The sequence below is a fragment of the Pseudomonas sp. SMSB3 genome (genome assembly GCF_052041965.1).
In the GTDB taxonomy this organism is placed as follows: domain Bacteria; phylum Pseudomonadota; class Gammaproteobacteria; order Pseudomonadales; family Pseudomonadaceae; genus Aquipseudomonas.
This window is the reverse complement of sequence record NZ_JBKGGV010000004.1, coordinates 1-112204: the sequence shown is the minus strand read 5'-3', so window position 1 is coordinate 112204 and position 112204 is coordinate 1. Positions and strand designations below refer to the sequence as shown.

Here is a 112204-nt window from a genome sequence, read left to right as displayed (position 1 = left end):
GCTGGCCATAGGCGTCATCGCCAACATTGCCCACCATGGCAACGCTTGCGCCCAGGCGGGCCACGGCTACCGCCTGGTTGGCGCCCTTGCCGCCAGGCACGGTGAAAAACTGCTCCCCGGCAAGGGTTTCGCCCGGCCTTGGCAGCCGCTGAGCGCGGGCCACCAGGTCCATATTCAGGCTCCCGACCACCACGACCTTGGCACTCATTGCAATTCCTTAGCGGTAATCATTGAACAAATCCGGGCGCGGCCCGGTGGATTCGCGCGGCACGATGCGCGGCTCGACAATGCGCTGCTCGGCAGCGCCAGCACGTGGCACGGCGATGCGCGACAGCAACAAGGCGGCGGCGCTTTCACCCAACTCGCGGATCGATTGACCCACGGTGGTCAACGGTGGGTACACATAACGGCTCAGCTCGATGTCGTCGAAGCCAATCACCGACAGCTCACCGGGCACGTCAATATTGCGCTCGGCTGCCGCACGCAACACGCCGAAACCGATCATGTCATTGCCGGCGAAGATGGCCGTCGGGCGTTCGCCATCGAGCAAGCGCCCGGCTGCGGCATGGCCACCGGGGCTGGTGAAGTCGCAGTGCAGCTCGCGCTCGGCGGCGACCGATACCTGTGCTTCAGCCATCGCCCGGCGAAAACCGCGCAGGCGCAGCTGACTGACACCGGTTTCGGCGGGGCCGCCGATGTAGGCGATATCACGGTGACCCAGATCCAGCAGATGTCGGGTTGCCAGGTAGCCGCCTTGTTCGTGGTCGATGCGCACCAGATCGGCATCGACGTCCTCGAGTTCGCGGTCGACGATGACCATGGGCGTGCGCACACCGGCCAGGCTCTGCAACAGGTCGGCGTCCTCGCCCACCGATGCCACCACCAGGCCGTCGATGCGTTTTTCCAGCAACACCCGCAAGTAGCTGCGCTGTTTCTGCGGGTTGTCATCGGAGTTGCACAGGATCACGCAGTAGCCGTTGCGTTCGCAGGCATCCTCGATGCCGCGCGCCAATTCGGCGAAATAGGGGTTGACGCTACTGGGCACGAGCAGGCCGATGGTCGCCGTGCTGCGCGCCTTGAGTGAGCGCGCCACGGCGCTGGGCACGTAGTCGAGCTCGAGGATCGCGGCCTCTACCTTGAGCCGGACCTGCTCGCTGACCGGACGCGTCTTGTTCAGCACATGCGACACCGTGGTGTAGGAAATGCCCGCCAGGGCAGCGACATCTTTGATGGTGGCCATGTTGTCAGTTCCGCCGGCCTGCACGCCGGCTACGGTAGGTGTCGAGCACCACGGCGATGACGATCACCGCCCCGGTGATGATGCGCTTGGTGGGCTCGGAAGCACCGATCTGCGCAAGCCCTGCGGCGAGCACCGAGATGATCAGCACACCAAAGAACGTGCTGATCACCGAGCCGCGCCCGCCCATCAGGCTGGTGCCGCCAATCACCACAGCAGCGATCACCTGCAGCTCCAGGCCCGAACCTGCGTTGGGGTCGGCGGCCTCCAGGCGCGAAATCTGAAACAGCGCGGCCAGGCCCGCGAGCAGGCCCATCAGGGCAAACACCAAGACCTTGTAAGGCCGCGGGTCGATACCCGCCAGACGCACAGCCTCTTCATTGGTGCCAATACCGATCAGGTAGCGGCCGAACACCGTCCGGGTGAGCACCAGCTGCGCCAGTACGATGACCAGCAAGGCAATCACGAAGGCCGGCGAAATGCCGAAGGCGAACGGCTCGGAAAACCAGGCGAAGGCATCGCCGATGTAAGCGGTGCGCGAATCGGTGAACTGATAGGCCAGGCCTCGGGCCATCTCCAGCACACCGAGCGACACGATGAAGGACGGGATGCGCCAGGCAACGGTGACGGCACCGGTGATGCTGCCGGCCAGGGCCGCGATGGCCATACCCAGCAAGGCCGCCGGCAGCACGCTCCAGCCCCAGCCCAGCATCGCCACGCTGACGGTCGAGGCTGCGAGGGCCAGCACCGAGCCGACCGACAGGTCGATGCCACCGATGATCAGCACGAAGGTCATGCCCACGGCCAGCACCATCAGATCAGGGATCTGGTTGGCCAAGGTGCTGAAGGTGGCGTACGACCAGAAGTGGCTGCTCAAGAACGAGAACAGCACGATCATCGCCAGCAAGGCGCCGGCCAAGCCCAGGTAGGTGCCCAGGCCGAAATAGGTGCCGCTGCGACGCGCCGGGGCGCCGGTTGTATCGAGTGGTGTGGTTTTCATGCATCCATCCTGGGCGCTGCGTCATGCAGCAAGGCATCACGTTTCTGGTAACCGGCGAAGGCAGCAGCGAGCAGTTGATCCTGGCTCCAGTGCTCACGGTCGAACGTATCGATCAGACGACCGGCCGAGAGCACGGCGATGCGGTCGCAGATCAGCATCAACTCGCGCAGGTCGCTGGACACCACCACCAAGGCCTTGCCCTGGCGTGCGAGCTCGGCCAGCAAGCCATAGATATCGAACTTGGCACCGACGTCGATGCCGCGGGTCGGTTCATCGAACAGCAGCACCTGGCAATCACGCTCCAGCCAGCGGCCGATCACCACTTTCTGCTGGTTGCCGCCAGACAGCTCTGCCACCGTCTGCGCCGCATTGGCACTGCGGATGCGCATGGCGCTGATCTGGCGCTCGGCCAAGGCCTGTTCGGCCGCGCCATCGAGCACCCCGGCACGGGACACGGCCGGCAGGTTGCCCAGCGCGATGTTGGCACTGATCGACTGGGTCAGCAGCAGGCCTTCGCCCTTGCGGTCCTCGGTGATCAAGGCAATGCCCGCTTTTACCGCTGCCTTCGGTGAGTCGATGTTGACCGCCTGGAGTGGCTGGCCAATCTGGATACTGCCACTGTCGGCGCGGTCGGCGCCGTAGATCAGGCGCAGCAGCTCGGTGCGTCCGGCACCGATCAGCCCGGAGATGCCGAAGATCTCCCCTGCCCTGACCTGCAGCGATACATCCCGCACCTTGTCGCCGCGGCACAGGTTGTCGACCTTGAGCAACGCCGCGCCGAGGCGGCGCCGGCCCAGATCGATGTGCTCGCCCAGCTCGCGGCCGACCATCAGATTGACCAGTTCGGCGCTGCTGTAGCGCTGAATCGGCTCGTCGCACACCAGCGTGCCGTCGCGCAGCACGACGATGCGCTGTGCCACGCGCTGCAATTCCTCGAGGCGGTGGGAGATGTACACGATCGCCACGCCGCGCTGACGCAAGCGCTCGATCTGGGTGAACAGCAATTCGACTTCGCGGGCCGTGAGCATGGCCGTGGGCTCATCGAGGATCAGCACGCGGCAATCGCCGATCAGGTTGCGCGCAATCTCGACCATTTGCTGATGACCGATGCCCAGCTCGCCCACTGGCGTGTCAGGGTCGATGGCATCGAGCCCGACCTGGGCCATGGCGGCAGTGGCCAGCTGGCGCAGGCGCTTGTGGCTGATCCAGCCGAAACGGCTGGGCAGGTTGTCGAGGAACAGGTTTTCCGCCACCGTCAAGGTTGGCAGCAGGTTGAGTTCCTGCATCACCATGCGCACGCCCAGGCGCTCGGCCTCGCTGCGGCTGGCCGGCGCATAGGCTTGACCGCGATAATGCATCTGCCCGGTGCTGGGGCTTTCCAACCCGCAGATGAGCTTGGACAAGGTACTTTTGCCCGCGCCGTTCTCACCGGTCAGCGCCAGCACTTCACCGGCGTGCAGGCTCAGGCTGACCTCGGCCAGCACCGGCTGGGCGTAGCGTTTGCCCAGCGCGCTGGCGGCGAGCACCACTTCGTTGGCCGCTTCAGGCATGGCCGTCACTCCCGAGGATCAGGGCTGGGTGATGAGTTCGACCGGCGTCTGAATGACGTTGTCGGCGTCGACGTTCGGTTTCTCGCCCTTGAGGATCTGCAGCGCCGCCTGAATGCCATACACCGCCTGCTGGCTAGCGGCCTGGTCGAGGGTGGCGAGCACGCGACCGTCCTTGAGCATGGGCTTGATGGCATTGATGTTGTCGTAGCCAACCACCTGCACCTGGCCGGTCTTGCCCGCCGCGCGCACTGCCGAAACGGCGCCGAGTGCCATGCTGTCGTTGCCGGCCAGCAGTGCCTTGAGGTCTGGGTACTCGTTGAGCATCGAGGCAGCCACCGCGTTACCCTTGTCGATCTCCCAGTTGCCGGACTGTACCGAGACGATCTTCATGTCGGCACTGGTCATGGCGTCCTTGAAACCGGCGGTACGCTGCTGAGCGTTGGTGGTGGTTGGCACGCCTTCGATGATGCCGACCTGATCACCGGCCTTGAGCTTCTGCTGGGCCAGGTATTCGCCGACCATGCGTGCGCCCTTGCGATTATCCGGGCCGACGAAGGGAACGCTGATGCCTTTGCTCTTGAGCAGCTCGGGGTCCAGGCGGTTGTCGATGTTGATCACGATCACGCCTTTGTCCATGGCCTTTTTCACCGCCGAAACCAGTGCCTTGGAGTCAGCTGGCGCGATCACCAGCGCCTTGGCGCCGGAATTGACCATTTGCTCGACGATGCGAATCTGCTCACCTGTGTCGGTTTCGTTCTTGATGCCGTTGGCCACCAGCTCGAAATCAGCAGGATGGGCTTTCTGATAGTCCTTGGCACCGTCTTCCATGGTGCGGAAAAACTCATTGGCGAGTGACTTCATGACCAAGGCGACTTTGGGTTGCTCTTCAGCGTGGGCAGCCGCCAGCGGCACAGCCAGGGACAGCGAGGAGACGACGGCGAGGGCCAAGAGACGACCGGGGAATGGCAGCTTCATGAAATATGACTCCGAATCTTGTTTTTTTATCGGATCGCAAACGTTTGCGCTGGCTAACTATGGGAACAAGATCCCTCTTTGTCAAATGCGTTTTGCCAGGGCCTGCGAGGCGGACGTCTTGATTGATTATCCGGAAATTCTCCGAAAAACCGAACAATTTTTCCTATGCTTGTTCGGGGTTCCGGATGCAGAGCGTGCCCAGCGCCCCAGATTGCGCACGCTTCCGGGGTTGGTACGAAACCTGCCTCGCTTGTGCCTGCAACACAGCTCAATTGGACGAGAGAGAACAATAATCATGAATGCTGCACTGAAAACCTTCGCACCCAGCGCCTTGGCGCTGCTGCTGATCCTGCCGACCACTGCCTCGGCCAAGGAAGCCGAAACCCAACAGAAACTTGCCAACGTGGTGATTCTGGCCACCGGCGGCACGATTGCCGGGGCCGGCGCCAGCGCTGCCAACAGCGCCACTTACCAGGCCGCCAAGGTGGGCGTCGACAAGCTGATCGCCGGCGTACCGGAGCTGGCGGACGTCGCCAATGTACGCGGCGAGCAAGTCATGCAGATCGCCTCCGAAAGCATCAGCAACGATGACCTGCTGAAACTGGCCAAACGCGTGGCCGAGCTCGCTGACAGCGCCGACGTCGATGGCATCGTCATCACCCACGGTACCGACACCCTGGAAGAAACCGCCTACTTCCTCAACCTGGTGGAGAAGACCGATAAGCCTATCGTGGTGGTCGGCTCCATGCGCCCAGGCACCGCAATGTCCGCCGACGGTATGCTCAACCTGTACAACGCCGTGGCCGTGGCGGGCGACAAGCAATCGCGCGGCAAGGGCGTGTTGGTGACCATGAATGACGAGATTCAATCGGGTCGCGACGTGAGCAAGTCGGTCAATATCAAGACCGAAGCTTTCAAGAGCGCCTGGGGCCCAATGGGCATGGTGGTCGAAGGCAAATCGTACTGGTTCCGCCTGCCGGCCAAGCGCCACACCAGCAACTCGGAGTTCGACATCAAGCAAATCAGCAGCCTGCCCCAGGTCGATATCGCCTATGGCTACGGCAACGTGACCGACACCGCCTACAAGGCGCTGGCGCAAAATGGCGCCAAGGCTTTGATCCACGCTGGCACCGGCAACGGCTCGGTGTCCTCGCGCGTGGTCCCCGCCCTGCAGGAGCTGCGCAAGAACGGTGTGCAGATCATTCGCTCGTCCCACGTCAACCAGGGTGGCTTCGTGCTGCGCAATGCCGAGCAGCCGGACGACAAGAACGACTGGATCGTGGCGCATGACTTGAACCCGCAGAAGGCGCGGATTCTGGCGATGGTGGCATTGACCAAGACCCAAGACAGCAAGGAGCTGCAGCGGATTTTCTGGGAATACTGATCCATCCCGAGAAATCAAAATGGGGCGCAGCAGCGCCCCATTTTTCATCACCATGCGCTACGCGTTACAGCTCCATGACCATCTCGTGCCAGGCCATGCCGCCATGTTCCGAAGGCGATGGCTGAACGTACCGATAGCCCATCTTGCGGTACAGCTGCACATGCTGTTCTTTGCACATCAAATGAATGGTCTGCTTGCCGTACCCTTTCATCTGCGCAATGAACGCTGTCATCAGCTGGCCGGCATAACCTCTGCCCTGGTGAGCGGGGTCGACCACGACCGACATGATGACCACATTGGGCGCGTCTGGGTCGTGCCCGACAAGCTCCTTGAACGCCTCGTCCGACATCACTACCTGATGGGCGCAGCCGCTGTTGATGAAGCCGACGATGCCCTGCTGTTCTTCCAGCAATAGAAACCCTTGGGGGTATTGGCTGATCCGCGTGCGGATCTTGTCGAGGGTTGCCGCCTCGTCGCCTTCATAGGCGCTGATCTCGATGTCGAAGCAGCGTTCAGCGTCTTGCAGGCGGGGTTGGCGGAAAGTAAGGGCGCTCATCAACAGACTCCGTAGAAAGAACAGCGAAGCGTCAGTGTACCAGTTGCGAAAACACCTGCCGTGAAATACTGTACGCACGTACAGCACAACAAGGAATCGCCACCCGTGGCCACTACCGCATCCGCAGCTGCCAGCAGTTACCAGCAAATGGGCCTGCGCATTCAGAAGATCATCAACAACCCCCTGGCCCAGCGCAGCCGTGCCGCATTGATCTTCCGCCTGGAACACGAATCGCCAGACGACTGGGAAACACTGCTCGAGGAAATCGCCGAAAACGATAACGTTACCCTCGCCCACCGCGATGACGGCGGCGTTCAGCTGTTCTGGACAGTCCCCAAGGACGACTGAAGCTCAGGCCAGCGCCTGCAGGTAAGCGCTGGCTTCACGGTAACGGGCCAGGCGCGCCAGGTCGGCCGGGCCAGGTATGGCGATGCGCGTGAGGTCACTGTTGTCGGCCAGGTCGGCCAGTTTGACCGTGCGCGCCAAGGGGTCGCTACCCAGGCGCACGACGAAGTCCTGGTAGCTTTCGCCGCTGTGACGGCTCAGGGCCAGCAAGGCGGCAAGGATTTTCAGAGGAAAGCCCTCACGGGCCAAGTCCGAAAGGGTCATCGAAGTGTCTTCAAGGACATCGTGCAGCACGGCAACGATACGCTGCTCCGGCGTGCTCACCCGCATCATGACCCGCAGCGGATGCAGAATGTAGGCCGCTCCGCCTTTGTCACATTGGCCTTCGTGCGCCTTGGCGGCTACGGCAATGGCCCGTTCCAGCGTAGACATGAGGCCCTCCCCGTTTGGCTTGCTCAAGGCAAGCATAGCCGGGGAAGCCTACAGATAACAGTTAACGCTGCGCGCCGTGCTGGATGACCACAGAATCGGTACCCAGTTTGGCCATGACTTCGGCCTGGCGCGCCTGTGCCTCAGCCTTGCTGGGGAATGGGCCGAGCAACACCACTGGCTTGCCCTCACGGTATTCCACCGAAGAGGCAATGCCCTTCTCGATCAAGCGTGCAGTCATGTCGCTCAGCGCGCCCATGTTGGCGCCCTGGATCACCTCGACATCCCACCCTTCAGGGGCCGGCTGATCGGCCAGTGCGTCGGCGCGCCGTTGCAGCTCTGCGCCGCCGCAGTATTCGCGGATACGCAGTTCGTTGCTGCCGTCGGCGACGATGATCTGGTATTGGCCGTCGCCAGTCTTGACTGCGACGTAGCTGCGATAAGCCAGGTACTGGCCGGCGTCATCCTTGCTACGCACCTGGCCGCAAATGGTGCCTTTCGTGTCGATGCGCACGTTGCCGAACTTGGCGGTGCCAGGATTGGGCAGGTGCTCTGCGACCTGCTTGTGCACGCCTTCGACCTCGTTTTCGCAGCCGACCAGGGCCATCACTGCCAACACCACCACCAGTTTGCGCACGCGCGTACCTCCAGATTCGAAGGGGCGGATTCTATCACGGCCACAGCAGTCACCGCCCGCGACCAAAGGTTACACGCTGCTTCGTGAGCAAGCGGAAAGCAAAAAGGGCGACCCTTGCGGATCGCCCTTTCTGATGCCCGTAAAACGGGGCTTTGTTTGGTAGGCACAATTGGACTCGAACCAACGACCCCCACCATGTCAAGGTGGTGCTCTAACCAACTGAGCTATGTGCCTGTCGTGTGGTGCGCATATTAGTGATCGGACGCACACCTGTAAAGCATTTTTTTCAAAAAAATCAAAACTTTCAACACGTTGCCTAGGGCGCGCGTTTCCGCCGCCGCGGCAACCATGCAAAAAGGGCGACCCTTTCGGATCGCCCTTTCTGATGCCCGTGAAACGGGACTTTGTTTGGTAGGCACAATTGGACTCGAACCAACGACCCCCACCATGTCAAGGTGGTGCTCTAACCAACTGAGCTATGTGCCTGTCGTGTTGGTGCGCATTCTACGCATTCCATAACTGCTGTCAATACTTTTTTTTACGCTAAGCCACTGAATCTTAAACTGTTTATAGATAGCTAGCGGCGCCCAGGGGGTAACGGATTTTTAACAGACGACTAGCGGGTGTTTATTATTATTGATAGCATCGGTACATTCGTTAAAAATATAAAACACGAGGTTCCTGCAGCATGGCTAACACCCCCTACCCCCAGTCCTACTACGCCGCCTCGGCCAACCCGGTGCCGCCACGTCCGGCGCTGCAGGGTGAGGTGGAAACCGACATCTGTATCATTGGCGCCGGCTACACCGGCCTTTCCAGCGCGCTGTTCCTGCTCGAAAACGGCTTCAAGGTGAGCATCGTCGAAGCTGCCAAAGTCGGCTTCGGCGCTTCGGGCCGCAACGGCGGCCAGATCGTCAACAGCTACAGCCGCGATATCGACGTGATCGAGCGTACCGTCGGCCCCAAGCAGGCTCAGCTGCTGGGCCAGATGGCCTTCGAAGGTGGGCGCATCATCCGCGAGCGCGTGGCCAAGTACAACATCCAGTGTGACCTCAAGGACGGCGGGGTCTTCGCCGCGCTGACCGCCAAGCAGATGGGCCACCTGGAATCGCAGAAGCGCCTGTGGGAACGCTTCGGCCATAACCAACTGGAGCTGATGGACCAGAAACGCATCCGTGAAGTGGTGGCGTGCGAGAGCTATATCGGCGGCATGCTGGACATGAGCGGTGGCCACATCCACCCGCTGAACCTGGCCTTGGGTGAAGCGGCAGCGGTCGAGTCGCTGGGTGGCATCATCTATGAGCAGACGCCGGCGGTGCGCATCGAGCGTGGTGCCAACCCGGTGGTGCACACCCCGCAAGGTAAAGTTCGTGCCAAGTACATCATCGTCGCCGGCAATGCCTACCTGGGCAACCTGGTGCCTGAGCTGGCGGCCAAATCGATGCCATGCGGCACCCAGGTGATCACCACCGAGCCGCTGGGCGAAGAGCTGGCGCGCACCCTGCTGCCGCAGGACTACTGCGTGGAAGACTGCAACTACCTGCTCGACTACTACCGCCTGACCGGCGACAAGCGCCTGATCTTCGGCGGTGGCGTGGTATACGGTGCACGCGATCCGGCCAATATCGAAGCGATCATCCGGCCAAAGATGCTCAAGGCGTTCCCGCAGCTGAAGAACGTCAAGATCGACTACGCCTGGACCGGCAACTTCCTGCTGACCCTGTCGAGGCTGCCGCAGGTCGGTCGCATCGGCGACAACATCTATTACTCCCAGGGCTGCTCGGGCCATGGCGTCACGTACACGCACCTGGCAGGCAAGGTGCTTGCAGAGGCCTTGCGTGGCCAGGCCGAGCGTTTCGACGCCTTTGCCGGCTTGCCGCACTACCCGTTCCCAGGTGGGCAGATGCTCCGCGTGCCGTTCAGCGCCATCGGCGCCTGGTACTACAGCCTGCGCGATCGCTTGGGCTTCTGAGCCCAAGCGTGAACTGGCGCTTCGCTCGATGGGCGAAGCGCCAGGTGTCAGCGCGCGTTTTCGAGGCTGGCCACCGCCTGCTTCGCGGCCCCTTCCTGGCCGGCCCTAGCCAAAGCGTCGGCAGCTTGCAGCCAGCGCTGGCGATCCACCTGGGCCGGCAACTGCCGCGGTGGTTGCACCAGCACCGCCCAACTCCCTTCCTTCGCCCAGTTCTGGGCAAAGTCGTCAAACCCCATGAGCTGGCGACGCTGCATGCCTGAGCGCAGCAGCACGCGCTTCTTGTAGGTGTCGTAGCCGATCAACACCGCGTACCGCGGCTCGCTCCACCACGCCGAGCCTTCCTGATAACGCAGCAGCACCGGATTACCGGCCGCCACTTGCACGAGCAAGGCATCGAGCTGCTTGTCCAGCGGGTACACCAGTTTGCCGTATGCGCGTGCGACCTGCGGGATGCCGGTGGCCAGTGCGTCGGCACCTTCAGGTAGGTTGAGCGGCTTGTCCAGCAACCCAGGGGTGATAGGCGCGCCTTGTTGCGAAAGCAAGGCTGCAAGCGCCATCGCGCCGCTGTGGTTGGCGTTGCCGCGATAAAACGGCACGCTGCTGATCTCGACCCGTTGCGGCAGGCCTTTGAGCCCTGTCGGGGGCGTGCCCGCACAGCCTGCCAGGGCGCCAGCCAGCAGGCCAGTGAGCAACAGATGACGCGAGACGCGGGCCAAGCGTTTGCAGAAATGATGCTCCATGAACACTCGCTTGTTCAGAGGTCGGGCAGACAGCGCCTGACATTGGCTACCGATCATAGTGGGACCACCGCACCGGGTACAGTCTGACAAGCGGCAGGCATCGCTCCGACGTTCCATCGACTAAAAGCCGATGGAACGTCCCAGACGGGCAGCTAGACTAATGAAGTGTCTGGAGGGCAAACCACAAGTTGGCCCAAGAGAAGGAGGCACACATGAGCCTGACCATGGCAATTCTGATGTTGGTGAGCATGTGGCTTAGCGTCGCAGCCGCCATGCTCTGGGGTGTACTGCGGATCGTGCGGCGTCACTCGCAGCATGCCGACCTGCCGCCCGAACCGGTGGTGAAGGCGCAGCCCAAGCTCAAACCGCGGCCACAGGCCGTGATGCACTGATGTTCCTGCTATCGCTTTAGTCAATGCAACGGGGCGCTGGGCGCCCCCGCATTACGCCATCAGCCCTGCGCAGCATCACGCTTCAGACGCGCCCGTCGCGCCAGGATGTTGAGCACCTCGATAGCCGTCGAGAACGCCATCGCTGCATAGACATAACCCTTCGGCACATGGGCGCCGAACCCTTCGGCGATCAGTGTCATGCCGATCATGATCAGGAAGCCCAGGGCCAGCATCACCACGGTCGGGTTGTCGTTGATGAAGTTGGCCAGTGGGTCTGCTGCCACCATCATTACGATCACCGCCGCCACTACCGCGATGATCATAATCGGCAGGTGCTCGGTCATACCCACGGCGGTGATGATGCTATCGACCGAGAAGACGATGTCCAGCAGCAGGATCTGGAAAATTGCAGCGGCAAAGCCCAATGTGACCGTTGACGACACCTTAGCCTCCTCCTTGGCGCCATGCGGGTCGACGTTCTCGTGAATTTCCCGGGTGGCTTTCCACAACAGGAACAGGCCACCGGCGATCAGAATCACGTCTTTCCAGGAAAACGCATTTCCGAATACCTCGAACACCGGGTCGGTCAGCTGGACGATCCAGGCCACCGTGCTGAGCAGTGCCAGGCGCATCACCAACGCCATGCTGATGCCGATTCGCCGTGCCTTGGAGCGATATTCCACGGGCAGCTTGTTGGTCAGGATCGAAATGAAGATCAGGTTATCGATGCCCAGCACCACTTCCATGGCGACCAGCGTGGCCAGGGCGACCCAGGCAGTTGGGCTAGCGGCGAGTTCCAGCAAGTATTCCATTGTTCTAATCCTGCAGCGGTGATGAGGTTAAATTTCTTCGGTCGTTGCGGTTGCATCAGCGGCCTTGGGCTTGCGCGCCTCGCCCCCGATCGCTTCATTCAACGCCTGCTGAGCGGCCTTGTTGGTGTCGTCGATGGCCTGCTTGGCCGACTGCGCCGCCTGGTCAAGCATCTGCTGGGCAGATTTTTCGGCCTGGTCGCAACCGGCCAGTGCCAGCAACGCCAGGGTCAGGACCAGCGGTGTACCGATGGCTTTGAAGTGCAGCATAGTGTCCTCGCTCGAATATTTCCGCCGGCGCTCGGCGCCTGATGGGTAAGCAGTCTAGCCAGCGGCATACTTCAGGAAAATTCGTATTTTCAGCGTGTATACTTCGGTTTTTACGAATCGGGGAATTTTGTGCTCAACTACCGTCAGCTGCACTATTTCTGGGTTGTCGCCAAGACCGGCAGCATTACCCGCGCCAGCGAGCAGTTGAACCTTACGGCGCAGACCATCAGCGGGCAGATCGGTTTGTTCGAGCAGACCTACGGGCTGGAATTGTTTCAGCGCGTGGGCCGGCAGTTGGAGCTGACCGAAACGGGTCGCCAGACGCTGGTCCATGCCGAGCAGATGTTTCAGATCGGCAATGAGCTCGAGGCGATGCTCAGGGCTGGCCCACAAGAGCAGATTCTGTTTCGCGTCGGAGTGGCCGACGTGGTCCCCAAGTCGATTGTCTATCGCTTGCTGGCCCCGACCATGGCGCTTGACGAAGTGCTGCGCATCAACTGCCGCGAAGACAAACTGGAGCGACTGCTGGCAGACCTGGCGATCCAGCGCCTGGACCTGGTGATCTCCGACAGCCCGATGCCCGGCCATCTGGACATCAAGGGGTATAGCCAAAAGCTGGGGGAATGCGGATTGAGCTTTTTCGCCACACCGGCCCTGGCCAAACAGCATGGCGGCGTCTTTCCTGCCTGCCTGCAAGACGCGCCGCTGCTGATTCCCGGCCCGGAAACCGTGGTCGGTAGCCGCCTGCTGCGCTGGCTGGGCGAGCAGCAGGTGCAGGCTCGGATCGTCGGCGAGTTCGACGACAGCGCACTGATGCAGGCCTTCGGTCAGTCGGGCAGCGGCATTTTCGTCGCCCCCAGCGTGATCGCCGATGAGGTGTGCCGACAGTATGGCGTGCAGTTGATCGGCCAGACCGAGGCGGTGCTGGAGTCATTCTACGCCATCTCGGTGGAACGCAAGGTCAAGCACCCTGGGATCGTGGCCATCACCGAAGGCGCGCGCCGCGAGCTGTTTCACTGGTGACAAGGCTGACTTTGCGCCGCTGGGGTCTATGGTAAAGTTGCGCCCTTTTTGCTGACTGCCGAGATCACGCCGCACATGACACCTGTTTTCCGTCTCCTCAAGCGCACCAGCCTGGTGACTCAGATCGTCATCGGCCTGGTTGCCGGTATTGCCCTGGCACTGCTGGCACCCGCCCTCGCCCGCGACCTGGCCTTTCTCGGAAAGGTATTCGTCAGTGCCTTGAAGGCAGTGGCGCCGGTGCTGGTGTTCATTCTGGTCATGGCCTCGATCGCCAATCATCGCCATGGCCAGGAAACCCACATCCGCCCCATTCTCTGGCTGTATCTGCTGGGTACTTTCGCCGCCGCCGTCGTGGCCGTGGTCGCCAGCATGCTGTTTCCATCGCACCTGGTGCTCAACGCCAGCGAGGCAACCCTCAGCGCGCCGGGCGGCATCGGCGAAGTGATGCAGAACCTGTTGCTGAGTGCGGTCGACAACCCGGTCAACGCCTTGCTCAATGCCAACTTCATCGGCGTACTGACCTGGGCCATCGGCCTGGGCATTGCTCTGCGACATGCCGGCGAGACGACCCGCACGGTGGTCGATGACCTGTCCAACGGAGTGACCCTGATCGTGCGCGTGGTCATCCGCTTCGCGCCATTGGGTATCTTTGGCCTGGTCAGTTCGACCTTGGCGCAATCGGGCTTTGCTGCCCTGCTCGGCTACCTGCACCTGTTGGGTGTGCTGATCGGCTGCATGCTGTTCGTGGCGCTGGTGATGAACCCATTGATCGTGTTCTGGAAAATCCGCCGCAACCCCTACCCACTGACCCTGATGTGCCTGCGCGAAAGCGGCATCACGGCGTTTTTCACCCGTAGCTCGGCGGCGAACATTCCGGTGAACCTGGCGTTGTCGGCACGCCTGGGGCTGCATGAAGACACCTATTCGGTGTCGATACCGTTGGGAGCCACCATCAACATGGCGGGCGCGGCGATCACCATCACCGTGCTGACCCTGGCCGCGGTGCACACGCTGGGCATCGCCGTCGACCTGCCGACCGCGGTGTTGCTGAGCGTGGTCGCAGCGATCTGCGCGTGCGGTGCTTCGGGCGTGGCCGGCGGCTCGCTACTGCTGATCCCGCTGGCCTGCAGCCTGTTTGGCGTTCCTAGCGAAATCGCCATGCAGGTGGTCGCCGTAGGCTTCATCATCGGCGTGCTCCAGGACTCGGCAGAAACGGCGCTCAACTCCTCGACCGATGTGCTGTTCACCGCAGCGGCGTGCGAGGGACAGGCGCGGCGCAGCGCGTGATCGCCGTCGGGGCTGCATGGCGGCCCCGTAGCCGGTTGGCGGACGGATTGCTTAAGCTCGAGGCTTTACCTACGCTAGTGGCCTTCCCACCCGTATGAGACAGGGCCATGTCAGAGCATCCCACTACCGGCGAAGGCCGCTTGAGCAGCATCGAGATCCGCATCCTCGGCGCGCTGATCGAAAAGCAGGCCACCAGCCCGGAAAGCTACCCGCTGACCCTCAATGCCTTGGTGCTGGCGTGCAACCAGAAAACCAGTCGCGAGCCAGTGATGAATCTCAGCCAGGGGCAGGTCGGCCAGGCCCTGCGCGCGCTCGAAGGGCAAGCCATGACACGCTTGCAAATGGGCAGCCGCGCCGACCGCTGGGAACACCGCGTGGACAAAGCCCTCGAACTGGTACCGGCGCAAGTGGTGCTGATGGGGTTGATGTTCCTGCGCGGGCCGCAGACCCTTGGCGAGCTGCTGGCGCGCAGCAATCGCCTGCATGAATTCGATGACACCGAGCAGATCCAGCATCAGCTCGAACGCCTGGTTTCCCGCGGCCTGGCGCTGCATCTGCCGCGCCAGTCAGGCCAGCGCGAGGACCGCTACACCCATGCCTTGGGTGAGCCGGCGGAGATCGAGTCGATCCTGGCTGCGCGGCAACAGGAAGGCGGCGCGCGCAGCACGACTGGCGGCATCGCCGATGAGCGCATCGAGGCGCTGGAAGCGCGGGTCGCCGCGCTGGAAGCGCGTCTGGCCGAGCTCGAAGGCTAAGCCGCTAGCGCTCCAGCTCTGGGAAGTGTCGGCAGCTTTTACGTTCTGCCAGTTCTTGGTCGGTAGGACGCTGATCGACGAACACGGTACGGCCGTCGGCGTAGATTTCCAGATAGCCCCAGTGCAGATCTTGTTCGTGCTGACCGGGCTTGGGCGGAACTAGCCACCAGGGCTCGCGGCTGATGAGGGTCATAAGAACGTCCTGAAGGTGTCTGCCGTTAAGCATAGACACCTTCAGTTGGCCCACTCGTGCTGTTGTCTTGCTCGATTTTACAAGTCGTCAGCAGACCTACGCCGGCGCTGACGTGCGGATCAGGTGGTCGAACGCTGCCAGCGACGCTTTGGCACCCTCGCCGACCGCGATGACGATCTGCTTGTAAGGGACCGTAGTCACGTCACCTGCGGCGAACACGCCTGGCACGTTGGTCTGACCCTTGGCGTCGACGATGATCTCGCCGCGCGGCGACAGCTCGACGGTACCCTTGAGCCAATCGGTATTGGGCAACAGACCGATCTGCACGAAGATGCCTTCCAGCTCCAGGTCATGCAGCGCCTCGCTGGTGCGATCCTGGTAACGCAAGCCTGTGACCTTCTCACCGTTACCGACCACCTCGGTGGTCAATGCGCTGGTAATCACCTTGACGTTCGGCAAGCTGTGCAGCTTGCGCTGCAAGACCGCGTCGGCACGCAACTGGCTATCGAACTCGATGAGCGTCACCTGGGCGACGATACCAGCCAGGTCGATCGCCGCTTCAACGCCAGAGTTGCCCCCGCCGATCACCGCCACGCGCTTGCCCTTGAACAGCGGACCATCGCAGTGCGGGCAGTAGGCCACGCCCCGTGCGCGGTATTCCTGCTCGCCCGGCACGTTCATTTCCCGCCAGCGCGCACCGGTCGCCAGAATCACCGTCTTGGCCTTGAGCGAAGCGCCGCCGGCCAGGCGGACTTCGTGCAAGCCGCCATCGGTGGCCGGGATCAAGGCTTCACCGCGCTGCAGGTTCATGATGTCGACGTCGTACTGCTTGACGTGTTCTTCCAACGCCGTGGCCAACTTCGGCCCTTCGGTTTCCTGCAACGAGATGAAGTTTTCGATGGCCAAGGTGTCGAGGACCTGGCCACCGAAGCGTTCAGCGGCGACGCCGGTACGAATGCCTTTGCGCGCTGCATAGATCGCTGCAGCTGCGCCAGCCGGGCCACCGCCGACGACCAGCACATCGAACGCCGCTTTGGCGTTGATTTTCTCGGCCTGGCGACTGCCCGCGTTAGTGTCGATCTTGCCGAGGATTTCTTCCAGGCCCATGCGGCCCTGGCCGAAGACTTCACCGTTGAGGTAGATGCTCGGCACCGCCATCACCTTGCGCGACTCGACCTCCTCCTGGAACAAGGCGCCGTCGATCGCCACGTGGCGCACGTTGGGGTTGAGCACCGCCATCAGGTTCAGCGCCTGAACAACGTCAGGGCAGTTCTGGCAAGACAGCGAGAAATAGGTCTCGAAGATGAACTCACCCTCCAGCGCCTGGATCTGCTCGATGACCTCGGCGCTGGCCTTGGAAGGATGGCCACCGACTTGCAGCAGGGCCAGCACCAGGGAGGTGAATTCATGGCCCATGGGGATGCCAGCGAAGCGCAGGCTGATATCGGCCCCAGGGCGGTTCAGCGAAAACGATGGGCGACGCGCATCGCTGCCATCGGCGCTGAGGGTAATAAGGTTCGACAGGCTGGCGATTTCTACCAGCAAGTCATGCAATTCGCGGGACTTCGCGCCGTCGTCGAGGGAAGCAACGATCTCGATCGGCTGGGTGACCCGCTCCAGGTAGGTTTTCAGTTGCGATTTAAGCGTGGCGTCCAACATACGGGCGATTCCTTTTCAAAACTCGGATACAAAAACGCCCAGGCGATAGCGCCCGGGCGTTTTACGGGGCGGTGAGAACTTCAGCTGTGGCGGCTGCTTACCGCCCGGAAGATCGGCATGACCTTAGATCTTGCCAACCAGGTCCAGCGATGGTGCCAGAGTGGCTTCGCCTTCTTTCCACTTGGCCGGGCAGACTTCGCCTGGGTGGGCGGCAACGTACTGGGCGGCTTTGACCTTGCGCAGCAGCTCGGTCGCGTCGCGGCCAACACCACCGTCGTTCAGTTCGACGATCTTGATCTGGCCTTCCGGGTTGATCACGAAGGTACCGCGATCGGCCAGGCCGGCTTCTTCGATCAGCACGTCGAAGTTGCGCGAGATGATGTGAGTCGGGTCACCGATCAGCGGGTACTGGATCTTGCCAATGGTGTCCGAGGTGTCGTGCCAGGCCTTGTGGGTGAAGTGGGTGTCGGTCGAGACGCCATAGATCTCAACGCCCAGCTTCTGGAATTCGGCGTAGTTGTCGGCAAGGTCACCCAGTTCGGTTGGGCAAACGAAGGTGAAGTCGGCCGGGTAGAAGAACACGACGGACCACTTGCCTTTCAGGTCGGCTTCGCTGACCTGGACGAACTCGCCCTTGTGGTAGGCGGTGGCGTTGAACGGTTTGACCTGACTGTTGATGATCGGCATGAGAGACGCTCCTTCATGGGGTTGGAATCAGTTGATGGAGTGAATCCTACCGACTGTTCCTGCCAAAGGCTCATTGGCAAAGCTCATGCTTGTGATTGGTTTTGGCTATAACCGCAGATCATTAATAGAAGGGAATCGGCTGAGCAACCGATTGCGCCTGATAGCGCAACCCGTTGCTTTGAACAGTGAACGCGCCGATCAGCGAGTAGCAGTGCGCAGGGTGACGAACTCTTCAGCAGCCGTTGGATGCACGCCGATGGTTTCATCGAATTGTTGCTTGGTGGCGCCAGCCTTGAGGGCGATGCCCAAGCCTTGAATGATCTCGCCAGCATCCGGGCCAACCATGTGGCAGCCCAGTACTTTGTCGGTTTCGGCGTCGACCACCAGTTTCATCAGGGTTTTCTCCTGAATCTCGGTCAGCGTCAGCTTCATGGCGCGGAAGCGGCTTTCGAAGATCGTGACCTTGTGACCGGCGTCGAGCGCCTGCTCTTCGGTCAGACCGACGGTGCCGATCGGCGGCTGGCTGAATACCGCAGTCGGGATGTTCTGGTAATCCACCGGGCGGTACTGCTCCGGCTTGAACAGCCGCCGCGCCACGGCCATGCCTTCGGCCAGCGCTACGGGGGTCAGTTGCACGCGGCCGATCACGTCGCCGATGGCCAGGATCGACGGCGCCGTGGTCTGGTACTGCTCATCGACGCGAATGAAGCCACGCTCATCCAGCTCGACGCCGGTGTTTTCCAGCCCCAGGTTGTCCAGCATGGGGCGGCGGCCGGTGGCGTAGAACACGCAGTCGGCGACCAGTTCGCGGCCGTCCTTGAGGGTGGCCTTGAGGGTGCCGTCTTCGAGCTTGTCGATGCGTTGGATATCGGCGTTGAACTGCAGGTTCATGCCCCGCTTTTCCAGTTCTTCCTTAAGGTGCGTGCGCACCGAACCATCGAAACCGCGCAGGAACAGATCACCGCGATAGAGCAGCGTGGTGTCACTGCCCAGCCCCTGGAAGATCCCAGCGAACTCGACGGCGATGTAGCCGCCGCCTACCACCAGCACACGGCGTGGTAGCTCCTTGAGGTAAAACGCTTCGTTGGACGTGATCGCCAGCTCCTTGCCTGGGATGTCCGGCACCTGCGGCCAGCCACCGGTGGCAATGAGGATGCGCTCGACGCTGTACTGCTCGCCATTCACCTCGACCTGATGGGGGCCGGTGATCCGCGCATGGCCTTGTAGCAAGGTGACGCCGCTGCCGGTCAACAGGTTGCGGTAGATACCGTTGAGCCGGTCGATCTCACGGTTCTTGTTGGCGATCAGCGTGCCCCAGTCGAAATGGCCTTCTTCCAGGGTCCAGCCATACCCAGCAGCCTGCTCCAGCTCGTCGGCGACATGGGCGCCGTAGACCAACAGTTTTTTCGGTACGCATCCGACGTTGACGCAGGTCCCCCCCAGATAACGGCTCTCGGCCACCGCCACTTTTGCACCGAAACCTGCAGCGAAGCGCGCCGCACGCACACCGCCGGAACCGGCGCCAATCACGAACAGATCAAAATCGTAGGCCATGTATTCACTCTCCTAGGCAGGCGCCCAGCATACCGCCGTTGGCCGCCGCGAACAAAAAAGCCACCCCGAAGGGTGGCTCCTTGAACCCGCGCTGGCGTATCAGTACGCCTTGCCGGATTTGTAGAAGTTTTCGAAGCAGAAGTTGGTCGCCTCGATGTAGCCTTCCGCGCCACCGCAGTCGAAACGCTTGCCCTGGAACTTGTAGGCGATCACGTTACCTTCGGCAGCCTGCTTCATCAGGGCGTCGGTGATCTGGATTTCGCCACCTTTGCCAGGCTCGGTCTGTTCGATTTTCTCGAAAATGTCCGGGGTCAGGATGTAGCGACCGATGATTGCCAGGTTGGACGGCGCATCTTCAGGCTTGGGCTTCTCGACCATCGAGTCGACGCGGAAGATCCCAGGCTTGATTTCTTCGCCGGCGATGACGCCGTACTTGTTGGTTTCCTGCGGATCGACTTCCTGGATGGCCACGATCGAGCAGCGGTACTTCTTGTACAGTGCCACCATCTGCGCAAGGACACCTTCGCCATCGAGGTTGACGCACAGGTCGTCTGCCAGCACCACGGCGAACGGCTCGTCACCGATCAGCGGGCGGCCGGTCAGGATCGCGTGGCCCAGACCTTTCATTTCGGTCTGGCGCGTGTAGGAAAACGAGCATTCATCGAGCAGACGACGAATACCGACCAGGTATTTTTCCTTGTCGGTACCCTTGATCTGGGTTTCCAGCTCGTAGCTGATATCGAAATGGTCTTCCAGGGCGCGCTTGCCACGACCGGTGACGATGGAGACTTCGTTCAGACCGGCAGCCAATGCTTCTTCAACGCCATACTGGATCAGTGGCTTGTTGACCACCGGCAGCATTTCCTTGGGCATGGCTTTGGTAGCAGGCAGGAAACGAGTGCCGTAGCCAGCTGCCGGGAACAAGCATTTCTTGATCATAAACATCCTTAAACGAAGGCTAGGCCTGGGGAATTCGGCGCAGTCTAATCAGGCGGGATTAACCTTACAATGCCCTGCCTGAGTCGAACGCTGCCATCATAGAGACACCTCAGTGTAGATAGTTCCAAAAAGTTCGTGAAGATGCCGCTATCCGGCCTCAGGCGGCCAACGCCGGCAGGGCCGGCGGGCGCCCTGCTCACTGGCCACTGCCCTGCCCGAGCAGCACGCCATCGACCTTTTGCCCATACAGGTTGACGCCGTCGTTGGCGTGGAACTTCAACCGCGTCTTTTCCACCGAGCCTTCGACCAGGCGCGGGTCCTGCGGGCGTTCATGCCGGTTGATCCAGGCGGCAACGTCCCAGGCCTGCTGGTCGCTCAAACTGCCCGGCTTGCCCAAGGGCATGTTGTACTTGATGAAGGACGCGGCGGTGTTGATCCGGTGCATGCCAGCACCCCAGTTGTAGGAATCCTTGCCCCACAGCGGCGGCATCACGTATTCGCCTGCGACTTTCTGGCCCTGACCTTGGTCGCCGTGGCAGATCGCGCATTGCTCGGCGTACACCTGCTGGCCACGCTTGAAGTCATAACCGCCCTTGGGCTGCGTCACCTCGGGGTAGCCACGGCCGGGCAGCTCGACGCCAGTCGGGGCCTGGGTCGACAACCAGTACGAGTAAACGGCAAGCGCGGTCATCTGCGGGCTGTCGGCGGCCGGCGGCTTGCCGTTCATGCTGAACTGGAAACAGCCTTGGATACGTTCGGCGTAGGTGTTGACCTTGTTGTTTTTCTTGCGATAGGCCGGGTACATGGGATACGCACCCCAGAGCGGCGCCGAGTGGGCCATACGACCCTGGTCAAGGTGGCAGTTGCTGCAGTTCATGCCGTTGCCAACGGCGTCGGGCATCAGCCGACGGGTATCGACGAACAGCGCGTGGCCTTCTCGGACCATGGCGCCGAAGGCATTATCCGGCAGGCTCTGCTCCTGGGGAGGGGTGAATTGCGCCGCCGCATGGGCTGCGGGGACATTGAGCTGCGACTGATCTTCCATGGCGATGGGCGCAGGGCTCGCCAGTGCATTGCCCACGACCAACAGCCACAGCGAAGGAAATACGGTTTTCATGGCTTGACCTCCGAACGGGTGAGCTGCGCGAAGTACTCGGAAAGCGCCGTGACTTCGGCGTCGGTCATGGCCTTGGCCACGCCCGCCATCAGCTGGTTGGGGTCGTTCTTGCGGCTGCCGTTGCGCCACCCGTCGAGCTGGGCCTTCAGGTACGCCGCGGGCTGCCCGGACAAGGGCGGGAAGTGCTCGCCGATACCGCTGCCTCCAGGGCCATGGCACTGCACGCACCCTGGGATCTGCCGAGTCCAGTCGCCATACAGGGCCAAGCGCTCGGTGGGGTTGGCTGCGATCTGCTGGCGCCGCAGCGCGGGCGCTGGGTCAGCCGGCAGCTCGGCCAGGTATTGACTGACGGCGGCGATTTCCTCTTCGCTCAGGGCACTGGCCAGTGGCGCCATGACCGCCTGCTGGCGACTGCCGCTGCGCCAGTCGTGCAATTGCTTGCCCAGGTAGCCGGCAGGCAGCCCCGCCAGGCGGGGAAACCCAGCAGCGGCAATGCCCTTGCCATCTGCACCGTGGCAGCCGATGCAGGCCATGGCGGCAGGGTTGGCACCTCCCTGGGTAAATATTTTCTGGCCATCAGCGGCTTGCGCCGCCGGCCAGGCCAGGATCAGCAAGCTGCCGATCAAGACGCGTCTCAATGGGGCCATCACGAATCTCCATTTCTTTTGTTATAAGCTTAGGCTTAAAACACATAAGCAAATGGATACTAGCCCCGCCAGTGAAGTCGCAACAACGCCCCACCCGGCCAGCGGATGGCAAATGGCCTGCTAAGCGCGCTTGGCTTGCTTCAGATCAACTTCCGGAGATGCATTTGGTCGCCGAGGTGCGTACATCACCCAAGCGCAATGGGAAGTTGTTGAGGCGCTCATGCAATTTGATACTGCTGCCACTGCCCCGCTTGTCGATGTCCACCAACGCCGCTGGCCCGGCGCCAGAGGTGAGTTTTTGCGGCACGATCAGGCGCAGTCCATCGCCGCGGGCCTCTTCGACCAGCGGATCGCGCGTGTCGGCCAGGTGCGCCTTCATGCAGTCGGCGTATTCACGCGGAGTCTTGCCCGAAATCACGTCCAGGGTCTCGTGAGACTGCTCAAGCTCAGCGACGCTGACGCAGCCGCCGAGCGTCAGCGCTAACGCTGCCACCATCCACTTCATTAATCGCACCTCGCATGACAAGAATGTGTAGGACAATTCGCAGGCCATTTTGCTCCCGGCTTTGGCAGTTTTCTCGGCCTGCGCCGATCTGGCGCGAGAGCCAGGCCCGACAACATGCTATCGTTCACCTTTGCAGAACCAGACTTTGCGGAGCACCCCATGAAATTCGTACACCAGCGCGAGCACCTCAACGAGGACGATATCGTCGTTATCGAGTGTTCCCAGCGCTGCAACATCCGCCTGATGAACGACGCCAATTTCCGCAGCTTCAAAAACGGCGGCCGGCACACCTACCATGGCGGTCACTTCGAGCGTTTCCCGGCGCGAATCACCGTGCCTAGCACCGGTTTCTGGAATATCACCATCGATACCGTGAGCACCCGCCCGATTTCGGTGACACGCAAACCCACCCTGACCCACAAGATCAAGATCATCCGTCGCTCGTCGTCGAAACTCGGATAAGGCCCGCCATGACCCAGAACATCAAATACGTCATCAAGTACAAACTCGACGGCCAGCGGCGCTGGGACTTCGCAGTGATGGACGACGCGTCCGATGAACAGGCCCTCGAAGCGCTGCGCAAGATTCATGGCGATGATGCCGAGAAGATCAGCGACATCCAGGTCAGCAAGGCGCTGTAGACCCGACACTCAAAGGAGCAACCCGTGAGCGACTGGCCCGACCGACGAATTCTCGATCTACTGGGCATCGCCTTGCCCATCCTCCAAGCGCCCATGGCCGGGGCCAGCGGCTCGCCATTGGCGATTGCCGTGGCCAGCGCCGGGGGGCTCGGCGCCCTGCCCTGCGCCATGCTTACCAGCGAACAGGTGCGCAGCGAGATCGAGGCGTTTCGCACGGTCTGTCCGGGCAAGCCGCTGAACCTGAATTTTTTTTGCCACCAGACGCCAACACCCGATCCTGAGCGTGAGAAGCGTTGGAAACAGGCGCTCGAGCCCTATTACGCCGAGGTCGGCGCCGACGTTGCCGCCCCCACCCCGGTGTCCAATCGCGCCCCGTTCGACGAACAGAGCTGCCGGCTGATCGAAGAACTGCGCCCTGAAGTGGTGAGCTTTCACTTCGGATTACCGCAGGCCTCGCTGCTGCAGCGGGTCAAGGCCGCGGGGGCCAAGGTGCTGAGCAGTGCCACCACGGTAGAGGAAGCGCAGTGGCTGCAAGCCAACGGCTGCGATGCGATCATCGCCATGGGCTATGAAGCGGGCGGGCACCGCGGCATGTTCCTGAGCGACGACATCAACACGCAGATCGGCACCTTCGCCCTGGTCCCACAAGTGGCCGACGCGGTGCGTCTGCCGGTGATCGCAGCCGGTGGCATCGCCGATCACCGGGGTCTGTTGGCCGCCTTGGCGCTCGGTGCCAGTGCGGTGCAGATTGGCACCGCCTACCTGTTCACTGAGCAGGTAAAGGTCTCCCCTGCCCACCGCCAGGCGCTGGCCTGCGCTGCAGCCAGCGATACGGCGTTGACCAACCTGTTCACCGGTCGTCCTGCGCGCGGTATCAACAACCGCATCATGCGCGAGCTCGGACCGATGAGCGCGCTGGCGCCTGACTTCCCGCTGGCCGGTGGCGCATTGATGCCGCTGCGGGCGATCACCGATCCCCAAGGCAACAGCGATTTCAGCAACCTGTGGGCCGGGCAAGCCTTGCGCTTGGGCAAGCGGCTAGCTGCCGACCAGCTTACGCGTGACATCGCCGAGACAGCGCTGGCAACGATCCGTGGTTAAAAAATCCATGAGCGCGCTTCCCGCTCACTGGCCTATCGCTATATAGTTTGGGTTATAGCGATAACGCCCTCAGGAGCTGCATTCATGCGTATCCGTTCGCCGCAATTGGCCGTCACGGCCCTGGCCAGCCTGTTCACCCTCAACATCGCCTGGGCCGACGAGGTTCAAGTCGCTGTGGCTGCCAACTTCACGGCACCGATCCAGGCCATTGCCCAGGATTTCGAGAAAGACACCGGCCACAAGCTGATCGCCGCTTATGGCGCCACCGGGCAGTTCTATGCGCAGATCAAGAACGGCGCCCCGTTTGAAGTGTTCCTCGCCGCCGACGACAGCACCCCGGCCAAACTCGAACAGGAGCACGCCATCGTTCCAGGGTCGCGCTTCACCTATGCAATCGGCACCTTGGCGCTGTGGTCGGCCAAGCCGGGCTACGTTGACGACCACGGCGAGGTACTCAAGCGCAACGCCTACCAGCACCTGGCGATCGCCAACCCGAAGACCGCGCCGTACGGCCTGGCCGCAACCCAGGTGCTCGACAAGCTGCACCTGACCGAGGCCACGCGGGGCAAAATCGTCGAAGGACAGAACATCACCCAGGCTTACCAGTTCGTTTCCACCGGCAATGCCGAGGTGGGTTTCGTCGCCCTGTCGCAGATCTACAAGGACGGCAAAGTCGCAAGCGGCTCGGCATGGATCGTCCCATCGACACTGCATGAGCCGATCCGCCAGGACGCGGTGATCCTCGAAAAAGGCAAGGACAATCCGGCTGCCAAAGCCTTGGTCGAGTACCTGAAAGGGCCGAAGGCCGCTGCGCTGATCAAGTCCTATGGCTATGAAATCTGATGCCGCTGGACGCCAGTGATTTCGGCGCTATCTGGCTGACCATCAAACTGGCCAGCCTGACCACGCTGATCCTGCTGATCATCGGCACTCCCATCGCCTGGTGGCTGGCACGCACGCGGTCGTGGCTGCGCGGCCCGGTCGGCGCGGTGGTGGCGCTGCCGCTGGTGTTGCCGCCGACGGTGATCGGTTTCTACCTGCTGATCGCCCTCGGCCCGCATGGCTGGCTAGGCCAGGCCACCCAAGCCTTGGGCCTGGGTACGGTGGTGTTCAGCTTCACAGGCCTGGTGATCGGCTCGACGGTCTATTCCATGCCGTTCGTGGTGCAGCCGCTGCAAAACGCCTTCAGCGCCATTGGCCCCAGACCGTTGGAAGTCGCGGCTACTCTGCGTGCCGGCCCATGGGACAGCTTCGTGCATGTGGTGCTGCCGCTCGCCCGGCCGGGCTTCGTCACTGCCAGCATTCTCGGTTTCGCTCACACCGTCGGGGAATTCGGAGTGGTGCTGATGATCGGCGGCAACATTCCGGACAAGACCCGCGTGGTGTCGGTGCAGATCTTCGATCACGTCGAGGGCATGGCCTACGCGCAAGCCCATTGGCTGGCGGGGGCGATGCTGGTGTTCTCGTTCCTCGTGCTACTTCTGCTGTATGCCGGACGCCGCGGCAAGACCGCCTGGAGCTGACATGAACGGATCGATCACGGCGCGCATCCGTTTGGCGCGCGACGACTTCACCCTGGACGTCGACCTGCAGCTGCCGGGGCGCGGCATCACTGCCTTGTTCGGCCATTCCGGCTCGGGCAAGACCTCCTGCCTGCGGTGTCTGGCCGGGCTCGAGCGTGCCGCCAGCGCCTACATCGAAGTCAATGGCGAAGTCTGGCAAGACAGCGGCCGCAGCTTTTTCCTGCCACCGCACTTGCGCCCACTGGGCTATGTGTTCCAGGAGGCCAGCCTGTTCGCCCACCTGTCGGTGCGCGGCAATCTGGAATTTGGCTGGCGGCGCATTGCCCCTGCCGAGCGCAAGGTGAGCGTGGAGCAAGCCTCGCGGCTACTGGGCATTGGCCACTTGCTCGAGCGCACCCCGGCTACCCTGTCCGGCGGTGAGGCGCAGCGGGTCGGGATCGCCCGCGCACTGCTCAGCAGCCCGCGATTATTGTTGATGGACGAACCCCTTGCAGCGCTGGACGGGCCGCGCAAACGCGAAATCCTGCCCTATCTGGAACGTCTGCATGACGAGCTGGACATACCTGTGGTGTACGTCAGCCATGCTCAGGATGAGGTGGCCAGGCTCGCCGATCACCTGGTGCTGCTCGAGCAAGGCCGTGCCACTGCCAGCGGCCCGATCGGCGAAACCCTGGCGCGGCTTGATCTGTCGCTGGCCCAGGGCGAGGATGCCGGGGTGGTGATCGAGGGCCAGGTGGTGGGCCATGACCCGCGCTATGATCTGCTCGACTTGCGCCTGCCCGGCAGCGCGGCCCCTCTGCTGCGCATCGCCCACCCAGCGCACCGTCCGGGCAGCACGCTGCGGGTCAAGGTCCAGGCGCGCGATGTCAGCCTGACGCTCGACGCTGACAGCACCTCGAGCATCCTCAATCGCTTGGCGGTGCGTGTGCTGCAGATCCAAGCGGCCGAGAACCCGGCGCATGTCCTGGTGAGCCTGGACGCCAACGGCACGGCGCTGCTGGCGCGCATTACCCGTTATTCTGCCGATCAGCTGGATGTGCACCCAGGCCAAGCCTTGATTGCGCAGATCAAGTCGGTGGCGTTGCTGGGCTGAGCATCTTCGCATCATTCGTTGTCCATTGCTCAGTGACCTGATCGAGGCCCCCTGACGATGCTCGACTGCCCCCTTCCTGCGAGCCTGCACTATGTTGACGACAGCCAACCGGGGCTGACCCGGCGCCGCTGGCGTGACCGTTTCATCTACCTCGATGCCGAGGGCCAACGGGTCAAGGACAAAGACACCCTGGCGCGTATCGCGGCGTTGGTGATTCCTCCGGCGTACACCGATGTATGGATCTGCGCCGACCCGCAGGGCCACTTGCAAGCCACTGGCCGCGACGCCCGCGGTCGCAAGCAGTACCGCTACCATGCGCAATGGCGCGAATCGCGCGATCAGCATAAATACGGGCGCATGCTCGCCTTCGCCAAGGCCCTGCCCAAGCTGCGCGCGCAGTTGGAGCTGCACCTGGCGCGCCCAGGGCTTGAGCGCGAAAAAGTCATGGCCCTGGTGGTCAGCTTGCTCGACCACACGCTGATCCGCATCGGCAATCAGCGCTACATGCGCGACAACAAATCCTACGGCCTGACCACCCTGCGCAACCGTCACGTGGAAGTGAAAGGCAGCACCATCCGCTTTCAATTTCGCGGCAAGCGTGGGGTCGAGCACAATGTCACCTTGCGTGACCGGCGCCTGGCCAACCTGCTCAAGCGCTGCATGGAACTGCCGGGGCAGGCGCTGTTTCAGTACCTGGACGAAGACGGCCAGCGCCACAGCATCGGCTCCAGCGATATCAACCAGTTCCTGCAACAGCTCACTGGCGCCGATTTCACCGCCAAAGACTACCGTACCTGGGCCGGCAGCAGCCTGGCGCTGAGCCTGCTCAAGCCGCTGGCCTGGGAACCGGAAACCGAAGCCAAGCGCCAGGTGTCGGCCATCGTCAAACAGGTTGCCGCGCGCCTGGGCAACACGCCGGCAGTGTGCCGGCGCTGCTACATTCACCCGGCGGTGCTCGAACATTACGCCCTTGGGCGACTGGCCGAGCTGCCCGGCGGGCGGGTACGCAAAGGGCTGGACGCCGAAGAGGTCGCGCTGTTGCTGTTTTTGCAGGCGTTGGAAGCGGTTGAACATGATTGAGCCAGGCTATCCAAGCGATCATGCAGAGAAATTTCCCATAAATCGCGAAGCCCCCTATTCTTGGCATCGAGCACCTTCGCCGATACGTTACGCCGCGATTGAACCGACGCCTGCAACTAAAGACACGCAACAGATTTTGTCTTTTGGGGAATTACTGTTCTTCGAAAGCGTCTTTAATGAGAAGGAAGCGGGACAGGCTCCCACCATCGCGCCCTGAGGCTCGATGGATTTCTATATCCCCAAGGAGAATTACATGCTGATACTCACCCGTAAGGTTGGCGAAAGCATCGTCATCAACGACGACATCAAAGTCACCATTCTGGGCGTCAAAGGGATGCAGGTGAGGATTGGCATCGATGCACCGAAAGATGTTCAGGTGCACCGTGAAGAAATCTTCAAGCGTATCCAGGCAGGTAGCCCTGCCCCGGAAAAGCACGACGATCAACACTGAGCCTTCTAACGCTTCGAGCCGCACGGATGCGGTTATCGATGCGCGGCGTGTTGCGCTTGGCCATCGCACCCCAGCTGACCAGCACCAAGGTGGGCAGGCAAGTACAGGCGCATGACAGTGCCTTGGCCCACGCTGCTGTCGACCGTGATAGCGCCATGACTTTGCTTGGCGAAGCCGTAGGCCTGACTCAAGCCCAGACCGGTACCCTTGCCAAAGGGCTTGGTGGTGAAGAACGGCTCGAAGATCCTCGGTAGCCACTCAGGGTCGATGCCCGCGCCGTTGTCTGCCACTTCAAAACACACGAAGCTGCCGCACAAATCCTCCACTTCCCCGCCAAGTTCTGCCCTTTCAACATGCAGACGGATGTTGCCACGCTCACCGATGGCGTCACGGGCATTGAACAGCAGGTTGAGTAGAACCATCTGCAGCTGCCCGGCGTCGACCTCGATCAACGGCAAGCCCGGCTGCAGGTGCTGTTCGAGCTCGATCTCCCTGGGCAGCGCATGCTCCATCAGGCTGTGCGTGGACGCCAGCAGCTGAGCAGGGTCGATCAGCGCGACTTGCAGTTGCCGGTGGCGGGCGAAGCTCAACAGCTGCTGAGTGAGCTCCGTGCCACGCTGCCCGGCTTCGAGAATGTGCTCGATCATGCGCGCCACCCGTGCCGGATCAGGGTTGGCCTGCGCCAGGCGCGCCGAGTTGATGATGATGGTGAGCAGATTATTGAAGTCATGCGCCAACCCGCCAGTCAGTTGACCCAGCGCTTCGAGCTTCTGCGCCTGGAACAACTGGGCGCGCACCGCATCGAGCTGCTGCGCCGACTCGCGCCGGTCGGTAATGTCGCGGGTGACCTTGGCCAAACCGATAATCTGGCCATGCTCGTCCCGGATCACATCCAGCGCTGCCAGGGCCCAGAACTGCGTACCATCCTGGCGCACGCGCCAGCCCTCGTCCTGGGCTACGCCCTCCTCCAGCGCTTGTTTGAGCAGCCGCGCCGGACGCCCATCGGCGGCGTCCTGAGGGGTGAAGAACAACGAGAAATGCTTGCCGATGATGTCTTCGGCCCGGTAGCCCTTTATGCGCTGCGCGCCCGCGTTCCAGGACACCACATGGCCACGAGGGTCGAGCATATAGATGGCGTAGTCCACTACCGATTGCACCAGCTGCTCGTAGCGGCTGGCAGGCATGACAGGTTGAACGATGCAGTCGGCTGAAACCATGCAAACTCCACAGGCACAGCGGGAGGGGCCTGAATAGCTTAGCCGAGAGTACCGCGCTTCGACACGTAGCGCTGCAACAGATTATCTGTCCTCGGCTTCAACCAGCACCGGGCCAACGCGTCGTGGCAGCGCGACCCTCAGCAGCCAACCCCCTACAGCCAGAATCAAGAGGCCACCGACCAACGCGGTGACGCGCTGCGAAGGCGGATGAGCCGCATCAAAAGCCAGCAACAGCAGGTAACCAGCAAGCCCAAGCAGGCACAGATAAAGAAAAGCACCCAGCAGCAGCACCTTGGCAAACAGCAGGCGCCAGAGGAGATGAGAACGAGCGGCAAGACGTTGCGAATCGGATGAGGAAGCTTCGGACATCGTGTCGCGCTCAGTGAAACCAGGGAATGGGTATCAGCGGCAACGAGACATCAAGGTACGGTGCCCACATCACAGACCTTACTCGCGCATGAGCATAGGCAATATAGATGGGCGGGTTAGAACATACAGCTATAGCGAGTCTGTGACCGGTTGCGGGTCACGGCAGTCGACCGAGCGTGGCGGCACCGGAGTGCCACCACTGCGGGCGATATTAGCGGCTCAGCCAGGATTCGACTTCATCGGCACCGTATTCGGCTTTCCACTCTTTCAGCAGTTTGTGGTTGCCGCCTTTGGTCTCGATGATCTCGCCATTGTGCGGGTTCTTGTATTGTTTGACTTGACGAGCGCGACGCGGCGCTTTTTCTGCGCTGGCCGGTGCAGCGGCACGGCGATTGGACTGCGGGTCGAGAATATTGATGATATCGCGCAGGCTGTAGCCATAGGTACTCAGAAGATCACGAAGTTTGGTTTCGAATTCGATCTCTTTCTGCAGCTCGGAAGAACCCTTCATGGCTTCCAGTTCGGCCAGTTGTGCGGCCAGTTTCTGTTCGAGCTGACGAAATTCTGCCAGACGGGACATAATAAATCCTCAAAGTTTAGGGAAACAGGCTGATCATCCTAAAGCATCGCGCCACGAATGTCTTTAAATAAGAGCAAACGGCCAGAATAAAGGTTCGATGCAATTAGTCACACTTACATCTGCACCCCAACACTACCACTCCAGCCGCTCGGAGAACGCTGTTCGATAGCGCGTGGCAATTTGCTCGGGCACCTGTTGTATGTAACTTTTTGCGTGCGCCCGGTCGCCTCCCGTGAGGGTTTTCAAATAGCTGATCGCCTGCGCGGCGGTAGGTACACGGTTCTCGACGTTCAGGTAACGAGGTGGCAGTGCAGTCCATATCAAAGCGTCAAAGCCGCGCTCAAGCGCCCAACGGTTCAATTCATCGATACCGTCATCATCATGAACCAGCAACGTGCCGATACCGTCCTGGCGCCCTTGGGCAATTGCCTCTCGAACATGCAGCTCGGCACAAGCCTGCTGTAACGACTGTGCTGCAAGTCGGGCCCATAACATCGGCACGGGTAGCGCACTTAAACAAATAGCGGTCGCCAGTTCCTTGCCGTCGGCAACCCGCGAAAATTCAATGGGCACCACAGGGCCATCGGCATGCCACTCACCGGCGATGCTTAATTCGCCTGGCTTCCAGATAAGCGATCCCCACCCCAGACAGCCGATATGCATAAGCGCCTCCTGCAATCCTATCAGCCAAATTCAACAGACCCTTGTTGCTGAAGACCTTCAAATAACGGCGCAGTGCCATCAAGCACCGTTCTATTTCAATAGACGTGATTTGCAACGACGCATCCTGCTGCGGCGCGCTCAGTGCACCTCGAACCAAGAGCAAGAATCGACGTCGAATAGTAGCGCTGCGCGCGGCCCTTTTCCGAACGCCTAAATCGTTGATTTCTTCACGCTTTTAGGGTCTAATCAGCGGCTTCCCATCGTGCCCCGGTGGTGAAATTGGTAGACACATCGCACTTAAAATGCGCCGCTTAACGGCGTCCCGGTTCGAGTCCGGGCCGGGGCACCACCGCTTTCTCGACCTGCCAACAGCAGCGTAATCGCTGCCCAGCGAACGGCCTGCAATCCTACCTACAGCTGCTACAGTGGAAGTTATTCTCGTCCACCGGTACGCCGCCATGCGTTATTCGTTGCTCGATGGTCAACGCGATCTCTTTCTATTACTCGCCCGCTTGTTATTGATGGTGCTGTTCGTGCTGTCAGGCTGGGCCAAGCTGACAAGTTTCGAGGCAACGGTTGGCTACATGACCTCACTGGGTGCGCCAGCGCCAATGCTCGCGGCAGCGATCGCCGTGCTCATGGAATTCATCGTCGGCATCTTGCTGGTTCTGGGGTTCTACACGCGCCCCTTGGCGCTGATATTTGCCTTGTTCGTGCTGGGCACTGCGCTGCTTGGCCACCAATACTGGAATATGGTGGACCCAGAGCGGGCAGCCAACATGACGCAGTTCCTGAAGAACCTGAGCATCTGTGGCGGCCTGCTCGCCCTGGCGGTCAGCGGCCCAGGGCGGTTCTCGCTGGACCGGCGCTGATCAATCGTTCGGATCGTCATGCCAGGCTGGGTGATCGCTTTCTTCGTCGTCGAAGTCATCCAGCGACGCCTCTTCGTCCTCGACATCGTCAAGCGCACCCTGGGCATCGGGTTCGAGATCTATGCCGTCATGGAGGAATTCGTGATCGAGCAGGTGATCGTGTTCAGGTTCGTGCAGGTCATCGTCGTCGCGCATGGTGGCTCCTGGAAATCGGCAACGCTTGTATAGGCCGATCGACCTGGCGAGTCAATGCAGACAATCCCCGCTATCGCGCTTCACAGCGTACCTACATGCTTTTCACGTTTTGCTGACACTGGCCCGGGCACTCTTGCAGCGCTCCATACGTTCTTTGAACCCGCCACTTGCTGGCGGGTTTTCTTTTTTCTGCAAGCCCAGTGGCGCTTGCCGCTGGGCCTGGCTGGGCAGCCGTTACTCGACCGGCACCAGACGCTCACGCTGCGCGATCGATAAGTCATCGATCAATCCGACATTCAAGGTGCCCTCACCCGTTTGCGCCAAGGGCTGCCCCATGTCTGCCGATGCAACGTCCGGCAGCTTGTACATGGCACCGGTCAATGGATCGACGATAAGCATGCCAACCAGCCCGCCGATCAGAATGTTGCCCCAGTACCAACCGCTCAGGCTCGAATCCAGTTCGATGGTCTTGTCCGGGTAGCCTTCTTTCTTGAAGCGCAGCATGTAGGTCTGGCCGGTGAAATAACCTTTCCCTGATTTCAGCGTCACCGTGCTCGGCGTATTGCCGCTGTGCACGATCGTGCCGTTCTTGTCGGTAATTTCAAAGCTTGCGCCGGACGGAGCGCTGGATACTGCCACCGGATAGCGCGACTCGCCCACGATACTCGCGCAGCCGTTAATACCGACGACTGCGGCCATCATTGCCGCTCCCATTACCTTGCGAAATTTCATTTTACAGCTCCATTAGCGCCGTCATTGGCAGGGTCGCGCATCGACCGGGCGCGACTCTATACAAAGTGATATCACTTTGTCACTAATTTGCCACTACTTGAATTTTTCCCCGAGCGAACTACTGTACATCCATACAGTTTTGGCGCACTTTGTGCGCAGTGTGCTTCGACGCATCCGCCTGGCCATTTGCCGCAGTGCCCAGACGGATGCAGAGGAATGCATCACGGTTGGAAGGCAATCGTGCCAGGCCAATGATTTTATCGTCAGGAGTTTCTATGACCGTAAACATCAGTAATCTAACGATCACTACCCCCGTCCCAGTCTCGTCCGTGAACCCGGTTGCGCTAGAGCTCAACGGCGCCGAAGCCATCGTCCAGTTCCCCAGCGTGGTGAAGGTGCTAAGCGACGGCGCGGTGCAGTTCTCGGCCCCTACCAAAGGCGCATCGAGCAAAAGCACGCACCGCACTCGCTGCGAGTGGTCGGAAAGCCGTAACTGGACATTGGCGAGCGCTGCCGATCACTGGAATCGGCAAACCATGACATTGAGCAAAGTGAATTCAGCACAAAAGGTCGTTATCAGCCAGATGCATGTCCGGGGTGATGACAACCCTCCGGTGAAGGTGTTTTGGAACAAAGGCAAGATCACCCTGGGTTTCCGCCAGACTTATAACCAGGCCAACCCCATCAATAGCACGCTGTTGCAAGATGTGCCGCTGGGGTCCGCGTTCGAGGTGATCATCCACGTGACCGCTGCGGGCATGGTGAAGGTGACTGCCAGGTGCAATGGAGTGTCCAAGTCCTCCACTGGCCTGCAGCTGGATGATACGTGGGACAGCCATCTGTTCGAGTTTCACGGCGGCGTCTACAATCAGGTCGACTACACCGATGCGACACCGGCCGAGGATGGCTCGGTGTGCATCATCAGCGAATTGTCGCTCAGCCATGGCTGAGCCCCGCACGCACTGAAGAGCACCCCGCGAGTGGCACCGCGCGGGGTGCTTTCGATGGGGCCGATCAGGAACGTTGGCAAGGGGAAGATGTCTAGTGCTAGCGAAATGACATCAATGTCGTCCCGCTCAACATTCCATGCTGCGCCTTCATCGAGGTAACCCCCAACATGTTCAACACGTCCCTCAAGGCTCGCATCGCCGAGCTTGAACGCGAACTCGCGTGCGCGGAGCAACGCCTCGATCAAATCGCCCAGGCTGGACTTCATGTAAAGCTCAATGCCCACTATGTGGTCACCGAGTGCAACGATGCGTTCGCCGCAGCTTTAGGCTTGAGCGCCGCCCAAGTGCAAGGCAAAGCCTTGTCGCAATTGGTACCGGAGTATGTTTCAAAGTTGCCGTGCTACCGCAACTTCATGAGGGAAATACCTGCCGGGCGCCCCGTCAGCGATGAGTATCGCTATTTACGTAACGGCAAGCCGTTGGCATGGCTGCGTTTAACCTGGCATCCGCTGTGCGACGCTCAAGGAAAGTTGCTGGAAGTCATAGGGTATGGCCAGGACGCCACTCAACACATTGCCGCCGCACGGGAAAACCAGGCATTGCTCGATGCGCTGTTGCGCTCCACCGCGGTCATTCAATTTGATTTGAAAGGCACGGTGCTCGGCGTCAACCAGCAGTTTCTCGATGCCATGGGCTACCGCGAAGATCAGGTGGTGGGTAAAAGCCACCGCATGTTCTGCGATACCGATTTCAGTGCAAGCCCGGCTTACGAAGAGTTCTGGAAGACCCTCAACACTGGTCGCTATGTCAGTGGCCGCTTCCGTCGTCTGGACAGCCGCGGCGATGAAGTGTGGCTCGAGGCCAGCTACAACCCGGTCAACGATGCTGAGGGACGTCTGGTACGGGTGGTCAAGTTTGCGGCCGTGGTGACCGATCAGGTCAGACGCGAGCAAGAAGTCAGAAGCGCCGCGCAGATGGCGCTGGAAGTTTCTCGGCACACCGACCTCAGCGCCAGCAATGGCGTTTCAGTGGTAGGCCAGGCCGTACAGACCATGCAGGCGGTCAGCGAGCAGATGCAATCGGCAGCCTCCACCATCCAGGCGCTAGACAAGCAGTCGGTGCTGATCAGCTCGATTGTGCAGACCATTGGCGGCATTGCTTCGCAAACCAATCTGCTCGCACTGAACGCTGCCATCGAGGCGGCCCGGGCCGGCGAACAAGGAAGAGGCTTTGCCGTAGTGGCCGATGAGGTACGGCAACTGGCGGCGCGGACCAGCACCGCTACCGATGAAATTGTCGCCGTCGTGGCGCGCAATCAGATGCTCGCCTCTCAAGCGGTGACCGAGATCGAGAATAGCCGCACCAGCGCCGGGCAAGGGTTGAGCTTGGCGTCCCAGGCAGGCGATGCCATTAGCGGCATTCGAGCAGGCGCCCAACAAGTGGTCGATGCCGTGGGCCGGGTAAGCCAGGACCTTGGTTGATCGACCGACCTGAACGCAGCGCCGGAGATCCACCGGCGCCGTCTTCAAGCAGCGCAGCACGGATTACGATTCGCCAGAAAGCTCCACCACCAGCCTGGCCGCCTGGGCGTCATCTTCTCTATAGTGCAGGCCACCCTCTTCGTCTTCGACTTCAAACAGCACAGACAACCCTTCACGCCGCAACGCTTCGGGGATCTCATCCCCTTGTAATGTCCTGAGTGTCACAGTCATGGCATAAGTCCTCTCTGTTTTTCGAGAGACTCTGCCTTGCCAATGCGGGTTCATTACTTCGTTAAGCTGGCTAAATTTTCAGCCCACAAAGAAAAACCCCGCAGACGTTAATCTGCGGGGCTTTCGAATGGTGGAGGCCGAGGTCGGAATCGAACCGGCGTAGACGGATTTGCAATCCGGAGCATAACCACTTTGCTACTCGGCCTCAAAGTTCGGAGGTAACGGCTTACGCTTCGCTATCTCCTTGAAACACCGCTGCTTTTTCAAAGCTTGCTGCGTTTCGATGGGCGCCATTATGTCTGCATTCGAATCACCTTGCAACCCCCTGAACAGAAAAAAATTTCAGCGGGTTCAAGGTGTTAGCGCAGACGGTTGAGTTTACTCCACAGCCCCACCACCGCGTTCTCGACGCTGCCGCTCGCCGCCATGCCGATGCGCTCCTGCAAGCTCTTGCGCTCGGCGTAATGCAGGTGGAACACGTTGGCAGTACGGGCACGGCCGCTGAGGTATTCGTCGCTGGTCTGCAGTTCGTCGACGAGCTGGCGATTGAGTGCGGCGACGCCCAGCCAGACCTCGCCGGTGGCCACTTCATCGATGTGCAGCTGCGGACGATAGCGGGCGACGAAGTCCTTGAACAGCTGGTGCGTGATGTCCAGGTCCTGCTGAAACTTTTCACGGCCCTTCTCGGTGTTTTCGCCCAGCACGGTCAGTGTCCGCTTGTACTCTCCGGCAGTCAGGACTTCGACATCGATGTCGTGCTTCTTCAGAAGACGATTGATATTGGGCAATTGCGCGACCACCCCGATCGAGCCGATCACGGCGAACGGTGCGCTGATGATCTTCTCGCCGATGCACGCCATCATGTAACCGCCGCTGGCGGCGACCTTGTCGATGCACACCGTCAGCGGAATGCCAGCTTGTCGGACACGGGCCAACTGCGAGGCTGCCAGGCCATAACTGTGCACCAGCCCACCGCCGCTCTCCAGGCGCAGTACCACCTCATCACGCGGGGTCGCCAAGGTCAGCAATGCGGTGATTTCGTTGCGCAGGCTCTCGGTCGCGGAGGCCTTGATGTCGCCGTCGAAGTCGAGCACGAACACCCGGCCAGGCTCCTGAGCCTTGCCTTTTTTCTGCTTCTTTTCACCTTTGGCCTGTTGCTTGCGCAGGGCCTTGAGCTGCGCTTTGTCGAGCAAGCCGCTCTCCAGGCGCTCGCGCAGCTCTTTATAGAACTCATTGAGACGGGTGACCTGCAATTGCCCACCGGCCTTGCGCCGGCCCTTGCCGCGCAACCCGGCGAGGGCTGACAACACCACGAGAATGGCGATGACCAGGGTGGCGGTTTTGGCGAGAAAGCTTGCGTACTCGGCAAGAAACTCCACGTTGACTCCTTATGAACCTGCGCCAACCTGGCGCGAAACTGAAGCAAGCATACCGTTGCGCCCCTGCCCTCGCCAGCGCAGGTAAACGCTGGCAACACAGTTCAAACAACCTTTTCAAACGCTTGTATGTTTTTTCGTTGACAGCCTGGGTGGCGCATCCTAACCTCGCAGCAACACCCAATGCCGGATACCTCTGTGGGCAACCTCTACCTCATTCGCCATGGCCAAGCGTCCTTCGGTGCCGAGAACTACGATGTCCTCTCGCCCATCGGCGTTCGCCAGAGCCAAGCATTGGGTGCACACCTGGCCCAGCTTGACCTGCGCCTGGACCGCTGCGTCGCCGGTGATCTGCGCCGCCAGCAAGACACCGCGCAGCATGCGCTGCAAGCCATGCACGCGGCAGGGGTGGCGGTGCCGGCCATTGAGACCGATGCAGCGTTCAATGAGTTCGACGCCGACGGCGTCATTCGCGCGCTGCTGCCGGGGCTGCTGGCCGAGGAACCCAATGCGCGGGAAATCCTGCGCAATGGCGCGCACAATCGTAGCGAATTTCAACGGTTGTTCGCCGTGATGGTGCAGCGCTGGCACGCCGGCGATCATGCCGATGACGGCCTGGAAACCTGGCAAGCGTTCACCGCCCGTGTCCAAACCGGCCTCCAGCGGCTGCTCGACGCCGCCAGCAGTGGCGGAAATATCGCCGTGTTCACCTCCGGCGGCACCATTGCCGCCCTGCTCCACCTGGTTACCCGAATCACGCCAGCACAGGCATTTGCGCTGAACTGGCAGATCATCAACACGTCGTTCAGCCAGCTCAAGTTTCGCGGCCGCGACGTGGCCCTGGCTTCCTTCAACTGCCAAGCCCATGTGCAGCTGTTGAAGGCGCCGGAGCTCATCACCTTTCGCTGAGCCCGGCCTGTTTTGTCCCTGCGGGGATATCACCATCACTCAATAAGGAATGCACCATGACCTCCGTAGCCGATGCCGTGAAAAAGATGCAAGAGAAGTTCAACCCGTCCGCTGCTGAAGGCCTGGACCTGGTGTTCGGCTTCAACATCACCGACGAAGACAAGCACTATGCGCTGATCGTCAAAGATGGCACCTGCGACCTGCAAGAGGGCGAAAACCCCGATGCCAACTGCACCCTGGTCATGGACAGCGAAACCCTCAAGGGTATCGTCAGCGGTGAAACCGACGGCATGCAGGCGTTCATGAGCGGCAAGCTGCGCGTGGAAGGCGACATGATGCTGTCGATGAAGCTCAGCGAGTTGTTCCCGGCCTGAGGCAGGCCCAGCCCCCGAGTGCGAACCGAAGCCTGAGCGGCTTCGGTTTTTTTTTGCGCGCCATTCGGGCCAGTGATCGGCCTGCAACACCAAGGTCTATGGGGTACTTGGCACGCTTGTCCCACCGGCTGCAGCCCATTAGATTAACCAATAGTCCTTGCAAGAGATAATAAGGAAAACGCATGACGCTCACCGACCAGTCCACCCAGGTACGCCCCGGCGAAGAACTCGACGCGGCCGTCATCGACCCTTACCTCAAAAGCCGGATCCCGGGCCTTACCGGCAGTCCGTCGATCACCCAGTTTCCGGGCGGGGCGTCGAATCTGACCTACCTGGTGAGCTACCCTGAGCAAGACTTCGTCCTGCGCCGCCCGCCCTTTGGCCACAAGGCCAAGTCGGCCCACGACATGGGCCGGGAATTTCGCATACTCAATCAGCTCAACAACGGCTTCCCCTATTGCCCCAAGGCTTATGTGCACTGCACCGACACGTCGCTGATCGGGGGCGAGTTCTATGTCATGGAGCGGGTCAACGGTGTGATTCTGCGCTCGGACATCCCTGCAGAGCTGGGGCTGGATGCGCAGCGCACCGAAGCGTTGTGCAAAAGCTTCATCGACCGATTGGTCGAGCTGCATCAGGTGGACTATAACGCCTGCGGCCTCGCGGACCTGGGCAAGCCTGAAGGCTACGTGCAGCGCCAGATCGAAGGCTGGACCAGCCGCTACCAGAAGGCCCTGACGCCGGATGCCCCGCTTTGGCAACAGGTCATTGCCTGGCTCAACCGGAAGATGCCGGCCGACCATCCGCGCCCGGCCATCGTGCACAACGACTATCGCTTCGACAACGTGATTCTCGATGCCGATAACCCCATGCGCATCATCGGCGTGCTGGACTGGGAGATGGCTACCCTTGGGGATCCACTGATGGACCTGGGCAATAGCCTCGCCTACTGGATCGAAGCCGCTGATCCAGCGCCCGTGCAACTGATGCGCCGCCAGCCGAGCAATGCGCCAGGCATGCTCAGCCGCCGCCAGTTCGCCGATTACTACGCCGAGCGTGCCGGCATCAACATCGACAACTTCGATTACTACTACTGCTATGGCCTGTTCCGCCTGGCCGGCATCGTGCAACAGATCTACTACCGCTACTACCACGGCCAAACCCAGGACAAGCGCTTCGCCCAGTTCATCCAGATGAACCGGTTGCTCGAGCAGATGAGCCTGCAGGTCATCGACACGTCCACGCTTTGATGCCAGACCAAAAGGAAACCCGCATGTCCAAGACCCAACTGTTCGACCTCGAGGGCAAGATCGCCTTCGTCTCCGGCGCCAGCCGTGGCATCGGCGAGGCCATCGCGCACCTGCTGGCCCAACAGGGCGCTCATGTGATCGTCTCCAGCCGCAAGCTCGAGAGCTGCCAACACGTCGCCGAGGCGATCGTCGCAGCCGGCGGCAAGGCCACCCCGGTGGCCTGCCACATCGGTGAACTGGAGCAGATCCAGCAGGTGTTTGCCGGTATCCGCGAGCAGTTCGGCCGCCTGGACATCCTGGTCAACAATGCCGCCACCAACCCTCAGTTCTGCAACGTGCTGGACACCGACCCCGGGGCTTTCCAGAAGACCGTCGACGTGAACATTCGCGGCTACTTCTTCATGTCTGTGGAAGCCGGCAAGCTGATGCGCGAAAACGGCGCAGGCAGCATCATCAACGTCGCCTCGATCAACGGTGTCACCCCTGGTCTGTTCCAGGGCATCTATTCGGTGACCAAGGCAGCAGTGATCAACATGACCAAGGTATTCGCCAAGGAATGTGCGCAGTTTGGCATCCGCTGCAACGCCCTGCTGCCAGGCTTGACCGACACCAAGTTCGCCTCAGCCCTGGTCAAGAACGACGCCATCCTCAATGCCGCGCTGCAACAGATCCCGCTCAAGCGGGTGGCCGATCCCAAGGAGATGGCCGGTGCCGTGTTGTACCTGGCCAGCGACGCCTCAAGCTATACCACCGGCACAGCGCTCAACGTCGATGGCGGTTTCCTCTCCTGACGCGTGGCATGGCGAGGGCGCTGCACGGGCCGCGCCCTCGCCTGCAATGAGGGGTTACAAGCAGGTCGCTGCTGCAGCACGGCGCTGCAAGGCCATGCTGTCGTTGTGCTGGGCGTAATAATCGACACGGGTACCACCGGCCTGCTCGTACACATCGACGAACGTCTCAGCCTCGCGGGTATACACGGTAACGCCGCCCTGTTCGCGCGCCTGCAGGTACGCCCCAGCGTCGTCGCCAAACACCTCGTCCCGCTGCCAGCTGAACTGGATGCACTGGGCCACCAATTGCGGCGCCTTGCGCGAATCGAGCTGCGCCGTCGGCTTGCCGGCGCGGGCCGCCTCCATGGTGGCGCTGGCGCAACCGGCCAACATCAGCGCTGCAACCACCGGCACAATCGCTCGCATGTTCGTTCCTCGGAAAAAAAGAAAGCGACTCTAGCACCGCAAAGGAATTGTCCCAAGCTGCTTGCTGTCGCATTAACAGATGCCAACCAAGGAAATCGTCATGAAAGCCAAACATCTGTTGCCTGCCCTGCTGTTCGCCGCCCTGCCCATGGTGACCATGGCGGCGCAATCCACCGAAGAGACCGTGTCCGGGCCTGAGACCCACAACCGCGAGTTGAAAAAGGGTGACAAGGCGCCGGATCAATACAAACGCAAGGAAAGTGCCGTTACCGACTGGAAAGCCAAAGGGCTGTCGGCACCTGAGAAAGAAAGCCAGTGGGTGAAGATGGGCTCGCAGTACGTGCTGGTCCAGACCACTAATGGCGTCGTGCTGGACATCCACCCTTCGCACTGATTGGCCTTAGCCAACACTCAAGCAGACAAAGCCGCAGCCGCCCATCGCGTTGCGGCTTTTTTTCGTCTGCAAAGGAAACCAAATGGATCGATTCCAGTCTCAGCAAGTGCCCGGTAAACCTTTGTAGATCAAGGACCTGTATCGTGACCGTTCGCCTTGCAAGTTTTTCGCTGATGGCCGCTTTTGTGTTGCTCTCAGGCTGCTCCCACCATCACCATCGTGACGACGGGGGTTGGCGCGATGATGATCGCGGCCACCGTCACCATCACCGCCACGACCGCGACGACGATGACCATCGCCAATGGCGCGGTGACCGTTACTCGCGTTGATGCCGTTGTCCTGAATTGACCTGCCGCGCCACGGCCCGGCGCTTCTCCTGATGTTTCACCCGAGGTTCTCATCATGCGTCTGACTCTTCCTTCCCTTGCCCTAGGCCTGCTGCTCAGCCAGGGCGCTTTGGCCGGTGACGGCACTGCCGCCATTGGCGGCGGCCTGGGCGGCGTGCTGGGCAATGTCGTCGGCCAGCAAATGGGCGGCCGCACAGGTGCGGCGATTGGCGCCGGCGTCGGTGGCGCAGCCGGCAGCGCAGTCGCTGCACGCAAGGGCAACCGTACCGAAGCCGCTTTGGGCGGCGGCCTGGGTTCAGCGGGCGGTTCGTTGCTCGGCGGCGCGGTCGGCGGCAAGACCGGCTCCACTGTGGGCGCGGGCCTGGGCGGTGCTGCCGGGGGTGCGCTGGGCAACCATTATGGCGACAACAATGGCGGCAAAAAGCACCGCCGTCATCGCCACCGTTGATTCCAGCCAGGAACGGGCCGCACTGCGGCCCCTATCGCAAGGCAAATACGTAAAACCTGCAACACATCAACACCGCCTTCACTCCACCCAGTCACACTGGGCTGCTACTGTCTTTCGTGCCCCTTTGAGTGAAGGAACACCGCCTCCCCATGAACCAGGAATTGCTCTGGGTCCTCGGCCTGCTGGCCGTGGTCGTCACCCTGTTCGTCATCAACCGTCCGCGCATGGACGTCGTCGCCCTGCTGGTGATCCTGGTGTTGCCAGTGTCCGGCGTGCTCACTGTCGAGCAAGCGTTGGCCGGCTTCAGCGACCCCAACGTGGTGCTGATCGCCGCGCTATTCGTGATTGGCGAGGGCCTGGTGCGCACGGGCATCGCCTTGCGCATCGGCGACTGGATGAGTGAACGCGCCGGCAACAGCGAAGCGCGGCTGCTGGTGCTGCTGATGGTCTCGGTCGCCGGCCTGGGCTCGGTGATGAGCTCAACGGGCGTGGTGGCGATCTTCATCCCGGTGGTACTGAGCATCGCCGCGCGCCTGAAGCTGTCACCCAGCCGCTTGATGATGCCGCTGAGCTTCGCCGGCCTGATCAGCGGCATGCTCAGCCTGGTCGCCACCCCGCCGAACGTGGTGGTGCACAGCGAGCTTGTGCGCCATGTCGGTTCAGGGTTCGGCTTTTTCAGCTTCACCCCGTTTGGCCTGGTGGTGCTGGTGTTGGGTATCGCCTACATGCTGATGACCCGCCACTGGCTCAATGGCGAGGTGCGCAAGGACGGCCGGGTGGAAAGCCGTCGCACCCTGCTCGACCTGGTGCTCGACTACAAGCTCAAAGGCCGCGAACGGCGGCTGCGCATTCGCCCGCAGTCGCCGTTGATCGGCCACAGCCTGGGCGAGCTTGAATTGCGCACCCGGCATGGCGCCAACGTGATCGGCATCGAGCGCCAGCACAAGTTCACCACCCGGGTGATCAGCGCCGATCGCAGCACCGTGCTGCATCAGGGCGATGTGCTGTTGCTGGACCTGTTTGCCAAGCAGGACAACCTGCGCAGCCTGTGCCAAACCATGCACCTGGAGCCGTTGCACTTCAAGGCTGCCTATTTCATCGACCAATCCCAGGAGCTGGGCATGGCCGAAGTGTCGTTGCCGCCAGGCTCGCAACTGATCGGCAAGAGCATCCTGGAGCTGACCTTCCGCAGCCGCTACGACCTCAACGTGGTGGGCCTGCGCCGCGATCAAGAGGCCATCGACCAGCAGCTGGTCGAGGAAAAACTGCGCCTTGGCGATACATTGCTGGTGGTGGGCCCATGGAAGGCGATACGCCAGCTGCAGGCCCAGGCGAAAGACTTTCTGGTGTTGAGCCTGCCAGCTGAAATCGATCAAGTAGCCCCTGCGCGCAGGCGTGCGCCACAAGCCCTGGCCAGCCTGGCGATCATGGTGGTGTTGATGGTCAGCGGCGTCGTGCCCAACGTCATCGCAGCGCTGCTGGCCTGCCTGCTGATGGGCGCCGGCCGCTGCATCGACATGAACAGCGCTTACCGCGCCATCCATTGGCAGAGCCTGTTGTTGATCGTCGGTATGCTGCCCTTCGCCCAGGCGTTGCAGAAAACCGGCGGCATCGACTTGGCGGTCAGCGCTCTGGTCAGCCTGCTGGGCACAGCCGGGCCTACGGCAATCCTGGCCTGCCTGTTCGCGGTGACGGCGGTGATTGGCCTGTTCATCTCCAATACCGCCACGGCGGTACTGATGGCGCCGATCGCCATCAGCACGGCCACGCAGTTGGGCATGTCGCCCTACCCGTTCGCCATGACGGTGGCGCTGGCCGCTTCGGCGGCGTTCATGACCCCGGTGTCGTCGCCGGTCAACACCCTGGTACTGGGGCCTGGACAGTACCGCTTCGCTGACTTCGTCAAAATCGGCGTGCCGTTCACCTTGCTGGTGATGGCGGTCACTGTGGTCATGGTGCCATGGATGTTCGGCCTGTAGACGTTGCCCAGGTGCGTGGGCGTACCTGCGATCAGGGCAGATTGACATCAAGCACTGGGTGCCAACACACTAAGGCGTCATTGACCCAGGTGCCCCTCGCCGTTGTCCTGGATTTCGTTTCCGCTTGTCGGTCGAGCCTATGGTGTTTCCAGTCCAATCGCGTGTGTTGTCAGGTGTTGCCCTGTTCGGTCTGACCTTTGCCCTGAGCCTGGGCGGCATTCTCGCGCGGCCGATCGAGTCGCTGTCACTGTTCTGGCCGGTCAATGCGGTTCTTGCTGGTATCCTGCTGCGCTACCCTCGGCATGCCGGGCCGATGAGCCTCGGGATGATCTGGCTGGCGATGGTCAGCGCCGATCTTGCCTGCGGTAGCGCCTGGCCACCCGCGCTGTGGTTCAACCTGTGCAACCTGGGCGTGGTGGTAACCGCATGGTGGCTACTGTCACGCCTGCCCCGTCGGCACCAGCGCATGCGCACGCCGCAGGGGGTGCTGAGCGTGTTCGCAGCCTGTGCGGCCGGTGCCATGGTCGCCGCCAGCCTAGCCTGCGCGATGGCCGCGCCGTGGTTCGACAAGTCGTTGCAAGCCACGTGGCTTGCCTGGTTCAGCGAGCAATTTTCCACCAGCGTGCTGGTGTTGCCGGTGCTGCTCACCGCCCCGTCGACCCGCGTCGTGCTACGCAGTAATGCCCACGCCATCCGCCTCTGGCCGTTGCTGGTGCTGCTGGCTTCGCTGGCGGTGAGCATCGGCTTCGGCGGCCCAGGCGCCATCGCCTTCCCTATCGCTGCGCTGCTCTGGTGCGCTTGGACCTATTCACCGTTTCTGGTTTCGCTGCTGGCGCTGACTGCGGGTAGCACGCTGATCGTGGCAGTGGCGCAGAACCTCATGCATTTCAGCGTGCCGCAGAGCGAACCTGGCGTGACCACCTTGATGTCGGCGCGCCTGGGCATCGCCATGTTGGTGCTCGGGCCACTGGTGGTCGCTTGTGTCAGCCAGGCCAATCGCAGCCTGGTGGCCCGCCTGGGCCGCCAGGCCAACATCGATCACCTGACCGGGCTGCTCAGCCGTAGCGCCTTCACCCGCCGCGCCTGCGCCTTGCTGGACAGCCGCGCGCAGCACGGCCCACGGCTGCCGCTGACCTTGATGATGCTCGACATCGACCACTTCAAGGCGATCAACGATCGGCACGGGCACGCCACCGGCGACCTGGTCCTGCGCCAGTTCGCCCGTACCCTGCAGGCTCAGCTGCACGACGACGAGCTGGTGGCGCGCCTGGGTGGCGAAGAGTTCGTGATCGTGCTGCCTGGGCTTGCGCCCGAGCATGCTCACTTCACCGCCGATCGCTTGCGTCGCGCCGTTCAGGAGTTGCATGCGACGCAACATGATCCGCGCTTGCAGATCACCGTCAGCATCGGCCTGGCCGGCTGCGAAGCGCACGAAACAGCACCGAGCCTGGATGAGCTGCTGGCCCAGGCCGACCAGGCCCTGTACCGGGCGAAGGCGCGCGGTCGCAATCGCGTGGAGCAGGCCGAACGTGAGCGCCAGGCGATCTGAGTCAAGCCAGCAGGTCCCACGAGAGTTTGGCGATCAACACACACAGCAGCAGCAAAAACAGCCCACGCACGAAACCTGCGCCCTTGCGTACGGCCAACCAGGTGCCGGTCAGCGCGCCCAGCACGTTGCACACAGCCATGGGCAGGGCAATGGCGTAGAGCACATTGCCGGAAGGGATGAAGAACACCAATGCAGCAAGGTTGGTGGCGATGTTCACCACCTTGGCCGACGCCGAGGCGTGCAGGAAATCCAGCGCGAAGAAGCGGATGAACAGGAAGATCAGAAAGCTGCCGGTGCCTGGGCCGAACAACCCGTCGTAGAAACCGATGGCCGCGCCGATCAGTACCGCCAGGCATTGCTGCTTGCGGCCGACCGTCTGCGGCGTGTGCAGGGTGCCGAAGTCTTTCTTGAGAAAGGTGTAGATGGCCATGACCACGATCAACACCAGTACCGCCGGGCGCATCACACTTGGCGGTACCAGCGAGACCGTCGCCGCACCGACGAACGACATGACGAAGGCACTGAGCGCGGCAGGCAGGATCAGGCCCCAGTCCAAGGTGACCTTACGGATGAACGCGCGCGCAGCGAACGCTGTGCCACAGACCGATGCCAGCTTGTTGCTGCCCAGCAACGCTGCCGGTTGCGCACTGGGCAGGACGTTGAACAGCGCCGGAATCTGAATCAGCCCGCCTCCGCCGACTGCGGCATCGATCAAGCCGGCGGCAAAAGCGAAGAGGGAAAGAACGACGATATCCATCATGGGGCGATTCCTGGCAGCGAAAACAAGCTGCAAGGCTAATCAAAACAACGCCGCTGTGTTGAAATGCCACATTGCGAAAACTGCAATGAGGAAACTGCGTGTGGCGTTGGACATGTTGCGTGAAATCCAGGCGTTCGTCAGCGTTGCGCACAAGCGCAGCTTCGTCACCGCAGCCCGTGCGCTGGGCCGCTCACCGAGCGCCGTGACGCGCGCGGTGCAAGCCTTGGAGGAGAATAGCGGCTGCACGCTGCTCAACCGCAGCGCCAATGCCGTCACCTTGACCGAAGCGGGCGAGCGCCTGCTGCCCCATGCCGAGCGCTTGCTCGATGTGCAACGCGACGCCGCCGATGAGCTGGCCGCCCTGAGCGGCAGTGCGCAAGGCTGGATACGCTTCGCCGCCCCCCAGGTGCTGGCTGAGCAGATTCTGCCCAAGGTGTTGGCCAGCTTCAGCCAGCGCCACCCGCAGGTCATCCTCGACGTGCAATACAGCGATGCGAGCGTGGACCCCTTGCAGGGCAAGTTGGATTTCGTGATCCGTGGCGCCTTTCCACAGTCAAGCGAACTGATCGGCTATCCGCTCTGGCGTTATCGCCGCCATCTGTACGCCAGCCCGGCCTACATCGCTCGGGCCGGCAAGCCCGACCACCCCGAGCAATTACCCGGCCATGCGTTGATTCTGCACACCGCACCACGCATTCTCAAAGCCTGGCACTTCTGCCGCAACGGCCAGATCAGCAGCCTGCGGCCACATCCGCGCTTGCGCCTGGGCACGGGCGATGCGGTGTATCACAGCGCCCTGGCAGGCGCCGGAATCGCGCGCCTGGCTGACTGGATCGCCGAGCCACAGGTGCAGGCAGGACGCCTGGTGCGGGTGTGCGCGGATTATCGGCTGACCTCAAGCACGGGCGCAGACCCGCAGATGCATGCGGTCTACCCAAGCGCTGAACTGCCAGCGCGGGTACGTGAGCTGCTACTGGCGTTGCGCCAGGCCGGCAGTGTTGCAACTGCGCAGACCGGCTAAACGCTGCTCAAAATCTGTCCAATTTGACAGAGCCCGCAACGCTATTGGCCTTCAGCACTTTATCCACAGACCTACCCACGTTTTTTGTGGACAGATTTCCCCGCGCAATGAAGGACTTATCGCACATGCAGCAGCGCGTTGTTCGCTGCTCTGACCAGCTCGACCCATTCCTGAACAGTGATCGTCCCGGCCTGCTCCAATGCCTCGGCACTGCGCAATGCCTGATCGTACTGGGCCTCCTCCAGGATGCCTTCGCTAAGGAAACGGCTGCGCCACTCCAACATCGCTGAAGTGCCTTTCTTGCATTCCATCTATGTACAGACTCCCAAGGCAAAAGACCGGCTCGCCGCCGCGACCCATTATGACGCGCCCGGGAGACTACACGAGGCTTTGACGATTGAGAATGACCGGCTTCGACCACTAGTCCAGCGGTACGGCCTGGCGCGCAGGCTGGCAAACAGGGCCCGTCTGCGGAGGAGACGGGCCGGCGGGCGTGCTGCAGCTCAACCCGGGGGAATGGTACCCAACAGGCCGATCAACACGGTTAACAGTAAAAAGCCACCTAGAAACAGCGCAAGCTTGCCCATCGGAACCTCTTCAGTGTGATAGCAGGGTTGACACTATTGTCGGCGACACACTGATACGGTTACAGATGCAGCTACACGATAAAAAACCGGATCAGATGCGCTGCGCTGGCAGACGGACGCTGCCGGCATTACCATGTGCCGCCTCCAGCGCGGCGTTTTGCCGCATGCCCTGCCCTTCGCTTGCCAGGCCCCCCATGCCTTTCGAACTCACCGTTGAACCGCTTACCCTGCTGATTCTGGCGCTGGTCGCCTTCGTTGCCGGCTTCATCGATGCCATTGCCGGTGGCGGTGGCCTGTTGACCACCCCTGCCCTGCTCACGGCCGGCATGCCGCCACACCTGGTGCTCGGTACCAACAAGCTGAGCTCGACGTTCGGTTCGGCCACCGCCGGCTTCACCTACTACCGGCGCAAACTGTTCCACCCCGCGCAGTGGCGCCCGGCGCTGTTCGGCACGTTGATCGGCGCCCTGATCGGCGCGGTGGTCGCCCACTACATGCCCGCCGAATGGCTGAACAAGATGCTGCCGGTGATCGTGTTCGCCTGTGGTGTCTATCTGCTGTTTGGCGGCACCCCGAAAGCACCGGTGGATGCCGACGTGCCCATCGGCAAGAAGTGGCAACTGCCCCAGGGTTTCACCCTGGGGTTCTATGATGGCGTGGCGGGGCCAGGCACCGGCGCGTTCTGGACGGTGAGCACGCTGCTGCTCTACCCCATCGACCTGGTTCGCGCCAGCGGCGTTGCCCGCAGCATGAACTTCGTCAGCAACATCGCCGCGCTGACGGTCTTCGTCATCTCCGGGCAGGTCGACTACATCGTCGGCCTGTGCATGGGTTTGTCAGTGATGGTCGGTGCGTTCTTCGGCGCCCGCACGGCAATCAGTGGCGGCAGCAAGTTCATCCGCCCCGTGTTCATCACCGTGGTGCTGGCCCTGACCGTGCGCCTAGCGTGGCAGCACTGGTTCGGCCAGGCCTAAGCGGCGGGCTACGTAGAGGTCGATCAGATAACGGGCGATCGATCGCCCCGCTGGCAATGGCGGCAGGTCATGGACGCTGAACCACTGGGCATCCTCGATTTCGTCCGGCTGCATGACGATTTCGCCGCCGGCATATTCAGCATGGAAACCGAGCATCATCGAATGCGGGAACGGCCAGCACTGACTGCCAACGTACTGGATGTTGCGCACCTCTACCGCCACTTCTTCGCGCACCTCGCGCACCAGGCAATCCTCGGCCGACTCGCCGGGTTCGGCAAAACCTGCCAGGGTGCTATATACCCCTGAGACAAAGCGCGGCGAGCGCGCCAGCAGGATCTCGTCACCCCGGGTCACCAGCACGATCATGCTAGGCGAGATACGCGGGTAGCTGCGCAGATCGCACGCCTGGCAATGCATCGCGCGCTCCCAGCGGATCTGCGTCATGGCCTGGCCGCAACTGCCGCAGAAACGATGTTCGCGCGCCCAGGTGCCGATCTGCGCGGCGTAGCCGAGCACAATATAGGTGTCGAAATCGCCTTCGAGCATGAACGCGCGCAAGCCGCGCCAGCTGCAGCCAGGCACGTCAACTGCGTTGCGCAGCTCGAGCAGGAACACCGGTTCACCGTCGAAGTGACCGATGCCATGCTCGCACAACACCTCGAGCGCCTGGCGCTTGAGCCATTCACGGGGGAACAGCGCGCCATTGGCATCAACCAGAAAACCTTCTGGGCTGCGCGCCACGGCCAGCCCACCGGCAAGCTGTGGGTCGAGTACTGCGGTGCTCCAGCGAGCTGACATATCAGGGGTTCCTTGAATGCGCCCGCGACCCGGTCAGTCGGCGAACGTCGGTTTCTGTTTGCTCATGTGTGCGGCCACGGCCACCCGCAAGTCTTCCGATTGCAGCATGGCGGCGTTCCAGGTGGCGATGTAGTCCAAACCATCATCGATCCGGTGGTCGCGCATGTAACTGAGCAGCTGTTTGGTACCCGCCACGGCGATGGGTGATTTTGCGGCAATCTCGCGGGCGATGGCAAAGACGCCGTCGAGCAAGGCTGCGTGATCAGCATACACGCGGTTGACCAAGCCAATACGCGCCGCCTCTTCAGCCTGCACGGTGCGCCCGGTGAACGCCAATTCGCGCATGATGCCGTCGCCGATGATGCCAGGCAAACGTTGCAGGGTGCCGACGTCGGCGGCCATGCCCATGTCGATCTCCTTGATCGAGAACTGCGCATCTTCGCTGCAATAGCGCATGTCGCAGGCCGAGATCAAGTCGATGGCGCCGCCGATACAGTAGCCCTGCACCGCTGCCAGGACCGGCTTGCGGCAGTCGGCCACGGCGCTGAAGGAGGCCTGCAGGCGCTGGATGGTCTTGCGCAGCAAGCGCGCATTGCGACCAACATCCTTGCCCATTTCACCGGCCAGCGAGGCCAGCATCATCAGGTCGATGCCCGCCGAGAAGTGCTTGCCGGCGCCGCTGATCACGACTGCGCGCACGGCATCGAGGTCATCGATCCACCGGAAGATGGCGATGATTTCCTCCCAGAAGGCGCCGTTCATGGCGTTGATCTTCTCAGGGCGGTTGATCTGCACGTGGGCGATGTTGTCGGTCAGGTCGACCTTGAACGCGGTGTACTCGGTCACAGGCGGCGCTCCTCTGCGGATGATTGGCACGGCCGATGGTAACCCAGGCTCGGCACCGCGCTTGTGCCAAAACCGGGACTGCGCTCGCTGTCGCCGGCCCCGGCTCGGTAATGCTGAAAGCTGCGAACGTGCCAAGCTGATACAACTTTTTCTCCATGGCCGTATCGAAGCCTTGGAGAGCCCTACTCGCTGACAGGAGGTTTTGCCATGGCGATGCGCACGGCCCTGATGCTTTCTTGCATGTCCCTGGCCCTGATGGGCTGCGTCGGTTCCAGCGACGATCATCACACCCCACCGAGCACTGTGCAGGTCGATCTGCAACGCTACCAAGGCACCTGGTACGAGCTGGCGCGACTGCCCATGTTCTTCCAGCGTAACTGCGTGCAGTCCGAGGCCCACTACGGCTTGCGCGAAGACGGGCGCATCGACGTCATCAACCGCTGCATGGAGAAGGACGGTGAGTGGAACGAAGCCCAGGGTGTTGCCGAGGCTCAAGTGCCGGGCAAGACCGACAAGCTCTGGGTCCGCTTCGACAACTGGTTCAGCCGCCTGGCGCCGAACCTGACCAAGGGTGAATACTGGGTGCTGTACCACGACAAGGACTACCGCGTGGCATTGGTGGGCCATCCCAATCGGGAATACCTGTGGTTGCTGTCGCGTACCCCGGCGATCACCGACCAGACGCGTGAGCAACTGCTGTCGATCGCGCGCAAGCAAGGCTACGACACCAGCGAGCTGATCTGGCGCCAGGACCCCGCCACGGCGCCTTGAGCATCGACGCACGGCTGGCGGCCGGTCAAGGTGGCCAGCTCATCTTCGGAGCGCGACAGTGGACCTGCAGTTCTTGGGCACCTCCTCGGGGGTGCCGACCAAATCCCGCAATGTAAGTGCCACTGCAGTCATCGAAACTACCGGCAAGCGCTGGTACTTGGTGGACTGTGGCGAAGGCACCCAGCACCAGCTGCTGCGCTCTGCGCTGTCGCTGCATGATCTGCGTGGCATTTTCATCACGCATGTTCACGGCGATCACTGCTTCGGCCTGCCCGGCCTGCTGGCCAGCGCGGCCATGGCTGGGCGCAGCGAAGCGCTCGATGTCGTGCTGCCGACGGCCCTGCACGACTGGCTGCGCCTGAGCCTCTCGGCCACTGCCACCTGCTTGCCTTTCGCACTGCAGCTGCTGGCCGTCGAGGACATGGGCCAATGGCGCAGCGATGCACTCGCGGTCGGTACCGTGCAGCTGTCGCATCGGGTACCGAGCGTAGGTTTCGTGTTCACCGAGACCGACCCCAATCACCGGCTGGACACCCAACGGCTGCAAGCGCTCGGCATTCCACGCGGCCCCTTGTGGGGCGAGCTGGCCAGAGGCCTGACCGTCCAGCATGCCGGACAGCGCTGGCACGGGCGTGATTTTTTCCAAGCCTCGCGCCCGCCGCAGCGCGTGATTGTCTGTGGCGACAATGACAACCCCGGCGCCCTGGCAGATCTGGCGCAAGATGTCGATGTGCTGGTCCATGAAGCGACCTACACCCGGCCGATCGTCGCGCGCAATGGCAACGCCTTCGGCCACAGTACTGCGGCGTCCATCGCGCACTTCGCCGAGCAAGCCAGGGTGCGCAATCTGGTACTGACGCATTTCAGTGCCCGCTATCAGGCTAACCCACGCCGCAGCCCTTGTATCGATGACGTACGCAATGAAGCGCGCCAATTCTACACCGGCCACCTGACCCTGGCGCGCGACCTGCAACGCTATCACCTCGGCCGCAACGGCCAGCTGACCTTGGTCGACTAACGGCATCGGTGCATCACTCGAAAATCCAGCCGACGAAAGCATTATTTTTTCTTTAACGAAAATGTAATATTCGCTTTCGCATACCTATAACAAAGCTGGAGCTTCGCATGTTTGCCTTCTTCCGCCCTGCTACCCACCGGGCGCCGCTGCCCGACGATCGCATCGACAGTACCTACCGCCGCCTGCGCTGGCAGATCTTCGCCGGGATCTTCTTCGGTTATGCCGGCTACTATCTGCTGCGCAAGAACTTCTCCCTGGCTATGCCCTACCTCATCGAAGAGCAGGGCTACACACGCGGTCAGCTGGGCGTGGCGATCTCGGCCATCGCCATTGCCTATGGGCTGTCGAAGTTCCTCATGGGCCTGGTGTCGGACCGCTCCAACCCGCGCTACTTCCTGCCATTCGGCTTGCTGGTATCAGCGGCGGTCATGTTCGTGTTCGGTTTCGCGCATTGGGCAACCTCGAGCGTGGCGATCATGTTCGTGCTGCTGTTCATCAATGGCTGGGCACAGGGGATGGGCTGGCCGCCGAGCGGTCGAACGATGGTGCACTGGTGGTCGCAGAAAGAGCGCGGCGGCGTGGTATCTGTGTGGAATGTGGCGCACAACGTCGGCGGCGGCCTGATCGGCCCGTTGTTCCTGCTGGGCCTGGGCTGGACCAACGACTGGCATGCGGCATTCTACGTGCCGGCGGCGGTGGCTGTGCTGGTCGCGGTCTTCGCGTTCGCGGCCATGCGCGACACACCGCAGTCGGTGGGCCTGCCGCCGGTCGAGCAGTACAAGAATGATTACCCCGAAGGCTATGACGAAAGCCACGAGCAAGAGTTTTCCGCCAAGCAGATCTTCGTCCAGTACGTACTGCGCAACAAGATGCTGTGGTACATCGCCCTGGCCAACGTGTTCGTCTACCTGCTGCGCTACGGCGTGCTGGACTGGGCGCCGACCTACCTCAAGGAAGCCAAGCACTTCAGCGTCGACACGACCTCGTGGGCATACTTCTTCTATGAGTGGGCTGGCATTCCCGGCACCCTGCTGTGTGGCTGGATGTCGGACAAGATCTTCCGCGGCAATCGCGGCCTGACCGGGATCGTGTTCATGGCCCTGGTGACCGTGGCCACCCTGGTGTACTGGCTTAACCCACCGGGTAACCCGACCGTCGACATGATCGCGCTGTTCTCCATCGGCTTCCTGATCTACGGGCCAGTGATGCTGGTCGGCCTGCAGGCGCTGGAGCTGGCGCCGAAGAAAGCCGCAGGCACCGCCGCCGGCTTCACCGGCTTGTTCGGCTACCTTGGCGGCTCGGTGGCCGCAAGCGCGGCGATGGGCTATACGGTCGATCACTTCGGCTGGGATGGCGGCTTCGTGATGCTGGTAGCCGCCTGCCTGCTGGCCATCGCCTTCCTGCTGCCAACCTTGCGTCACAGCAATGTGGCCAGCAGCCGGCGCGACGCCCTGGCCTGATCGCCAGGCCCGGGCTTGAGCGGCGCCGAGCAAGCGCCACTCAAGCCGCCAGGCGTGCGCTGGCGATGGCCTCGGAGGCTGCCAGCATCGCCCGCAGCAAGACCGCGCACCCTGCGCCCAGGTCTTGCTGTGTGGCGTTCTCGATCTCGTTGTGGCTGATGCCATTCTCACAGGGCACGAAGATCATTCCTGCCGGGCCCAGCTCGGCAAGAAAGATCGCGTCATGCCCCGCCCCGCTGACGATGTCCATGTGGGGCAAGCCCAGCGCCTGCGCCGAATCACGCACCGCATCGACGCAGCCTCGGTCGAAATACAGCGCCGGGAAATCCGCCGTGGGCGTCAGCTCAAAGCTCAGCCCGTGCTCGGCACAGGTGGCCTCGATCACCTCGCGCACCTGGGCGATCATCGCGTCCAGGCGCTCGCCTTGCAGATGGCGGAAATCCAGGGTCATGCGCACTTCACCTGGAATGACGTTACGCGACCCCGGATAAGCCTGCAGGCAACCGACCGTGCCACAGGCGTGTGGTTGATGGGCGTGGGCCGCGCGATTGACCGCCGCGACCACTGCCGCCGCTCCCACCAGTGCATCCTTGCGCAGGTGCATGGGCGTCGGCCCTGCGTGGGCCTCGACCCCACGCAGGGTCAGGTCGAACCATTTCTGTCCCAGTGCCCCCAGGACCACGCCGATGGTCTTGGCCTGGTCCTCGAGGATCGGCCCCTGTTCGATATGCGCTTCGAAGTACGCACCGACCGGGTGGCCGAGGACTTCGCGCTCGCCGGCATAGCCGATGGCGTTCAACGCCTCGCCCACCGAAACGCCCTGGGCGTCGCGCTTGGCCAAGGTGTCATGCAGGGTGAACTTGCCGGCAAATACCCCCGAGCCCATCATGCACGGGGCGAAGCGCGAGCCTTCTTCGTTGGTCCATACCACCACCTCCAACGGCGCTTCGGTCTCGATACCCAGGTCATTGAGGGTGCGCAACACCTCCAGCCCTGCCAGGACGCCGAAACAGCCATCGAATTTGCCGCCAGTGGGCTGGGTGTCGATATGGCTACCGGTCATTACCGGGGGCAGCTCGGGATTGCGCCCCGGGCGGCGAGCGAAGATATTGCCCACGCCATCGACGCTGACCTGGCAACCGGCCGCCTCGGACCACTGCACGAAAAGGTCTCGCGCCTGGCGATCAAGGTCGGTCAGCGCCAGGCGGCATACCCCGCCTTTGGGCGTGGCGCCCAGACGGGCAAGGTCCATCAGCGACTGCCACAGGCGCTCACTGTCGATATGCTGCTCGCTTGAAGTCAGGACGTTCCGAGCTTGGCTCATGGTTTTCTCCTCAGGCGTTTTTATTGGTCGGGGTCGGCGTTACCGCCAGGCCAGCCACCACCCGCGCGCCGAGGGCGTAGTACAACGCGCCGCCCAGCAGTGAGCCGGTGAACCAGCCGTAGTCGTAGAACCAGCTGAAGCGGCTGTCGCCGATGGCCACTACGGTCAGCGCCACCGGCACGCCGAAGGCGACGAAACCGGCCCAGTTCCAGGCCGGGTAGACGTCGTCGCGGTACAGGCCGGCCAGGTCCAGGCGCTGGCGGCGGATCAGGAAATAGTCGACCACCATGATTCCCGCGATCGGCCCCAGCAGGCTCGAATAACCCAGCAACCAGTTGAAATAGACGCTTTCCAGGCTCAGGTCCGAAACGATCCAGCCGAGTTTTTTCAACAGCTCGTGGCTCATCAGCGCCAAGCCAATGAAGCCGGTCAGCCACACCGCGCGGGTACGTCCGATCAGGCGCGGGGCGATGTTCTGGAAATCATTGGTGGGCGAAACGATATTGGCCGCCGTGTTGGTCGACAATGTGGCGATGACGATCAGCGCCATGGCCAGCGCCACCCAGCCAGGGCTCTGGATCTTGCCGATCAGGGTCACCGGATCGGACACCGTTTCCCCCACCAGCGATGCCGAGGCTGCGGTCATCACCACGCCCAGGGCGGCGAACAGGAACATGGTCAGCGGCAGCCCGAAAATCTGCCCGAGGATCTGGTCCTTCTGGCTTTTTGCATAGCGACTGAAGTCGGGAATATTCAACGACAGGGTGGCCCAGAAGCCGACCATGGCCGTCAGCCCGGCGCCGAAGTAGCTCAGTACGCTGGCCCCTTCTGGACGCTTGGGTGGCTGGGCCAGCAGTTCGCTCATCGACATGTGCGGAAAGGCCCAGATCAGCAGCCCCAGGCCGACCGCGACGAGCAACGGTGCGGACAGGGTTTCCAGCCATTTGATCGACTCGGCGCCGCGTAGCACCACCCAGAGGTTCAGCGCCCAGAACAGCATGAAGCCGATCACTTCCCCGGTGCCACCCAGGGCTTTCCAGCCGTCGAATACCGAGCCCAGAAACAGGTGAATGGCCAGCCCACCGAACAAGGTCTGGATGCCGAACCAACCACAGGCGACCACCGCGCGAACCAGGCACGGCACGTTGGAGCCGATGATGCCGAACGAGGAGCGCAGCAGCACCGGAAACGGGATGCCGTACTTCGTGCCGGGAAAGGCATTGAGCGTCAACGGAATCAACACGATCAGGTTGGCCAGCAGGATCGCCAGCAGCGCTTCACCGACGCTCAGGCCAAAGTAGGCGGTCAGCACACCGCCCAGGGTGTAGGTCGGCACGCAGATCGACATGCCCACCCACAGCGCGGTGATGTGCCATTTGTTCCAGGTGCGCTGGTGCACTTTGGTCGGTGCGATGTCGTGGTTGTAGCGAGGGCTGTCGAGTACGTCACTGCCGGCATCCAGCTCGCACAAGCCTGCCTGCTCGATCACTTGCGATCTATTCTGCTGCATGGCCTTTCTCCAGATTTCTTGTAGTTGTTCGCTCATCGGGCTACTGCGACGGCCGGAGTGACGCACGTTCGGAAGCAGCAAGGTTCGGATAGCAAATCTTGCTTAAAATCGGATCCTGTCAAGTGAGACAGGATGGGCAGGCGGCTGACCAAAGCCCCTCATCTATTGGTTTACCGTTATTTTTCAATGGGTTAAAGACCTTATTAATTATCGGGAATTTTTTCTTGCTCAAATTCCGATCAGCAACTAGCCTCGAATCTTGTCAGGTCTGACAGGATTGAACCTCACCCAGGCCATGGCATACGACAATTCCAAGAACCGGCACAGACCGGTCAGCCTGCGAGGAAGACGGCATGTCCCTGTTGATCCGTGGCGCCACCGTGGTTACCCACGAAGAGAGTTACCCCGCCGATGTCCTGTGTGTCGGTGGCCTGATCCGCGCCATCGGCAAAGACCTGCAAGCCCCTACCGATTGCCAGATCCTCGACGGCAGCGGGCAGTACCTGATGCCAGGTGGTATCGACCCGCACACCCACATGCAGTTGCCCTTCATGGGGACCGTCGCCAGCGAGGATTTCTTCAGCGGCACGGCAGCCGGGTTGGCGGGCGGCACCACCTCGATCATCGATTTCGTCATTCCCAACCCGCAGCAATCGCTGCTCGAAGCGTTTCACACCTGGCGTGGTTGGGCACAGAAAAGCGCTTCGGACTATGGCTTTCACGTCGCCGTGACCTGGTGGAGCGAGCAAGTTGCCGAAGAGATGGGCGAGTTGGTGCAACAGCACGGCGTCAACAGCTTCAAGCACTTCATGGCCTACAAGAACGCGATCATGGCCGCCGACGACACCCTGGTCGCCAGCTTCGAACGTTGCCTGCAACTGGGCGCGGTGCCAACCGTGCATGCCGAGAACGGCGAACTGGTCTATCACCTGCAGAAAAAGCTGCTCGCCCAGGGCATGACCGGCCCGGAAGCGCACCCGCTGTCGCGCCCTTCACAGGTCGAAGGCGAGGCAGCCAGCCGCGCCATTCGCATCGCCGAAACCATCGGTACGCCGTTGTACGTGGTACATATCTCCAGCCGCGAGGCTCTTGACGAGATCACCTACGCCCGGGCCAAAGGCCAGCCGGTCTACGGCGAGGTGCTGCCCGGCCATCTGCTGCTCGATGACAGCGTCTACCGCAACCCGGACTGGGCCAGCGCTGCCGGCTACGTGATGAGCCCGCCCTTCCGCCCGCGCGAGCACCAAGAGGCGCTGTGGCGCGGCTTGCAGTCGGGCAACCTGCACACCACCGCCACCGACCACTGCTGCTTCTGCGCCGAGCAGAAGGCCATGGGGCGCAATGATTTCAGCCGCATTCCCAATGGCACCGCCGGCATCGAAGACCGCATGGCCGTGCTCTGGGATGCCGGGGTCAACAGCGGGCGCTTGTCCATGCACGAATTCGTCGCGCTGACCTCGACCAACACCGCCAAGATCTTCAACCTGTTCCCGCGCAAAGGTGCCATTCGGGTCGGCGCCGATGCCGACCTGGTGCTGTGGGACCCGCACGGCACCCGGACCCTATCCGCCCAGACCCACCACCAACGGGTGGATTTCAACATCTTCGAAGGCCGCACCGTGCGGGGCGTGCCCAGCCACACCATCAGCCAGGGCAAGCTGCTCTGGGCCGACGGCGACCTGCGCGCCGAACCCGGCGCCGGTCGTTATGTGGAGCGCCCGGCCTACCCGTCGGTATACGAGGTTTTGGGCAAACGCGCAGAGCAGCGTCGCCCGACCCCGGTACAGCGCCAGGGCTAGCGGGGCTGCACGGCAGCGCGAAATCCGCCGCCAGCCAGCGACGTGCATACCTAGAAAAAAGAGAGGCTATCCACCGTGATCGATGCCCTGAATCATCTGCCGCGCCCGCGTGCCGGCAGCGCCCAGTTGGCCCAACAGTTCACCGACCTGGCCCCGCCGCTCACCGCGCGCCAGGCCGCAGTCGAAAGCGCCCGCTGCCTGTATTGCTACGACGCCCCGTGCATCAACGCCTGCCCGAGCGAAATCGACATTCCATCGTTCATCCATCGCATCAGTGACGAGAACCTGCAAGGCGCCGCCGAGCGCATTCTGGCGGCCAATATCCTCGGCGGCAGCTGCGCCCGGGTGTGTCCCACGGAAATCCTCTGCCAACAAGCCTGCGTGCGCAACAACGCCCAGGAATGCGCGCCGGTGTTGATCGGGCAATTGCAGCGCTATGCGCTGGACAACGCCCAGTTCGACCAGCATCCCTTCCAGCGCTCACCCGCCACCGGCAAGCGCGTTGCCGTGGTCGGCGCAGGCCCGGCCGGGCTGTCGTGTGCCCATCGCCTGGCCATGCACGGACACGATGTGGTGGTGTTCGAGGCCGCCGAGAAACCCGGCGGACTCAACGAGTACGGCATCGCCCGCTACAAACTGGTCGATGACTATGCCCAGCGCGAGGTAGCGTTTCTGCTGGGTATTGGCGGTATCGAGATACGTCACGGCCAGCGCCTGGGCAGCAATCTGAGCTTGAGTGAGTTGCGCGATCAGTTCGATGCGGTGTTTCTGGGGCTGGGCCTCGCTGCCGTGCGTCAGCTCGGCCTGGCCGACGAGCAGGCGCCCGGCCTGCTCGCCGCCACCGCTTACATCCGCGAACTGCGTCAGGCGGACGATCTGGCGCAGCTGCCGCTGGCCGACCGCTGCCTGGTGATCGGCGCCGGCAATACTGCCATCGACATGGCCGTGCAGATGAGTCGACTGGGCGCCCGCGACGTCAACCTGGTGTACCGCCGCGGCCATGCTGACATGAGCGCGACCGGGCATGAGCAGGATATCGCCAAGGCCAATCAGGTGCGCCTGCACACCTGGGCCCGGCCGGATCAGGTATTGCTCGACGGCAACGGCAAGGTGCGCGGCATGCGGTTCATGCGTACCACACTGGTCGAGGGTCGTCTGCGCGACACGGGCGACACGTTCGAGCTGGCCGCCGATGCCATCTTCACCGCCATCGGCCAGTGCTTCGACGAAGCGAGCCTGTACGACCCGCTGGCCGCGCAGCTGGCACGTGACGGCGAGCGCATCCGCGTCGATGCGCACATGCGCACCAGCCTGCCCGGCGTATATGCCGGCGGTGACTGCACCGCACTGGGCCAGGACCTGACGGTGCAGGCCGTGCAACATGGCAAGGTAGCGGCGCACGCCATCCATGCCCAACTCATGCTCAACGTGGAGGCAGCGTAATGGCCGACCTATCGATCGAATTCGCCGGCATCAAGGCGCCCAACCCCTTCTGGCTGGCCTCGGCCCCTCCTACCGACAAAGCCTACAACGTGGTGCGCGCCTTCGAAGCGGGTTGGGGCGGCGTGGTGTGGAAGACCCTCGGCGAGGACCCGGCCGCGGTCAACGTGTCATCGCGTTATTCTGCGCACTTCGGCCCCAACCGCCAGGTCCAGGGCATCAACAACATCGAGCTGATCACCGACCGCTCGCTGGAGCTCAACCTGCGGGAAATCACCCAGGTCAAGCGCGACTGGCCAGACCGCGCCCTGATCGTGTCGCTGATGGTGCCGTGCGAAGAGGCCTCCTGGAAATTCATCTTGCCCCTGGTGGAAGCTACCGGCGCCGATGGCATCGAGCTAAATTTCGGCTGCCCCCACGGCATGCCCGAGCGGGGCATGGGCGCGGCGGTGGGCCAGGTGCCTGAATATGTCGAGATGGTCACGCGCTGGTGCACGCAGTACAGCGCGTTGCCGGTGATCGTCAAGCTCACCCCGAACATCACCGACATCCGCCAGTCGGCGCGCGCCGCGCATCGCGGCGGCGCCGATGCAGTGTCGCTGATCAACACCATCAACTCGATCACCAGCGTCGATCTGGAACGGATGGTCGCCCACCCCATCGTCGGTGACCAGAGCACCCACGGTGGCTACTGCGGCTCGGCGGTCAAGCCGATCGCCCTGAACATGGTTGCCGAGATTGCCCGCGACCCACAGACCCGAGGCTTGCCGATCTGCGGCATTGGCGGCATCGGCAACTGGCGCGATGCCGCCGAATTCATTGCGCTGGGCAGTGGCGCCGTGCAGGTCTGCACCGCGGCCATGCTGCATGGTTTTCGCATCGTCGAAGACATGAAGGACGGCCTGGCGCGCTGGATGGACCAGCACGGTCATCGTGACCTGCAGGCGTTTCGCGGCCAGGCGGTGGGACACACCACCGACTGGAAGTACCTGGACATCAACTACAAGTCGGTGGCGCAGATCGACCAGCAGGCCTGCATTGGCTGCGGACGCTGTCATATTGCCTGTGAGGACACCTCGCACCAGGCCATCGCCAGCACGTTGAAAGCCGATGGCACGCATCTGTACCGCGTGATCGAAGAGGAGTGTGTGGGCTGCAACCTGTGCCAGATCACCTGTCCGGTGGAAGCTTGCATTGAGATGGTCGCGCAGGATACCGGCAAGCCATACCTGAACTGGACGCAAGATCCCCGCAACCCCTACCGCGAAGCCAGCTGAAAAGCCGTGGGGCCACGCCGTGGCCCCTGCTGTCTTTCACGGTTCGAGTCCGATGCCACGCAGGATCACAGCGGTGACGGTTTGCACCGCCCGCTCGAACGCCCGCTCCGAGAGCGGCTCGCCCTCGTTCAACAACGTCACCTGGTAGCCGAAATCCGCATAGTGCTGGGTGGACGCCCAGATCATGTACAGCAGCGCCGAGGGCTCCACCGGCAGGATCCGCCCCTCGGCCACCCAACGGCGAATCTTCTCTTCCTTGAGCTTGGCCCACGGCACCAGGCTCTCGCTCAGGTTCACCCCCAGCACCGGCGCGCCATGCAACATTTCCTCGGCCCAGATCTTCGAGCCCAAGGGACGCGAGCGCGAGTGGCCCATCTTGGCGCGAATGTAACTGGTCAGCACCACCCGCGGGTCATCGAAGTTCTCGAAACACAGGGCGTCCTGCTTCCACTCCTCGAGCAGGTCTTGCAGCACGGCGCGAAACAGCTCGTCCTTGGTGCTGAAGTAATAGTGCAGGTTCGAGCGCGGCAGCTGCGCCTGCTCGGCGATATCGCCCATCGAGGTGGCGGCGTAGCCGTTCTCGGCGAACACTTTTTCAGCAGCGCGCAGGATCTTCTCGGTGTTGCGTCGGCGAATCTCGATTTTGTGAACACGACCGCTCATGCAGGCTCCCGCCGCCAATCCATCGCGCACGTCTACCCCAAGGGCCGTCGGCCGCTTAGCCACAGCTGGCTCGATCCCGCGCCGGGCACTGCGCCCGGTGCAGATTCAACGCGGTGTTGATGATGCCGATGTGGCTGAATGCCTGAGGGAAGTTGCCAAGCATGCGCTGGTCGGCAGGGTCGTACTGCTCGGCCAGCAAGCCGACATCGTTGCACAGACCAGCGAGTCGCTCGTACAGCGCCTGGGCCTGGGCCTGGCGACCGAGCAGCACATACACGTCGGCCAGCCAGAAGGTGCAGACCAGGAAGGTGCCCTCCCCAGCCGTCAGGCCGTCGCTGCAGCTGTCGCTGTCATAGCGCAGCAACAGGCCGTCTTTGAGCAGGCGCTGTTCGATCTGCTCCACGGTGCGCAAGACCCGCGGGTCGTCTGCCGGCAGAAAGCCGGTCAGGGCAATGTGCAAGAGGCTAGCGTCCATTTCGCTGGAGCCGTAGGCCTGGACGAAGAACTGGCCGCTCGGGTCCAGGCCGTGCTCACACACTTGCTCGCGAATCTGCTGGGCCACTTGCCGGTAGTGCTGGGCCCGCTCCCGGTCCTGCTCATTGCCATCGGCCAGCTCGGCTGCGCGGTCGAAGGCGACCCAGGCCATGACCTTGGAATGGACGAAGTGCTGGCGTGCGCCGCGTACCTCCCAGATCCCTTCATCCGGTTCGCGCCAGATGCTTTCCAGGTACGGCAGGATCAACCGCGCGATCGCCGCGCTACGCGGGTGACGTGGCAGCCCGCCGCGGATCGCCTGGGCCATGGCGTCGGCCAGCTCGCCGTAGATATCCAGTTGGGTTTGCTGCGAAGCGGCGTTGCCCACGCGCACCGGCTGAGAATGTTCATAGCCGGCCAGCCAGGGCAAGGTGTACTCCTGCAGATCACGTTCACCGGCAAGCCCGTACATGATCTGCATCTGCTCCGGGTTACCGGCTACCGAGCGCAACAACCATTCGCGCCAGGCCTGGGCCTCGTCGAAATAACCCAGGTTCATGAAGGCCAGCAAGGTCATGGTGGCATCGCGCAGCCAGCAGAAGCGGTAATCCCAGTTGCGCTCATGGCCGAGGCTTTCCGGCAGCGACGTGGTGACCGCCGCGACGATGCCCCCGGTAGGCGCGTAGGTCATGGCCTTGAGGGTCAGCAACGAGCGCCGAACCTGCGGCGTGTAAGGGCCAACATCTGGGCAGCGGTCGGCAAACCCCTGCCAGTGCAAAAGAGTGTGCTGCAAGGCTTGATCGACGTCGCAGTCCGGCAGCACCGGCAGGTGCGAGGGCTGGTGACGCAGGCTGAAGACATGACGCTCGCCCGCCTGCACCCGCAAGCGCGCGGCGGTGTGGTGATCACGGGCGTGGGTAGCGACGCTGCTGCGCAGGATCAACCGATCGGGCCCGGCAACGGCGCTGAGGGTCAGTGGGTCGAGTTTTTCCACCCAGGGCACGCTGCGCCCATAGTCGAAGCGCATCACCAGGTCCATCTCGAAACGGGTTTCGCCGGTCAGGCCTTCGACGATGCGTACCACCGAATTGACATCGTCCAGTGGCATGAAATCCAGCACCCGGGCGCGGCCGCTGGCCGTGACCCAGGTTGTTTCCAGTACCAGGGTATCGCCCAGGTACTGGCGGCTGACCTGCTCGACCGGGTCGCTGGGGGCCAGGCGCCAGCGGCCGTTCTCTTCGTTACCGAGCAGCGCGGCGAACACGGCTGGGGCGTCGAAGCGCGGCAGGCACAACCAGTCCAGCGAACCGTCACGGCTGACCAGGGCGGCGCTTCGGCAGTTGCCGAGCAGGGCGTAGTCTTCGATAAGGGCGGGCATTGCGACTCCTCTGGTGGGTTTGCCTGCACCGCTCGGCGAGCAAGCGGACCTGCGCGCCGAACGGCCGGTGCAGACAGCGAACAGCAGTTATCCCAGTGTGTGCCACTCGCGCTTGTCACGCGTCAGCAGTTCGTTGCCAGCCTCCGGGCCGTCCTCGCCGGCCGCGTATTCGTGCACCTCGCCACCTTGCGCCCAGGCATCGAGAAATGGTTGCACCGCGCGCCAGCCGTTCTCGATGTTGTCGGCGCGCTGGAACAGGGTCTGGTCACCGGTCAGGCAGTCGTAGATCAGCGTCTCGTAGCCGGTGGCCGGGGTCATCTTGAAGAAATCCTTGTAGGCAAAGCCCAGCTCGACGTTCTCCATCACCAGCTCCGGACCTGGCCGCTTGGCCTGCAAGTCGAACCACATGCCCTCGTTGGGCTGAATCTGGATCTTCAGGTAGTTGGGTTTGGGCCGCTCCAGTTCCGACTCGCGAAACTGCGCGTAGGGGGCCGGTTTGAAGCAGATGGCGATCTCGGTGTCACGCACGCTCATGCGCTTGCCGGTGCGCAGGTAGAACGGCACACCAGCCCACCGCCAGTTGTCGATCATCACCTTGAGCGCCACGTAGGTTTCAGTCTGGCTGTCCGGCGCGACGTTGCTCTCCTGGCGATAGCCGGCCAGGCGCTTGCGCCCCTGCTTGCCCGCCGCATACTGACCACGCGCCGAGTTCTTCAGGGCCATCTTGGTCGACCAAGGCCGAATGGCCCCGATCACCTTGGCCTTCTCGCCGCGCACGGCATCGGCGCCGAAGGCAGCGGGCGGTTCCATGGCAACCATGGCCAGCAGCTGGAACAGGTGGTTGGGGACCATGTCGCGCAAGGCACCGGTGCTGTCGTAGAACGCGCCGCGGGTTTCCACGCCCACGGTTTCGGCAGCGGTGATCTGCACGTGGTCGATGTAGTGGTTGTTCCAGAACGACTCGAACAGGCCATTGGAGAACCGGCTGACGAGGATGTTCTGCACCGTTTCCTTACCCAGGTAGTGGTCGATGCGGTAGATCTGCCGCTCGTCCATCACCTTCAGCAGGCAGGCGTTGAGGGCCTGGGCACTGGCCAGGTCGGTGCCGAAGGGTTTTTCCACCACGACCCGGCGAAAGCCGCCGGCCGACTCGTCGAGCAGCCCGGCCTCACCCAGGCGTTTAGCCACCTCGGGGAAGAACCGTGGTGACGTCGCCAGGTAAAAAATGGCGTTGCCGTGGCTGGTCTTGTCGATGCGCCTGGCCAGCGCGGCGTAGGTAGCCGGATCGAGGAAATCCCCGGTCTGGTAATCCAGGCGTTTGGCCAGGCGGTCCCAGATGGCTTCGTCCAGCGACGCCGGCGCACCCTCTCCGCCCTTGTCGCGACTCTGCAAGAAGTCGTGCAGGCGCCCGGCGAAGGCTTCGGCAGTGGCCTCGTTGTGGTCGACGCCGACGATGCGCAAGTTGCGGTCGAGCAGGCCGTCACGGCTGAGGTTGTAGAGCGCAGGCATCAGCAAGCGCTTGACCAGGTCACCGTTGGCGCCAAACAGAAACAGCGTGCACGGTGGGGCAGCGGGAATGGTCTGTTTGCTCATCAGTCTTTTTTCTCGACATGGCCGCCGAAGCCCAGGCGCATGGCCGAGAGGATCTTGTCGCCGTAGGTGCCCTGCTGCTGCCGCGAGCGGAAACGGGCGAACAGCGCGCTGGACAACACCGGCACCGGCACCGCCTGCTCCACCGCCGCGTCGATGGTCCAGCGACCTTCGCCACTGTCGGACACCGAGCCACTGAACTGCGCCAACTGCGGATCAGCGACCAAGGCATCGGCGGTCAGGTCGAGCAACCAGGAGGTCACCACGCTGCCGCGGCGCCAGACCTCGGCGATCTCGGCCACGTTAAGGTCGAAGCGCTGCTCGGGCGGCAGTTCTGCGCCGCCTTTGCTGCGCAGCAGGTCGAAGCCTTCGGCGTAGGCCTGCATCAGGCCGTACTCGATGCCGTTGTGCACCATCTTCACATAGTGCCCGGCACCCGCTGGGCCGGCATGGATGTAGCCGTGTTCGGCACGCTGGTGCTCGCCGCTGCGGCCGTGGGTGCGCGGGATGTCGCCGACGCCAGGCGCCAGGGCAGCGAACAGCGGTTCGAGGCGCTCGAACACGTCCTTTTCACCGCCGATCATCATGCAGTAACCGCGGTCCAGGCCCCATACGCCGCCAGATGTGCCGACATCCAGGTAATGCAGGCCGCGCTTGGCCAGCTCGGCCGCACGGCGCATGTCGTCCTTATAGAAGGCGTTGCCACCGTCGATGATGGCATCGCCCGGCTCCAGCAGATCAGCCAACTGGGCGATGGTCTGCTCGGTTGGCTCACCCGCCGGCAGCATGACCCACACCGCGCGCGGCGCCTTGAGTTTCTGCACCAGAGCCCCCAGGTCGTGGGCACCTTGCGCGCCCTCGCCTTCCAGGCCCACCACCGCCTCACGGTTGCGGTCGTGTACCACGGTGCGATGGCCGGCACGCATCAGCCGCCTTGCGATATTGCCGCCCATGCGGCCCAGCCCGACGATTCCCAGTTGCATGAGCCCATGCTCCTTTTGAAAATTAATGACGTTACGTTCAGCGTTTCAGGTTAGTCCAGCGTACCGCTCGAGGGTTCAGCGACGAACGGCGTGACCACGGTAAACAAAAAAGTTCCCTTCGGCTTCGAAAGAATTCAGAATGCGCGCCGCGTGAAGCGTCTATGCTTTAACTGTCACCAGCCAAAACCGCGAGGTGTGCTCATGGGTACCTTGATGCCTGCGACTCCAACCCAGACCCTCTATGTCTCCGTGCGCCGCGACGAACTGCGCAAACTCAAAGACGAACGTGACCAACTGCGCTTGCAGGTGGCACAGCTACACACATTGCTGGAACAGGCACGAATCGACGGCAAGTCCGTCAGCATCTGATTTGACTCCCTCGGCGGGGGCGTTCTGCCCCCCCTACGCTGTTGCCATTATCGGCACATTTCCCACGCGAATGGATGAATGATTTCCCGTTCTGCGGGTTATTGGCGATAACGTTTCCCGGGTGCTCCCGACACGCTTCACGGCCAGCACGCCCACTTCGGGCTGCCACACCTTGGAGCGCCAAAATGACCCGCCTTCCACTGTACCTGGCCCTGCTGCTCAGCGGCCTGAACCAGTCCGCCATTGCCTCGACAGGGAGTTGCCAGCGCCTGAATGACGACGAGGTATTGGCGTTGTTCGCCGAATGGAATGCACGCATCCAAGCCGCGGACCCTGCCCAGGTGGCCGCGCTCTATCAGCAGGACGCCCTGCTTTTGCCTACCGTATCGAGCCAGAGCCGCGACAACCGCCTGGGCCACATCGATTACTTCGACAGCTTTCTGCGCAAACGGCCGTCAGGCGCGCTGACCGACACGTACATCTACAGCGCCTGCGAGCAAGCCACGCTGGCCGGGTCGTACGTCTTCACGTTTGCCGCCACCGGCGAGCGGGTACCGGCCCGATTCACCTTCAATTACCGCTATGCCGATGGGCAATGGCTGATCGCTCATCACCACTCCTCGTTGCTGCCTGCGGACTGAAAAACCCCCGATCCATCATGACGCACTTAGCGCACCACACCGGTGCGGCCAGGTGCGTCATGGTAACGCTCAGGTCACCAATTCCCGCCGCTGAACGGCCCCTGCAACAAGACGTCACAAACGCCAACGTTTGCGTCTAGCACGCCTCATAACGAAAGTGACCAATGGGTCACCTTTTTATCTCTTGCTCTCCTACACTCAGGTTTCGGCCCGCCATTTGCTCAGGGAAAGAGCACAGAAAAAAAGTCGAACTTTCGTGAAAGGCGGCGGGTCAGCACTAAGTAGGCCAAAGCGTATGGGACATACCCGCCTCGGCCCGCCTATCCCACACAGTCCTATTGCCGTCGGCCGGAATGCCGACTGCGGTGCCTGCGCGCACGACTAGGGGCATGGATAGCATTAGGCCCATACAGAATTAGAGAGAACCAGTACGAGATACCGCTGAGGGTGCCAGCACCCAGCAAACACTTAGGGACGGAGAGAAGTATGATCAGTGCCGCTGTCGAGCCTCATGTAGAGTCATTCAAGTCGGACAACCGCGAGCCGCTCACCCCGGAATTCGCCAAGGCAGTCAAGGCACCCGGCGCGCAGCGCCAGCAGAACCCCAACAAACGCAAAGTTCTCTTCGTTACGTCGGAAATTTCGGACCTGGTCAAGACCGGCGGCCTCGGCGACGTCTCGGCAGCACTGCCGCGCGCCATGGCCCATCTACACGATGTACGCGTGTTGATCCCCGGTTACCCGCAGGTCATGGAAAGCGATAACCCGATCCACATCGTCGGCGAGCTCGGTGGCCACGCCGCACTGCCGCCGTGCAAGATCGGCCGCATGGACCTGCCCGACGGCCTGGTGATCTACGTACTGATCTGTCCCGAGCTGTACCAGCGCGAAGGCACCCCTTATGGTGGCAACAACGGTCGCGACTGGCCTGACAACCACATCCGCTTCGCGCGTCTGGGCCTGGCTGCAGCCGAGATTGCCGCAGGCGAAGGCATGATCCACTGGAAGCCTGAGCTGGTGCATGCCCACGACTGGCCTGCTGGCCTGGCGCCGGCCTACATGCACTGGCGCGGGCTGAGCACGCCAACCTTGTTCACCATTCACAACCTGGCCTACCAGGGCGTCTACAGCCGGGCTTGCAGCCCTGAGTTGGCGATCCCTGAGCATGCCATGCAGCAGGAAGGCATGGAGTTCTACGGCAAGCTGTCGTTCCTCAAGGCCGGCCTTGCCTACTCCAGCCACATCACCACCGTGAGCGCCACCTACGCCCAGGAAATCACCACCCCCGAATTCGGTTGTGGCCTGGATGGCTTCCTTGCCAGCAAGGCTCAGCAAGGCCTGCTTGGCGGCATTCCCAATGGCATCGACGAAAGCTGGGACTCGGCCACTGACAAGCACTTGGAGCACAACTTCAGCATCAACGACTGGGATGGCAAGGCGCGCAACGCCGACGCCGTGCGCCAGCTGTTCGGCCTGGACGCCTCCGAGGGCCCGCTGTTTGCCGTGGTCTCGCGCCTGGTTTACCAAAAAGGTCTGGACCTGACCCTGGGCGTGGCCGACTTCATCGTCGAGCAAGGCGGTCAGATCGCCATCATCGGTCGCGGCGAACCAGAAGAAGAGCAAGCCATGCGCGAGCTGGCGCTGCGCCATCCAGGCCGCATCGGCGTACGCATCGGCTTCAACGAGACCGACGCGCGGCGCATGTTCGCGGGCAGTGACTTCCTGCTGATGCCATCGCGCTACGAGCCGTGTGGGCTGAGCCAGATGTACGCCCAGCGTTTCGGTTCGCTGCCCGTTGCGCGCAATACCGGAGGCCTGGCCGACACCATCGAGAATGGTGCCACTGGCTTCCTGTTCGATGAATCGACCGTGGAAAGCTACCGCGAAGCCTTGAGCCGCGCGTTCTACACCTACTCCAAGAAGGACCTGCTCAACGCCATGCGCTGCCTGTCCATGACCCAGCCTTTCAACTGGTGCCAGGCCGTGGAACCCTATGCGCGCCTCTACGAGGACCTGGTCAAGCAAGCCAACCTGGCCCATTACTGAGCGGAGGCTCGACGATGCACAGACATGGCGCACACATGCTGGACGCCACGTCTGCGCGCTTCGCCCTCTGGGCGCCCGATGCGCGCAGCGTGAGTGTGGAATTGGAGCAGCAACCGGCCATCGAGCTGCTGCCCGACGATGATGGCTGGTACACCGGCACTGTCCCGTGCCAGCCTGGGAACCGTTACCACTACCGCATCGATGACAAGCTGCAGGTCGCCGATCCTGCTTCGCGCTATCAACCTGACGGCGTGCACGGCCCGAGCGTAGTGGTTGATCTGAGCGAATTCGACTGGCAGCACAACTGGCAGGGCCGACCTTGGCACGAGGCGGTCATTCAGGAAGTCCACGTTGGGGCACTGGGCGGCTATACCGGGGTCAAGGCGCAGCTGGCGCACCTGGCCGCCATCGGCATCAGCGCCATCGAGCTGATGCCGCTGGGGCAGTTTCCCGGCGAGCGCAACTGGGGCTATGACGGCGTGCTGCCGTTTGCCGCGCAGCACAGTTACGGCACCCCGCAGCAGCTTTGCGAGCTGATCGACCATGCCCACGGCCACGGGCTGATGGTGATGCTCGATGTGGTCTACAACCACTTCGGCCCTGATGGCAATTACCTGCACGAGTATGCCAAGTCGTTTTTCCGCGAAGACCGCCAGACGCCCTGGGGCGCGGCAATCGACTTCCGCCGGCCGCAGGTGCGCGAGTACTTCATCCAGAATGCCTTGATGTGGTTGTGCGATTACCGCTTCGACGGCCTGCGCCTCGATGCCGTGCATGCCATCGACCAACCAGACTTTCTCATCGAGCTGGCGCAACGGGTACGCGCGGCGTTGGAGCCAGGCCGGCAGGTCTGGCTGGTGCTGGAGAATGAACACAACCAGGCCTTTTTGCTCGAGCAGGGTTTCGATGCGCAGTGGAACGACGACGGCCACAATGCCCTGCACGTGTTGCTGACCGGCGAAACCGAGGGCTACTACGAAGACTACAAAGCACAGCCCATCGACAAGCTGGCGCGCTGCCTCGGCGAGGGTTTCGTCTTCCAGGGCCAGCCCAATCGCCATGGTGAGCCACGCGGTGAACCCAGCGGGCACCTGCCCCCGAGTTCGTTCGTGCTGTTCTTGCAGAATCATGACCAGATCGGCAACCGCGCCTTGGGCGAACGTCTGACTCGCTTGTGCCCACCTGCTGCGCTGCGCGCGGCCACCGGCTTGTTGCTGCTGGCTCCGATGATCCCGCTGCTGTTCATGGGTGATGAAGAAGGCAGTTGCCGTCCGTTCTTGTTCTTCACCGACTTCCACGATGAACTGGCCGACGCGGTGCGTGAAGGCCGGCGCAGCGAGTTCGCCCACTTCGACGCCTTCGCCGACCCGCAGAAGCGCGCCAGCATTCCTGATCCGAATGCCGTCGAGACCTTCGAGCTGTCGCGGCCGCAGCCCAGGGAAGTACTTGCCGGTTGGCACGGCTTGTACCAGCAACTGCTGGCGCTGCGCCGCCGTCATGTCGTCCCGCACCTGCCCGGCACCCAGGCGTTGGGCGCCCAGGTACTGGGCGACAAGGCGCTAAGTGCCAGCTGGCGCCTGGGTAACGGCAGTACGTTGCGCATCGACCTGAACCTGGGCGCAGACGCCCAGGCTGCGACACTGCCTGCGGCCAGCCAGCGGCTGTTCGATAGCGCAGACAGCGCCCACCCCGACACTGCCCTGGCGCCCTACAGCTGCGTGGTCAGCCTGGTACCTGCTAAGCCGGAGCATTCATGAACGCCAAGCCACTGCATCGACTGGCCGAACAGGCCGGTTTGTCCCGAGACTGGATCGACGCCAACGATCGCCCGCAACAGGTCAGCGATGACGTCCTGACACGCGTGCTTGAGGCCCTCGGCCACCCAGCCTCCACCGAACAGGCCATTGCCCAGAGCCTGCGCGCCTTGGAAACCGCCGGCGACGGCGATCACCTGCCACCTTTGCTCACAGCGTTGCACGGCGAGCCCTTGCCGCTGCAGCGTTATTTCAAAGCCGCAGCCAAGGCCCACTGCAGCCTCGAGCAAGGGGGTCAGCTGATCGTCAGCCTCGATGGCCGCGCCCGCTTGCCCGGCGAGCTGCCAGTGGGTTATCACCAAATCGAGATCGACAGCCAGCGCTTCACCCTGGCAGTAGCGCCGCCCACCGCCTACCGCCTTGAAGACGCATGTGAGCTGGCATCGCCGCGCTGCTGGGGCCTCTCGGCCCAGCTCTATAGCCTGCGCCGACCCGGTGACGGCGGCTATGGCGACTGCATGGCGCTTGAGCAATTGGCACGCAGCGCTGCTGAACGTGGCGCCGATGCGCTGGCGATCAGCCCTATGCACGCGTTGTCAGCCTTCGACCAGGAACATTACAGCCCTTACTCACCCTCGAGCCGGTTGCTGCTCAATACGTTATATGCCAGCCCTGCCGCCATTCTCGGCGAACGGGCGGTGCGCATGGCGATCGAGGCCTGCGATCTTGAGGCCACGCTTGAGGACCTCGAGCAACAGCCCTTGGTCGACTGGCCCCGCGCTGCCGATGCTCGGCTACGCCTGCTGCAGGCGCTCTACCAAGACTTCAGCCAGGGCGATCACCCCCAGCGCGGCGACTTCGAGAGTTTCCGGGCAGCTGCCGGCGAAGCCCTGGAGCACCACTGCCGCTTCGAAGTGTTACAGGCTGAAGCCGTCGACCGTGGCCTGGGCGCCGATTGGCGGCAGTGGCCGAAGGCTTGGCAAGACCCGCAGAACCCCGAAGTGCAGAGCTTCGCCGAGGGGTATCCGGCACGCATCGAGTTCCAGGCCTTTTGCCAATGGTTGACCGAACGCAGCCTGCAGCGGGCGCAGGATGCCGCGCGCAGCAACGGCATGGCGGTCGGCCTGATCGCCGACCTTGCCGTGGGCGCCGACGGTGCCGGCAGCCAGGCCTGGAGCCGCCAGGATGAACTGCTGGCGGACCTGACCGTTGGCGCGCCCCCGGACATTCTCAACCGTTCCGGGCAAGACTGGGGCATTTGCGGTTTCTCGCCCGAGGGGCTCAAGCGCAACGGCTATCGCGCCTTCATCGAAATGCTGCGGGCCAATCTGGCCCATGCCGGCGGCCTGCGCATCGACCACGTCATGGGCCTGCGCCGCTTGTGGGTGATCCCGCGCGGCAGCCAACCCAGCGAAGGCGCCTACCTCAACTACCCCTTCGAGGACCTGCTGCGCCTGCTCGCCCTGGAGTCGTCGCGGCATCGCGCGATCCTCCTCGGCGAAGACCTCGGCACCGTGCCTGACGGCCTGCGCGAGGCGCTGGCGCAAAAGCACGTGCTCGGCATGCGTGTGTTGCCGTTCGAGCAAGCATCGCCAGGCGCCTTCACACCCATTCTGAAATGGCCCGACAACGCGCTGGCGACCACCGGCACGCATGATCTCGCGCCATTGGCGGGCTGGCTGGAAAACAGAGATATCGACTGGAGCCGACGTCTGCAATTGATCGACGCCGACACTGAACAGCGTTGGCGTCAGGACCGGCAGAAAGAACAGGCCGGGCTGCGCCGCACCTTGCAATCCAACTATGGCCCTTTGAAGGACAACGATGCCGTGATCGACGCTGCCATCCGCTTTGTCGGACACACCCGCGCCCCGCTGGTGCTGATCCCGCTGGAAGATCTGCTCGGCTGCGACGAACAGCCCAACATGCCCGGCACCACCGAAGGCCACCCAAACTGGCGCCGGCGCTTCGCCCAACCGGTGCGCGAGCTGCTCGATGACGAGGATGCCGCACGCCGCCTCGAGATACTGGCGCAAGCCCGTGAACAGGCCTGGGAGCGCGACCGATGAAACCGCTCACCGCCACCGTTCGCCTGCAGTTTCACAGCGACTTCACCCTCGACCATGCCGTCCCCCTGGTGCCTTACTTTGCCCAGCTGGGCATCAGCCACCTTTACGCCTCCCCGATTCTCAAGGCCCGCGCCGGCTCGCGCCATGGTTACGATGTGGTCGACCCGACCTGCGTGAACCCGGAGCTGGGCGGCGAAGCGGCCCTTGAGCGCCTGGTGGCCGCATTGCGCCAGCACGGCATGGGGCTGATCCTCGACACCGTATCCAACCACATGGCCGTTGGCGGCGCCGACAACCCCTGGTGGCAGTGCTTGCTGGCCTGGGGCCGGCGCAGCCCTTATGCGGAGTTCTTTGATATTCAGTGGCATTCGGCCGATCCGTTGCTAGCCGGCCAGCTGTTGTTGCCGTTCCTGGGCAGCGACTACGGCGTAGCGTTGAAGAACGGCGAGCTGCCGCTTGAGTTCGATGCCGAGCACGGAGTGCTGCAAGTCGCCCACTACGAACATCGCTTCCCGATCTGCCCGCTGGACTATGGCTGGATCCTGGCCCAGAGCGCCGACCCCAAGGTACAGGCCCTGGCCGAGCACTTCACCGCGCTGGGCGACGCCGCCGACCCGTTGAGCGCCGCCCTGCCGCTGCAAGCCGAGCTCGCACGCCTGGTGCGTGACGGCGCGGACCTGCCATCGGCCTTGGCCGCATTCGACAGCAGCAACGAAGACGGCTTCAAACGCCTGCACTTGCTGCTCGAGCGCCAGACCTATCGCCTGGCCAGCTGGCGCACCGCTGCCGACGACATCAACTGGCGGCGTTTCTTCGACATCAACGAGCTGGGCGGCCTTCGTGTGGAGCGCTCGGTGGTGTTCGAGGCCACCCATGCCAAGCTCTTCGAGTTGATCGAACGCGGCCTGGTGGACGGCTTGCGTATCGATCACATCGATGGCCTGGCCGATCCGCGCGGCTACTGCCGCAAGCTGCGCCGCCGGGTCGCCAGCCTGCTTGCCGCTCGCCCGATCGGCGCTGCAGTGGAGCACTTCCCCATCTATGTCGAGAAGATCCTCGGCGCCGACGAGCACCTGCACCGTGACTGGCTCACCGACGGCACCACCGGCTATGAGTTCATGAACCAAGTGTCGCTGCTGCAACACGACCCGGCCGGCGAAGTGCCGCTGACGCAATTGTGGAGCCGCATCAGCGAGCGCCCCGCGTTCACCGAGGAAGTGCGCTTGGCGCGCCATCTGGTGCTCAATGCCAGCCTTGCCGGTGACTGCGAATCGGTGGCACAGGCGCTGCTGCAGGTTGCGCGCAACGACCTGATGACGCGCGACCTGACCCTCGGTGCGATCCGCCGGGCGCTGCAGGCCCTGGTCGCGCATTATCCGGTGTACCGCACCTACTTCAATGCCTGCGGGCGCCCCGCCGAGGATGAGCGGTTCTTCCAACAAGCCTTGGCCGATGCCCGTCAGGACCTCAGCGAAGCCGATTGGCCGCTGCTCGAACAGCTCGAGCAATGGCTGGGGGGTCAACCTTGGCGCGCACTACCGCCAGGCCGGCCGCGCAAACAGTTGCGCCACGCCTGCGTGCGCTTCCAGCAGCTGACCGCGCCCAGCGCCGCCAAGGCGGTCGAGGACACTGCGTTCTATCGCTCGGCGCGGCTGCTGTCGCGCAACGACGTAGGCTTCGAGGCCGAGCGTTTCAGCGCAGACCTGGAGCACTTCCACAATGAGGCGCAGCGGCGCCTGCGCGACTTCCCCGACAACCTGTTGGCAACCGCGACCCATGACCACAAACGCGGGGAAGACACCCGCGCGCGCCTGGCGGTGCTGAGTGAACGCGCCGACTGGTTCGCCAGCCGCGTGGAACACTGGCGCGAGCTGGCGGCGCCGCTGCGGCAAAAGCTCGAAGATGGCGTAGCGCCAAGCCCGGGCGATGAGCTGTTGCTGTGGCAGGCCTTGCTCGGCAGTTGGCCGCTGGACCTTGACCTGGATGACGACAAGGCCTTGCGCGACTACGCGGAGCGTATCCGCCAATGGCAGCAGAAAGCCCTGCGTGAAGCCAAGCTGCGCAGCAGCTGGAGTGCGCCGAACGAGGCGTACGAGGCTGCCTGTGCGGCGTATGTCGATGCCGTGCTGCTCGACCGCGACAACCGCCAGTTGCTGCAGTCGCTGTCAGATGCGGCCCAGGCAATCGCCTGCCCCGGTGCGCTCAATGGCCTGGTGCAGACGTTCATGCGCATGACCGTGCCAGGCGTGCCGGACCTTTACCAAGGCAATGAGTACTGGGACTTCAGCCTGGTCGACCCGGACAACCGCCGACCGGTGGACTACGCTTGCAGACGGCAGACGCTGGATGCGCTCGCAGCGCCCGAGGAACTGCTGGCGCACTGGCACGACGGGCGCATCAAGCAAGCGCTGATCGCCCAAGTGCTCGACTGCCGCCAAGCCAACAGCGAGCTGTTCCGCCGTGGCGCTTATCTGCCGCTGACGGTCAAGGGCAAGCATGCCGACAAGGTCGTGGCGTTCGCCCGCCTCGGCGAGGACGCCCGCGCCATCGTCATTGCCCCGCGCTTGGCCAGCAGTCTGCTGGGCGGTGCTACAACGCCGTTGATCCCGGCGCAGAACTGGGACGACACCCGGGTGATCTTGCCGTTTGACCTGTCACCTGCCAATTGGACTGGACTTTTTGCAGGCGGTGCTGTCAGCCCTACAAGGGAGCTGATGTTGAGCACAGCTCTGGCGCAATTCCCAGTCAACCTGTTGATCGAACATGCATAGCATTCAGGAGCGTCGTGATGAGTGTCGAAGAAAAACGAGTACGCGAATTCGCTTACCAGATTTGGGAATCTGAAGGTAAGCCTGAAGGCCAAGAGGAGCGGCATTGGGACATGGCGCGCAAGCTGGCCGAGGCCGAGGCACTGGCGCCCAAGGCTGAGCCGCGCAAACGTGCGGCGGCCAAGCCAAAGGCGGCCAGTGAACCCAAAGCCGCTGCCCAGCCCAAGGCCGCCGCTGCGTCCAAGGCGCCCACCGACGCGAAAGTGGCCGCACTGCCAGGGGTGAAGCCTAGCGCCGCGAAGAAACCACGCGCCGCCAAGAAGCCCAGCGCCGGCTGAGCCATTGATTGAACCTGCACGGCCTTGACCGCCCCCGCAATGGGGGTGGTCAGCGTGCCAGGTGTTGCAAGCGTTACCCATACCTTCCGTTGTATTTGGCCATCGAGGATTGCCATGAGCCCGCGCACCCCAAAGAAAACTCGCTCCGTAGCCCCATCGCGCATCCGTGAAGGCATGCCTTTCCCTCTAGGCGCCACCTGGGACGGCCTGGGCGTCAACTTCGCACTGTTCTCGGCCAACGCCACCAAGGTCGAGCTGTGCCTGTTCGACTCGACCGGTGAAAATGAGCTCGAGCGCATCGAGCTGCCGGAATACACCGACGAGATCTATCACGGTTACCTGCCAGACGCCCATCCCGGGCTGGTCTACGGCTACCGCGTGTACGGTCCCTACGAGCCGGAGAAAGGTCACCGCTTCAACCATAACAAGCTGCTGATCGACCCCTATGCCAAGCAACTGGTGGGTGAGCTCAAGTGGTCCGAGGCGCTGTTCGGCTACACCATCGGTCACCCTGACGACGATCTGTCATTCGATGAACGCGACAGCGCGCCCTTCGTACCCAAGTGCAAGGTCATCGACCCGGCCTTCACCTGGGGCCGTGACCAGCGGGTGCAGATCCCATGGGAGCAGACGGTCATCTACGAGGCGCACACCAAAGGCATCAGCATGCGCCACCCGGCCGTGCCGGAAAAGCTGCGCGGCACCTTCGCCGGGCTGGCCAATGACGAGTTGCTCAAGCACATCAAGGATCTGGGTGTGTCGAGCATCGAGCTGCTGCCGATCCATGCCTTCGTCAACGATCAGCACCTGCTGGACAAGGGCCTGAACAACTACTGGGGCTACAACACCATCGCTTTCTTCGCCCCGCACCCCAAGTACCTGGCCAGCGGCAAGATCGCCGAGTTCAAGGAGATGGTCGCGCACGTCCACGATGCGGGCCTCGAGGTGATTCTCGATGTGGTCTACAACCACACTGCCGAAGGCAACGAGCGCGGCCCTACCCTGTCGATGCGCGGTATCGACAATGCCTCCTACTACCGCCTGATGCCTGACGACAAACGCTACTACATCAACGACTCGGGGACCGGCAACACCCTGGACCTGAGCCACCCGTGCGTTTTGCAGCTGGTCACCGATTCGCTGCGCTACTGGGCCGGCGAGATGCACGTCGACGGTTTCCGTTTCGACCTGGCGACCATCCTTGGCCGTTACCACGATGGCTACAGCGAGCGCCACGGCTTCCTCGTGGCCTGCCGCCAGGACCCGATGCTCAGCCAGGTCAAGTTGATCGCCGAGCCGTGGGACTGCGGCCCAGGCGGCTACCAGGTGGGCAACTTCGCGCCCGGCTGGGCGGAATGGAACGACCGCTTCCGCGACACCACGCGAGCCTTCTGGAAAGGCGACGAAGGCCAGTTGGCCGACTTCGCCGCACGCATTACCGCCTCAGGCGACATGTTCAACAACCGCGGACGGCGGCCGTACTCGTCCGTGAACTTCATCACCGCGCACGATGGCTTCACCCTGCGCGACCTGGTGTCGTACAACGGCAAGCACAACGAGGACAACGACGAAAACAACCAGGACGGCACCGACAACAACCTGTCGTGGAACTGCGGCGCTGAAGGCCCGACCGAAGACCCGGAAATCAACAACCTGCGCATGCGCCAGATGCGCAACTTCTTCTCGACGCTGCTGTTGTCCCAGGGCACGCCGATGATCGTGGCGGGCGATGAGTTCAGCCGTACCCAGCACGGCAACAACAATGCCTACTGCCAGGACAGTGAAATCGGTTGGGTCAACTGGGACCTGGACGATGAAGGCAAGGAGCTGCTGAGCTTCGTCAAGCGCCTGACCCGCCTGCGCCTGAAATACCCGGTGCTGCGCCGTTCGCGCTTCCTGGTTGGCGATTACAACGAGGCCATCGGGGTCAAGGACGTGACCTGGCTGGCACCGGATGGCAACGAGATGGGCGTTGAGCAATGGGAGGATCCGAACGGCCGCTGCTTCGGCATGCTGATCGACGGTCGGGCGCAGGTCAGCAGTATCGGCCGGCCTGGGGCGGAAGCCACCATGCTGCTGATCTTCAACGCCCACCACGATGTGGTGCCGTTCCAGCTGCCAAGCGTGCCCGAGGGTAATCACTGGAACTGCCTGATCGACACCGATCAGCCCAAGCAGCGCAAGGGCCAGCCGTTGGCCTTCGACAGCAGCTTCGAGGTTCAAGGCCGCTCGCTGGTCCTGCTGGTGCTGGAGCACGAGGAAGACTGAACCCTACCTGGGGCTGCCGGTCCCACTCAGTACCTGTTCGCTGTACTGAGGAGCCACCGTGACCCTTGAAGCCGGCAGCCAAGGTTACGCCAGCACCCGTCAGGCCTCAGCCGTCAATCGGCTGCGAGTCCTGACGGTCAACACCCACAAGGGCTTTACCGCCTTCAACCGCCGCTTCATCCTGCCTGAATTGCGCGAGGCGGTGCGCAGCACCCAGGCCGATATCGTGTTTCTGCAAGAGGTGCTGGGTAGCCACGATCGCCACGCCGCCCGCTATCCCGGTTGGCCGCAAACCTCGCAGTATGAATTTCTCGCTGACAGCATGTGGAGCGACTATGCCTACGGTCGCAACGCCGTCTACCCGGACGGCCACCACGGCAACGCGCTGCTGTCGAAATACCCCATCCTCGAACACCGAAACCTCGACGTGTCGATCACAGGACCCGAGCGCCGAGGCTTGCTGCATTGCATCCTGGATGTACCTGGTCAACGACATGTGCACGCCATCTGCGTGCACTTGTCGCTGCTCGAAAGTCATCGGCAGAAGCAGCTGCTGCTACTGCGCCAATTGCTCGACGCCCTGCCTGTGGATGAGCCGGTGATCATCGCCGGCGATTTCAACGACTGGCAGCTGCACGGCAACCGCACCTTGCAGCTGCAGCGTGACCTGCATGAGGCATTCGAGCGCCATCACGGTCTACTGGCGCGAACTTATCCAGCGCGCCTGCCGTTATTGCGTCTGGACCGCATCTATCTGCGTAACGCCCAGAGCCATGCGCCGCAGATTTTGCGGCACAGGCCCTGGACGCATCTGTCCGATCACCTACCCCTAGCGGTGGAAGTCAGGCTCTAGCAATGATTTGGCATAGTGCTGCCTCGGCAAATAGCGAAGCTTGCTATAAAGGCGCTTTAAATCAATAGATTCAATGGCCTAACGCAGGTATCCGGCAGGCAACGCGCGCACTGCGATTTCTTGACGCAAGCGCCGGACTCTCCTTAGCTGAAAGTGATCAACCGCTGTAAAAACTCGCGCCAGGCTCTCTAGCGCGCGCCTTGCCGCGCGCATCTCGGAGCTGGCGTGCTGGTTTGAGTCGCCCGCTGTTTTTGTCGTAGAGCTCGTGACAACAGGCCAGATCCTTGGGCATTGGCACTGGTAATCCAAAGGAGCTCTGCCATGAACACACCTTCCAGAAATCTGCGTCTGGATCGGCTCATCCACGCTGTTTCCACTTCCATGCTGCTTGCCTCGCCCCTGGAGAGCCTGGCCTTCGAGCTGCCGGACGACCCGTTGTCGCCCAACTACCTGCAGCGCCCGAGTATGCCAACACTGACCCTCGAACCCACAGGTGCCAATGCGTTTACCCTGTCAACCCTGAGCGCCTTCGGTGAGGCTCAGACCGCGCGGCAAATCTTCAGCGCACTGGAGCTGGCCAGCCGTCCCTGGGCCACGTTCTTCCCCGGCGGCGCAGCGCAACCTGGCGCGCGGCCGCCTGAGCAACTGCAAGCGCCGAACCAGCAGATGGTCATAGGCCCGGACCTGTTGGTGCGCGAAACAGCGGCTGGCACTGTGCACCGGGCGGGCATGTTCGTCGGCCACAACAACCTGCAGAGCAGCTTCAGCGGTTCTCGGCCATTGCTGGGTGACAAACAGCGCAGTGCCGTGAACTTGAGTGGCGAAAGCCTGGGGGTCTACTGGAGCATGACCCATGAACAAGGCTGGCACCTGGACGCCGTCGCCATGGGGTCGCGTATCGAGGTCATGGGCCGCAGCGAGTCTGGCCAACGCCTGGATGGCAACGGCCATGCCATGACCTTTTCGCTGCAAGGTGGTTACCCGATCCGCGTGGGCGGTGGCTGGACGATCGAGCCGCAGGCGCAGTTGATCAACCAGCGGTTCTATCCCGGCACCCGTGCCCAGGAAGAGACCTTGCGCGCCTTCGACAGCCAGCCCAGCTGGAGCGGCCGCGTGGGTGCCAAGCTGTCCGGCCGCTACGAGGTCAGGGGTATGCCGGTAGAGCCTTATGTGCGCACCAACGTCTGGTATGACTTTAGCGAAACGGGCAATGTGAAGCTTGATCAGGTCGACAAGATCTCCAGCTCGCGGTATTCGACCACGGTGGAGCTGGGGCTGGGCCTGGTGGCGCGGGTGACCTCTTCGGTGGGCTTGTTCGTCAGCGCCGACTACAGCAACGACGTCGACGGCAATGACCTGAACGGGCTGATCGGCAGCCTTGGGGTAAGAATGCGCTGGTGAGCGCGGCCGGGCCCTGGGTCAGCGCGCCTGCTAGGCGGCGCTGACCCAGGGCCCGGCCCGGTCTGCTCACTGCCTCACGCCGGCTTCATCACCAGCACGCCCAGCGGCGGCAGGTTCAGGGCCAGTGACAATGGCTGGCCATGACTGGCGATCTGCTCGCTGTGCACGCCGCCCAGGTTGCCGACGTTGGAGCCGGCATACAGCTCGGCGTCGCTGTTGAGCACTTCTTGCCAGTGCTCACCGAACGGTACGCCAATGCGATAACCCTCGCGCGGCACCGGCGTGAAGTTGGCCACCACCAGCACGGGCTCGCCCCGGCTGCTCCAGCGCAACCAGGCGTACACGCTGTTCTGCGCATCGTCGCCGATCAGCCACTGGAAGCCCTGGGGCTGGCAGTCCTGCTCGTGCAACGCCGGCACATCACGGTACAAGCGGTTGAGGTCGCCGACCAACTGCTGCACGCCTTGGTGTTCGGGGTACTGCAGCAGGTACCAGTCCAGCTGGTGGTCATGGTTCCACTCGCGCCATTGGCCGAATTCGCAGCCCATGAACAGCAGCTTCTTGCCAGGATGAGTCCACATGAAGGCGAGGTAGGCTCGCAGGTTGGCGAACTTCTGCCAGCGATCGCCCGGCATCTTGTCAATCAGCGAATGCTTGCCGTGGACCACTTCGTCATGGGAGATCGGCAGGATGAAGTGCTCGGAATAGGCGTAGATCAGCCCGAAGCTCAGCTCGTTGTGATGGAACGGCCGGTGGATCGGGTCGTTCTGGATGTAATGCAAGGTGTCGTGCATCCAGCCCATGTTCCACTTGTAGGCAAAACCCAAACCGCCCTGCTGGGTAGGCTGGCTGACACCCGGCCAGGCCGTGGATTCCTCGGCGATGATCAACGCCCCTGGCGCTTCGACGGCTGCCACGCCGTTGAGGTGACGGATGAAATCGATGGCTTCGAGGTTTTCCCGGCCGCCATGGCGGTTAGGTATCCACTCGCCGGCTTTGCGCGAGTAGTCGCGGTAGAGCATCGAGGCCACCGCATCCACACGCAGGCCGTCGATATGGAAATGCTTGAGCCAGTGCAGCGCCGAGGCCATCATGAAGCCCCGCACTTCATTGCGCCCCAGGTTGTAGATCAGCGTGTTCCAATCCTGATGGAAGCCTTCCATGGGGTTATCGTATTCGTACAGCGCAGTGCCGTCGAAGCGGGCCAGGCCGTGTTCGTCGGTGGGGAAATGCGCCGGTACCCAATCGAGGATCACGCCAATGCTGGCCTGGTGGCAGGCATCGATGAACGCGGCAAAATCTTCAGGGCTGCCATAACGCGAAGTCGGTGCGAACATCGACAGCGGCTGGTAACCCCAGGAGCCGCCAAAGGGGTGCTCCATGATCGGCAACAGCTCGATGTGGGTAAACCCAAGCTTCTGTACATACGGCACCACTCGCTCGGCAAGTTCGCGCCAGTTGTAGAAGCGCGATACCTCGCCCAGGTCATCCAACTCACATTGCCACGAGCCTGCGTGCAATTCGTAGATCGACAATGGCGCGTTGTAGGCATGGCGCTCGGCGCGCTGGGCCATCCACTGCTCGTCCTGCCAGGTATGAGCCAAGGCACCGGCGACCTTGGAGGCCGTGCTCGGCGGCAACTCGGTGGCTCGGGCCAGCGGATCGGCCTTGAGCGGCAGCACGCCGTCGTGGCCCAGCACTTCGAACTTGTAGGTCTCCCCTGCCGCCAGGCGCGGCACGAACAGCTCCCAGACTCCGGCACCATGGCGCAGGCGCATGGGGTGGCGGCGGCCATCCCAGTTGTTGAAGTCGCCTACCACAGAGACGCGCCGCGCATTCGGCGCCCACACCGAGAAGCACACCCCATCGACCCCATCGACCTGGACCGGCTGCGCGCCAAAGCGGCCGGCCAGGTCGCGGTGGTTGCCTTCGGCGAACAGATGCAGGTCGATGTCGCCCAATTGCGGCCCGAAGCTGTATGGGTCTTCGGTCACCTGCTCGCCGCCGGCCCAGGCGATCTGCAACAGGTAGCCCTGGGCGCGGTCGAGCTGGGCGCTGAACAGACCCGGCAGACTGCCCTGCTGCATCTCACCCAGTATCCGCTGGTCGTCGCGCGCCAGCACATGCACGCTCAAGGCGTTGGGCAGGAAAGCCCGGATCACCTGCCCACCGGCGCCATCGTCATGGGGGCCGAGCACGGCAAAGGGATCGGCGTGCTCGGCACGCGCCAGGGCATCGAGATCCCGCTGCCGAAGGCCGCCGTTTTCACGCGTTGTAACGTTCATGCTCACTCTCCCCAGGTACTGATCAGTCCATGCAGACCGTGCAAGGGCACGGCCAACCAGCTTGGACGGTTCTCGGCTTCATATGTAATTTCGTAGGCGGCTTTTTCCAGGCAGAACAGCTCAAGCGCCGCCCGCTCGCCCTCGGCCTGCTGCCAGGCATGCGGCATGCCCGCAGTGGCCAGGCCATAGGCTTCGACAAACGCATGCCGCGATTGGTGCAGATACTGCCGGGCGACCCGTTGCCGGGCTTGCCGCGCTTCGTCTGAAAGGTCCACCGCAGACGCGCTGCGCAAGATCATCGCAGCAGCATAGTCGAAGGAGCGCAATACGCCGCTGACATCTTTATACGGGCTGTGCTTGGCCCGGCGTTCTTCGAGTGGACGCGCAGGTTCACCCTCGAAGTCGATCAGGTAGGCATCGCCCTGCACTACCAGCACCTGCCCCAGGTGCAGGTCGCCGTGCACGCGCATGAGCAAGCCACCCTGGGCCTGCTCGGCCAGCTGGGCAACATGCTGGGCAAGGCCATCGCGCTGTTGCAGCAGGTCATCGACCAAGGCCTGGCTGTCGCTGTCCAGGTGCTCGCGGTGTTGCCCCAGCAGGTCCAGGGCGTGGCTCAGCTCGGCGCTGATTTGCGCCGCCCAGCGGCGGCTGTCGTCGGCATCGCTCGGGCGCGGCGCGAACGCTTGATCGTCGGTGGGCGCCGCCAGCAATACATGCATTTCGCCCAGGCGCTGACCGAACAGCCCAGCGAAGGCGGACAATTCGGCCAGGGCATCGGTATGCGTCTCGCCGTCAGCGCGAATTGGCTCCATCTGATCGCGAATGGCTCGTTCCAAGGTGTTCTGCGACCAGGCCCAAGCGTCACCCTGATTGCTTAGATAGCCCTGGGCGATCATCAACAGGTGCGGCGCTCGCTGGGCGTCGACGCGGCTGACCCAGGCCAGCAGCGGCGAGATATTGGCAAAGCCTGCAGCGGTCAGGTAGGCGCTCATCTCCAGCTCGGGGTGGATACCGGGGTTGACCCGGCGGATCAGCTTGAGCACCACGCGATCGCCGATGACCACCGAACTGTTGGACTGCTCGGCGCTCAGGTAGCGCACCTCGCTGTCGTCATCCAGGCCGAGGCTGGCCAGTGCGTCGGTATGCTCGAACTGCAGTTCGCCATGGGGCTCGCCGCAGGGCAGCCGCACGCCTTGCTGGCAGGCCTTGAGCACGGCACGGATGAACGGTTCGAGCACGAACGCATCGGTGATCAGGCCAACCTGGTGGGCGCGGCGCACCCGCGACAGCGCCAGCTGCTGTGGTAACGCACTGTTGATCTGCTCTTCAGGCAGCAGGCCAAAGGGCAGCTGGTACTGGGTGGCGACGCCGTCGCTGAGCACTTCGAATTCGCTCAACAGCACCGGCGTGCTGGCCGTGCTCAAGCGTACGCCGTAGCTCAGGCGCACTTGGTCGATGGGGCCTTCCTTGCCGGCGAACCAGCGCCGTTTGGGCAGGTACTGAGGCAGGATGGCGCTTTGCAGAGTGTCGCGGGAGGGCGCGTCGAGCAGCTCCTCCATGCGTTGGCGCAGCACGAGTGTGGTCAATTCGGGTAACCCCTCGGTAGGCTGGACATGCCAGCTGGGCATGCGGTCGTGGGAGGCCAGCAGGAACCAGTAGAAGCCATAGGGCGGCAGCGTGAGCAGAAACGGCAGTTGGCCGATCGGCGGGAACGCGCTACCTCCGAGCATTTCTACCGGGACCTTGCCGGCGTATTGGGACAATTCGAGTTCGGCCGCCTGAGCCGCGCGCGACACATTGGCCACGCAGAGGATCACCTCGGTGTTGCCCTGAGCATCGGTGTATTCGCGCAGATAGGCGAGGATGCGCCGGTTGCGTGGCGTCAACGCGCGCAACGTGCCGCGGCCGAACGCTTTCTGCTGCTTGCGCACTGCCAGCATGCGACGCGTCCAGTTGAGCAGCGAGTGGGCATCGTGGCTCTGCGCCTCGACGTTGACGGTCTGGTAGCCGTACAGCGGGTCCATGATCGGCGGCAGAACCAGGCGCTGCGGATCGGCGCGGGAGAAGCCGCCGTTACGATCGGGCGACCACTGCATGGGCGTGCGCACGCCATCGCGGTCACCCAGGTAGATATTGTCGCCCATGCCCAGCTCGTCGCCGTAGTACAGGGTAGGCGTCCCCGGCATCGACAGCAGCAGGCTGGTCAGCAGCTCGATGCGCCGGCGATCGCGTTGCAGCAGCGGCGCCAGGCGCCTGCGAATGCCCAGGTTGATGCGCGCGCGGCGATCTTCGGCGTAGTAGTTCCACAGGTAGTCGCGCTCACGGTCGGTGACCATCTCCAGGGTCAACTCGTCGTGGTTGCGCAAGAAGATCGCCCATTGGCAGTTGGCCGGAATCTCAGGCGTCTGGCGCAAGATATCGGTGATCGGAAAACGGTCCTCCATGGCCAAGGCCATGTACATGCGAGGCATCAACGGAAAGTGGAAGGCCATGTGGCATTCGTCACCGTCGCCTTCGCCGAAATACGGTCGCGTATCTTCTGGCCACTGGTTGGCTTCTGCCAGGAGCATGCGGTCAGGGTAGTTGGCGTCGATCTCGGCGCGAATCGCCTTGAGCACCCCGTGGGTCTCGGCCAGGTTCTCATTGTTGGTACCGTCGCGCTCGATCAGGTACGGGATGGCATCCAGGCGCAGGCCATCGACCCCAAGGTCGAGCCAGAAGCGCATTACCCCGATCACCGCCTTGAGCACCTGCGGGTTGTCGAAGTTGAGGTCTGGCTGATGCGAGTAGAAACGGTGCCAGAAGTACTGGCCGGCGACCGGGTCCCAGGTCCAGTTGGACTTCTCGGTGTCGAGGAAGATGATGCGGGTGCCGTCGTACTTCTGGTCATCGTCCGACCACACGTAGAAATCACGCGCCTTGCTGCCGCGCTTGGCATGCCGCGCACGCTGGAACCAGGGGTGCTGGTCGGAAGTGTGGTTGATGACCAGCTCGGTAATCACCCGCAGCCCCCGCCGATGCGCTTCGTTGATGAAGCGCCGGGCATCGGCGAGGCTGCCGTAATCGGGGTGCACCGCCTTGTACTCGGCAATGTCGTAACCGTCATCGCGCCGCGGCGAGGGGTAGAACGGCAGCAGCCACAGGGTGTTGACGCCTAGCTCGGCAATGTAGTCGAGCTTGCTGATCAAGCCGGCGAAATCACCGATGCCGTCGTTGTTCGAATCGAAGAACGATTTGATGTGCAACTGGTAGATGACCGCATCCTTGTACCAAAGCGGGTCGTCGATGAAAGCTGCCGGGCGAGAACGCTTGGCCATGGGGTGACTCCTGTATGTCCTCGATACCGCGCAATCGCTTCAAGACCGGCTGGCCCTTCCAGGCGGCCAGTCCGCTCCTCTCCACAGTCGGCGCTTATTAGTCGGCCTTGCGGATGCGCCAGATGCCGAACGGCTGGTGCCACGGTTCGATGCGCATCCATTGGGTCTTGCCGTGCCACGTCCAACGATGGCCATTCATCAGGTCTTCGCCCAAGGTATCGGCATGGTCGTCCAGCCCCAGTTCCCACAGCGGCAACTCGAACGTGGCCTCCTGGGCATTGTGCGGATCGAGGCTGATGGCCACGAGGATGTAGTTGTCGCGCTCGGGCGTGCGCTTGGCGAAGTACAGGATGTTGTCGTTCCAGCAGTTGAAGAACGCCACGCCCAAGTGCGTTTGCAATGCCGGGTTCTGCCGGCGGATGCGGTTGAGCTGGGCGATCTCGGCGATGATGTTGCCCGGCTGGGTGAAGTCACGCGGACGGATCTCGTATTTCTCCGAGTCCAGGTACTCTTCCTTGCCCGGTAACCCTGCAGCCTCGCACAGCTCGAAGCCCGAATACATGCCCCACAAACCCGAGCCCATGGTCGCCAGCGCCGCGCGAATCAGAAAGCCCGCGCGCCCCGAGTGCTGCAGGAAGAACGGGTTGATGTCCGGCGTATTGACGAAGAAATTGGGGCGGTAGCACTGGCTCCATGGCGGTTGATTGAGCTCCTCGAAGTACTCGCGCAGCTCGTCCTTGGTGTTGCGCCAGGTGAAGTAGGTGTAGCTCTGGGCATAACCGACTTTGCCCAAGCGGGCCATCATTGCCGGCTTGGTGAACGCCTCGGCAAGGAACAGCACGTCGGGGTACTGGCTGCGTACATTGGCGATCAACCACTGCCAGAACGGCAACGGCTTGGTGTGCGGGTTATCCACGCGGAAGGTTTTCACGCCCTCCTCGACCCAGCCGATGATCACGTCGCGCAGCGCCAGCCACAGCCCCGGCACCGCGTCGGGGGCGTAGAAATCGACGTTGACGATGTCCTGGTATTTCTTCGGCGGGTTCTCGGCGTAACGGATGGTGCCGTCGGGCCGCCAGCTGAACCAGCCGGGGTGCTCGGTCAGCCACGGGTGGTCCTGGGAACACTGGATGGCGAAGTCCAGGGCGATCTCCAGGCCATGCTGGGCAGCGGCCGACACCAAACGCCTGAAGTCTTCGCGCGTGCCCAGTTGCGGGTGGATGGCGTCATGACCGCCCTCGGCGCTGCCGATGGCGTATGGGCTACCTGGATCGCCCGGCTGGGCCTGCAGGGCATTGTTGCGGCCTTTGCGGTGCGCCGTACCAATGGGGTGAATGGGCGGGAAATACAACACGTCGAAGCCCATGTCGCGGATCATCGGCAGGCGCTGGTGCACGTCGTTGAAGGTGCCATGGCGCTCTGGGCTGTCGGTGATCGAGCGCGGAAACAACTCGTACCAGCTGGCGAACTGCGCAGCCGGACGATCGACGTCCAGCGGGAACTCGATGCTGCGGGTAAGGTAGCTGCGATGCTCGGCTTCACCCATCAGGCGCGTGGCCTCAGGGCTCAGCAGCAGCGCGACCTGCTCGGCCGGCTCCAGGCTATGCAAACGTTCGGACAGCGCCTGCAGTTGCTCGCGCAGAGCCGCGCCGCTGAGCTCGATACCTTTGCCCAGCAGCAGTCGGCCTTCTTCAAGCTCGAGCTTGATATCCACACCCGCCTGGAATTTATTCTCCAGGTCGTAGCAATAGGTGGCGTAAGGGTCGATCCAGGCTTCGATGCTGAACAGGTGCGGGCCAATTTCCGAAGGCGTGAACTCAGCCACCCACAAGTCGTTGCCAGGTGAGGTCATGGGTACGCAATGCACCCGGCGGCTGCCCGCCTGGCGCCAATTGAGCACCACGGCCATGCGGTCGTGGCCGTCGGTGAATACCTTGCTGCTGACCGACACCGGCTGGTTGCTGATGGCCTTGGCCGCGAAAGTGCCGCCATCGAGTACCGGCTGGGTAGCCTCGATGGCGATGCGCGGCGCCAGCAAGGCCTGGGACAGGCTGATGGCTTGATCCGGGTGATCGTTGGCCATGGGCACGCTTTCGAAGGGCTCGTTCAGTGACATCAGGCCTTGCTCCCTTGGGCTGGTGGCGGTAAGGGTTCAGAGCCACGCGCAGGCATGGGGGTTCAAAAAAAACTGAGCCACGCGCAGGCGATGGCGGTCGAACCAGGCAGCAGCGGTTCATTCACCACGCGAGGCCTGGCCATGAACATCCCGACACCCCCGGAAACGCCTGATCCAAACATCGACGACCCCAGCCTGCCACCGCCTGTGCCGGAGCAGGATCCGGACGAGCTGCCGATTAAACCAACCGTGCCGCCGACGGTTGGCGATCCGCCCAGTCAGGAGCCGCCTGTCAAAGCCTGATGCCGACTGGCATCGAGCGTTGGCTCACGTCGGGTCGGCAGGTTCATCATGCTGGCCCCTCTGTTCAGTCACCCATGCTGATTTTCGGCATGCGGATCCTTTCAATTAAGCATTCATCCATTTACGTAAACGCTTTGGAGCAATTGACAGCTCGAAAGCCCAGGTTTACGTTTACGTAAAGGTTATGAAACGTTCAGCAAAATGCCTTTGCTCACGCTTTTCGCCACGGATGTGTGAGCTACGGTATGACCTCTATCAAGAACAATAAGGTGCCTCGCATGCATTACCCCTCCCTGAACTTCGCCCTGGGCGAGACCCTCGACATGCTGCGCGATCAAGTGCGTACGTTCGTCGCCGCCGAACTGGCGCCGCGCGCAGCACAGATCGACCAGGACAACCTGTTCCCCGCCGACATGTGGCGCAAATTCGGCGATATGGGCCTGCTGGGTATCACCGTGAGCGAAGCGTTCGGTGGCGCCGGTTTGGGCTACCTGGCTCACGTCGTGGCGATGGAGGAGATCAGCCGAGGCTCGGCGTCGGTGGCACTTTCCTACGGCGCGCATTCGAACCTGTGCGTCAACCAGATCAATCGCAACGGCACACCTGAGCAGAAACACCGGTACCTGCCCAAGTTGATCAGCGGCGAGCACATCGGCGCGCTGGCCATGAGCGAGCCGAACGCCGGCTCCGATGTGGTTTCGATGAAACTGCGCGCCGAGAAGCGTGGCGAGCGCTATGTGCTCAACGGCAGCAAGACCTGGATCACCAACGGCCCGGATGCCAACACCTATGTGATCTATGCCAAGACTGACCTGGGCAAGGGCGCCCATGGCATCACCGCATTTATCGTCGAGCGGGACTGGAAAGGCTTCAGCCGCAGCAACAAGTTCGACAAGCTGGGCATGCGCGGCTCCAACACCTGCGAGCTGTTCTTCGACGACGTCGAGGTGCCGGAGGAAAACATCCTTGGTCAGCTCAACGGCGGCGTGCGCGTATTGATGAGCGGACTGGACTACGAGCGTGTGGTACTCGCCGCTGGCCCCACCGGCATCATGCAAAGCTGCATGGACCTGGTGCTGCCGTATATCCACGAGCGCAGGCAATTCGGCCAGAGCATCGGCGAATTCCAGCTGATCCAGGGCAAGATCGCCGACATGTACACCCAGCTCAATGCCAGCCGCGCCTACCTATACGCGGTGGCCCAGGCCTGCGACCGGGGTGAAACCACACGCAAGGATGCGGCCGGGGTGATCCTCTACAGCGCCGAGCGGGCCACGCAAATGGCCCTGGAGGCGATTCAGATTCTCGGCGGCAACGGTTACATCAATGAATTTCCGGCGGGCCGTCTGCTGCGTGATGCCAAGCTCTATGAGATCGGTGCCGGCACCAGCGAAATTCGCCGCATGCTGATCGGCCGTGAACTGTTCAACGAAACCCGCTGAGCACGAGGAGCGACTGCCATGGCTACATTGCACACTCAGCTCAATCCTCGCTCGCCCGAGTTCGCCGGCAACCATGCGGCGATGCTCGAGCACGTCCAGGCTCTGCGCAGCCTGCTGGCGCAGATCGCCCAAGGCGGCGGCGCCAATGCCCAGCAGCGGCACACGGCGCGGGGCAAGCTACTGCCGCGCGAGCGCATCGACCGCCTGCTCGATGCCGGCTCGCCCTTTCTGGAGATCGGTCAGCTGGCCGCTCATGAAGTGTACGGTGAAGACGTGCCGGCGGCGGGCCTGATCGCCGGTATCGGCCGCGTTGAAGGCGTTGAATGCATGATCGTGGCCAACGACGCCACGGTCAAAGGCGGCTCTTATTACCCGCTGACGGTAAAAAAGCACTTGCGTGCGCAAGCGATCGCCGAGCAAAACCGCCTGCCCTGCATCTACCTGGTCGACTCAGGCGGCGCCAACCTGCCGCGCCAGGACGAGGTATTCCCTGACCGTGAACATTTCGGGCGGATCTTCTTCAATCAAGCCAACATGAGCGCCCTGGGCATTGCGCAGATCGCCGTGGTGATGGGCTCCTGCACAGCCGGTGGCGCCTACGTGCCGGCCATGGCCGACGAGGCGATCATGGTGCGCCAGCAAGCGACCATCTTCCTTGCCGGGCCGCCCCTGGTGAAGGCGGCCACCGGTGAAGTGGTCAGCGCCGAAGAGCTGGGCGGCGCCGACGTGCATTGCCGCACCAGCGGTGTCGCCGATCACTACGCCGACGATGATGAGCACGCCCTGGCCATTGCCCGGCGCTGCGTGGCCAACCTCAACTGGCACAAGCTCGGCAGGTTGCAACAGCTGCCCGCCGTGCCACCGCTGTACCCTGCCGAGGAGCTATATGGCGTGGTGCCTGCCGATGCCAAGCAGCCGTTCGACGTGCGCGAAGTGATCGCCCGCCTCGTCGATGGCTCACAGTTCGATGAATTCAAGGCCTTGTTCGGCACTACCCTGGTGTGCGGTTTTGCCCGCTTGCACGGCTACCCGATCGCGATCCTCGGCAACAACGGCATCCTCTTCGCCGAGGCTGCGCAGAAAGGCGCGCACTTCATCGAACTGGCCTGCCAGCGCGGCATCCCGGTGCTGTTCCTGCAGAACATCACCGGCTTCATGGTCGGCAAGAAATACGAGGAAGGCGGTATCGCCAAGCATGGAGCCAAACTGGTCACTGCCGTGGCCTGTGCCAAGGTGCCGAAATTCACCGTGATCATCGGCGGCAGCTTCGGCGCTGGCAATTACGGCATGTGCGGCCGCGCCTACGATCCACGGTTTTTGTGGATGTGGCCGAATGCCCGAATTGGCGTGATGGGCGCCGAGCAGGCTGCCGGGGTATTGGCCCAGGTCAAGCGCGAGCAGAGCGAGCGCGGCGGCCAGCGGTTCAGCGCCGAGGATGAAGCCAGGCTCAAGCAGCCGATCCTCGATCAATACGAGCACCAGGGCCACCCCTACTACTCCAGCGCGCGGCTGTGGGACGACGGCGTCATCGACCCGGCGCAAACCCGTGAGGTATTGGGCCTGGCGTTGTCGGCCGCACTCAACGCGGCGATCGAACCAAGCCGTTTCGGCCTCTTCCGGATGTGAACCATGAGCGATTACAGGACCCTCGAAGTGATCCACGACCCACGCGGCTTCGCCACCTTATGGCTCAGCCGCGAGGACAAGCACAACGCCTTCAACGCGCTGATGATCCGCGAACTGATCATCGCCCTGGACCGTCTTGCCGAAGATCCGCACCTGCGCTTCGTGTTGCTGCGCGGCCGCGGCCGGCATTTCAGCGCCGGTGCCGACCTGGCCTGGATGCAGCAAGCGGCGCAGATGGATTTCAACACCAATCTCGACGATGCCCGCGAGCTGGGTGAGCTGATGTACGCCCTGCACCGCTTGAAAGCGCCGACCCTGGCCGTGGTCCACGGTGCGGCCTTTGGCGGCGCGCTGGGCCTGATCAGTTGTTGCGACATGGCCATCGGCGCCGAGGACGCCCAGCTGTGCCTGTCCGAGGTGCGCATCGGTCTGGCCCCGGCAGTGATCAGCCCCTTCGTGGTCAAGGCCATTGGTGAACGCGCTGCCCGTCGCTATGCCTTGACTGCCGAGCGCTTCAGCGGCGTGCAGGCGCATGCGCTGGGCCTGCTCGCCGAAGTGTACCCAGCTGCGCAGCTCGAGGCGCAGGTCCAGACCTGGATCGCCAACTTGCTGCAAAACAGCCCCCAGGCCCTGCGCGCGACCAAGGACCTGCTGCGCGAAGTCGATCATGGCGAGCTCAGCCCGGCGCTGCGCCGATACTGCGAAAACACCATCGCCCGCATCCGCGTCAGCGCCGAAGGCCAGGAGGGCCTGCGCGCGTTTCTGGAAAAGCGCCGTCCCGCCTGGCAAGCCATCGACAACACGGAGCCGCGCCCATGAGCCAGCCTGCTTTGACTACCCTGCTGGTCGCCAACCGCGGTGAAATTGCCTGCCGGGTGATGCGCACTGCCAAGGCCATGGGCCTGACCACCGTCGCCGTGCACAGCGCAGTCGACCGCGAGGCCCGGCACAGCCGCGAGGCGGACATTCGTGTCGACCTGGGCGGCAGCAAAGCCTGCGATAGCTATCTGGACGTGGACAAGCTGATTGCTGCTGCCAAGGCCAGCGGTGCCCAGGCTATTCATCCAGGCTATGGCTTTCTCTCGGAAAACCCTGGGTTTGCCCGCGCCGTCGAACAAGCCGGGTTGATCTATCTCGGGCCACCGCCCAGCGCCATCGAAGCGATGGGCAGCAAATCAGCGGCCAAGGCCCTTATGCAGGAGGCCGGCGTGCCCTTGGTGCCCGGTTATCACGGCGACGCGCAGGACCTGGATACGTTCCGTGAGGCGGCCCGACAGATTGGCTATCCGGTGCTGCTCAAGGCCAGCGCAGGCGGTGGCGGCAAGGGCATGAAGGTGGTCGAGGATCCGAGTCAACTGGCCGAGGCCCTGGCATCGGCCCAGCGCGAGGCGCATTCCGCGTTCGGCGATGCGCGCATGCTGGTCGAAAAGTATGTGCTCAAGCCACGGCATGTAGAGATCCAGGTATTTGCCGACCAGCATGGCCACTGCCTGTACCTGAATGAACGTGACTGCTCGATCCAGCGCCGCCACCAAAAAGTCGTCGAGGAGGCACCCGCGCCAGGACTCTCGGCCAGCCTGCGTCAGGCGATGGGCGAAGCGGCGGTGCGCGCCGCCCAGGCCATCGGCTACGTAGGCGCCGGCACGGTGGAGTTTCTGCTCGACGAAGGGGGCGAGTTCTTCTTCATGGAGATGAACACACGCTTGCAGGTCGAGCACCCGGTGACCGAAGCCATTACCGGCCTGGACCTGGTGGCCTGGCAGATTCGCGTCGCCTGCGGCGAAGCGCTGCCGCTGACCCAGGCGCAGGTGCCACTGCACGGTCATGCCATCGAGGTTCGCCTGTATGCCGAAGATCCGGCCAACGATTTTCTGCCGGCCACCGGCCGTCTCACCGTGTACCGCGAATCGTCGCCTGGCCAGGGCCGGCGCGTGGACAGCGGGGTCAGCGAGGGCGATGAGGTGTCGCCATTCTATGACCCCATGCTGGGCAAACTGATCGCCTGGGGCGCGACCCGTGAGCAGGCACGTCTGCGCCTGCTGGCGATGCTCGATGAATTCGTCATCGGTGGCGTGAAGACCAACATCGGCTTTGTGCGCCGCATCCTGGCACACCCGGCCTTCGCCGCGGCGGCGCTGGACACCGGCTTCATCCCGCGCCATCAGGCAGCGTTGCTGCCCGCGCCGCAACCGCTGCCGGCCCGCTTCTGGGAGGCAGCGGCTGAAGCCTGGCTGCAGAGCCAACCGCCCTGCCAACGCCCTGACGACGTGCATTCACCCTGGGCTGAACGCAGCGGCTTGCGCCTCGGGCTGCCGGCACGCAGCAGCCTGCACCTGCAAAGCGGCGCCGAACGCCAGGCCATCGCGCTGGAGCGCAGCGCTGCAGTACTCTGGCAGTGGCAAGACGAGCATTTGACGGTGGATGACAACGGCGTGCGCTGCCGCCACTTGGCGCTGCGCCGTGGCAACACCTTGTTCCTGGGCTGGGACGGGGAAGTACACGCCGTTCAGGCATTCGACCCAATCGCCGAAGGTGAGACGCGCCATGTTCAGCAAGGTGCACTGACTGCGCCCATGAACGGCAGCATCGTGCGGGTGCTGGTCGAGCCTGGGCAAGCGGTGCAGGCCGGCACCGTGTTGGTTGTGCTCGAGGCGATGAAGATGGAGCACAGCGTGCGCGCCCCACACGATGCCACGGTCAAGGCGCTGTTGTGCCAGGAAGGTGACATGGTAGGTGAAGGCGCGCTGCTGGTCGAACTCGCTGACTGACGCCGCAGGGGCTGCCAGCCAGCCCCTGATTACACCACGCCGTGCACGCGCACGACGACGCCGAGAAACTCGCAACCGGCCTCGCACACCAAGGTCGGGTAGCTGCCGTTGAGGGCTTTGAGGTACTGCTGCCCGCCCTCCTCGGCCAGTTCTCGCAGAATCGCCGTCTTGCCCGGTTGACGGGCTATGACCAGGCGCCCGGATTCAACCTCAAGCCCCGGATCGACCAGGATGCGCATACCCTGAGGCACGCTGCGACCGCTGCTGGCGCTCATGGCATCGTTTTCAACGGTGAGCCAATAGCCCTTGCCCCGAGCCAGGTAATCGGTCTGCTCGAATACACCCGGGTCTGCTTCGACCGCACCGTCCAGCGCATCCCATGCCAGCACCGGGTAACGAAAGCACACGATGTACTGCATGAGGTCCAGGTCCTGGTCCTCTTCGTCCACCAGGTAAGTGCCCCGCGCCTCGCCCACCTGCCCTTGAATGCGCAGCTGCAGGCTGACGCTGTAGTGAGGCATGCCGATCTCTACGAAGGTGCGATTCATCGACTCGATCTTCGGCTGACGCCGTTTGTTCACCCAATGCCCGACGCTACCTTGGGACACACCCACGCGCTCGGCGAGCTGTTCCTGGGTCAGTTTGAGTTCCTCCATCCGGTCGCGGACGAGGGCAATCCATTTATCCATATTCATCGCTGGCAAGATACGGACTGCCTTAAGCGGCTCAATAAACATTCTGTAGTATTTATTAAAGCACACAAAAATACTGCAGGTATTAGTATCGTCCTGAACCCTTTCCCCATTGGCCCTAGCAGGTATCAGGATGAAACCATCGAAAGACGACGAAACAGATTTGGACAGCGAAGCCGCCCGCCGCGCGCTGGATTACTACCTCAATCCCAAGCCCACGCGGCCTAGCCCACACAACCAGATCTGGACGCTCCACCCGGGTGTCACCTCCGAGCAGGCGCAGGACCACGCCATCGAGCTACTGCGCTGCGCGGCGGCCACTGCCCACGAAAACGCCACGCACCAAGAGGGCAGCACGCGCGAACTGACCTTCGCATTGATGCACATGATCGATATGGCAAGGGCGCTGCTGGAACACCGGCGGGCCCTGCAGACGGGCGAATAGATACAGCAAGGGAGGCACATTGTGATAGCCGCGTAACGGCAAACGGCCCCATTTGCCGGAGCAAAGAGGTGCACCAGCAAAAATTTTCCGCGAAAACCGGAAAATTCATTTGACTGGCAAATGATAACGATTATTATTGCACTCAGCTGATCGCGAGATCTGCTGGATAACCTGGAGCTTAGGTCGCTCTCAGATTATCTCCTCATCAGGCTAATCACGGTTTTTGACCCGGCTTTTTGCCGGGTCTTTTTTTTGGCTCTTCAGGCTAATGAAGATCGTTCGATGGGCGGCATGATAGCAAAAGTGTTTCAGGGCGTGAACGCTTATTACAATTCTTTGCGGAATCAGCACTTGAGAATCAATCTCGTTTCGCCTAGGCTGCTACACGCGTCACGGATGATGCCCCCACCCCATCGCCAAGCAAGGAGCTGACCCATGAGCCGTTTGCTGCTGCCACTCGAACAGCCGACACCGTCGTCGCATGCCCAGGTCGATCATTCGTTGCTGCATCGGCTCAAGCGTCTGCCCCGTCGCGTCCAGCAAGTGTTCCTGCTCAACCGCCTCGACCAGCTCGACTACGCCAGCATCGCGCAACGGCTCGACCTGCCCGTGCGCAGTATCGAGCGCCACATGAATCAAGCGCTGCAATCGAGCCGTGCAGGCGCTGACGCGGTAACCCGCGTCGCGGAACGATGGTACGTGCGCCTGCAAAGCCCGCAGGCCACCGCGTGCGAGCGCATCGATTTTCGCCGCTGGCTGGACGCAGACCCTGCGCATCTGCAAGCCTTTCACGACACCGAACTACGCTGGCGTAGCCTGCTCGACCCAGCGCAGGCGCTGGGGCGGGATGGCTGGTATCGGCAAGGGCGTGCAGCTTTGTCAGTAGCTGGCTGCGCGGTGGCGGTCGGGTTGGGCCTGCTGACGCTGCTACTGGCAGGCGCCTGGGCCTGAGCGCCGTGCCCCTTGGGCACAGATCAAGCACGGCGGCATTTGGAGGGTGTAGAGTACCTTCACAGTAACGCCTGAGGAGCCTGGCAATGACCGTGACGCTGTCCCCCCTGCATATCGACTGCGACTTCGATTCCGGAAACATTCAGGTATTGGATGCCAGCAACCCCGCCCAGGTCCAGCTGGCCATCCGTCCAGACACGCACAGCGGGCACTACCAGTGGTTCCACTTCAAAGCCAGCGGGTTGACGCCGGGTCAAGTGCACCGCTTCAGCCTGGTCAACGCCGGCGAGTCGTCCTACAAGCAGGCCTGGAGCGGTTACCACGCGGTAGCCTCGTACGATCAGCAGCGCTGGTTCCGGGTGCCCAGCGAATTCGACGGCAAGGCCCTGTCGTTCGCCCTCGCGGCCGAGCAGGAGCAAGTCTGGTTCGCCTATTTCGAGCCCTATCCACGCGCCCGCCACAATCAGCTGATCGAACGCGCGCAGCAAATTCCCGGCGTGGTGTTGCTGGCCCATGGGCGCAGTGTGCAAGGCCGGGACATCCCACTGCTGCGCGCGGGGGACGGCGCAGTGGGCAAGCGCAAGCTGTGGCTGATCGCGCAGCAACACCCCGGTGAGCACATGGCCGAGTGGTTCATCGAAGGGCTGATCGATCGCCTGCAAGCGCTGGACGCGACCGTGCAGCAGTTGCTGAGCAAAGCGGATCTATACCTGATTCCCAACATGAACCCTGACGGCGCGTTCCTCGGGCACCTGCGCACTAACTTCCAGGGCAAGGACCTGAATCGCGCTTGGCAGGATGCCAGCATCGAATTCAGCCCAGAGGTGTTCTTCGCCCAGGCGCAGATGAAGCAGTATGGCGTGGATGCTTTCATCGACGTGCATGGCGATGAAGAGATCCCCCACGTATTCACTGCGGCGTGCGAAGGCAACCCAGGCTACACACCGCGGCTGGCCAAGCTGGAAGAACAGTTCCGCACCACGCTGTGCACGCACACGCGTGACTTCCAGACCGTGCATGGCTATACCCGCGATGAGCCAGGCCAGGCCAATACCACGCTGGCCTGTAACGCGGTGGGGATGGCCTATGACTGCCTGTCATTGACCCTGGAGATGCCGTTCAAAGACCACGATGACGCCCCGAACCCACATACAGGATGGTCGGGAGCACGCTCCAAGGCACTGGCCGGCGCGGTGCTGGAGACCCTGGCGGCAATGGTCGACGATCTGCGCTGAATCACGGCTGCCGGGCCTTTAGGTTCGGCACTGGCTTTCAGAACTGCACATCCAGCACCACATTGTCGAGGTAGCTGGCTGCCGGTGGCGTCGCCTGGTCGGTGTAGACCCTGGCGTTATAGTTGAACACTTGGCTGCCGGTGCCGGTGCCCGCCCCCGGGTTGACATCGGCATCGCTGCTGGAGCGCCGCGCCGTGTTCAGCGCACCCCAGCGCACGCTGCCGGCGCCTTTGAAAATGTCGTAGGCGAGGAAGTTGCCCGCCGCCGATCTCATGCGCCGTCGTCCGCCTGCGACGTTCTCGCCATCGCTCAGCCCCACGGTGTAACTGCTGCCTTTGGTGCATGACAGGCTCAGGCTCTGGCTGACCGCAGCGAACCCGGCAACCACCGGAGCGCTGCCGAAACTGATGTTGGGCGTAGTGATCTGACAGTCATTGCTGACAGTGAGCGTTACCAGCATCGTCTGGCTCCCCGAGCCAATGTCGCGTCCCAGGCAGATGTTGCCCAGCCCTACGCCTGAGCAGTAGTTCCAGCTCCAGGCCACGGTCAAGGTTTCCTGATAGACACCTGCCGCAACATTGCTGCCGATCTGCGTTCTCAGGTACAGCGGCACCGCCTTGGGCGAGGTGCCATTCAACAACCCCAGCAAGTCGAGAATGCCGGTGCGAGCGAAGTCGAAGGCGACCCCGCGGGTAATCGGATAACTGGTGCTGTTATCGGCGTACAAGGTGTAAGGGATCACATCGCCCGTCGGCCCGACCAGGCCGCTGGTGGTCGCGGTGATGGTGGCCAGGAAGCGGTCGTTGGCGGTCAACAGACTAAGCAACGAGCCGGTGCACTGCAGCCCGGAATTGATGCTCGAAGCGCTCTGCACGGCGGTGCGGACCTGGGTCGAATTGAGCGTCCCGAATGCCGCAGGAGCAGTCGCCACCGATGCGCACAACGCCCAAGCCGAGCCTGCCGGCATCAGTAACAGGCCACACAGCAACCTCCTCATCGGCACTCCAAGGGGCCGATCAAGGGGATCGAGCCATGCGTTTCGGGCAGGTCGAATGCCACCTGGCACTGCCCGCCTTCGGGCAGCGTCACCTGCAGGCGGTTGTGCGGCGCCAGGTTTTCCAGATACACCAGGCCGTCCCAGCCGACCACCGCCTGGCCGCCGCCAGGCTGATGCACGACGCTGCTGCCCAGCTTGAGCGGTTGCCGATTGCCATCGACCAGCTCGATGCTCGCCGCCAGCACCCGCTTCAAGGGGAATTCCAACAAGTAGCCGCTGCCGCGGCGCACCGCCAGGCGCTGTTCGACCTGATCGGCGAGCACGTCGGGCGGCAAGTCCATCGGATCGATCTCATATTTGCCGCGGTAGTAGCCGCTGCTGTATGGCACCAGCAGGTGACCGTCACGATTGGTGCGGCCAATCTCCTGGTTCTCGTAGCGCACCGGCACATCGGCGTAGCCGCTGGTGCTGACGACCACGAAGGCGTCGTCTATGCGATTGGCCGCGAACACCCCGGCATCCATCCAGACCAGCGAGCCGCTGGCGTCGGCCCAGCGGGTCATCTGACCGCTGCTGCCGTACACGCCGGCTTGCAGCTGCACCGATTGCAGGCGCCAGGTGACATCGGCCTGGCGATAGGCGTCGCGGTCGCCGCCGCTGGCGTAACCCAGGTTGTAGCCAACCCCGCCAGCGGCAGGCACCGCGCGGCTGTAGTTGACCCGCTGCAGGTCCTCGCCGTCCTTGCCGCGCTCCATGCTCACCGCCAGGGTGCCGCCGAAATCGAACGGCATCACCAGCTGCGCCTGCACCGCCCACTGGCTGTCGCCGATCTCGCGGTTGGCGGACAGATAGACACTGCTGTTGCCCCAGAGCGGTTTGCTCCAGCTTAGGTTGAGCAGCCGGGTGCGGGTGCCATCAGCGGCGCGCACGTCGAAGTAACCGGCGCCCAGGCTGCCGTACCGCTCAAGGTTCAGGCTCAAGGTCGCCTGTTCGCTGCGCCGGCTCAGCTGCATCTCAGGGCGGTCGACGCGGCTCAAGTCGGCATATTGGCCATGGCGTTGCAGGCGCTGATAGCTCAAACCGATGCGTTGGCTGTTGTACTGATAACCCAGTGCGATCTGCTGGCCCTGCTCACCCGCGAAGCGGCTCTGGGCGAGCGCAGCGTTCACTACACCGAAGGTGCCTAGGCGCATGTTGCCGCCCAGGCCACCGAGTACCAGCGATTGGGCGGTTTCAAGGTGGCTTTCCAGGGTGAAGCTATCGCTGACGCCGTGACGCAAGCTGGCCGATGCCACACCTGCTCCGTAGCCAAAATCCTCAACGGCATAGTTGCGGCGCAGGCTCCCGGCTGCCACCGAAAAGTCCGTCAGGCCCTGCTGCAGCAAGCTGCTGGTGACATAGAACGGCAATGTCGTGGACACCTGCCGGCCCAGGGCATCGGTGGTCACCACCACCGCCTCGCCGGCACCGTTGATGAACGGCACGTTGGTCAAGGTATAGGGGCCTGGCTGCAACGCAGTGGTGCTCGACTTGTAGCCGTTGATGAACAGGTCGAGCGAGGTCGGCACCGCCGCTTCGCCGGCAAAGGCGGGCAATGGGTAGGTGACCAGGTCCGGGCGTGCACCGAAGTCGCGCGATAGCTGCAGGCCGCCCACGCGCACCGAGCTGGTCCAGGGCAAGGCACCGGTAACCAAGTCGCCGGCTTCGTAGGTCAGCAGGCGCTGCTCGTCGGTAAAGCGCCATGTGGTGTCGTAACGCAGAAAGCCTTGGCGATTGTCGTTGCTCGGCGCGCCATCGAAGGCATGACGCCATTGCCCGGTGCTGGAAAGCGTGCCCCAGCTGTCGAACACACGCAGTTCGTTCCAGGCGGCCAGGTAGGTACCGCCATCGTCAGTATCATTGAGGTACAGGTCATAATTGAACAACGCGCCGAAACTGCTGCGCGCATCGCTGGCCGGGTACAGGCTGCGTTCGCCGACCTGCTGCTGTGGCAACCAGGCCGCCGGCACTTGCAGCGACAGGCGCTGGTTCTGGCTGTCGTAATCGCTGTGCAATCCCGCCACCGTGTCCAGGGCGACCTCGCCCTGCGGCGCGCCCGGCAGCTGCACGCCAGCGCTGCGCAGCACTTCGCTGTCCAGGTAGAGCCGCCCGGCGCGCTGCTGTACCGCCACCAATTCAGCCTTGGGCATCTGGTTCACCACTAGGTCGAGGTATAGCGTGGCTTCGGCCACTGCAGCGCTCTCGCCAGGCGGCGGCGGCAGATCGTCGGCCAGCACCAGCCACGGGCCGAGCACACCCAACCCGACGCACCAGCGCGGCCAGCCGCGCACAAGCCACCTCACACACCGATTCCAACCATTGCCGGGTCCTCCTTGGCCCCTGCCGTTCATTCAGCGCCGAGCTCACTGCCCTTGGCGAATGGCCTCGGGCGCTTCCTGCCCGTTCACCCTGCCCTTGAGCACACTGCCAGGATTCGCCGCCATCGGCGCAGGCCAGCGCATGCTGGCACCTGGCAAGACATACCCCAGCAAGCCCTCGGCCAGCGGTTTGGCCTGGGCGCCTTGCTGCACCACTACATCGGTCAGGCGGGCATGCACGGGGCCGCTGTTACGCATCTCAACATAGGGTTTGCCCTGCACCGTGACGGGCCGCCAGCTCAGCTGCGGCTTGCCGATACCGTTGACATTGCGTCGCCCCTGTGGGTCAGCCTTGCCCCATAGGCCCTCACCGTAGACGAACAGCGGCACCGAATAGCGCATCTGCAGGCGGATGGCCGCAGACGTGCCTTGGCTGTCGGAGGCATCCGGCACGGGCGAAGGAATCTCATCGATGATGATGCGGTAGGCCTGTTCCTGACCCACGGGTGAGCTGCCAGTGCGGGTCAAGCGAATCAGTTGCTTCTGGCCCGGCGCGATAGTGGCCACCGGCGGGCTGCCGATGATTTCGCGCTGCGCCTGGTACTGCTCCTGGTAGTCACCCTGGCGCCAGGCGAATACCCGGACTTGCAGACTGGCAGGCGCCGTGCCGCGGTTTTCCAGCCACAGGGCGCCGGCTTTCTGATCGGCCTCGAGCACCGGATCGATCGGCCAGATGAGCACCGAAGTGGCCGCCTGCGCCGGCACGCTCGCCAACAGCAACAGCCCGATCAGTGCGTGTGCCCACGTTGCCCGTACCGCCATGCCACCCTCCTTGGTTCGATGTTGATTGGCCACCAGGCCGCCTACCAGGTCACCGTGACCTGCACGACGTCGGTGTAAGTGCCCGCCGGCAGGTTGCCGGGTAATTGAGTGCGACCGTACACCGGTAGCTTGATCGTCGCTGCATCGCTGTAGCTGACTGCCACGCTCTGGCCGATGCCCAGCGCCTGGCTGTAGGCCGCATCCCGGTAGAGCTGGTAGGCGAGCACCTGGCTAGCGCCGCTGCGCCTGAGATTACGGGTACCGCTGGCGCTGTTCTGGCCACCGTCCAGGCTCATGCTCAAGGCCACCCCAGGGGTGCACTGGAAAGTCACTGTGGAGCCTCCCAGAGCGGTGCTGAGGATGCCGGTGGACAACGCCGACTGCGTGCCGTAATTGAGCACGCCGTATTGGCTCGCGGCCCCGACCACCAGGCAGCCGGCGACGACCTGCGCGCTGACCTGAAAGGTGCTGGTGGTCGCGGCGTCCAGCGGCGCTACGAACAATACGCCGGCACTGACCAGACAGCTGCGCACTGCGCTGCGCATGGCTCAGAACGTCAGCTCGACCGCGACCGTGTCGGTGTACACCCCGGCCGGCAGCCCCGCCTTGCCGCGTGCCTGGCCGTACAGGTTGACGGTCTGCGCCACGCCCGTGCTGGTTGGCAAGGTGATGGTACCGTCGATGGCCAGCAGCTGGGTGCGTCCGGCGTCGGTATAGAAGTCGTACGGCACGAAATTGCCCGCACCATCGGCCAGCGCCCGGGTGCCACCGGTCGATTGACCATCATGGGCACCCGCTCGCACGCGGATCGCGGGCACTGTTCCGGCCGAGCAGAGAATGCTCATGGCGCCACCGCCGCCGCCCAGCACCTGGGCGTTGGCGGTACTGAACAGCGCCTCCTGGGTGCCGAAATTCAAGGTCCCGAAATTGAGCCCCGAGGTACCGGCGCTGCCATTGACCTGGCAGGCCGACGTCAGGGTCAGGGTCGAGGTGATGGTCCCGGTCACCGTAGCGGCCTGGGCGTGCGTGGTCAGGGCCAGTCCGAGGCCGGCGAGCATGCAGCGGGTGAAAGTCGTTCGCATCGGGAGTCTCCTTGCGTCATTTACCAGTCCAGGGTCACTCTCAGGGTGTCGCGGTACAGCCCGGCCGGCAGCGCACGCGGTTGCGCCACCACCACGCCGTAGATCGGGATGGGAATCTGCGCGGTGCTGTTGATGGTGAAGGCGCGCGCCTGGCTAATGCCGTAACGGCTGTTACCCGCCGGATCGACGGCCAGCTGGTAGGGAATCATTACCCGGCCGTTACTCAACCGGCGTACGCCATCGTCGCCATTGAGGCCACCATTGATCCGCACGTTGAACGCCCTGACCTCAGGCGTGCAGCTGATCTGCAGGCTGCCTTCACCGCCGGCCTCGTCGACCCGGGTGCGCAACGGCGTATCCCAGTTCGGGCCGCGCTCGCCGAAATCCATCAAGCCAGGGTTGCCCAAGGTGGCCGGGGGTTGGTCGCCGCTTTCAATCTGGCACGCCGCGCTGATGACCAGGCGCGCTTGAATGAAGCCGCTGGTGCTGCCGTGCACGGTGCTGCTGGGCACCAGCAAGGGGCCAAGGCTGAGCAGCAGGATCGAGGTGCGGTTCATGGTCTGACGTCCTTGTGCATGGCGGCGCGCTACCAGGTGAGGGTGACTTTGAGCACGTCGGCGTATTGCCCGGCGCGCGGCACCCAGGCCAGTTTGTCGATGCGCGCGTACAGCGGCAGCTCGACCGAGCCGCTGTCTGGCACCCGTGCGGCATGTGCCTGACCGACCCTCACCGGCTCGCGCCAGGCGGCATCGCGAAACAGCCGATAGGGAATGGGCCGCGCCTTGACGTCGGCACTGGCCAGAAAACGCACTTCACCCACGCCGCCATGCAAGCCGCCGTCGACCCGCACTTGGTACGGGGTATCAGGGTTGCACTCCAGGCGCGGTGGCCGCTGATTGACCAGCATGCCGCTGAGCGGAGCAGCGCTGCCGTCCAGCCGCGCCGCGCTGCCCAGGTCGATTCGACCCAAGTCCTGTGCACCGGCGTCTCTGGGCTGGTCGACCAGCATGCAACCACGCTGCACCAGCACCCGCACTTCCACGAGAAATTCCGCCGCCACGACCTTGGCGCTCAACGTCAGGCCCAACAGCGCGGCCACCCAGCATTGCGTCACTGAACATTCCTTGTAGGCGTACTGTGTGTTTTCAGGGTAGCAGCCCCTCACCCGTACGGGCGCGATGCCGCGCCGTTCTTTGGCGTTAACGACAAAGCAGTAACGGCGAGGAAATTCTTGCTGCAAGCGAACCCGGGGAGCTGCTGCACCTCCAATGCATAAGCCGGCAAAACGGCCGATATTCTGTTAGTGTGCAGAGCAACCGATCTCTCGGTGCCCTACGCATGCGTCAAGCATGGAAGAAGATCACAGGAGCATTCCATCGATGACTGCAGACAACGCGCTCGCCGCGGCCATGGAGCGCTGTGCCCAGGAACCTATCCAGGTTCCCGGCAGCATCCAGCCTCAGGGCTTTCTTCTGGTACTCGATGAACAGGACTTGCGCATTCTCCAGGCCAGCGAAAACGTCGAGCGCTGGCTGGGGGTGCCTGCGCAGGAGCTGCTAGGCGCCACGTTCGGCGAGATGGTCAGCGAGAGCTTCGACCTGCGCAGTCAGCTTCAGCGGCTGCCTGTTGACGAGGTGTTCCCCTTCCATATTGGCGACGTTCAATTGCGCCAGGGCGCGCGTTGGAGCGAGCCGCTGCGCTTGCTGACTCACCGCCATGACCACGTGCTGATCGCCGAATTCGAGCCGTTTCGCGTGAGTGCCGACCTGCCCGATCAAGGCGACTACTATCCGCTGGTGCGCGGTTTCGTCAGCAGCGTGCACAATGCCGACAGCCTGGAAGCGCTGTTGCAGGAATGCGTGGTGCAGGTCAAGCGCATCACTGGCTTTGGTCGGGTCAAAGCGTACCGCTTCGACACCGAGGGCAACGGTCAGGTCCTGGCTGAGGCCGCTGATGACGGCTACCCGCGCTACATGGGCTTGTGCTTTCCGGCTTCCGACATACCGCGCCAGGCCCGCGAGCTGTACCGCACCAGCCGCATCCGCGTGATCGAAGACGCCAGCTACCAGCCTTCGCCCTTGCTGCCGGCACTCAATCCACGCACCGGCAAGGCGCTGGACATGAGCTTTGCGGCGCTGCGCAGCGTGTCGCCGGTGCATCTGCAGTACATGCGCAACATGGGCACCTTGGCCTCGATGTCGCTGTCGATCGTGGTCGATGGCCAGCTCTGGGGTTTGATTTCCTGCCACCATGCGCAACCGCGTGCCGTGGAATTTCGCACCCGCACCGCCTGCGAGCTGCTGGCCAGCGTACTGTCGCTGCAGATCGAAGCGCGCGAGTCGCACGCCAAGACGCGGCAACTGCTCGAGCTGCGCCAGCACATCGTGCGCATGATCTCCTCCATGGCCGACCACGACAGCGTCAGCGACGGCCTCTGCGACTTGCCTGAAGTGCTGCTGGCGTTCGCCGGGGCCAGCGGCGCGGCGGTGATTTCCGCTGAACGTTGCGACCTGATCGGGCATACCCCGCCCGCTGCGCAAGTGACGGCGCTGGTGCACTGGCTGGCCCGACGCGGTGAGGAGGTGGTGTTCCATACCGATAACGTCAGTCGTGACATCACTGAACTGCCGGAGCTCGCCGCGCATGTCGGGGGCGTACTGGCAGTGGCCATCTCGCAGATCCATTCGCACTACCTGGTGTGGTTCCGCCGCGAGCAGCTGCGCACGGTCGATTGGGCGGGCCGTCCGGACAAGGCGATCGGCCCGCTGGGCGCGCTCAATCCGCGGCACAGCTTCGAGCGTTGGCAAGAACGGGTTTCAGGGTACTGCGAACCTTGGGATCCGCTGGTCATCGAAGGCGTTGTCGAATTACGCACCGCGGTCTTGGGTATCGTGCTGCGCAAGGCTGAAGAGCTGGCGCAACTGGCCAACGAACTGCGCCGCTCGAACAAGGAACTCGAGGCATTTTCCTACAGCGTGTCCCACGACCTGCGTGCGCCTTTGCGGCATATCGCCGGCTACACCGAGCTGCTTGGCGAGATTGAAGGCCAGGGCATGAGCGAACGTGGCAAACGTTTCCTGAAACATATTGAGGAAGCGGCACATTTCGCCGGTAGCCTGGTGGATAACCTGCTGAATTTCTCGCAGATGGGGCGCTCGGCACTGCGCCTGTCGGACGTCGACCTCAATGCACTGGTCGATACCATCCGCCAGGAACTGGCGCCCGACTACCAAGGCCGTGAAATCATCTGGGAGGTCGAACCGCTGCCCAAGCTGATCGCCGACCCCGCGTTCATCAACCTGGCCTTGCACAACCTGATTTCCAACGCCATCAAATACACCCGCGGTCGGGAACCTGCGCGTATTACCATTGGCGCGCGGCAACATCCGACCGAGACCGAGGTCTATATTCGCGACAATGGCGTAGGCTTCGACATGGCCTATGCCAACAAGCTGTTCGGAGTATTCCAGCGTTTGCACCGCATGGAGGATTTCGAAGGCACAGGGATCGGCCTTGCCAGCGTGCGACGGATCATCGAGCGCCATGATGGCCGGGTCTGGGCCGAAGGTCAGGTCGACCAGGGCGCCAGCTTTCACTTCACCCTCCCTCGCTATCAAGCAACTACCTGAGGCACCTGTATACAAATGCTCAAACCAATCCTGCTGGTCGAAGACAACCCCCGGGACCTGGAGCTGACGCTCCTGGCCCTGGAGCGCAGCCAGCTGGCCAATGAGGTCATCGTGCTGCGCGACGGCGCCGATGCCCTGGACTACCTGCTGCGCCGCAAGGCTTACGTCGATCGCGACGATGGCAATCCTGCGGTGCTGCTGCTGGACCTCAAGTTGCCGAAAGTGGACGGGCTGGAAGTGCTCAAGGCGGTTCGCTCCACACCCGAGCTGCGCAGCATTCCGACGGTGATGCTCACCTCCTCGCGTGAAGAACCCGATCTGCTGCGCGCTTACGAGCTAGGGGTCAACGCCTATGTGGTCAAACCGGTGGAGTTCAAGGAGTTCGTCGCCGCGATTTCCGACCTGGGGGTGTTCTGGGCGGTGCTCAACGAACCGCCACCCGGCTCGCTGCGCCTCACCCGTCGTGGCGGTAACTGAGGCCTGCGCGAAGAATGTTGCCGACACCGCTGAAACTGCTGATGGTCGAAGACAGCTCGATGGACGCCGAGCTGACCTTGATGCGCCTGGAGCGCAGCGGGCTGCAGGTGCAGTCTCATCTGGTGTTCGACCATACCGGGGTCGAGCGTGCCCTGCACGAGGGGACGTTCGACCTGATTCTGTGCGACTGCGTGCTGCCAGGCTCATCAGGTACCGATGTGCTGGCCATCGCGCAGCGCCTGGCGCCTGATACGCCGTTCATCTTCCTTTCCGGCATCTATGGCGAAGAGCACGCGGTGGAGATGATCCGCCTCGGCGCTACCGATTATGTGCTGAAGAAAAACCTGCCGCTGCTGCCCAAGGCGGTGCGCCGGGCGCTGACCGAGGTGCAGGAGCGTCAGCGTCGGCGCCGCGCCGAGGAAGCCCTGGCCGATGTAGAGGCGCGCGCACGCATCGCCATCGATGCCGCAGGCATGGGCACTTGGGACTACCGCCCCGAGCAGGACCTGTTGGTCTGGGACGACCGTTGCAAGGCCTTGTTCGGCCTGCCACTCGACACTCAGATGAGCTTGCAGGTGTTCTACCAAGGTATCTACCCCGAAGATCGCGAAAAGGTACGCGAAGCAGTCGACCATGCGATGCATTCGGACAACGACGGCGTCTACCGCGTCGAATTCCGCACTGCCGAAGGAGATGGTCGCGAGCCGCGCTGGCTGCTCAGTAGCGGCCAGTCGCAGTTCGTCGAAGGTCGGTGCATTCGCTTTTCCGGGGTGCTGCAGGACATACATACCCAGCGTCAGGCCACCCAGGCGCTGCGTCAGCTCAACGAGATGCTCGGTGAACGGGTGGAGCGGCGCACCCGCGAGCGCGATCGGGCCTGGGAACTCTCCCAGGATTTGCTCGCGGTGCTCAACAAGGACCTGACCCCGGTGGCCCTCAATCCGGCCTGGGAAGCGAGCCTGGGTTTTTCCCGCGAGCGCCTGAGCCAGGCGTCGTTGTTGCACCTGCTGCCGGAGGCCGATCAGGACGCCCTGCTCACCGAACTGGCGGCCTTGGCCCACGGCCGCACCAGTGCTCGCTTCGTCGGCCGCATTCAACATGCCGGTGGTCAATTGCGCTGGCTATCCTGGGTAGTGGTGCCGGAAGACACGCTGCTGTACGTGGTGGCCCGCGACATCACCAGCGAGCGGGAAACAGCGCTGGGCCTGGCCGAGGCCAACAGCCGGCTGCGCGAGCAGATCACTGAACGCGAGCGCATCGAGGCTGCGCTGCAACAAATGCAGCGACTCGAGGCCGTGGGTCAGCTCACCGCAGGCGTCGCTCACGATTTCAACAACCTGCTCACCGTCATTCTCACCGGCGCCAGCTTCCTTGAACGCGACCTGAGCAAGGCTGACCTGGACAAGGCCCGCAGCCGCCTGACGCACATTCGCGAGGCCGGCGAGCGCGGCGCCAAGCTCACTTCCCAACTGTTGGCCTTCTCGCGTCGTCAGCGCCTGGAACCGGTGGCCCTGAACCTCAACCGCACGCTGGCGGGCCTCGAGGAACTGCTGAGCCGTACCTTGGGCGGTAACATCTCGGTGCGTCTGGACCTGGATCACAGCCTGTGGCAGGCGCTGACCGACCCGACCCAAACCGAGATGATCATCCTCAATCTTGCGATCAACGCCCGCGATGCCATGCCCGACGGCGGGCAGCTGACCCTGTCGACGCGCAACACGCGCATCAAGGCTCGCGCCCAGCGCCCGGAAGATCCAGAGCCCGGTGAATACGTGATGCTGAGCATTCGCGACACCGGCTGCGGTATGAGCGACGACGTGCTGGCCAAGGTCTTCGAGCCGTTCTTCACTACCAAGGATATCGGCAAGGGCTCGGGCCTTGGCCTGGCTCAGGTGTTCGGCTTCGCCAAACAGTCCGGCGGTGGCGTGCGCATCGACACCGAGCCTGGGCACGGCACCCAGGTGGCGGTTTACCTTCCAGCGGTCAAGCAGGAGGTGGCGGTCGACCCGGTGGCAGCGCCGGCCCTGCAGGCCATCAGTGATAGCGGCCGTGACCGCACGGTGCTGCTGGTCGACGACGATCACCTGGTACGCGACATGCTCGGGGATGTGCTGCGCCAATATGGCTACCAAGTGCGCCAGGCCCATAGCGGTGAGCAGGCCCTGGCGTTGCTCGATGCAGGCATCGACCTGCTGCTGACCGACTTTGCCATGCCCGAATTCAACGGTGGCCAACTGGCCTTGGCGGCGCGCGAGCGGCATCCGCAGTTACCGATCGTGTTTCTCACCGGCTACGCCGAACTTGAAGGGCTGGATGTGCCAGGCAGCCTGGTGGTGCAGAAACCCGTGCAGGCTGACGAGCTGGCCAGGGTATTGAGCGAGGTGCTGCGCGCGGCAGGTTGATTGCTGCGCGCTACTACGCACGGGCGAGCCGACGCCCTGCCCGGCTTGCCCATGCAGCCCCGGCTGAAGATTTTTCAGCAGACGAAAACGAAAAATTCAGCGCCGACAAGTCTGCACTGAATCGAGATGATCTTGAGGAAAATGGCAGGGGCGGCTGGATTCGAACCAACGCATGGCAGGATCAAAACCTGCTGCCTTACCGCTTGGCGACGCCCCTGTATCGGATGCAGCTGATGCTGCTCTGACAATTCCAAATGAGTGACAACTGGGTTGTTGTCTTGGAATGCGCGGCACTTTAACAACAAAGCGCCGACCTGTGAAGCCCTTTTGCAAAAAAAATGCTTTAAAACAGCAAGTTAGTATCAGAGCGCCGGTTTCCGCGGCTTGGGAACTACCATCCGTCGCTTTTCCACCGCTTCGCTTCAACACAATGGCTTTCCTTCCTTCCAATCAGGTAAGCAAATTGTCCTGACCAAGGAGGCCACCATGCCCGTCTCACACGACCTGTACCAAGACCTGCAATACCCACGGGAAATCGTTCAACAACGCCGGCAACAGGACAAGACCCTCGACCGCCTGCTCGATGAATACGTAGACATCGATAATCAGGTCCTGGCGGCCGAATCCATCTCTGCGGGCAATTTCGAGGATGAGGACCTGCGTCAACTCAAGGCGCGTCGGCTGGCAGTCAAGTACATGATCGAGAGCCAGTTGGAGCGCAAGGCCTGAGCTAGCGCGCGAGAATGGCGCAGGTGAGCCGATCCGGCTCACCGTCATAAAACTGCATGAGCGCCAGCTGGAACAGCGGATCTTCTGGCGCCACCTGGCCGAACAGGGTCAGGCAAGAACGCAATTTCAGATCGTCCGGGCTACCCAGGATCTGCTTCGCCGTCTTGCCGCTGTGCTCGAGCAACGCGCCTACGCAGGTTCTCAAGCGCGGCCCCAGCACGGGGTGGTCAAGATAGGCCCGGGCCTCTTCGGCCCCTTCCAGCCCATAGCGTACGGCCATGGCGCTGTGCCCCAGGCCCTTGAGCTGCGGAAATACGTACCACATCCAGTGGCTGCGCTTGCGACCTGCCTGCAGCTCTTGCAGCACGTGGTCATAAACCGGATTCTGCGCATCGATGAAGCGCTGCAGTGGGTGAACGGAGGTCATGGCGTTGCTCCTGTATCGAGGGTCTATGGCAGACTGCGCCAAGCCCAGGAAGTATCAACGCAGCCGATCGATGCCCGGTATTTTATCCATTGGTCAAAATGCCCGACCTGGGGCAAGCTGCACGCTGCCCCGTCTTCTGCTCAAGGAGCTAAGCGTGTCCGCCTGGATCCCCTCCCCTCTGCGCCAGCTTGGTCAACGCCTGCGCGGTGCTGCAGCCGAACCCTGTGAACTGCTCGACTGGTTTGAAGATAAAGCACGCAGCCATGGCTACCAGCTCAGCGACAGCCAACGCCGGGTGATACAACGCATGGCTGCGCAACTGGCGCACCTGCACGCAGGCCAGGCGCGCAGCCTTTACCTCCATGGCCCGGTGGGCCGCGGCAAGAGCTGGCTGCTCGATGGTTTCTTTCAGGCGCTGCCAGTGCAGGCCAAGCGCCGCTTGCACTTTCATGACTTTTTCGCTCGCCTGCACCAAGGCATGCACTTGCACCGACAGCTGGACGATGCCCTGGGCGCAACGCTCGATGCCTTGCTCGGCGATTGCCAAGTGCTGTGCTTCGATGAATTCCATGTGCATGACATAGGCGATGCCATGCTACTCAAGCGCCTGTTCGACGCCCTGTTTGAGCGCGGCATCTTCCTGTTGGTGACCTCCAACTACGCGCCCGAAGGTCTGCTGCCCAACCCGCTGTATCACGAGCGCTTCGCGCCGGTAATCCGCCTGATCAACGCGCGCATGGAGGTGCTCGAAGTCGGCGGCGACACCGATTTTCGCAGCCTGCCAGCCAATCGCGACGCACAGCGGTTCACCCAAGGGCATTACGTCTGGCCCGGCGATGCGGCGCAGCGTCAGGCGCTGAACCTGCCGGCAGTCGCGCCGCTCATGCTGGAGGTCAACAAACGCCCGTTGCGCGCGCTGGCGGTCGAGGGCCGGCGCATCCTGCTGAGCTTCGACGACCTGTGCGAAAAAGCGACGGCGGTGATCGATTACCTCGCGCTGGCCAGTCAGTACGATGAGTGGATCATCGACGGCCTCGACGATCTGTCCGAATGCTCGCTGGCCGCGCAGCAACGCTTCGTCAACGTGGTCGATGTGCTGTATGACCAGGATCGACACGTCACGCTGCTCGCCAAGCGGGCCTTGGCGGACAGCCTGGGCGGCCCCTTGGCCGACTTGATGCGCACCCGCAGCCGGCTGGGGCAGCTACGGCAGATCGGGCCTGGGGGTGGCATCGGCTTGGGGGGGAGACAAGAACTTC

At 62.8% G+C, this 112204-nt stretch carries 109 protein-coding genes, 5 tRNA genes and 1 pseudogene (1 of these 115 cut by a window edge); 60 read left to right on the top strand and 55 right to left on the bottom strand.

The annotated features are described in order from the left end of the window. The 5 genes in view from rbsK to ACLEJW_RS08875 are tightly spaced (at most 18 nt apart) and all read right to left on the bottom strand, a layout consistent with a single transcriptional unit that may run on beyond the window. A protein-coding gene (rbsK, locus tag ACLEJW_RS08895) for a ribokinase (protein WP_145182657.1) crosses the window boundary here: on the bottom strand, positions 1-208 show its beginning. Its footprint begins 701 nt before the window's first position; 208 of the gene's 909 nt are visible here — the first part of the coding sequence; the start codon lies at positions 206-208; its stop codon lies off the left edge, out of view. A gap of 9 nt (positions 209-217) precedes the next feature. Continuing rightward, positions 218-1240 carry a LacI family DNA-binding transcriptional regulator gene (locus ACLEJW_RS08890; RefSeq protein WP_440777370.1) on the bottom strand — a complete coding sequence of 341 codons (1023 nt, stop codon included), beginning with the start codon at positions 1238-1240 and terminating at the stop codon, positions 218-220. A gap of 4 nt (positions 1241-1244) precedes the next feature. Beyond that, positions 1245-2237, bottom strand: coding sequence for an ABC transporter permease (locus ACLEJW_RS08885; RefSeq protein WP_145182651.1), 993 nt, complete (start codon positions 2235-2237; stop codon positions 1245-1247). Further along, the gene (locus ACLEJW_RS08880; RefSeq protein ID WP_313456508.1) at positions 2234-3787 is read right to left on the bottom strand and encodes a sugar ABC transporter ATP-binding protein; all 1554 of its coding nucleotides are present in this window, start codon (positions 3785-3787) and stop codon (positions 2234-2236) included. The genes ACLEJW_RS08885 and ACLEJW_RS08880 overlap by 4 nt, the downstream gene beginning before the upstream one ends. Positions 3788-3805: 18 nt before the next feature. Continuing rightward, entirely contained in the window at positions 3806-4762 is a 957-nt protein-coding gene (locus tag ACLEJW_RS08875; RefSeq protein ID WP_313296594.1) for a sugar ABC transporter substrate-binding protein, read from the bottom strand. Between the two features lie 295 nt (positions 4763-5057). On the opposite strand from ACLEJW_RS08875, the gene ACLEJW_RS08870 reads away from it, so the two are divergent. Next, on the top strand, positions 5058-6146 hold the full coding sequence (locus tag ACLEJW_RS08870; protein WP_440777369.1) for an asparaginase: 1089 nt from the start codon (positions 5058-5060) through the stop codon (positions 6144-6146). A gap of 64 nt (positions 6147-6210) precedes the next feature. Here ACLEJW_RS08870 and ACLEJW_RS08865 read toward each other — a convergent pair whose 3' ends face one another. Next, a complete protein-coding gene (locus ACLEJW_RS08865) occupies positions 6211-6702 on the bottom strand; it encodes a GNAT family N-acetyltransferase (RefSeq protein WP_313296591.1) in 492 nt (163 codons plus the stop codon). Positions 6703-6807: 105 nt separating this feature from the next. Here ACLEJW_RS08865 and ACLEJW_RS08860 point away from each other — a divergent pair, with 105 nt between their 5' ends. Further along, complete coding sequence (locus tag ACLEJW_RS08860; protein WP_145182637.1) at positions 6808-7050, top strand: DUF1654 domain-containing protein; 243 nt, start codon at positions 6808-6810, stop codon at positions 7048-7050. 3 nt (positions 7051-7053) lie between these two features. On the opposite strand, the gene ACLEJW_RS08855 is transcribed toward ACLEJW_RS08860, so the two are convergent. From ACLEJW_RS08855 to ACLEJW_RS08840, 4 genes are all read right to left on the bottom strand, one after another. Next, entirely contained in the window at positions 7054-7479 is a 426-nt protein-coding gene (locus ACLEJW_RS08855; RefSeq protein WP_145182633.1) for a GTP pyrophosphokinase, read from the bottom strand. Positions 7480-7540: 61 nt separating this feature from the next. After that, entirely contained in the window at positions 7541-8113 is a 573-nt protein-coding gene (locus tag ACLEJW_RS08850; protein WP_145182631.1) for an SPOR domain-containing protein, read from the bottom strand. Positions 8114-8270: 157 nt separating this feature from the next. Continuing rightward, positions 8271-8347: transfer RNA gene (locus ACLEJW_RS08845), tRNA-Val, on the bottom strand. 175 nt (positions 8348-8522) lie between these two features. After that, a tRNA-Val gene (locus ACLEJW_RS08840) sits at positions 8523-8599 on the bottom strand. 202 nt (positions 8600-8801) lie between these two features. On the opposite strand from ACLEJW_RS08840, the gene ACLEJW_RS08835 reads away from it, so the two are divergent. After that, on the top strand, positions 8802-10085 hold the full coding sequence (locus ACLEJW_RS08835) for an NAD(P)/FAD-dependent oxidoreductase (protein ID WP_145182628.1): 1284 nt from the start codon (positions 8802-8804) through the stop codon (positions 10083-10085). Between the two features lie 47 nt (positions 10086-10132). Here ACLEJW_RS08835 and ACLEJW_RS08830 read toward each other — a convergent pair whose 3' ends face one another. Further along, positions 10133-10882 carry a peptidase C39 family protein gene (locus ACLEJW_RS08830; protein WP_313456501.1) on the bottom strand — a complete coding sequence of 250 codons (750 nt, stop codon included), beginning with the start codon at positions 10880-10882 and terminating at the stop codon, positions 10133-10135. A gap of 155 nt (positions 10883-11037) precedes the next feature. Here ACLEJW_RS08830 and ACLEJW_RS08825 point away from each other — a divergent pair, with 155 nt between their 5' ends. Beyond that, positions 11038-11217: a hypothetical protein gene (locus ACLEJW_RS08825; RefSeq protein ID WP_313456498.1), complete on the top strand. Its 180-nt coding sequence runs from the start codon at positions 11038-11040 to the stop codon at positions 11215-11217. 59 nt (positions 11218-11276) lie between these two features. Here the strand turns inward: ACLEJW_RS08825 and ACLEJW_RS08820 are convergent, their stop codons facing one another. Further along, positions 11277-12029, bottom strand: coding sequence for a TerC family protein (locus ACLEJW_RS08820; protein ID WP_145182619.1), 753 nt, complete (start codon positions 12027-12029; stop codon positions 11277-11279). 27 nt (positions 12030-12056) lie between these two features. Next, entirely contained in the window at positions 12057-12296 is a 240-nt protein-coding gene (locus ACLEJW_RS08815; RefSeq protein WP_145182616.1) for a hypothetical protein, read from the bottom strand. A 129-nt stretch (positions 12297-12425) separates the two neighbouring features. Here ACLEJW_RS08815 and nhaR point away from each other — a divergent pair, with 129 nt between their 5' ends. From nhaR to ACLEJW_RS08800, 3 genes are all read left to right on the top strand, one after another. Beyond that, positions 12426-13319: a transcriptional activator NhaR gene (gene nhaR / locus ACLEJW_RS08810; RefSeq protein ID WP_145182613.1), complete on the top strand. Its 894-nt coding sequence runs from the start codon at positions 12426-12428 to the stop codon at positions 13317-13319. Between the two features lie 75 nt (positions 13320-13394). Then, positions 13395-14606, top strand: a complete 1212-nt coding sequence (gene sstT, locus ACLEJW_RS08805; protein ID WP_440777368.1) for a serine/threonine transporter SstT — start codon at positions 13395-13397, stop codon at positions 14604-14606. A 107-nt stretch (positions 14607-14713) separates the two neighbouring features. Continuing rightward, positions 14714-15361, top strand: a complete 648-nt coding sequence (locus ACLEJW_RS08800) for a YceH family protein (protein WP_145182607.1) — start codon at positions 14714-14716, stop codon at positions 15359-15361. Between the two features lie 4 nt (positions 15362-15365). Here ACLEJW_RS08800 and ACLEJW_RS08795 read toward each other — a convergent pair whose 3' ends face one another. From ACLEJW_RS08795 to ACLEJW_RS08760, 8 genes are all read right to left on the bottom strand, one after another. Then, positions 15366-15554, bottom strand: coding sequence for a hypothetical protein (locus tag ACLEJW_RS08795; protein WP_440777367.1), 189 nt, complete (start codon positions 15552-15554; stop codon positions 15366-15368). 96 nt (positions 15555-15650) lie between these two features. Beyond that, positions 15651-17213: an alkyl hydroperoxide reductase subunit F gene (ahpF, locus tag ACLEJW_RS08790; RefSeq protein ID WP_440777366.1), complete on the bottom strand. Its 1563-nt coding sequence runs from the start codon at positions 17211-17213 to the stop codon at positions 15651-15653. Positions 17214-17336: 123 nt separating this feature from the next. After that, positions 17337-17900, bottom strand: a complete 564-nt coding sequence (gene ahpC / locus ACLEJW_RS08785; RefSeq protein WP_133330622.1) for an alkyl hydroperoxide reductase subunit C — start codon at positions 17898-17900, stop codon at positions 17337-17339. A gap of 198 nt (positions 17901-18098) precedes the next feature. Then, positions 18099-19454, bottom strand: a complete 1356-nt coding sequence (gorA, locus tag ACLEJW_RS08780; protein ID WP_313300083.1) for a glutathione-disulfide reductase — start codon at positions 19452-19454, stop codon at positions 18099-18101. A 99-nt stretch (positions 19455-19553) separates the two neighbouring features. After that, a complete protein-coding gene (galU, locus tag ACLEJW_RS08775) occupies positions 19554-20393 on the bottom strand; it encodes a UTP--glucose-1-phosphate uridylyltransferase GalU (RefSeq protein WP_145182596.1) in 840 nt (279 codons plus the stop codon). Between the two features lie 196 nt (positions 20394-20589). Beyond that, a complete protein-coding gene (locus ACLEJW_RS08770) occupies positions 20590-21510 on the bottom strand; it encodes a c-type cytochrome (protein WP_313456487.1) in 921 nt (306 codons plus the stop codon). After that, positions 21507-22157, bottom strand: coding sequence for a c-type cytochrome (locus ACLEJW_RS08765; RefSeq protein ID WP_313456485.1), 651 nt, complete (start codon positions 22155-22157; stop codon positions 21507-21509). The genes ACLEJW_RS08770 and ACLEJW_RS08765 overlap by 4 nt, the downstream gene beginning before the upstream one ends. Positions 22158-22302: 145 nt before the next feature. Further along, positions 22303-22662: a hypothetical protein gene (locus ACLEJW_RS08760; protein WP_145182588.1), complete on the bottom strand. Its 360-nt coding sequence runs from the start codon at positions 22660-22662 to the stop codon at positions 22303-22305. 159 nt (positions 22663-22821) lie between these two features. Here ACLEJW_RS08760 and ACLEJW_RS08755 point away from each other — a divergent pair, with 159 nt between their 5' ends. The 9 genes from ACLEJW_RS08755 (at position 22822) to csrA (ending at position 28551) form a co-directional block, all read left to right on the top strand. Beyond that, positions 22822-23124 (top strand): DUF1883 domain-containing protein, encoded by a 303-nt coding sequence (locus tag ACLEJW_RS08755; RefSeq protein WP_145182585.1) that lies wholly within the window; start codon positions 22822-22824, stop codon positions 23122-23124. Positions 23125-23132: 8 nt separating this feature from the next. Next, on the top strand, positions 23133-23303 hold the full coding sequence (locus tag ACLEJW_RS08750; protein WP_178108279.1) for a hypothetical protein: 171 nt from the start codon (positions 23133-23135) through the stop codon (positions 23301-23303). Positions 23304-23327: 24 nt separating this feature from the next. After that, positions 23328-24404, top strand: a complete 1077-nt coding sequence (locus tag ACLEJW_RS08745; RefSeq protein ID WP_440777365.1) for an NAD(P)H-dependent flavin oxidoreductase — start codon at positions 23328-23330, stop codon at positions 24402-24404. Between the two features lie 84 nt (positions 24405-24488). Beyond that, on the top strand, positions 24489-25247 hold the full coding sequence (modA, locus tag ACLEJW_RS08740) for a molybdate ABC transporter substrate-binding protein (RefSeq protein ID WP_313300070.1): 759 nt from the start codon (positions 24489-24491) through the stop codon (positions 25245-25247). Next, positions 25247-25927 (top strand): molybdate ABC transporter permease subunit, encoded by a 681-nt coding sequence (modB, locus tag ACLEJW_RS08735; protein ID WP_145182575.1) that lies wholly within the window; start codon positions 25247-25249, stop codon positions 25925-25927. Before modA ends, modB begins: the two co-directional genes overlap by 1 nt. A 1-nt stretch (position 25928) precedes the next feature. Further along, the gene (gene modC / locus ACLEJW_RS08730) at positions 25929-27020 is read left to right on the top strand and encodes a molybdenum ABC transporter ATP-binding protein (protein ID WP_313456474.1); all 1092 of its coding nucleotides are present in this window, start codon (positions 25929-25931) and stop codon (positions 27018-27020) included. Between the two features lie 57 nt (positions 27021-27077). After that, on the top strand, positions 27078-28100 hold the full coding sequence (locus tag ACLEJW_RS08725) for a DNA topoisomerase IB (protein ID WP_145182569.1): 1023 nt from the start codon (positions 27078-27080) through the stop codon (positions 28098-28100). Continuing rightward, complete coding sequence (locus ACLEJW_RS08720; protein ID WP_145182566.1) at positions 28093-28317, top strand: hypothetical protein; 225 nt, start codon at positions 28093-28095, stop codon at positions 28315-28317. The genes ACLEJW_RS08725 and ACLEJW_RS08720 overlap by 8 nt, the downstream gene beginning before the upstream one ends. Positions 28318-28353: 36 nt before the next feature. Further along, positions 28354-28551: a carbon storage regulator CsrA gene (gene csrA / locus ACLEJW_RS08715; RefSeq protein WP_012315047.1), complete on the top strand. Its 198-nt coding sequence runs from the start codon at positions 28354-28356 to the stop codon at positions 28549-28551. Positions 28552-28583: 32 nt separating this feature from the next. On the opposite strand, the gene ACLEJW_RS08710 is transcribed toward csrA, so the two are convergent. From ACLEJW_RS08710 to ACLEJW_RS08695, 4 genes are all read right to left on the bottom strand, one after another. Continuing rightward, complete coding sequence (locus ACLEJW_RS08710) at positions 28584-29768, bottom strand: two-component system sensor histidine kinase NtrB (protein WP_313456470.1); 1185 nt, start codon at positions 29766-29768, stop codon at positions 28584-28586. 81 nt (positions 29769-29849) lie between these two features. After that, complete coding sequence (locus tag ACLEJW_RS08705; protein ID WP_313456467.1) at positions 29850-30137, bottom strand: hypothetical protein; 288 nt, start codon at positions 30135-30137, stop codon at positions 29850-29852. Between the two features lie 211 nt (positions 30138-30348). After that, the gene (locus ACLEJW_RS08700; protein ID WP_145182557.1) at positions 30349-30717 is read right to left on the bottom strand and encodes a histone-like nucleoid-structuring protein, MvaT/MvaU family; all 369 of its coding nucleotides are present in this window, start codon (positions 30715-30717) and stop codon (positions 30349-30351) included. 132 nt (positions 30718-30849) lie between these two features. Continuing rightward, positions 30850-31380, bottom strand: coding sequence for a hypothetical protein (locus ACLEJW_RS08695; RefSeq protein WP_440777364.1), 531 nt, complete (start codon positions 31378-31380; stop codon positions 30850-30852). Positions 31381-31644: 264 nt separating this feature from the next. Between ACLEJW_RS08695 and ACLEJW_RS08690 the strand changes: the two genes are divergently transcribed. Then, positions 31645-31729, top strand: a tRNA-Leu gene (locus tag ACLEJW_RS08690). A 109-nt stretch (positions 31730-31838) separates the two neighbouring features. Continuing rightward, complete coding sequence (locus ACLEJW_RS08685) at positions 31839-32252, top strand: DoxX family protein (RefSeq protein WP_313300053.1); 414 nt, start codon at positions 31839-31841, stop codon at positions 32250-32252. Here the strand turns inward: ACLEJW_RS08685 and ACLEJW_RS08680 are convergent, their stop codons facing one another. Next, positions 32253-32447 (bottom strand): hypothetical protein, encoded by a 195-nt coding sequence (locus ACLEJW_RS08680; RefSeq protein WP_145182549.1) that lies wholly within the window; start codon positions 32445-32447, stop codon positions 32253-32255. Positions 32448-32681: 234 nt separating this feature from the next. Further along, positions 32682-33179, bottom strand: coding sequence for a hypothetical protein (locus ACLEJW_RS08675; RefSeq protein WP_145182546.1), 498 nt, complete (start codon positions 33177-33179; stop codon positions 32682-32684). Between the two features lie 275 nt (positions 33180-33454). On the opposite strand from ACLEJW_RS08675, the gene ACLEJW_RS08670 reads away from it, so the two are divergent. The 3 genes and pseudogenes from ACLEJW_RS08670 to ACLEJW_RS08660 all read left to right on the top strand — a co-directional run bounded on the left by ACLEJW_RS08670 (position 33455) and on the right by ACLEJW_RS08660 (position 35610). Continuing rightward, positions 33455-34129 (top strand): polysaccharide lyase family 7 protein, encoded by a 675-nt coding sequence (locus ACLEJW_RS08670; protein WP_440777363.1) that lies wholly within the window; start codon positions 33455-33457, stop codon positions 34127-34129. A 167-nt stretch (positions 34130-34296) separates the two neighbouring features. Beyond that, positions 34297-35073: pseudogene (locus ACLEJW_RS08665) on the top strand (PAS domain-containing protein); the annotation flags it as partial. Between the two features lie 30 nt (positions 35074-35103). Beyond that, a complete protein-coding gene (locus ACLEJW_RS08660) occupies positions 35104-35610 on the top strand; it encodes a methyl-accepting chemotaxis protein (protein ID WP_256674928.1) in 507 nt (168 codons plus the stop codon). Between the two features lie 63 nt (positions 35611-35673). On the opposite strand, the gene ACLEJW_RS08655 is transcribed toward ACLEJW_RS08660, so the two are convergent. The 3 genes from ACLEJW_RS08655 to sohB form a co-directional block, all read right to left on the bottom strand. After that, entirely contained in the window at positions 35674-35841 is a 168-nt protein-coding gene (locus tag ACLEJW_RS08655; RefSeq protein ID WP_178108278.1) for a hypothetical protein, read from the bottom strand. A gap of 131 nt (positions 35842-35972) precedes the next feature. After that, positions 35973-36046, bottom strand: a tRNA-Cys gene (locus tag ACLEJW_RS08650). Between the two features lie 154 nt (positions 36047-36200). Beyond that, on the bottom strand, positions 36201-37220 hold the full coding sequence (sohB, locus tag ACLEJW_RS08645; protein WP_313456317.1) for a protease SohB: 1020 nt from the start codon (positions 37218-37220) through the stop codon (positions 36201-36203). 195 nt (positions 37221-37415) lie between these two features. Here sohB and ACLEJW_RS08640 point away from each other — a divergent pair, with 195 nt between their 5' ends. The 4 genes from ACLEJW_RS08640 (at position 37416) to ACLEJW_RS08625 (ending at position 40541) form a co-directional block, all read left to right on the top strand. Continuing rightward, positions 37416-38126 (top strand): histidine phosphatase family protein, encoded by a 711-nt coding sequence (locus ACLEJW_RS08640; RefSeq protein WP_145183336.1) that lies wholly within the window; start codon positions 37416-37418, stop codon positions 38124-38126. Between the two features lie 56 nt (positions 38127-38182). Continuing rightward, a complete protein-coding gene (locus ACLEJW_RS08635; protein WP_145182332.1) occupies positions 38183-38500 on the top strand; it encodes an SCP2 sterol-binding domain-containing protein in 318 nt (105 codons plus the stop codon). Between the two features lie 182 nt (positions 38501-38682). Next, a complete protein-coding gene (locus ACLEJW_RS08630; protein ID WP_313456314.1) occupies positions 38683-39750 on the top strand; it encodes a phosphotransferase family protein in 1068 nt (355 codons plus the stop codon). A 23-nt stretch (positions 39751-39773) separates the two neighbouring features. Beyond that, entirely contained in the window at positions 39774-40541 is a 768-nt protein-coding gene (locus tag ACLEJW_RS08625) for an SDR family oxidoreductase (RefSeq protein WP_313300268.1), read from the top strand. Positions 40542-40595: 54 nt separating this feature from the next. On the opposite strand, the gene ACLEJW_RS08620 is transcribed toward ACLEJW_RS08625, so the two are convergent. Then, entirely contained in the window at positions 40596-40946 is a 351-nt protein-coding gene (locus ACLEJW_RS08620) for a hypothetical protein (RefSeq protein ID WP_313300270.1), read from the bottom strand. 100 nt (positions 40947-41046) lie between these two features. Here ACLEJW_RS08620 and ACLEJW_RS08615 point away from each other — a divergent pair, with 100 nt between their 5' ends. Then, entirely contained in the window at positions 41047-41340 is a 294-nt protein-coding gene (locus ACLEJW_RS08615; protein WP_145182299.1) for an RcnB family protein, read from the top strand. A 194-nt stretch (positions 41341-41534) separates the two neighbouring features. Here the strand turns inward: ACLEJW_RS08615 and ACLEJW_RS08610 are convergent, their stop codons facing one another. Further along, complete coding sequence (locus ACLEJW_RS08610) at positions 41535-41744, bottom strand: hypothetical protein (protein ID WP_313456311.1); 210 nt, start codon at positions 41742-41744, stop codon at positions 41535-41537. On the opposite strand from ACLEJW_RS08610, the gene ACLEJW_RS08605 reads away from it, so the two are divergent. The 3 genes from ACLEJW_RS08605 (at position 41743) to ACLEJW_RS08595 (ending at position 45663) form a co-directional block, all read left to right on the top strand. Then, positions 41743-42135: a glycine zipper domain-containing protein gene (locus ACLEJW_RS08605; protein ID WP_145182293.1), complete on the top strand. Its 393-nt coding sequence runs from the start codon at positions 41743-41745 to the stop codon at positions 42133-42135. The genes ACLEJW_RS08610 and ACLEJW_RS08605 overlap by 2 nt on opposite strands. Before the next feature lie 149 nt (positions 42136-42284). Next, complete coding sequence (locus ACLEJW_RS08600) at positions 42285-44114, top strand: SLC13 family permease (RefSeq protein WP_145182290.1); 1830 nt, start codon at positions 42285-42287, stop codon at positions 44112-44114. A 124-nt stretch (positions 44115-44238) separates the two neighbouring features. After that, positions 44239-45663 carry a GGDEF domain-containing protein gene (locus ACLEJW_RS08595; RefSeq protein ID WP_313300282.1) on the top strand — a complete coding sequence of 475 codons (1425 nt, stop codon included), beginning with the start codon at positions 44239-44241 and terminating at the stop codon, positions 45661-45663. A gap of 1 nt (position 45664) precedes the next feature. Here the strand turns inward: ACLEJW_RS08595 and ACLEJW_RS08590 are convergent, their stop codons facing one another. Beyond that, positions 45665-46423, bottom strand: coding sequence for a sulfite exporter TauE/SafE family protein (locus ACLEJW_RS08590; protein WP_145182284.1), 759 nt, complete (start codon positions 46421-46423; stop codon positions 45665-45667). Between the two features lie 100 nt (positions 46424-46523). On the opposite strand from ACLEJW_RS08590, the gene ACLEJW_RS08585 reads away from it, so the two are divergent. Beyond that, positions 46524-47444, top strand: a complete 921-nt coding sequence (locus tag ACLEJW_RS08585) for a LysR substrate-binding domain-containing protein (RefSeq protein ID WP_440777503.1) — start codon at positions 46524-46526, stop codon at positions 47442-47444. A gap of 116 nt (positions 47445-47560) precedes the next feature. Here ACLEJW_RS08585 and ACLEJW_RS08580 read toward each other — a convergent pair whose 3' ends face one another. Next, complete coding sequence (locus ACLEJW_RS08580; RefSeq protein ID WP_313300291.1) at positions 47561-47755, bottom strand: hypothetical protein; 195 nt, start codon at positions 47753-47755, stop codon at positions 47561-47563. A 470-nt stretch (positions 47756-48225) separates the two neighbouring features. On the opposite strand from ACLEJW_RS08580, the gene ACLEJW_RS08575 reads away from it, so the two are divergent. After that, complete coding sequence (locus ACLEJW_RS08575) at positions 48226-49005, top strand: TSUP family transporter (protein WP_145182275.1); 780 nt, start codon at positions 48226-48228, stop codon at positions 49003-49005. Here the strand turns inward: ACLEJW_RS08575 and nudC are convergent. Continuing rightward, on the bottom strand, positions 48973-49803 hold the full coding sequence (nudC, locus tag ACLEJW_RS08570; RefSeq protein WP_440777362.1) for an NAD(+) diphosphatase: 831 nt from the start codon (positions 49801-49803) through the stop codon (positions 48973-48975). The genes ACLEJW_RS08575 and nudC overlap by 33 nt on opposite strands. A 33-nt stretch (positions 49804-49836) precedes the next feature. Continuing rightward, complete coding sequence (locus tag ACLEJW_RS08565) at positions 49837-50649, bottom strand: crotonase/enoyl-CoA hydratase family protein (RefSeq protein WP_145182269.1); 813 nt, start codon at positions 50647-50649, stop codon at positions 49837-49839. Positions 50650-50856: 207 nt separating this feature from the next. On the opposite strand from ACLEJW_RS08565, the gene ACLEJW_RS08560 reads away from it, so the two are divergent. The 3 genes from ACLEJW_RS08560 (at position 50857) to glpT (ending at position 53898) form a co-directional block, all read left to right on the top strand. Then, positions 50857-51420, top strand: a complete 564-nt coding sequence (locus ACLEJW_RS08560; RefSeq protein ID WP_440777361.1) for a lipocalin family protein — start codon at positions 50857-50859, stop codon at positions 51418-51420. A 58-nt stretch (positions 51421-51478) separates the two neighbouring features. Then, positions 51479-52438: an MBL fold metallo-hydrolase gene (locus tag ACLEJW_RS08555; protein WP_440777360.1), complete on the top strand. Its 960-nt coding sequence runs from the start codon at positions 51479-51481 to the stop codon at positions 52436-52438. Positions 52439-52545: 107 nt separating this feature from the next. Beyond that, positions 52546-53898 carry a glycerol-3-phosphate transporter gene (gene glpT / locus ACLEJW_RS08550; protein ID WP_145182259.1) on the top strand — a complete coding sequence of 451 codons (1353 nt, stop codon included), beginning with the start codon at positions 52546-52548 and terminating at the stop codon, positions 53896-53898. 40 nt (positions 53899-53938) lie between these two features. Here glpT and ACLEJW_RS08545 read toward each other — a convergent pair whose 3' ends face one another. Together ACLEJW_RS08545 and ACLEJW_RS08540 are read right to left on the bottom strand one after the other, a co-directional pair. Continuing rightward, complete coding sequence (locus tag ACLEJW_RS08545) at positions 53939-55222, bottom strand: Zn-dependent hydrolase (protein WP_440777359.1); 1284 nt, start codon at positions 55220-55222, stop codon at positions 53939-53941. Between the two features lie 10 nt (positions 55223-55232). Then, positions 55233-56732 (bottom strand): NCS1 family nucleobase:cation symporter-1, encoded by a 1500-nt coding sequence (locus ACLEJW_RS08540; protein WP_440777358.1) that lies wholly within the window; start codon positions 56730-56732, stop codon positions 55233-55235. Between the two features lie 353 nt (positions 56733-57085). On the opposite strand from ACLEJW_RS08540, the gene hydA reads away from it, so the two are divergent. From hydA to preA, 3 genes are all read left to right on the top strand, one after another. Then, positions 57086-58531: a dihydropyrimidinase gene (gene hydA / locus ACLEJW_RS08535; protein ID WP_440777357.1), complete on the top strand. Its 1446-nt coding sequence runs from the start codon at positions 57086-57088 to the stop codon at positions 58529-58531. 75 nt (positions 58532-58606) lie between these two features. After that, entirely contained in the window at positions 58607-59974 is a 1368-nt protein-coding gene (locus tag ACLEJW_RS08530; RefSeq protein WP_440777356.1) for an NAD(P)-dependent oxidoreductase, read from the top strand. Then, positions 59974-61248: an NAD-dependent dihydropyrimidine dehydrogenase subunit PreA gene (gene preA / locus ACLEJW_RS08525; RefSeq protein ID WP_440777355.1), complete on the top strand. Its 1275-nt coding sequence runs from the start codon at positions 59974-59976 to the stop codon at positions 61246-61248. The genes ACLEJW_RS08530 and preA overlap by 1 nt, the downstream gene beginning before the upstream one ends. 36 nt (positions 61249-61284) lie before the next feature. Here preA and ACLEJW_RS08520 read toward each other — a convergent pair whose 3' ends face one another. The 4 genes from ACLEJW_RS08520 to gnd all read right to left on the bottom strand — a co-directional run bounded on the left by ACLEJW_RS08520 (position 61285) and on the right by gnd (position 66336). Beyond that, complete coding sequence (locus tag ACLEJW_RS08520; protein WP_313298670.1) at positions 61285-61911, bottom strand: TetR/AcrR family transcriptional regulator; 627 nt, start codon at positions 61909-61911, stop codon at positions 61285-61287. A 55-nt stretch (positions 61912-61966) separates the two neighbouring features. Then, positions 61967-63763, bottom strand: a complete 1797-nt coding sequence (locus tag ACLEJW_RS08515; RefSeq protein WP_313298668.1) for a glycoside hydrolase family 15 protein — start codon at positions 63761-63763, stop codon at positions 61967-61969. An 87-nt stretch (positions 63764-63850) separates the two neighbouring features. Next, entirely contained in the window at positions 63851-65356 is a 1506-nt protein-coding gene (gene zwf / locus ACLEJW_RS08510) for a glucose-6-phosphate dehydrogenase (RefSeq protein WP_313298665.1), read from the bottom strand. Beyond that, entirely contained in the window at positions 65356-66336 is a 981-nt protein-coding gene (gnd, locus tag ACLEJW_RS08505) for a phosphogluconate dehydrogenase (NAD(+)-dependent, decarboxylating) (protein WP_440777354.1), read from the bottom strand. Before gnd ends, zwf begins: the two co-directional genes overlap by 1 nt. Before the next feature lie 201 nt (positions 66337-66537). Here gnd and ACLEJW_RS08500 point away from each other — a divergent pair, with 201 nt between their 5' ends. The 10 genes from ACLEJW_RS08500 (at position 66538) to ACLEJW_RS08455 (ending at position 80843) form a co-directional block, all read left to right on the top strand. Then, complete coding sequence (locus tag ACLEJW_RS08500; RefSeq protein WP_178108271.1) at positions 66538-66705, top strand: DUF6026 family protein; 168 nt, start codon at positions 66538-66540, stop codon at positions 66703-66705. Positions 66706-66890: 185 nt separating this feature from the next. Next, positions 66891-67346, top strand: coding sequence for an SgcJ/EcaC family oxidoreductase (locus tag ACLEJW_RS08495; protein ID WP_313298657.1), 456 nt, complete (start codon positions 66891-66893; stop codon positions 67344-67346). A 486-nt stretch (positions 67347-67832) separates the two neighbouring features. After that, complete coding sequence (gene glgA, locus ACLEJW_RS08490) at positions 67833-69392, top strand: glycogen synthase GlgA (RefSeq protein WP_313298654.1); 1560 nt, start codon at positions 67833-67835, stop codon at positions 69390-69392. Between the two features lie 14 nt (positions 69393-69406). Then, positions 69407-71149 (top strand): malto-oligosyltrehalose trehalohydrolase, encoded by a 1743-nt coding sequence (gene treZ / locus ACLEJW_RS08485; protein WP_313456284.1) that lies wholly within the window; start codon positions 69407-69409, stop codon positions 71147-71149. Further along, positions 71146-73215, top strand: coding sequence for a 4-alpha-glucanotransferase (malQ, locus tag ACLEJW_RS08480; RefSeq protein ID WP_440777353.1), 2070 nt, complete (start codon positions 71146-71148; stop codon positions 73213-73215). The genes treZ and malQ overlap by 4 nt, the downstream gene beginning before the upstream one ends. Continuing rightward, positions 73212-75986 (top strand): malto-oligosyltrehalose synthase, encoded by a 2775-nt coding sequence (locus tag ACLEJW_RS08475; RefSeq protein WP_313298646.1) that lies wholly within the window; start codon positions 73212-73214, stop codon positions 75984-75986. The genes malQ and ACLEJW_RS08475 overlap by 4 nt, the downstream gene beginning before the upstream one ends. Positions 75987-76000: 14 nt before the next feature. Then, positions 76001-76321 carry a DUF2934 domain-containing protein gene (locus ACLEJW_RS08470; protein WP_145182215.1) on the top strand — a complete coding sequence of 107 codons (321 nt, stop codon included), beginning with the start codon at positions 76001-76003 and terminating at the stop codon, positions 76319-76321. A 114-nt stretch (positions 76322-76435) separates the two neighbouring features. Further along, on the top strand, positions 76436-78589 hold the full coding sequence (glgX, locus tag ACLEJW_RS08465; RefSeq protein ID WP_440777352.1) for a glycogen debranching protein GlgX: 2154 nt from the start codon (positions 76436-76438) through the stop codon (positions 78587-78589). 58 nt (positions 78590-78647) lie between these two features. Continuing rightward, entirely contained in the window at positions 78648-79442 is a 795-nt protein-coding gene (locus tag ACLEJW_RS08460; protein WP_145182209.1) for an endonuclease/exonuclease/phosphatase family protein, read from the top strand. Between the two features lie 321 nt (positions 79443-79763). After that, positions 79764-80843: an autotransporter domain-containing protein gene (locus ACLEJW_RS08455; protein ID WP_440777351.1), complete on the top strand. Its 1080-nt coding sequence runs from the start codon at positions 79764-79766 to the stop codon at positions 80841-80843. A 74-nt stretch (positions 80844-80917) separates the two neighbouring features. Here ACLEJW_RS08455 and glgB read toward each other — a convergent pair whose 3' ends face one another. The 3 genes from glgB to ACLEJW_RS08440 all read right to left on the bottom strand — a co-directional run bounded on the left by glgB (position 80918) and on the right by ACLEJW_RS08440 (position 88561). After that, a complete protein-coding gene (glgB, locus tag ACLEJW_RS08450) occupies positions 80918-83128 on the bottom strand; it encodes a 1,4-alpha-glucan branching protein GlgB (protein ID WP_313298632.1) in 2211 nt (736 codons plus the stop codon). A gap of 2 nt (positions 83129-83130) precedes the next feature. Next, positions 83131-86445: a maltose alpha-D-glucosyltransferase gene (gene treS / locus ACLEJW_RS08445; protein ID WP_440777350.1), complete on the bottom strand. Its 3315-nt coding sequence runs from the start codon at positions 86443-86445 to the stop codon at positions 83131-83133. Between the two features lie 97 nt (positions 86446-86542). Then, the gene (locus ACLEJW_RS08440; RefSeq protein WP_440777349.1) at positions 86543-88561 is read right to left on the bottom strand and encodes an alpha-1,4-glucan--maltose-1-phosphate maltosyltransferase; all 2019 of its coding nucleotides are present in this window, start codon (positions 88559-88561) and stop codon (positions 86543-86545) included. A 90-nt stretch (positions 88562-88651) separates the two neighbouring features. Between ACLEJW_RS08440 and ACLEJW_RS08435 the strand changes: the two genes are divergently transcribed. The 5 genes from ACLEJW_RS08435 to ACLEJW_RS08415 all read left to right on the top strand — a co-directional run bounded on the left by ACLEJW_RS08435 (position 88652) and on the right by ACLEJW_RS08415 (position 94700). Next, a complete protein-coding gene (locus tag ACLEJW_RS08435) occupies positions 88652-88864 on the top strand; it encodes a hypothetical protein (protein ID WP_145182195.1) in 213 nt (70 codons plus the stop codon). A gap of 278 nt (positions 88865-89142) precedes the next feature. After that, entirely contained in the window at positions 89143-90306 is a 1164-nt protein-coding gene (locus tag ACLEJW_RS08430) for an isovaleryl-CoA dehydrogenase (protein WP_440777348.1), read from the top strand. Positions 90307-90324: 18 nt separating this feature from the next. Then, positions 90325-91932, top strand: coding sequence for a carboxyl transferase domain-containing protein (locus tag ACLEJW_RS08425; RefSeq protein WP_440777347.1), 1608 nt, complete (start codon positions 90325-90327; stop codon positions 91930-91932). 3 nt (positions 91933-91935) lie between these two features. Further along, a complete protein-coding gene (locus ACLEJW_RS08420) occupies positions 91936-92751 on the top strand; it encodes a gamma-carboxygeranoyl-CoA hydratase (protein ID WP_440777346.1) in 816 nt (271 codons plus the stop codon). Further along, positions 92748-94700 (top strand): acetyl/propionyl/methylcrotonyl-CoA carboxylase subunit alpha, encoded by a 1953-nt coding sequence (locus ACLEJW_RS08415; protein WP_440777345.1) that lies wholly within the window; start codon positions 92748-92750, stop codon positions 94698-94700. Before ACLEJW_RS08420 ends, ACLEJW_RS08415 begins: the two co-directional genes overlap by 4 nt. A gap of 29 nt (positions 94701-94729) precedes the next feature. Here the strand turns inward: ACLEJW_RS08415 and ACLEJW_RS08410 are convergent, their stop codons facing one another. Continuing rightward, positions 94730-95437 (bottom strand): LexA family transcriptional regulator, encoded by a 708-nt coding sequence (locus ACLEJW_RS08410; protein ID WP_440777344.1) that lies wholly within the window; start codon positions 95435-95437, stop codon positions 94730-94732. Positions 95438-95525: 88 nt separating this feature from the next. Between ACLEJW_RS08410 and ACLEJW_RS08405 the strand changes: the two genes are divergently transcribed. The 3 genes from ACLEJW_RS08405 to ACLEJW_RS08395 all read left to right on the top strand — a co-directional run bounded on the left by ACLEJW_RS08405 (position 95526) and on the right by ACLEJW_RS08395 (position 98023). Continuing rightward, a complete protein-coding gene (locus tag ACLEJW_RS08405; RefSeq protein ID WP_145182177.1) occupies positions 95526-95837 on the top strand; it encodes a DUF6124 family protein in 312 nt (103 codons plus the stop codon). A gap of 435 nt (positions 95838-96272) precedes the next feature. Beyond that, positions 96273-96788, top strand: coding sequence for a DUF4880 domain-containing protein (locus tag ACLEJW_RS08400; protein ID WP_145182175.1), 516 nt, complete (start codon positions 96273-96275; stop codon positions 96786-96788). 86 nt (positions 96789-96874) lie between these two features. Further along, the gene (locus ACLEJW_RS08395; RefSeq protein WP_440777343.1) at positions 96875-98023 is read left to right on the top strand and encodes a M14 family metallopeptidase; all 1149 of its coding nucleotides are present in this window, start codon (positions 96875-96877) and stop codon (positions 98021-98023) included. 37 nt (positions 98024-98060) lie between these two features. Here ACLEJW_RS08395 and ACLEJW_RS08390 read toward each other — a convergent pair whose 3' ends face one another. Genes ACLEJW_RS08390 through ACLEJW_RS08360 form a run of 7 tightly spaced genes read right to left on the bottom strand, consistent with a single transcriptional unit; the run spans position 98061 to position 104395 of the window. Next, on the bottom strand, positions 98061-99020 hold the full coding sequence (locus tag ACLEJW_RS08390) for a Csu type fimbrial protein (protein ID WP_440777342.1): 960 nt from the start codon (positions 99018-99020) through the stop codon (positions 98061-98063). Next, on the bottom strand, positions 99017-101410 hold the full coding sequence (locus ACLEJW_RS08385; protein WP_440777341.1) for a fimbria/pilus outer membrane usher protein: 2394 nt from the start codon (positions 101408-101410) through the stop codon (positions 99017-99019). Before ACLEJW_RS08385 ends, ACLEJW_RS08390 begins: the two co-directional genes overlap by 4 nt. 12 nt (positions 101411-101422) lie before the next feature. Then, positions 101423-102199, bottom strand: a complete 777-nt coding sequence (locus ACLEJW_RS08380) for a fimbrial biogenesis chaperone (RefSeq protein WP_440777340.1) — start codon at positions 102197-102199, stop codon at positions 101423-101425. Positions 102200-102240: 41 nt separating this feature from the next. Continuing rightward, positions 102241-102744, bottom strand: coding sequence for a Csu type fimbrial protein (locus tag ACLEJW_RS08375; RefSeq protein WP_145182160.1), 504 nt, complete (start codon positions 102742-102744; stop codon positions 102241-102243). 3 nt (positions 102745-102747) lie between these two features. Beyond that, entirely contained in the window at positions 102748-103281 is a 534-nt protein-coding gene (locus tag ACLEJW_RS08370) for a Csu type fimbrial protein (RefSeq protein ID WP_145182157.1), read from the bottom strand. A gap of 20 nt (positions 103282-103301) precedes the next feature. Next, on the bottom strand, positions 103302-103838 hold the full coding sequence (locus ACLEJW_RS08365; protein WP_440777339.1) for a Csu type fimbrial protein: 537 nt from the start codon (positions 103836-103838) through the stop codon (positions 103302-103304). A gap of 29 nt (positions 103839-103867) precedes the next feature. Beyond that, positions 103868-104395, bottom strand: coding sequence for a Csu type fimbrial protein (locus ACLEJW_RS08360; RefSeq protein ID WP_440777338.1), 528 nt, complete (start codon positions 104393-104395; stop codon positions 103868-103870). A gap of 265 nt (positions 104396-104660) precedes the next feature. Between ACLEJW_RS08360 and ACLEJW_RS08355 the strand changes: the two genes are divergently transcribed. Genes ACLEJW_RS08355 through ACLEJW_RS08345 form a run of 3 tightly spaced genes read left to right on the top strand, consistent with a single transcriptional unit; the run spans position 104661 to position 109789 of the window. Then, positions 104661-106910, top strand: coding sequence for an ATP-binding protein (locus tag ACLEJW_RS08355; protein ID WP_440777337.1), 2250 nt, complete (start codon positions 104661-104663; stop codon positions 106908-106910). Between the two features lie 15 nt (positions 106911-106925). Further along, complete coding sequence (locus tag ACLEJW_RS08350; protein WP_145182146.1) at positions 106926-107387, top strand: response regulator; 462 nt, start codon at positions 106926-106928, stop codon at positions 107385-107387. A 14-nt stretch (positions 107388-107401) separates the two neighbouring features. Beyond that, entirely contained in the window at positions 107402-109789 is a 2388-nt protein-coding gene (locus ACLEJW_RS08345; protein WP_440777336.1) for a response regulator, read from the top strand. A gap of 142 nt (positions 109790-109931) precedes the next feature. Here the strand turns inward: ACLEJW_RS08345 and ACLEJW_RS08340 are convergent. Beyond that, positions 109932-110006 (bottom strand) — tRNA-Gln (locus ACLEJW_RS08340). Between the two features lie 269 nt (positions 110007-110275). Between ACLEJW_RS08340 and ACLEJW_RS08335 the strand changes: the two genes are divergently transcribed. Beyond that, the gene (locus ACLEJW_RS08335; RefSeq protein WP_145182140.1) at positions 110276-110518 is read left to right on the top strand and encodes a DUF465 domain-containing protein; all 243 of its coding nucleotides are present in this window, start codon (positions 110276-110278) and stop codon (positions 110516-110518) included. A 1-nt stretch (position 110519) separates the two neighbouring features. On the opposite strand, the gene ACLEJW_RS08330 is transcribed toward ACLEJW_RS08335, so the two are convergent. After that, the gene (locus ACLEJW_RS08330; RefSeq protein ID WP_440777335.1) at positions 110520-110945 is read right to left on the bottom strand and encodes a DUF1810 domain-containing protein; all 426 of its coding nucleotides are present in this window, start codon (positions 110943-110945) and stop codon (positions 110520-110522) included. A gap of 154 nt (positions 110946-111099) precedes the next feature. On the opposite strand from ACLEJW_RS08330, the gene zapE reads away from it, so the two are divergent. After that, on the top strand, positions 111100-112204 hold a 1105-nt coding region (zapE, locus tag ACLEJW_RS08325), incomplete at its 3' end, for a cell division protein ZapE (RefSeq protein ID WP_440777334.1).

Coding starts and splice junctions, on each gene's coding strand:
- ACLEJW_RS08615 (WP_145182299.1), top strand. CDS start 41,047: ATGAAAGCCAAACATCTGTTGCCTGCCCTGCTGTTCGCCGCCCTGCCC.
- ACLEJW_RS08680 (WP_145182549.1), bottom strand. CDS start 32,447: ATGCGCGACGACGATGACCTGCACGAACCTGAACACGATCACCTGCTC.
- ACLEJW_RS08410 (WP_440777344.1), bottom strand. CDS start 95,437: ATGTTTATTGAGCCGCTTAAGGCAGTCCGTATCTTGCCAGCGATGAAT.
- ACLEJW_RS08770 (WP_313456487.1), bottom strand. CDS start 21,510: ATGAAAACCGTATTTCCTTCGCTGTGGCTGTTGGTCGTGGGCAATGCA.
- ACLEJW_RS08405 (WP_145182177.1), top strand. CDS start 95,526: ATGAAACCATCGAAAGACGACGAAACAGATTTGGACAGCGAAGCCGCC.
- ACLEJW_RS08455 (WP_440777351.1), top strand. CDS start 79,764: ATGAACACACCTTCCAGAAATCTGCGTCTGGATCGGCTCATCCACGCT.
- nudC (WP_440777362.1), bottom strand. CDS start 49,803: ATGTCAGCTCGCTGGAGCACCGCAGTACTCGACCCACAGCTTGCCGGT.
- ACLEJW_RS08660 (WP_256674928.1), top strand. CDS start 35,104: ATGGCGCTGGAAGTTTCTCGGCACACCGACCTCAGCGCCAGCAATGGC.
- ACLEJW_RS08435 (WP_145182195.1), top strand. CDS start 88,652: ATGGCGGTCGAACCAGGCAGCAGCGGTTCATTCACCACGCGAGGCCTG.
- ahpC (WP_133330622.1), bottom strand. CDS start 17,900: ATGCCGATCATCAACAGTCAGGTCAAACCGTTCAACGCCACCGCCTAC.
- ACLEJW_RS08420 (WP_440777346.1), top strand. CDS start 91,936: ATGAGCGATTACAGGACCCTCGAAGTGATCCACGACCCACGCGGCTTC.
- ACLEJW_RS08520 (WP_313298670.1), bottom strand. CDS start 61,911: ATGAGCGGTCGTGTTCACAAAATCGAGATTCGCCGACGCAACACCGAG.
- modA (WP_313300070.1), top strand. CDS start 24,489: ATGCGTATCCGTTCGCCGCAATTGGCCGTCACGGCCCTGGCCAGCCTG.
- ACLEJW_RS08630 (WP_313456314.1), top strand. CDS start 38,683: ATGACGCTCACCGACCAGTCCACCCAGGTACGCCCCGGCGAAGAACTC.
- ACLEJW_RS08610 (WP_313456311.1), bottom strand. CDS start 41,744: ATGATGAGAACCTCGGGTGAAACATCAGGAGAAGCGCCGGGCCGTGGC.
- ACLEJW_RS08725 (WP_145182569.1), top strand. CDS start 27,078: ATGCTCGACTGCCCCCTTCCTGCGAGCCTGCACTATGTTGACGACAGC.
- ACLEJW_RS08720 (WP_145182566.1), top strand. CDS start 28,093: ATGATTGAGCCAGGCTATCCAAGCGATCATGCAGAGAAATTTCCCATA.
- ACLEJW_RS08590 (WP_145182284.1), bottom strand. CDS start 46,423: ATGATGGATATCGTCGTTCTTTCCCTCTTCGCTTTTGCCGCCGGCTTG.
- ACLEJW_RS08605 (WP_145182293.1), top strand. CDS start 41,743: ATGCGTCTGACTCTTCCTTCCCTTGCCCTAGGCCTGCTGCTCAGCCAG.
- treS (WP_440777350.1), bottom strand. CDS start 86,445: ATGGCCAAGCGTTCTCGCCCGGCAGCTTTCATCGACGACCCGCTTTGG.
- ACLEJW_RS08375 (WP_145182160.1), bottom strand. CDS start 102,744: ATGCGCAGCGCAGTGCGCAGCTGTCTGGTCAGTGCCGGCGTATTGTTC.
- gorA (WP_313300083.1), bottom strand. CDS start 19,454: ATGGCCTACGATTTTGATCTGTTCGTGATTGGCGCCGGTTCCGGCGGT.
- ACLEJW_RS08370 (WP_145182157.1), bottom strand. CDS start 103,281: ATGCGAACGACTTTCACCCGCTGCATGCTCGCCGGCCTCGGACTGGCC.
- ACLEJW_RS08475 (WP_313298646.1), top strand. CDS start 73,212: ATGAAACCGCTCACCGCCACCGTTCGCCTGCAGTTTCACAGCGACTTC.
- ACLEJW_RS08495 (WP_313298657.1), top strand. CDS start 66,891: ATGACCCGCCTTCCACTGTACCTGGCCCTGCTGCTCAGCGGCCTGAAC.
- modB (WP_145182575.1), top strand. CDS start 25,247: ATGCCGCTGGACGCCAGTGATTTCGGCGCTATCTGGCTGACCATCAAA.
- ACLEJW_RS08620 (WP_313300270.1), bottom strand. CDS start 40,946: ATGCGAGCGATTGTGCCGGTGGTTGCAGCGCTGATGTTGGCCGGTTGC.
- ACLEJW_RS08685 (WP_313300053.1), top strand. CDS start 31,839: ATGCGTTATTCGTTGCTCGATGGTCAACGCGATCTCTTTCTATTACTC.
- malQ (WP_440777353.1), top strand. CDS start 71,146: ATGAACGCCAAGCCACTGCATCGACTGGCCGAACAGGCCGGTTTGTCC.
- ACLEJW_RS08760 (WP_145182588.1), bottom strand. CDS start 22,662: ATGAAGTGGATGGTGGCAGCGTTAGCGCTGACGCTCGGCGGCTGCGTC.
- sstT (WP_440777368.1), top strand. CDS start 13,395: ATGACACCTGTTTTCCGTCTCCTCAAGCGCACCAGCCTGGTGACTCAG.
- ACLEJW_RS08765 (WP_313456485.1), bottom strand. CDS start 22,157: ATGGCCCCATTGAGACGCGTCTTGATCGGCAGCTTGCTGATCCTGGCC.
- ACLEJW_RS08500 (WP_178108271.1), top strand. CDS start 66,538: ATGGGTACCTTGATGCCTGCGACTCCAACCCAGACCCTCTATGTCTCC.
- ACLEJW_RS08365 (WP_440777339.1), bottom strand. CDS start 103,838: ATGAACCGCACCTCGATCCTGCTGCTCAGCCTTGGCCCCTTGCTGGTG.
- ACLEJW_RS08670 (WP_440777363.1), top strand. CDS start 33,455: ATGACCGTAAACATCAGTAATCTAACGATCACTACCCCCGTCCCAGTC.
- ACLEJW_RS08385 (WP_440777341.1), bottom strand. CDS start 101,410: ATGAACGGCAGGGGCCAAGGAGGACCCGGCAATGGTTGGAATCGGTGT.
- glgA (WP_313298654.1), top strand. CDS start 67,833: ATGATCAGTGCCGCTGTCGAGCCTCATGTAGAGTCATTCAAGTCGGAC.
- ACLEJW_RS08710 (WP_313456470.1), bottom strand. CDS start 29,768: ATGGTTTCAGCCGACTGCATCGTTCAACCTGTCATGCCTGCCAGCCGC.
- ACLEJW_RS08600 (WP_145182290.1), top strand. CDS start 42,285: ATGAACCAGGAATTGCTCTGGGTCCTCGGCCTGCTGGCCGTGGTCGTC.
- ACLEJW_RS08835 (WP_145182628.1), top strand. CDS start 8,802: ATGGCTAACACCCCCTACCCCCAGTCCTACTACGCCGCCTCGGCCAAC.
- treZ (WP_313456284.1), top strand. CDS start 69,407: ATGCACAGACATGGCGCACACATGCTGGACGCCACGTCTGCGCGCTTC.
- ACLEJW_RS08575 (WP_145182275.1), top strand. CDS start 48,226: ATGCCTTTCGAACTCACCGTTGAACCGCTTACCCTGCTGATTCTGGCG.
- ACLEJW_RS08750 (WP_178108279.1), top strand. CDS start 23,133: ATGACCCAGAACATCAAATACGTCATCAAGTACAAACTCGACGGCCAG.
- ACLEJW_RS08675 (WP_145182546.1), bottom strand. CDS start 33,179: ATGAAATTTCGCAAGGTAATGGGAGCGGCAATGATGGCCGCAGTCGTC.
- ACLEJW_RS08885 (WP_145182651.1), bottom strand. CDS start 2,237: ATGAAAACCACACCACTCGATACAACCGGCGCCCCGGCGCGTCGCAGC.
- ACLEJW_RS08795 (WP_440777367.1), bottom strand. CDS start 15,554: ATGACCCTCATCAGCCGCGAGCCCTGGTGGCTAGTTCCGCCCAAGCCC.
- modC (WP_313456474.1), top strand. CDS start 25,929: ATGAACGGATCGATCACGGCGCGCATCCGTTTGGCGCGCGACGACTTC.
- ACLEJW_RS08855 (WP_145182633.1), bottom strand. CDS start 7,479: ATGTCTACGCTGGAACGGGCCATTGCCGTAGCCGCCAAGGCGCACGAA.
- ahpF (WP_440777366.1), bottom strand. CDS start 17,213: ATGTTGGACGCCACGCTTAAATCGCAACTGAAAACCTACCTGGAGCGG.
- glgB (WP_313298632.1), bottom strand. CDS start 83,128: ATGAACGTTACAACGCGTGAAAACGGCGGCCTTCGGCAGCGGGATCTC.
- galU (WP_145182596.1), bottom strand. CDS start 20,393: ATGATCAAGAAATGCTTGTTCCCGGCAGCTGGCTACGGCACTCGTTTC.
- ACLEJW_RS08825 (WP_313456498.1), top strand. CDS start 11,038: ATGAGCCTGACCATGGCAATTCTGATGTTGGTGAGCATGTGGCTTAGC.
- ACLEJW_RS08545 (WP_440777359.1), bottom strand. CDS start 55,222: ATGAGCCAAGCTCGGAACGTCCTGACTTCAAGCGAGCAGCATATCGAC.
- csrA (WP_012315047.1), top strand. CDS start 28,354: ATGCTGATACTCACCCGTAAGGTTGGCGAAAGCATCGTCATCAACGAC.
- ACLEJW_RS08430 (WP_440777348.1), top strand. CDS start 89,143: ATGCATTACCCCTCCCTGAACTTCGCCCTGGGCGAGACCCTCGACATG.
- ACLEJW_RS08330 (WP_440777335.1), bottom strand. CDS start 110,945: ATGACCTCCGTTCACCCACTGCAGCGCTTCATCGATGCGCAGAATCCG.
- ACLEJW_RS08870 (WP_440777369.1), top strand. CDS start 5,058: ATGAATGCTGCACTGAAAACCTTCGCACCCAGCGCCTTGGCGCTGCTG.
- ACLEJW_RS08880 (WP_313456508.1), bottom strand. CDS start 3,787: ATGCCTGAAGCGGCCAACGAAGTGGTGCTCGCCGCCAGCGCGCTGGGC.
- ACLEJW_RS08580 (WP_313300291.1), bottom strand. CDS start 47,755: ATGGAATGCAAGAAAGGCACTTCAGCGATGTTGGAGTGGCGCAGCCGT.
- ACLEJW_RS08355 (WP_440777337.1), top strand. CDS start 104,661: ATGACTGCAGACAACGCGCTCGCCGCGGCCATGGAGCGCTGTGCCCAG.
- ACLEJW_RS08635 (WP_145182332.1), top strand. CDS start 38,183: ATGACCTCCGTAGCCGATGCCGTGAAAAAGATGCAAGAGAAGTTCAAC.
- zwf (WP_313298665.1), bottom strand. CDS start 65,356: ATGAGCAAACAGACCATTCCCGCTGCCCCACCGTGCACGCTGTTTCTG.
- ACLEJW_RS08705 (WP_313456467.1), bottom strand. CDS start 30,137: ATGTCCGAAGCTTCCTCATCCGATTCGCAACGTCTTGCCGCTCGTTCT.
- ACLEJW_RS08415 (WP_440777345.1), top strand. CDS start 92,748: ATGAGCCAGCCTGCTTTGACTACCCTGCTGGTCGCCAACCGCGGTGAA.
- ACLEJW_RS08865 (WP_313296591.1), bottom strand. CDS start 6,702: ATGAGCGCCCTTACTTTCCGCCAACCCCGCCTGCAAGACGCTGAACGC.
- ACLEJW_RS08400 (WP_145182175.1), top strand. CDS start 96,273: ATGAGCCGTTTGCTGCTGCCACTCGAACAGCCGACACCGTCGTCGCAT.
- ACLEJW_RS08345 (WP_440777336.1), top strand. CDS start 107,402: ATGTTGCCGACACCGCTGAAACTGCTGATGGTCGAAGACAGCTCGATG.
- ACLEJW_RS08380 (WP_440777340.1), bottom strand. CDS start 102,199: ATGGCGGTACGGGCAACGTGGGCACACGCACTGATCGGGCTGTTGCTG.
- ACLEJW_RS08395 (WP_440777343.1), top strand. CDS start 96,875: ATGACCGTGACGCTGTCCCCCCTGCATATCGACTGCGACTTCGATTCC.
- ACLEJW_RS08875 (WP_313296594.1), bottom strand. CDS start 4,762: ATGAAGCTGCCATTCCCCGGTCGTCTCTTGGCCCTCGCCGTCGTCTCC.
- ACLEJW_RS08335 (WP_145182140.1), top strand. CDS start 110,276: ATGCCCGTCTCACACGACCTGTACCAAGACCTGCAATACCCACGGGAA.
- ACLEJW_RS08390 (WP_440777342.1), bottom strand. CDS start 99,020: ATGAGGAGGTTGCTGTGTGGCCTGTTACTGATGCCGGCAGGCTCGGCT.
- hydA (WP_440777357.1), top strand. CDS start 57,086: ATGTCCCTGTTGATCCGTGGCGCCACCGTGGTTACCCACGAAGAGAGT.
- glgX (WP_440777352.1), top strand. CDS start 76,436: ATGAGCCCGCGCACCCCAAAGAAAACTCGCTCCGTAGCCCCATCGCGC.
- glpT (WP_145182259.1), top strand. CDS start 52,546: ATGTTTGCCTTCTTCCGCCCTGCTACCCACCGGGCGCCGCTGCCCGAC.
- ACLEJW_RS08425 (WP_440777347.1), top strand. CDS start 90,325: ATGGCTACATTGCACACTCAGCTCAATCCTCGCTCGCCCGAGTTCGCC.
- ACLEJW_RS08440 (WP_440777349.1), bottom strand. CDS start 88,561: ATGTCACTGAACGAGCCCTTCGAAAGCGTGCCCATGGCCAACGATCAC.
- ACLEJW_RS08890 (WP_440777370.1), bottom strand. CDS start 1,240: ATGGCCACCATCAAAGATGTCGCTGCCCTGGCGGGCATTTCCTACACC.
- ACLEJW_RS08695 (WP_440777364.1), bottom strand. CDS start 31,380: ATGCATATCGGCTGTCTGGGGTGGGGATCGCTTATCTGGAAGCCAGGC.
- ACLEJW_RS08815 (WP_145182616.1), bottom strand. CDS start 12,296: ATGCTGCACTTCAAAGCCATCGGTACACCGCTGGTCCTGACCCTGGCG.
- ACLEJW_RS08655 (WP_178108278.1), bottom strand. CDS start 35,841: ATGACTGTGACACTCAGGACATTACAAGGGGATGAGATCCCCGAAGCG.
- ACLEJW_RS08755 (WP_145182585.1), top strand. CDS start 22,822: ATGAAATTCGTACACCAGCGCGAGCACCTCAACGAGGACGATATCGTC.
- ACLEJW_RS08350 (WP_145182146.1), top strand. CDS start 106,926: ATGCTCAAACCAATCCTGCTGGTCGAAGACAACCCCCGGGACCTGGAG.
- ACLEJW_RS08540 (WP_440777358.1), bottom strand. CDS start 56,732: ATGCAGCAGAATAGATCGCAAGTGATCGAGCAGGCAGGCTTGTGCGAG.
- gnd (WP_440777354.1), bottom strand. CDS start 66,336: ATGCAACTGGGAATCGTCGGGCTGGGCCGCATGGGCGGCAATATCGCA.
- preA (WP_440777355.1), top strand. CDS start 59,974: ATGGCCGACCTATCGATCGAATTCGCCGGCATCAAGGCGCCCAACCCC.
- ACLEJW_RS08700 (WP_145182557.1), bottom strand. CDS start 30,717: ATGTCCCGTCTGGCAGAATTTCGTCAGCTCGAACAGAAACTGGCCGCA.
- ACLEJW_RS08830 (WP_313456501.1), bottom strand. CDS start 10,882: ATGATCGGTAGCCAATGTCAGGCGCTGTCTGCCCGACCTCTGAACAAG.
- ACLEJW_RS08800 (WP_145182607.1), top strand. CDS start 14,714: ATGTCAGAGCATCCCACTACCGGCGAAGGCCGCTTGAGCAGCATCGAG.
- ACLEJW_RS08515 (WP_313298668.1), bottom strand. CDS start 63,763: ATGCCCGCCCTTATCGAAGACTACGCCCTGCTCGGCAACTGCCGAAGC.
- ACLEJW_RS08820 (WP_145182619.1), bottom strand. CDS start 12,029: ATGGAATACTTGCTGGAACTCGCCGCTAGCCCAACTGCCTGGGTCGCC.
- ACLEJW_RS08560 (WP_440777361.1), top strand. CDS start 50,857: ATGGCGATGCGCACGGCCCTGATGCTTTCTTGCATGTCCCTGGCCCTG.
- ACLEJW_RS08625 (WP_313300268.1), top strand. CDS start 39,774: ATGTCCAAGACCCAACTGTTCGACCTCGAGGGCAAGATCGCCTTCGTC.